85 protein-coding genes and 8 pseudogenes are annotated in these 98,256 nt (G+C 59.9%); 51 read left to right on the top strand and 42 right to left on the bottom strand.

Going from position 1 to position 98,256, the window contains the following annotated elements; genetic code table 11:
* Positions 1-2,750: pseudogene (gene carB / locus B4968_RS07745) on the bottom strand (carbamoyl-phosphate synthase large subunit); the annotation flags it as partial.
* A 474-nt stretch (positions 2,751-3,224) separates the two neighbouring features.
* Here carB and aspS point away from each other — a divergent pair.
* The 3 genes from aspS (at position 3,225) to B4968_RS07730 (ending at position 7,891) form a co-directional block, all read left to right on the top strand.
* Positions 3,225-5,078 (top strand): aspartate--tRNA ligase, encoded by a 1,854-nt coding sequence (gene aspS / locus B4968_RS07740; protein ID WP_083098014.1) that lies wholly within the window; start codon positions 3,225-3,227, stop codon positions 5,076-5,078.
* Between the two features lie 159 nt (positions 5,079-5,237).
* The gene (locus tag B4968_RS07735; protein WP_083097992.1) at positions 5,238-6,623 is read left to right on the top strand and encodes a DUF1800 domain-containing protein; all 1,386 of its coding nucleotides are present in this window, start codon (positions 5,238-5,240) and stop codon (positions 6,621-6,623) included.
* 23 nt (positions 6,624-6,646) lie between these two features.
* Positions 6,647-7,891 carry a DUF1501 domain-containing protein gene (locus B4968_RS07730; RefSeq protein WP_083097989.1) on the top strand — a complete coding sequence of 415 codons (1,245 nt, stop codon included), beginning with the start codon at positions 6,647-6,649 and terminating at the stop codon, positions 7,889-7,891.
* Between the two features lie 267 nt (positions 7,892-8,158).
* Here B4968_RS07730 and B4968_RS07725 read toward each other — a convergent pair whose 3' ends face one another.
* Positions 8,159-8,878 (bottom strand): response regulator, encoded by a 720-nt coding sequence (locus B4968_RS07725; protein ID WP_083097987.1) that lies wholly within the window; start codon positions 8,876-8,878, stop codon positions 8,159-8,161.
* 220 nt (positions 8,879-9,098) lie between these two features.
* Between B4968_RS07725 and mce the strand changes: the two genes are divergently transcribed.
* Complete coding sequence (gene mce, locus B4968_RS07720) at positions 9,099-9,503, top strand: methylmalonyl-CoA epimerase (protein ID WP_083097984.1); 405 nt, start codon at positions 9,099-9,101, stop codon at positions 9,501-9,503.
* A gap of 54 nt (positions 9,504-9,557) precedes the next feature.
* A complete protein-coding gene (locus B4968_RS07715; protein WP_083097982.1) occupies positions 9,558-9,833 on the top strand; it encodes a DUF1467 family protein in 276 nt (91 codons plus the stop codon).
* A 288-nt stretch (positions 9,834-10,121) separates the two neighbouring features.
* Here the strand turns inward: B4968_RS07715 and B4968_RS07710 are convergent.
* The 3 genes and pseudogenes from B4968_RS07710 to B4968_RS07700 all read right to left on the bottom strand — a co-directional run bounded on the left by B4968_RS07710 (position 10,122) and on the right by B4968_RS07700 (position 12,011).
* Positions 10,122-10,815: pseudogene (locus tag B4968_RS07710) on the bottom strand (EI24 domain-containing protein).
* On the bottom strand, positions 10,812-11,390 hold the full coding sequence (locus B4968_RS07705; RefSeq protein ID WP_083097979.1) for a nitroreductase family protein: 579 nt from the start codon (positions 11,388-11,390) through the stop codon (positions 10,812-10,814). Before B4968_RS07705 ends, B4968_RS07710 begins: the two are co-directional and overlap by 4 nt.
* A 381-nt stretch (positions 11,391-11,771) precedes the next feature.
* Positions 11,772-12,011, bottom strand: coding sequence for a DUF8831 family protein (locus B4968_RS07700; protein ID WP_083097977.1), 240 nt, complete (start codon positions 12,009-12,011; stop codon positions 11,772-11,774).
* Positions 12,012-12,230: 219 nt separating this feature from the next.
* Here B4968_RS07700 and B4968_RS07695 point away from each other — a divergent pair, with 219 nt between their 5' ends.
* The 3 genes from B4968_RS07695 to B4968_RS07685 all read left to right on the top strand — a co-directional run bounded on the left by B4968_RS07695 (position 12,231) and on the right by B4968_RS07685 (position 14,007).
* Positions 12,231-12,977: a M48 family metalloprotease gene (locus B4968_RS07695; RefSeq protein ID WP_083097974.1), complete on the top strand. Its 747-nt coding sequence runs from the start codon at positions 12,231-12,233 to the stop codon at positions 12,975-12,977.
* 175 nt (positions 12,978-13,152) lie between these two features.
* On the top strand, positions 13,153-13,545 hold the full coding sequence (locus tag B4968_RS07690) for a YigZ family protein (RefSeq protein ID WP_083098012.1): 393 nt from the start codon (positions 13,153-13,155) through the stop codon (positions 13,543-13,545).
* A 198-nt stretch (positions 13,546-13,743) separates the two neighbouring features.
* On the top strand, positions 13,744-14,007 hold the full coding sequence (locus tag B4968_RS07685; protein WP_083097971.1) for a DUF6455 family protein: 264 nt from the start codon (positions 13,744-13,746) through the stop codon (positions 14,005-14,007).
* 210 nt (positions 14,008-14,217) lie between these two features.
* Here the strand turns inward: B4968_RS07685 and rimO are convergent, their stop codons facing one another.
* A complete protein-coding gene (gene rimO / locus B4968_RS07680) occupies positions 14,218-15,624 on the bottom strand; it encodes a 30S ribosomal protein S12 methylthiotransferase RimO (protein ID WP_083097968.1) in 1,407 nt (468 codons plus the stop codon).
* A 195-nt stretch (positions 15,625-15,819) separates the two neighbouring features.
* Here rimO and B4968_RS07675 point away from each other — a divergent pair, with 195 nt between their 5' ends.
* Positions 15,820-17,760, top strand: coding sequence for an AsmA family protein (locus B4968_RS07675; RefSeq protein ID WP_083097965.1), 1,941 nt, complete (start codon positions 15,820-15,822; stop codon positions 17,758-17,760).
* 218 nt (positions 17,761-17,978) lie between these two features.
* Here B4968_RS07675 and B4968_RS07670 read toward each other — a convergent pair whose 3' ends face one another.
* From B4968_RS07670 to B4968_RS07655, 4 genes and pseudogenes are all read right to left on the bottom strand, one after another.
* Entirely contained in the window at positions 17,979-19,475 is a 1,497-nt protein-coding gene (locus B4968_RS07670; RefSeq protein ID WP_083097962.1) for a phosphomannomutase/phosphoglucomutase, read from the bottom strand.
* 21 nt (positions 19,476-19,496) lie between these two features.
* Entirely contained in the window at positions 19,497-20,330 is an 834-nt protein-coding gene (gene kdsA, locus B4968_RS07665) for a 3-deoxy-8-phosphooctulonate synthase (protein ID WP_083097959.1), read from the bottom strand.
* Between the two features lie 3 nt (positions 20,331-20,333).
* A pseudogene (locus tag B4968_RS07660) lies at positions 20,334-22,059 on the bottom strand (KpsE/RkpR family capsule polysaccharide export protein).
* Positions 22,037-22,696, bottom strand: coding sequence for an ABC transporter ATP-binding protein (locus B4968_RS07655; protein ID WP_083097957.1), 660 nt, complete (start codon positions 22,694-22,696; stop codon positions 22,037-22,039). Before B4968_RS07655 ends, B4968_RS07660 begins: the two are co-directional and overlap by 23 nt.
* Before the next feature lie 328 nt (positions 22,697-23,024).
* Here B4968_RS07655 and B4968_RS07650 point away from each other — a divergent pair.
* Positions 23,025-23,607, top strand: a pseudogene (locus tag B4968_RS07650) (uracil-DNA glycosylase family protein).
* Positions 23,604-24,395, top strand: a complete 792-nt coding sequence (locus B4968_RS07645; RefSeq protein ID WP_083097954.1) for an SseB family protein — start codon at positions 23,604-23,606, stop codon at positions 24,393-24,395. Before B4968_RS07650 ends, B4968_RS07645 begins: the two are co-directional and overlap by 4 nt.
* A gap of 307 nt (positions 24,396-24,702) precedes the next feature.
* Here B4968_RS07645 and yghU read toward each other — a convergent pair whose 3' ends face one another.
* A complete protein-coding gene (gene yghU, locus B4968_RS07640; RefSeq protein ID WP_083097952.1) occupies positions 24,703-25,584 on the bottom strand; it encodes a glutathione-dependent disulfide-bond oxidoreductase in 882 nt (293 codons plus the stop codon).
* A gap of 321 nt (positions 25,585-25,905) precedes the next feature.
* On the opposite strand from yghU, the gene B4968_RS07635 reads away from it, so the two are divergent.
* Positions 25,906-26,424, top strand: coding sequence for a YHS domain-containing (seleno)protein (locus B4968_RS07635; RefSeq protein ID WP_083097949.1), 519 nt, complete (start codon positions 25,906-25,908; stop codon positions 26,422-26,424).
* 276 nt (positions 26,425-26,700) lie between these two features.
* On the opposite strand, the gene B4968_RS07630 is transcribed toward B4968_RS07635, so the two are convergent.
* The gene (locus B4968_RS07630) at positions 26,701-27,291 is read right to left on the bottom strand and encodes a GcrA family cell cycle regulator (protein WP_083097947.1); all 591 of its coding nucleotides are present in this window, start codon (positions 27,289-27,291) and stop codon (positions 26,701-26,703) included.
* Between the two features lie 160 nt (positions 27,292-27,451).
* Between B4968_RS07630 and B4968_RS07625 the strand changes: the two genes are divergently transcribed.
* Positions 27,452-28,294, top strand: a complete 843-nt coding sequence (locus B4968_RS07625; RefSeq protein ID WP_083098010.1) for an ABC transporter permease — start codon at positions 27,452-27,454, stop codon at positions 28,292-28,294.
* On the opposite strand, the gene B4968_RS07620 is transcribed toward B4968_RS07625, so the two are convergent.
* Complete coding sequence (locus tag B4968_RS07620) at positions 28,284-29,255, bottom strand: DMT family transporter (RefSeq protein WP_083097945.1); 972 nt, start codon at positions 29,253-29,255, stop codon at positions 28,284-28,286. The two genes, B4968_RS07625 and B4968_RS07620, sit on opposite strands and share 11 nt — an antisense overlap.
* Before the next feature lie 422 nt (positions 29,256-29,677).
* Here B4968_RS07620 and B4968_RS07615 point away from each other — a divergent pair, with 422 nt between their 5' ends.
* The 5 genes from B4968_RS07615 (at position 29,678) to B4968_RS24175 (ending at position 33,679) form a co-directional block, all read left to right on the top strand.
* Positions 29,678-30,853, top strand: a complete 1,176-nt coding sequence (locus tag B4968_RS07615) for an aspartate aminotransferase family protein (RefSeq protein ID WP_083098009.1) — start codon at positions 29,678-29,680, stop codon at positions 30,851-30,853.
* Positions 30,854-30,946: 93 nt separating this feature from the next.
* Complete coding sequence (gene argF / locus B4968_RS07610; protein WP_083097943.1) at positions 30,947-31,873, top strand: ornithine carbamoyltransferase; 927 nt, start codon at positions 30,947-30,949, stop codon at positions 31,871-31,873.
* Between the two features lie 129 nt (positions 31,874-32,002).
* Complete coding sequence (locus tag B4968_RS07605) at positions 32,003-32,761, top strand: cysteine hydrolase family protein (RefSeq protein WP_241525624.1); 759 nt, start codon at positions 32,003-32,005, stop codon at positions 32,759-32,761.
* Positions 32,649-33,290 (top strand): 2-dehydropantoate 2-reductase N-terminal domain-containing protein, encoded by a 642-nt coding sequence (locus B4968_RS24180; protein WP_241525625.1) that lies wholly within the window; start codon positions 32,649-32,651, stop codon positions 33,288-33,290. The genes B4968_RS07605 and B4968_RS24180 overlap by 113 nt, the downstream gene beginning before the upstream one ends.
* Entirely contained in the window at positions 33,290-33,679 is a 390-nt protein-coding gene (locus B4968_RS24175; protein WP_241525623.1) for a ketopantoate reductase C-terminal domain-containing protein, read from the top strand. The genes B4968_RS24180 and B4968_RS24175 overlap by 1 nt, the downstream gene beginning before the upstream one ends.
* Positions 33,680-33,699: 20 nt before the next feature.
* On the opposite strand, the gene B4968_RS07595 is transcribed toward B4968_RS24175, so the two are convergent.
* Positions 33,700-35,184, bottom strand: coding sequence for an inorganic phosphate transporter (locus tag B4968_RS07595; RefSeq protein WP_083097940.1), 1,485 nt, complete (start codon positions 35,182-35,184; stop codon positions 33,700-33,702).
* A 93-nt stretch (positions 35,185-35,277) separates the two neighbouring features.
* Entirely contained in the window at positions 35,278-35,736 is a 459-nt protein-coding gene (locus B4968_RS07590; protein ID WP_083097937.1) for an NUDIX hydrolase, read from the bottom strand.
* Positions 35,737-36,014: 278 nt separating this feature from the next.
* Here B4968_RS07590 and B4968_RS07585 point away from each other — a divergent pair, with 278 nt between their 5' ends.
* Positions 36,015-36,764, top strand: coding sequence for an SDR family NAD(P)-dependent oxidoreductase (locus B4968_RS07585; protein ID WP_083098006.1), 750 nt, complete (start codon positions 36,015-36,017; stop codon positions 36,762-36,764).
* A gap of 126 nt (positions 36,765-36,890) precedes the next feature.
* Here the strand turns inward: B4968_RS07585 and hrpB are convergent.
* Positions 36,891-39,475: pseudogene (gene hrpB / locus B4968_RS07580) on the bottom strand (ATP-dependent helicase HrpB).
* A 228-nt stretch (positions 39,476-39,703) separates the two neighbouring features.
* Between hrpB and meaB the strand changes: the two are divergent.
* The 5 genes from meaB to B4968_RS07555 all read left to right on the top strand — a co-directional run bounded on the left by meaB (position 39,704) and on the right by B4968_RS07555 (position 43,177).
* Positions 39,704-40,684: a methylmalonyl Co-A mutase-associated GTPase MeaB gene (gene meaB / locus B4968_RS07575; protein ID WP_083097934.1), complete on the top strand. Its 981-nt coding sequence runs from the start codon at positions 39,704-39,706 to the stop codon at positions 40,682-40,684.
* 384 nt (positions 40,685-41,068) lie between these two features.
* A complete protein-coding gene (gene rpmB / locus B4968_RS07570) occupies positions 41,069-41,359 on the top strand; it encodes a 50S ribosomal protein L28 (RefSeq protein ID WP_083097931.1) in 291 nt (96 codons plus the stop codon).
* Between the two features lie 112 nt (positions 41,360-41,471).
* The gene (locus tag B4968_RS07565) at positions 41,472-41,822 is read left to right on the top strand and encodes a hypothetical protein (protein ID WP_083097928.1); all 351 of its coding nucleotides are present in this window, start codon (positions 41,472-41,474) and stop codon (positions 41,820-41,822) included.
* Between the two features lie 54 nt (positions 41,823-41,876).
* A complete protein-coding gene (locus tag B4968_RS07560; RefSeq protein WP_083097926.1) occupies positions 41,877-42,356 on the top strand; it encodes a copper chaperone PCu(A)C in 480 nt (159 codons plus the stop codon).
* Positions 42,357-42,709: 353 nt separating this feature from the next.
* The gene (locus B4968_RS07555) at positions 42,710-43,177 is read left to right on the top strand and encodes a low molecular weight protein-tyrosine-phosphatase (RefSeq protein WP_083097922.1); all 468 of its coding nucleotides are present in this window, start codon (positions 42,710-42,712) and stop codon (positions 43,175-43,177) included.
* 57 nt (positions 43,178-43,234) lie between these two features.
* Here B4968_RS07555 and B4968_RS07550 read toward each other — a convergent pair whose 3' ends face one another.
* From B4968_RS07550 to B4968_RS07540, 3 genes are all read right to left on the bottom strand, one after another.
* Positions 43,235-44,206: a LysR family transcriptional regulator gene (locus tag B4968_RS07550; protein ID WP_083097919.1), complete on the bottom strand. Its 972-nt coding sequence runs from the start codon at positions 44,204-44,206 to the stop codon at positions 43,235-43,237.
* 288 nt (positions 44,207-44,494) lie between these two features.
* Positions 44,495-44,836, bottom strand: coding sequence for a hypothetical protein (locus B4968_RS07545; RefSeq protein WP_139792634.1), 342 nt, complete (start codon positions 44,834-44,836; stop codon positions 44,495-44,497).
* Between the two features lie 481 nt (positions 44,837-45,317).
* Entirely contained in the window at positions 45,318-46,448 is a 1,131-nt protein-coding gene (locus tag B4968_RS07540) for a hypothetical protein (RefSeq protein ID WP_139792632.1), read from the bottom strand.
* Positions 46,449-46,557: 109 nt separating this feature from the next.
* Here B4968_RS07540 and lepA point away from each other — a divergent pair, with 109 nt between their 5' ends.
* The 7 genes from lepA to B4968_RS07505 all read left to right on the top strand — a co-directional run bounded on the left by lepA (position 46,558) and on the right by B4968_RS07505 (position 53,506).
* Complete coding sequence (gene lepA / locus B4968_RS07535; protein ID WP_083097910.1) at positions 46,558-48,357, top strand: translation elongation factor 4; 1,800 nt, start codon at positions 46,558-46,560, stop codon at positions 48,355-48,357.
* 370 nt (positions 48,358-48,727) lie between these two features.
* Entirely contained in the window at positions 48,728-49,042 is a 315-nt protein-coding gene (locus B4968_RS07530; protein WP_083097907.1) for a TraR/DksA family transcriptional regulator, read from the top strand.
* Between the two features lie 197 nt (positions 49,043-49,239).
* The gene (locus B4968_RS07525) at positions 49,240-49,749 is read left to right on the top strand and encodes a PhnA domain-containing protein (protein ID WP_083097905.1); all 510 of its coding nucleotides are present in this window, start codon (positions 49,240-49,242) and stop codon (positions 49,747-49,749) included.
* Between the two features lie 102 nt (positions 49,750-49,851).
* Positions 49,852-50,505, top strand: coding sequence for a protein-L-isoaspartate O-methyltransferase family protein (locus tag B4968_RS07520; RefSeq protein WP_083097903.1), 654 nt, complete (start codon positions 49,852-49,854; stop codon positions 50,503-50,505).
* Between the two features lie 160 nt (positions 50,506-50,665).
* The gene (locus tag B4968_RS07515) at positions 50,666-52,078 is read left to right on the top strand and encodes a TolC family outer membrane protein (RefSeq protein ID WP_083097901.1); all 1,413 of its coding nucleotides are present in this window, start codon (positions 50,666-50,668) and stop codon (positions 52,076-52,078) included.
* 74 nt (positions 52,079-52,152) lie between these two features.
* Positions 52,153-52,551, top strand: coding sequence for a hypothetical protein (locus tag B4968_RS07510; RefSeq protein WP_083097900.1), 399 nt, complete (start codon positions 52,153-52,155; stop codon positions 52,549-52,551).
* Positions 52,552-52,684: 133 nt separating this feature from the next.
* Entirely contained in the window at positions 52,685-53,506 is an 822-nt protein-coding gene (locus B4968_RS07505; RefSeq protein ID WP_083097897.1) for a hypothetical protein, read from the top strand.
* A gap of 160 nt (positions 53,507-53,666) precedes the next feature.
* Here the strand turns inward: B4968_RS07505 and B4968_RS07500 are convergent, their stop codons facing one another.
* Both B4968_RS07500 and B4968_RS07495 read right to left on the bottom strand, forming a co-directional pair.
* Entirely contained in the window at positions 53,667-55,130 is a 1,464-nt protein-coding gene (locus tag B4968_RS07500; RefSeq protein ID WP_083097895.1) for a cobyric acid synthase, read from the bottom strand.
* Between the two features lie 374 nt (positions 55,131-55,504).
* Positions 55,505-55,822, bottom strand: a complete 318-nt coding sequence (locus B4968_RS07495) for a DUF6280 family protein (RefSeq protein ID WP_083097893.1) — start codon at positions 55,820-55,822, stop codon at positions 55,505-55,507.
* A 218-nt stretch (positions 55,823-56,040) separates the two neighbouring features.
* On the opposite strand from B4968_RS07495, the gene efp reads away from it, so the two are divergent.
* Entirely contained in the window at positions 56,041-56,604 is a 564-nt protein-coding gene (gene efp, locus B4968_RS07490) for an elongation factor P (RefSeq protein ID WP_083097891.1), read from the top strand.
* Positions 56,605-56,791: 187 nt separating this feature from the next.
* Here the strand turns inward: efp and B4968_RS07485 are convergent, their stop codons facing one another.
* Complete coding sequence (locus B4968_RS07485; RefSeq protein ID WP_083097889.1) at positions 56,792-57,361, bottom strand: invasion associated locus B family protein; 570 nt, start codon at positions 57,359-57,361, stop codon at positions 56,792-56,794.
* A gap of 179 nt (positions 57,362-57,540) precedes the next feature.
* On the bottom strand, positions 57,541-58,278 hold the full coding sequence (ygfZ, locus tag B4968_RS07480) for a CAF17-like 4Fe-4S cluster assembly/insertion protein YgfZ (protein WP_083097887.1): 738 nt from the start codon (positions 58,276-58,278) through the stop codon (positions 57,541-57,543).
* 142 nt (positions 58,279-58,420) lie between these two features.
* On the opposite strand from ygfZ, the gene B4968_RS07475 reads away from it, so the two are divergent.
* Complete coding sequence (locus B4968_RS07475; protein ID WP_083097884.1) at positions 58,421-59,101, top strand: TIGR04283 family arsenosugar biosynthesis glycosyltransferase; 681 nt, start codon at positions 58,421-58,423, stop codon at positions 59,099-59,101.
* 77 nt (positions 59,102-59,178) lie between these two features.
* On the opposite strand, the gene B4968_RS07470 is transcribed toward B4968_RS07475, so the two are convergent.
* Positions 59,179-61,038, bottom strand: coding sequence for an ABC transporter ATP-binding protein (locus tag B4968_RS07470; protein ID WP_083097881.1), 1,860 nt, complete (start codon positions 61,036-61,038; stop codon positions 59,179-59,181).
* A 307-nt stretch (positions 61,039-61,345) separates the two neighbouring features.
* On the opposite strand from B4968_RS07470, the gene B4968_RS07465 reads away from it, so the two are divergent.
* Entirely contained in the window at positions 61,346-62,605 is a 1,260-nt protein-coding gene (locus B4968_RS07465; protein WP_083097878.1) for a pyridoxal-phosphate-dependent aminotransferase family protein, read from the top strand.
* A 171-nt stretch (positions 62,606-62,776) separates the two neighbouring features.
* On the opposite strand, the gene B4968_RS07460 is transcribed toward B4968_RS07465, so the two are convergent.
* Positions 62,777-63,001 carry a histidinol phosphate aminotransferase gene (locus B4968_RS07460; protein WP_083097875.1) on the bottom strand — a complete coding sequence of 75 codons (225 nt, stop codon included), beginning with the start codon at positions 62,999-63,001 and terminating at the stop codon, positions 62,777-62,779.
* 125 nt (positions 63,002-63,126) lie between these two features.
* Entirely contained in the window at positions 63,127-64,236 is a 1,110-nt protein-coding gene (locus B4968_RS07455) for a pyridoxal phosphate-dependent aminotransferase (RefSeq protein ID WP_083098003.1), read from the bottom strand.
* Between the two features lie 92 nt (positions 64,237-64,328).
* On the opposite strand from B4968_RS07455, the gene B4968_RS07450 reads away from it, so the two are divergent.
* Both B4968_RS07450 and B4968_RS07445 read left to right on the top strand, forming a co-directional pair.
* Positions 64,329-65,441, top strand: coding sequence for an SMP-30/gluconolactonase/LRE family protein (locus B4968_RS07450; RefSeq protein ID WP_083097873.1), 1,113 nt, complete (start codon positions 64,329-64,331; stop codon positions 65,439-65,441).
* A 161-nt stretch (positions 65,442-65,602) separates the two neighbouring features.
* A complete protein-coding gene (locus B4968_RS07445; protein WP_083097871.1) occupies positions 65,603-66,388 on the top strand; it encodes a crotonase/enoyl-CoA hydratase family protein in 786 nt (261 codons plus the stop codon).
* A 155-nt stretch (positions 66,389-66,543) separates the two neighbouring features.
* On the opposite strand, the pseudogene B4968_RS07440 reads toward B4968_RS07445, so the two are convergent.
* The 4 genes and pseudogenes from B4968_RS07440 to secG form a co-directional block, all read right to left on the bottom strand.
* A pseudogene (locus B4968_RS07440) lies at positions 66,544-67,537 on the bottom strand (NAD(P)-dependent oxidoreductase); the annotation flags it as partial.
* A 250-nt stretch (positions 67,538-67,787) separates the two neighbouring features.
* Complete coding sequence (locus tag B4968_RS07435) at positions 67,788-68,684, bottom strand: fructose bisphosphate aldolase (RefSeq protein ID WP_083097869.1); 897 nt, start codon at positions 68,682-68,684, stop codon at positions 67,788-67,790.
* 210 nt (positions 68,685-68,894) lie between these two features.
* Positions 68,895-70,538 carry a CTP synthase gene (gene pyrG, locus B4968_RS07430; protein ID WP_083097867.1) on the bottom strand — a complete coding sequence of 548 codons (1,644 nt, stop codon included), beginning with the start codon at positions 70,536-70,538 and terminating at the stop codon, positions 68,895-68,897.
* Positions 70,539-70,701: 163 nt separating this feature from the next.
* Positions 70,702-71,073 (bottom strand): preprotein translocase subunit SecG, encoded by a 372-nt coding sequence (secG, locus tag B4968_RS07425; protein WP_083097864.1) that lies wholly within the window; start codon positions 71,071-71,073, stop codon positions 70,702-70,704.
* Between the two features lie 184 nt (positions 71,074-71,257).
* Between secG and nthA the strand changes: the two genes are divergently transcribed.
* The 5 genes from nthA to B4968_RS07400 all read left to right on the top strand — a co-directional run bounded on the left by nthA (position 71,258) and on the right by B4968_RS07400 (position 74,639).
* Positions 71,258-71,923, top strand: coding sequence for a nitrile hydratase subunit alpha (gene nthA / locus B4968_RS07420; protein WP_083098000.1), 666 nt, complete (start codon positions 71,258-71,260; stop codon positions 71,921-71,923).
* Complete coding sequence (nthB, locus tag B4968_RS07415) at positions 71,920-72,648, top strand: nitrile hydratase subunit beta (protein WP_083097861.1); 729 nt, start codon at positions 71,920-71,922, stop codon at positions 72,646-72,648. Before nthA ends, nthB begins: the two co-directional genes overlap by 4 nt.
* Positions 72,645-72,980, top strand: a complete 336-nt coding sequence (locus tag B4968_RS07410; RefSeq protein ID WP_083097858.1) for a nitrile hydratase accessory protein — start codon at positions 72,645-72,647, stop codon at positions 72,978-72,980. The genes nthB and B4968_RS07410 overlap by 4 nt, the downstream gene beginning before the upstream one ends.
* A gap of 127 nt (positions 72,981-73,107) precedes the next feature.
* Positions 73,108-74,403, top strand: coding sequence for an adenylosuccinate synthase (locus tag B4968_RS07405; protein ID WP_083097855.1), 1,296 nt, complete (start codon positions 73,108-73,110; stop codon positions 74,401-74,403).
* Entirely contained in the window at positions 74,403-74,639 is a 237-nt protein-coding gene (locus tag B4968_RS07400; protein WP_083097852.1) for a DUF2842 domain-containing protein, read from the top strand. The genes B4968_RS07405 and B4968_RS07400 overlap by 1 nt, the downstream gene beginning before the upstream one ends.
* A gap of 200 nt (positions 74,640-74,839) precedes the next feature.
* Here the strand turns inward: B4968_RS07400 and B4968_RS07395 are convergent, their stop codons facing one another.
* Positions 74,840-76,879, bottom strand: a complete 2,040-nt coding sequence (locus B4968_RS07395) for a hypothetical protein (RefSeq protein ID WP_083097849.1) — start codon at positions 76,877-76,879, stop codon at positions 74,840-74,842.
* Between the two features lie 286 nt (positions 76,880-77,165).
* Positions 77,166-77,418 (bottom strand): annotated as a pseudogene (locus B4968_RS22995) (chemotaxis protein CheA); the annotation flags it as partial.
* 139 nt (positions 77,419-77,557) lie between these two features.
* Between B4968_RS22995 and B4968_RS07385 the strand changes: the two are divergent.
* Complete coding sequence (locus B4968_RS07385) at positions 77,558-78,217, top strand: thiamine diphosphokinase (RefSeq protein ID WP_083097845.1); 660 nt, start codon at positions 77,558-77,560, stop codon at positions 78,215-78,217.
* Between the two features lie 53 nt (positions 78,218-78,270).
* Here B4968_RS07385 and B4968_RS07380 read toward each other — a convergent pair whose 3' ends face one another.
* The 3 genes from B4968_RS07380 to B4968_RS07370 form a co-directional block, all read right to left on the bottom strand.
* On the bottom strand, positions 78,271-79,200 hold the full coding sequence (locus B4968_RS07380; protein WP_083097843.1) for a DMT family transporter: 930 nt from the start codon (positions 79,198-79,200) through the stop codon (positions 78,271-78,273).
* A 71-nt stretch (positions 79,201-79,271) separates the two neighbouring features.
* Positions 79,272-80,645 (bottom strand): L-serine ammonia-lyase, encoded by a 1,374-nt coding sequence (locus B4968_RS07375; protein WP_083097841.1) that lies wholly within the window; start codon positions 80,643-80,645, stop codon positions 79,272-79,274.
* Complete coding sequence (locus B4968_RS07370) at positions 80,645-81,352, bottom strand: glutathione S-transferase family protein (protein WP_083097839.1); 708 nt, start codon at positions 81,350-81,352, stop codon at positions 80,645-80,647. The genes B4968_RS07375 and B4968_RS07370 overlap by 1 nt, the downstream gene beginning before the upstream one ends.
* A gap of 191 nt (positions 81,353-81,543) precedes the next feature.
* Between B4968_RS07370 and rpiA the strand changes: the two genes are divergently transcribed.
* The 6 genes and pseudogenes from rpiA (at position 81,544) to B4968_RS07335 (ending at position 89,061) form a co-directional block, all read left to right on the top strand.
* The gene (gene rpiA, locus B4968_RS07365) at positions 81,544-82,332 is read left to right on the top strand and encodes a ribose-5-phosphate isomerase RpiA (RefSeq protein ID WP_083097837.1); all 789 of its coding nucleotides are present in this window, start codon (positions 81,544-81,546) and stop codon (positions 82,330-82,332) included.
* 13 nt (positions 82,333-82,345) lie between these two features.
* Complete coding sequence (gene gor, locus B4968_RS07360; protein WP_083097834.1) at positions 82,346-83,701, top strand: glutathione-disulfide reductase; 1,356 nt, start codon at positions 82,346-82,348, stop codon at positions 83,699-83,701.
* 69 nt (positions 83,702-83,770) lie between these two features.
* On the top strand, positions 83,771-84,928 hold the full coding sequence (gene hflK / locus B4968_RS07355) for an FtsH protease activity modulator HflK (protein WP_083097832.1): 1,158 nt from the start codon (positions 83,771-83,773) through the stop codon (positions 84,926-84,928).
* The gene (gene hflC, locus B4968_RS07350) at positions 84,928-85,809 is read left to right on the top strand and encodes a protease modulator HflC (protein WP_083097830.1); all 882 of its coding nucleotides are present in this window, start codon (positions 84,928-84,930) and stop codon (positions 85,807-85,809) included. Before hflK ends, hflC begins: the two co-directional genes overlap by 1 nt.
* 564 nt (positions 85,810-86,373) lie before the next feature.
* Positions 86,374-87,871 (top strand): annotated as a pseudogene (locus B4968_RS07345) (Do family serine endopeptidase).
* Between the two features lie 623 nt (positions 87,872-88,494).
* Complete coding sequence (locus B4968_RS07335; RefSeq protein ID WP_161492552.1) at positions 88,495-89,061, top strand: thermonuclease family protein; 567 nt, start codon at positions 88,495-88,497, stop codon at positions 89,059-89,061.
* A 203-nt stretch (positions 89,062-89,264) separates the two neighbouring features.
* On the opposite strand, the gene B4968_RS07330 is transcribed toward B4968_RS07335, so the two are convergent.
* Both B4968_RS07330 and B4968_RS07325 read right to left on the bottom strand, forming a co-directional pair.
* Positions 89,265-89,933, bottom strand: coding sequence for a Crp/Fnr family transcriptional regulator (locus B4968_RS07330; RefSeq protein ID WP_083097824.1), 669 nt, complete (start codon positions 89,931-89,933; stop codon positions 89,265-89,267).
* 243 nt (positions 89,934-90,176) lie between these two features.
* Entirely contained in the window at positions 90,177-90,695 is a 519-nt protein-coding gene (locus B4968_RS07325) for a peptidoglycan-binding domain-containing protein (RefSeq protein WP_083097822.1), read from the bottom strand.
* 411 nt (positions 90,696-91,106) lie between these two features.
* Here B4968_RS07325 and B4968_RS07320 point away from each other — a divergent pair, with 411 nt between their 5' ends.
* Positions 91,107-91,430, top strand: a complete 324-nt coding sequence (locus B4968_RS07320; protein ID WP_083097820.1) for a 2Fe-2S iron-sulfur cluster-binding protein — start codon at positions 91,107-91,109, stop codon at positions 91,428-91,430.
* A complete protein-coding gene (locus tag B4968_RS07315) occupies positions 91,430-92,257 on the top strand; it encodes an FG-GAP repeat domain-containing protein (protein ID WP_083097818.1) in 828 nt (275 codons plus the stop codon). Before B4968_RS07320 ends, B4968_RS07315 begins: the two co-directional genes overlap by 1 nt.
* A 162-nt stretch (positions 92,258-92,419) precedes the next feature.
* Here B4968_RS07315 and B4968_RS24170 read toward each other — a convergent pair whose 3' ends face one another.
* From B4968_RS24170 to purD, 4 genes are all read right to left on the bottom strand, one after another.
* The gene (locus B4968_RS24170) at positions 92,420-92,656 is read right to left on the bottom strand and encodes a GNAT family N-acetyltransferase (protein WP_241525621.1); all 237 of its coding nucleotides are present in this window, start codon (positions 92,654-92,656) and stop codon (positions 92,420-92,422) included.
* Positions 92,657-92,968: 312 nt separating this feature from the next.
* Entirely contained in the window at positions 92,969-93,586 is a 618-nt protein-coding gene (locus B4968_RS07305; RefSeq protein WP_083097816.1) for a LuxR C-terminal-related transcriptional regulator, read from the bottom strand.
* Positions 93,587-93,684: 98 nt separating this feature from the next.
* On the bottom strand, positions 93,685-94,566 hold the full coding sequence (locus tag B4968_RS07300) for a bestrophin family protein (RefSeq protein WP_083097814.1): 882 nt from the start codon (positions 94,564-94,566) through the stop codon (positions 93,685-93,687).
* Positions 94,567-94,886: 320 nt separating this feature from the next.
* Positions 94,887-96,152 (bottom strand): phosphoribosylamine--glycine ligase, encoded by a 1,266-nt coding sequence (purD, locus tag B4968_RS07295; RefSeq protein WP_083097997.1) that lies wholly within the window; start codon positions 96,150-96,152, stop codon positions 94,887-94,889.
* A gap of 196 nt (positions 96,153-96,348) precedes the next feature.
* Here purD and xseA point away from each other — a divergent pair, with 196 nt between their 5' ends.
* A complete protein-coding gene (xseA, locus tag B4968_RS07290) occupies positions 96,349-97,800 on the top strand; it encodes an exodeoxyribonuclease VII large subunit (RefSeq protein WP_083097812.1) in 1,452 nt (483 codons plus the stop codon).
* A gap of 61 nt (positions 97,801-97,861) precedes the next feature.
* On the opposite strand, the gene B4968_RS07285 is transcribed toward xseA, so the two are convergent.
* A complete protein-coding gene (locus B4968_RS07285) occupies positions 97,862-98,248 on the bottom strand; it encodes a hypothetical protein (RefSeq protein WP_083097995.1) in 387 nt (128 codons plus the stop codon).
* Between the last annotated feature and the right edge of the window lie 8 nt (positions 98,249-98,256).

The raw sequence follows: 98,256 nt of genomic DNA, 5'->3' as shown, positions 1-98,256 counted from the left end.
TTCATAGCCAGCATCGGGCTTATGGGCGCCACGGTGCGGGAAGGTGCTGAGTTTCGCGCCCGCCATGACGCGCGCCGCGATGGACGCGATGGCGCTGTCTGTCGCCTTGGCGACAAAGGGCACGGTACGGCTGGCGCGCGGGTTGACCTCGATGAGGTAGATGTCGCCGTCTTTGATGGCAAACTGGATGTTCATCAGGCCGACCACATTCAGCGCGCGGGCCAGAGCATAGGTTTGTACCTTGATTTCCTCAATGACATCCTTGGAGAGCGAGTAGGGCGGCAGGGAACAGGCACTGTCGCCCGAATGCACGCCGGCCTCCTCAATATGCTGCATGATGCCGGCCACATGCACGTCAGTGCCGTCGCAGATCGCATCCACATCCAGCTCAACCGCGCCAGAAAGGTAGCTGTCGAGCAAAACAGGGCTGTCGCCTGACACAACCACCGCCTCGGCGATGTAGCGGCGCAGCTGGTCCATGTCGCGCACGATCTCCATCGCGCGTCCGCCCAGAACATACGAGGGGCGAATGACCAGAGGAAATCCGATTTCCTCAGCGATCTCTAGCGCTTGCGCATCCGTAGACGCAATGCCGTTATGCGGCTGTTTCAGGCCCAGATTGGTCACCAGCTCCTGAAAGCGTTCGCGGTCTTCAGCAAGGTCAATGGCATCAGGCGAGGTGCCAAGGATCGGAATGCCTTCCTGCTCCAGCGCATTGGCCAGTTTCAGCGGCGTCTGGCCGCCAAACTGTACGATGACACCGTGCAGCGTGCCGTTTCCTGCTCTACCCGCAGGATCTCCATCACATGTTCAAAGGTGAGGGGTTCAAAATACAGCCGGTCCGAGGTGTCATAGTCGGTCGAAACCGTCTCGGGGTTGCAGTTGACCATGATGGTCTCATAGCCCGCATCCGTCAGCGCGTAGCAGGCGTGGCAGCAGCAATAGTCAAATTCGATGCCCTGACCGATCCGGTTTGGACCGCCGCCCAGAATGACCACCTTTTTGCGATCCGAGGGCCGGGTTTCGCATTCCACCTCGCCCATCATCGGGGCCTCATAGGTGGAATACATATAGGGGGTCTGGGCCTCAAATTCGGCGGCGCAGGTGTCGATACGTTTAAAGACAGCAGTGACGCCCTGGGCGATACGGGCGTCGCGGACGGACTTCTCTGACGCATCCGTCAGGTTTGCCAGTCGTGCATCGGTAAAGCCAAGCATCTTGAGGTGGCGCAGGGCCTGTTCGCCAGTTGGCAGGCCATTTTGGCGCACCTCGGCCTCGGCATCGATGATCTCGCGGATGCGATCCAGGAACCAAGGGTCAAATTTGGTGACACCAAAGATCTCGTCGTTGCTCAACCCATGACGCATCGCCTGCGCAATGGTGCGCAGGCGGTCCGGGGTCTGCTGGCTGATTGCCTTGATCACTGCCGCCTTGTCAGTGGCAATTTCCCAGGTGCCAATGGTGAGGCCGGGGATCTCAACCTCGTCAAAGCCGGTGAGACCCGATTCCATCGAGGCCAGTGCTTTTTGCATCGATTCATGGATGGTGCGGCCAATAGACATGGCCTCGCCCACGGATTTCATCGCGGTGGTGAGATAGAGCTCTGAGCCGGGGAATTTCTCAAAGGCGAACTTTGGGATTTTGGTTACGACGTAGACGATCGATGGCTCAAACGAGGCCGGGGTCACCTTGGTGATGTCGTTGTCCAGCTCGTCCAGCGTATAGCCGACCGCCAGTTTTGCGGCGATTTTGGCAATCGGAAAGCCGGTCGCCTTGGAGGCCAGCGCGGAAGAGCGCGACACCCGCGGGTTCATCTCGATCACCACCATGCGGCCATCGGCCGGGTTCACCGCCCATTGCACGTTGGAGCCGCCGGTCTCAACGCCGATCTCACGCAGCACGTTGATCGAATGGGTCCGCATGATCTGGTATTCTTTGTCGGTCAGCGTCAGGGCCGGGGCCACGGTGATCGAATCACCTGTGTGCACGCCCATGGGATCGATGTTTTCAATGGCGCAGACGATGATGGCGTTATCCGCTTTGTCGCGGACCACTTCCATTTCAAACTCTTTCCAGCCCAGCAGGCTCTCGTCGACCAGGATCTGGTTCACGGGGGACGCATCCATGCCGGTACGGCAGAAGTGCTCATAGTCTGCGCGGTTATAGGCTACGCCACCGCCGGTGCCGCCCATTGTGAATGCCGGGCGGATGATCGCAGGCAGGCCAATGTCTTCCAGCGATTCCAGGGCGATACGCACACCCTCATTGAGGTCGGCCTTGCCGTCTTCCAGCTTGGGCGCGGTGACGATGGTGGCGCGGGGGTTCTCAATACCCAACCGGTCCATGGCGTCACGGAACAGTTTGCGATCCTCGGCCATCTCGATGGCGTCGCGGGTGGCACCAATCATCTCGACGCCAAATTCTTCCAGCACCCCCATTTCTTCCAGCGCCAAGGATGTATTGAGGCCGGTCTGGCCGCCCATGGTTGGCAGCAGCGCGTCGGGACGTTCTTTCTCGATGATCTTGGCGACCACTTCTGGTGTGATCGGCTCGATATAGGTGGCATCGGCCAGGCCGGGATCGGTCATGATCGTGGCCGGGTTGGAGTTCACCAGAATGACGCGGTAACCCTCTTCTTTCAGGGCTTTGCAGGCCTGAGCACCAGAATAGTCGAATTCGCAGGCCTGCCCGATGATGATGGGCCCCGCACCAATGATCATGATCGACTGGATGTCGGTTCTTTTTGGCATGGGTTAGCTTCCTTCGATTATGTGCGCGCGGCAGGCCCGGGCGGCGTGCCCAGGTCGGTCAGTGAGTGTTGGCGAGTCGGGCAGCCCCAAGCGCCCAAATTGTCCTGCGTTATAGGGGTAGCGTAAAAAGGTGCAAGAGGGATCGCGCATGCGCATCGAATTGCCGCCTTTTTGCGATCTGTTGCCAGTGCTGTCGTTGTCCTTATCCGTGGTGCTGCTGCACTGGGATGTATGTCCTGCGCCCTTCGCGGCTAAAGCCCTGCAGAGGGCTGCTCAGAGCAGGCAGAGCGGAAAAGCTCTGGGCTGGGGGGAAAAAGCTCTGGTCTGGGCGGAAAAACCGTGGGTTTGCTTGACAACGCCTGCGCAACCCTGTGTATCGGCCCAGACGAATTCCGCGCCGAATTCGAGGTGCCAGTGCGCATATTCCGAATGACGGCCGCCCAAAGACCAGACAGCATACCGAAAGGTCACGCCATGCATGCCTATCGCAGCCATACCTGCGCCGAACTGAACAAATCCAACGTGGGCGAAAATGTTCGCCTGTCCGGTTGGGTCCATCGCGTCCGCGATCACGGCGGCTTGCTGTTCATCGATCTGCGTGACCACTATGGCATCACTCAGGTGATGGCCGACCCCGACAGCCCGGTCTTTGCCGAGATCGAAAAGGTGCGCTCGGAATGGTGTATCCGCATTGATGGCAATGTGCTGGCGCGCGACGAGAGCCTGGTGAACGACAAACTGCCCACCGGCGCGATCGAGGTCTTTATTCGCGACATCGAAGTGCTGGGGAAATCCGAAGAGCTGCCCTTGATGGTCTTTGGCGATCAGGAATACCCGGAAGAAACCCGCCTGCGCTATCGCTACCTGGATCTGCGCCGCGAGAAGATGCAGCACAACATGCTGCTGCGCTCCAACATGGTCTCCTCGATCCGCAAGCGCATGTGGAACAAGGGCTTCAACGAGTATCAAACCCCGATCATTACCGCTTCCTCTCCGGAAGGCGCACGTGATTTTCTGGTGCCATCGCGCCAGCATCCGGGCAAATTCTACGCCCTGCCGCAGGCGCCACAGCAGTTCAAACAGCTGATGATGGTCTCGGGCTTTGACAAATACTTCCAGATCGCGCCTTGTTTCCGCGATGAAGACCCGCGCGCCGACCGCTCGCCGACAGATTTCTACCAGCTCGACCTCGAGATGTCTTTTGTCACCCAGCAGGATGTTTTCGACACCATCCAGCCGGTGATGCAGGGCGTGTTTGAGGAATTCGGTGGCGGCCGCAAGGTCGACAGTGAATGGCCGCAGATCTCCTACAAGGACGCGGCCCTCTGGTATGGCTCTGACAAGCCCGACCTGCGTAACCCGATCAAGATGCAGGTGGTGTCTGAACATTTTGCCGGATCCGGCTTTGCGATCTTCGCCAAACTTCTGGAGCAAGAGGGCACCGAGGTGCGTGCCATTCCCGCGCCCAAAGGCGGCTCGCGCAAGTTCTGCGACCGGATGAATGCCTTTGCGCAAAAAGAAGGTCTGCCCGGCATGGGCTATATCTTCTGGCGCAAACAGTCCGCTGATGCCATCGCGCAGGAGCAGGGCATCACCGTGAAAGAAGTGAACGCCAAGGTCAAAGCCGGGGAGATCACCTTGGGCATGGAGGCCGCCGGTCCTCTGGCCAAGAACATCGGCCCCGAGCGCACCGAAGCGATCCGTCAGCAACTGGGTCTTGAGATGGGCGATGCCGCCTTCTTCCTGGGCGGTAAGCCCAAAGCCTTTGAATCCGTTGCGGGCCGTGCGCGCACGGTGATTGGCGATGAGCTGGGCCTGACCGACAAAGACCGCTTTGCCTTTGCCTGGATCGTTGATTTCCCGATCTACGAGGCAGACGAGGAAACCGGCAAGATCGACTTTGAGCACAACCCCTTCTCGATGCCGCAGGGCGGCATGGAGGCGCTGCAGGGCGATCCGCTGAAGGTGCTGGGCTACCAGTATGATCTGGCCTGCAACGGCTACGAGCTGGTCTCGGGCGCGATCCGGAACCACCGTCCGGAAATCATGTTCAAGGCCTTCGAGATTGCCGGCTATGGCAAGGATGAGGTCGAAAAACGCTTTGGCGGCATGGTCAATGCTTTTCAGTACGGCGCGCCACCCCACGGCGGGTGTGCTGCCGGCATCGACCGTATGGTGATGCTGCTGGCGGATGAGGCCAACATCCGCGAGGTCATCATGTTCCCGATGAATCAGCGCGCCGAAGATCTGATGATGTCGGCCCCCTCTGAGCCCATGGCCGAGCAGTTGATGGAGCTTGGACTGCGGGTGATCCCACAGGATCAGTAATCACCTGAAAAATCGTCAAGACCTTAAGGGCCCGGAGTATTCCTGGGCCCTTTTTCTATGGCATGCGGAATTCTGCTTAAGCTTATTTCCGGGCTTTGTGCATGGTGCCTCTGGGGGGTATGATAGGTGCAACGCGGTGCAAGGTAGGATCTTTGGGCAATGGAATTTGATCCGGAACTGGCAGAGATCCGCTTTGGCTGTGGCCTCGCACCGGGCATCATACCACCGGCCTCGACCGAGGCTATGCTGACGCGGCTGACGGGGCAGGATGTGGCTGCCCGCGATTTCCCTATTGCAGGCACGGATGCCGGATTGGCCGCGGCCCTCACCTACAGCAAACTTCGCAAGCTCTACCGCCAAAAGGGCGGCACGGATCAGGCCGAGCAGGCCGAAAAAACATTTAAGCGCTACCGCAAGGACCATTTGCAGCAGCGCAATCTCTGGTTTCGTCAGCTTCTGTTGCGCCATGTGACAACTGAGGACGCTTTTCGCGAAAGGCTGAGCCTGTTCTGGGCTGATCATTTTACCGCGCAGGGCAAGAACCAGGCGCTGCGCCCGCTGGCCTATGGCTATGTGGAGACCTCAATCAGACCCTTTATTGCCGGGCGCTTTGAGGATCTGCTGATCTCTGCGGTGACGAATCCCTTGATGTTGCACTACCTGGATCAAAACCGGTCTCGCGGCGCGCAAAGCAAACGCTCGCAAAATCAGGGCGGGCGTGGCGGCCTCAATGAGAATCTCGCCCGTGAGGTGCTGGAGCTCCACACTCTTGGGGTTGATGGCGCCTATAGCCAGGGAGATGTGCGCCAACTGGCCGAATTATTCACGGGGCTTACTTACCGTGTCCGCAAGGGGTTCTTGTTTGACCGGGCTCTGGTTGAGCCGGGCGCCGAGACGGTGCTGGGCAAGACATATGGCGGCGACAAAGCCTCTCTGGAGCCGGTGCTGCAGGTTCTGCGGGATCTGGCCGTGCACCCCGCAACAGCGCGTCACATCGCCTGGAAGCTGGCGGTGCATTTCACCCGGGATGATCCGCATCCGGATCTGGTTGCGGATCTGAGCGCGGCCTATCGCCAGAGTGGCGGCCATCTGGGCATGGTCTACGGCGTGCTTCTGAACCATCCCCGCGCCTGGGATGCTGAGCTGGAAAACGTAAAACCGCCCTTTGATTTCAAGGCCTCAACCTGTCGTGCTCTGGGCGTGGATGTCGCGGATCTGACCGCCTGGAAGGCCAAACGGATCCGACAGAACTTTGCCGCGCCGATGAAACTGATGGGCCAGAACTGGCAGGCCTCCTCTGGGCCGGATGGCTGGGACGAGGCCGATGCCGCCTGGATCACGCCTCAGGGCCTGTCAGCCCGGCTCAGATGGGCGATGGCGGCGCCAAGACGTCTGGTGGAGAGCCTGCCACAACCGCAGGAGTTTGCACGCCTTAGCCTCGGCAGTCGCGCGGATGAGCGGGTTCAGTTTGTCGCCTCGGCTGCCGAAACACGCGCCGAAGCGATTGGTCTGAAATTGTCCTCTCCTGCCTTTCAACGGCGATAGGGGCAATTAATGGTGGATGTAGCATGACGCTGTCACGCAGGAAATTTTTGACCCGCAGTACCCTGTTGGGCTGCTCTCTGGCCGCGAGCCCGCTGATAACACCGGTGAGTTTTGCCGCCGCCCCCTGGGATCGGCGTCTGGTGGTGATCATTTTGCGCGGCGGCATGGACGGGCTGGATGTGCTGCGCCCCTATGGCGATCCAGGCTATGGCGGGCTGCGGACAACGCTGGGCGGCGGGCCTTTGGGTGATGGGCCTTTGAGTGATGGGCTTGTTCTGGATGGTTTTTATGCGATGCCCCCGGCGCTGGCCCCTTTGATGCCCCTGTGGCAGCAAGAGGAGCTTGGCTTTGTCCAGGCGGTTTCAACCCCATACCGGGCCCGGCGCAGTCACTTCGACGGGCAGGACCTTTTGGAAGCGGGCACCGTAGGTCTGGGAGAGCGGCATGATGGCTGGCTGAACCGGCTGCTGCAACTGAAGACCGGCATATCAGCGCGAACGGCCTTTGCCATTGGGCAGGGCGATCTGCAGCTTTTGCAGGGCACGGCACCGGCGTCCGACTGGTCACCGGATGCGGATCTTTTGCTCAGCCCTCAGGCGGAACAGTTGGCGGGGCTTTTGATGCAACAGGATCCACTGTTTACCTCGGCTCTGGCAGAGGCGCTGGCGCTGTCGCGTGACGACGATGGCGTTGTGGGCCTGCCCGAACCCGGTGACGACATGCAGGAGATGATGGCGGGAGCAATGGAGATGCCAAAACCACAGCGTGGCAAGGCGCATCTCAAACTGGCCGAATTTGCGGCCGAGCAGCTGCGCGGGGAGACCCGGATTGCGTCGTTTTCATTGAATGGCTGGGATACGCACAGCCGCCAGAAAGGCGCGCTGACTGCGGCTTTGGTGCGGCTTAGCGACAGCATCCTGGCGTTAAAACAGGGTGTCGGTGCCTCGGTCTGGGACAAGACCGCGATTGTTGCCATGACGGAGTTTGGTCGTACGGTGCGTGAAAATGGCACTGGTGGTACGGATCATGGCACGGGGGGGGCGATGGTTTTGGCCGGTGGAGCGATCCGCGGCGGGCGTGTTTATGGCCGCTGGCCGGGACTGGATGAGGCGTCGTTGTATAATCGCCGCGATCTGATGCCAACCGGTGACGTCCGCGAAGCGGCCGCCTGGGTGATGCGAGGACTGACCCAAACCAGCCAGAGCGATCTGGAACGCCAGGTCTTTCCGGGATTGCAGATGGGACAGGATCCCGGCCTCTTGCGTTAAAGCCGCAAATGCCGACCTTCGTTTCGGGCCTTCGTTTCGGGCCTTCGCGCATCATGGCCGCTCTGTATTGGGTTGCGGCTATAGCGGCCTGTGCCATGCAAAAGGGGGTCCAGAGGCCCTACTGTTCTGTAGGATGCACCAGCAAAGAGTGCTGGCCGTCGCGAGCATTGTCCCGGTTGCGGCGAATGATCCGCGCACAGTGTCGCGCCTGAAAGTAGAGAACAATGGCCAGTGTGGCCATGCTAGTCACAAAAATCTCTATCATGATCAGAGCGTTATCTTTCTTTCCAGGCGTTCTTGTACAAGTCCGGCAATCATTGCGGCATCGCTGGCAACGGGACGCCCCTCCATTCTGGCCCGCGCGAGGTTGTCTGCAGCCGTCGCCAGCGGTCCATCTCCGGCGCTGCGCGCCACGCCACCCAGGAACTGAGCCAGGTAGTCCAGCGTCTTTTCTTCCTTGGTGTCGTTCAGCACATCCGCCGCATGGGCCATGTCATCGCGAAAGGCGAGCGGATCGGGCTCGACTGTTTCGTCACTCAACTGGCGGGGGCCAGTTGGTTGGCGGTCATCCGGCAGGCGCGACAGGATGGCTTGCTGGAAGGCTGCCAGGGAGGTAATTGGCTTGGCCAGAAACCCATCGGCACCAGCCGCGAGGGTTGCGGCCTCGACGTTTTCATCACCTGAGATAGCGAGAATGATCCGTACCCTGGGATTGGCGGCGTTCATTTCCTCAATCAGCTCCAGCCCTGAGCCATCGGGCAGGCCAACATCGGCAATCACCACCGAGGGGCGATAGACCTGCAAATGGCGGCGCGCCGATTTCAGGCAATCTGCGCGTCGAATGCGCGCCCCACTTCGCAGGCACAGCAGGCGCAGAGCCTCACAGGCATAGCGGCTGTCCTCGATGACCAGAATGGTCAGACCCAACAAGGGTCGGCGGGCACTTGGCAGTCTTTGGGCGGCAGCAAACAGTTCCGAATCGTCCATTACTCATAACTCCTCACGGGATACGACTAGACGTTATAAATTTGAGGCTAATTCGAAGTTAACGGGCTCGACCGGTGACAAAGCCGCCTGGGACCGTATGTGAGCAGAGGGCAGAACCCTGCGTGAAACAGGAGACTGGGCGCATTGGCGCACTTGCGAAGGGCGGCGACAATTGAGCATAAGACGGCAACCAATAGTATTGCCAAGGAGACGTGAGATTATGATTGGGCGACTGAACCATGTAGCCATTGCCGTTCCCGACCTAGAGGCCGCATCGGCGCAGTATCGCAGCACTCTTGGTGCTCAGGTGGGGGCACCGCAGGACGAGCCCGATCACGGGGTCACGGTTGTTTTTATCGAACTTCCCAACACCAAGATCGAGTTGCTTTACCCACTGGGTGAAAACTCTCCGATCAACAGCTTTTTGGAGAAAAACCCGGCTGGGGGTATTCACCACATTTGTTATGAGGTCGAAGACATCCTGGCGGCACGGGACCATCTTTTGTCTGAAGGGGCCCGGGTTTTGGGATCCGGAGAGCCGAAGATTGGCGCCCATGGCAAGCCGGTTTTGTTCCTGCACCCAAAGGATTTCAACGGCTGCCTGGTGGAACTCGAGCAGGTTTGAGAGTAGTCTGAGCCTTGCTCTGGTTTGGGGCAGGGGTTGTAAGGAAAAAGCACTATGGCAATTACATCCGGGTTGGTTCTGTTTGCGGTGATCTGGTTTTTGACCTTCCTGGTCATTATTCCGATCCGCATTGAAACCCAGGGCGACAAGGGCGAGATCGTGCCCGGAACCCATGCTGGTGCGCCAGAAAATCACTACCTGCAGCAAAAGGCGGTGATCACAACTGTGGTTGCTGCGCTGCTTTGGGTGGTGATTGCTGGTATTATTCTGTCCGGGATTATCAGCGTCAATGACTTTGACTGGTTCAACCGGTTGCCGGACCCTAAGTAAGGTGTCGCTGAACTTTCGAGGCTGAAGGCTGCCTTGCTGTCGATCCGAGGGCCGCGCTGCACTTTTTGGCACGGCACTATGCCTCTTTAAGGGAGCGCTCCCGCCCGTCGTCGATCTTTTTACAAAAGATCTCCTCCCCTTGGGCCCGGCACCGCGCCATAGGCGCGGTGCCGGGCCCAAGGCCGCCAAGGGGTTTCGGCGCAGCCGAAGCACCTGCGGGCGCGGGAGAGATTGGATTTAAAGAGGAGGGGCTTCGGTTTATGATGTGCTCAAACAGGGATCAGCCCGCTAAAACTCGCGCCAAAGCGCGTGAAAAAGATGGGTGAAGGTGGCCGCGCCCAGGATCGGGATCACCAGATTGACCAAAGGAATAGAGAGCGGCATGGCCATGAGCGTTCCAGCCAGCCAAGATTGTCCCTGTGTGTTGACGCCACATTTTTTTTGCCTCAACGGGGCCCACGCGCCGTGTCGCTGCAAGTGTGAAATACTCGCGCCCCAGCAAAAACCCGTTCAGCGCCCAGAAGATGAAAGGGGCGGCTGGCGGGAACAGAGCATAGAGGATCAGGGCGAGGACATTGGCGCCCAGTAACAAGCCAAGAAAGTTTAAAGTCTCTTTTATCGCGGCCGAAAGGGGAATTGGCGCGACAGCCGGGAGATGTGGGTAATGCTTGTCTTCTACCGCCTGTGCCACATCGTCGAGAAACATCGAGGTGATAGCCGAGGCCACCGGCACCATCAGAAAGATCGACAGCACAGCCATCAAAACGACAGTTCCGATGGAGAAAACTTCGTCAAACCAGGTGACGTCGCCGACAAAAGGCAAGGTGACGACCGAGGCCGTCAGCCATTGCACCAGCATCATAAAGCCGACGGAGGCAAGGATCAGCAGCACCAGCGTCAATCCGATCCCGATGAATAGAACCCGGCGAAACCTTGGATCACCTGTCTGGCCCAGCGTTTTGAAAAAAGAGTAAAAAATCATTCTTGCATCCATGTCGTCAGGTCAGACAGATCCGGGCGTGGGCGTTCTGGTGGCGTGGCGCCCTGCGTGGCGATATGAATGAACCCGGCGATCCGTTCATTGTCGGCAAGGCCAAAGGCCTGCTGGCAAAAGTGCCGGTCATGGCTGGCCCAACCCGAAAGCCAGTTTGCTCCCCAACCCGCCGCCAGCGCAGCGTTCACCAGCGCCAGGCAAACAGCACCTGCGCTGTAGCTTTGCTCGATTGCAGGGACCTTTGGGCTTGGCTTTTGCACCTCAACGACCGCCACTGCCAGGTGGCCGAGGTCAAACTGGCTCCGGGCCTTGGCGATGTCATCGCCGGATTTCCCAAGGCGCTCTCCAGCCTGTACCGCGAGATCTGCCAGCCGGGGCATTGCTGCGCCCTGGATCACGACAAACCGCCAGGGTTCGAGCTTGCCATGGTCCGGTGTGCGGGCGGCAGCCGTGAGCAGGGGCAGCAGTTCTGCGCGTGTCGGCACCGGGGCGACCAGTGTTTTGGCGGGGCGGGAACGGCGCGACAAAAGGAACTCTAGGGCGGCGTCATTGCGTTGTGTCATATGTAAAGCCTTTTTACATCAATGCCAGCAACCTCCGCATCTCAAGGTGGAATTTCAAGGGGAAGAGGCCTTGCGCGGTTGTTTTTTTGCCGGCTCACGGCAGTCAGTCCCAGAGCGGCGCAATTTGGCTGGGCTTTTGCCAAAGGGCGCCTTGGTTTTAACCTGCTCATCCGAAAATTGTCTATGGGTACACCTGTGACGTGAGGCACAGTCGGGCTCTTGTCAGGCTATTGTCGGGCGATGGGGAAGCCAAAGAAAAATGACCTGCCTGATCAAGGCTCGCAGGCCGTAGTGATCATCACGCCAGATTGGCCACCTCAAGCGGCCTCAGACAGGGGGTATCGCGGGGGGCATCGCGGGCGTCAGACCCAGAGGGAGAGCTCAGACCTTATCCTGCATCAGTCGGTAGACACCCTCGGGGAGGTCTAATGCTGCGGCGAGGTCCTGGACTTGCGTATAGGACAAAGTGATTTTTTGCACCTGATCTGTGCGCGGATCCAATTGTTCGACAGTGACGCATTCCGCAAAAGCGTTCAGCGTAATATCTTCCTGCAGCGGGCTGGCGCCTTCGTCCACCAGGGTCACGGTGGTGCTGTCAAATTCATGTTCGATGCTAAACATGGGATAAGACTGCCTGCTTTGCGAAGATCTTGCAAGCCGATGCAGCAGCAGTGGACGCCGCGTGCCGGATTAAATGTCTTTTTGGCATCTGCCATCCCGATGGCAGAGCATGCTCGCGGTGCTGAGGTTTTTTGCGGCAGCACTGAAAAGCCGTGAACTGTGATTGTGCCTTGCTTTGAATGCGGCTTATTATCTCTTCGCAGCATCAGAGGATCCGACATGCGCCGCTCCATTTGTAAACTGACTTTTGCCGTGACATCGCTCTTGCTGGCTGGCTGTGATCTGTCTCTCGACGTTCCCTCACCCAGCTCAGCGTCGCCCACAGGGGCCTCTGCGGCCTCTGCGCAAAACCTGTCTGGCATGGCGCCAGCCGAGGCGCGCAAGGCCTTTGCGACGGTGACGCGCCACGTGGAGCCCGTGGCAGAACGCAGTTGCCGGGAGATGACGTCGGGGATGAATTGCGATTTCCTGATTCAGATAGATCCGAACCCCAAAGCGCCGCCCAATGCCTATCAAAGCCTTGATAAATCTGGCCGGCCGGTGATCACCTTTACGCAGGCGATGCTGGCGCAGATCGCCAACCGGGACGAGCTGGCCTTTGTCATGTCCCATGAGGCGGCACATCACATTCGCGGGCATCTTATGCGTCAGCAGCAAAATGCGGTTGCGGGGGCGGTCTTGCTGGCGGGGCTTGCAAGCCTGGCTGGGGGCTCTGCGGCGGAAATTTCCAATGCCCAGGATATCGGTGCCTCGGTCGGGGCGCGCAGCTACTCAAAGAACTTTGAGCTGGAGGCCGACGAGTTGGGCACCTTGATCACCCATAAGGCCGGCTATCGCCCCAGCGTTGGCATTCAGTTCTTCTATCGCTTGCCGGATCCCGGTGATAGATTTTTGGGCACCCATCCTGCTAACCCGGACCGGGTGCGGGTGGTACAGCAGACGATCGACCGCTATGGGCTGAACTGAGGCCAGTGAGCGCCAAAGTGAATACCAGAGCTCAATCCTGGGAGCTAACCTACGGGCCAAAAGACTGTTGGTGAAAGACAGCGCGTTGCGCTTTGCTAAACACTGTAGTGCAGAGAACCAGCGCCTGAGGCTGGTCTGACAACAAGATCTGACAACAAGATTGGAGCGCGCGGATATGACCAAATCGGAAAACCAACCCGCTCTGACACAGTTGGGGGTCGTGCTGACGGACCGTGGCTCGCGCTATGCGGTCAGTGGCGCCCCGGTCACCGCCCGGGCCGATGTCGATCTGGTCCTTGCCGCCCTGAAGAGCGAGCGCAGTTATGCCAAGGCGACACATAACACCTGGGCGGCTGTGTTGCCGACCGGAGGGCTAAAGGCGGATGACGGCGAAAGCGGTGCGGCCATGGTGATCCTGCGGATGCTTGAGCGCGCAGAGTTGCGTGATCATATCATCATTGTGACACGCTGGTATGGTGGCAAAAAGCTGGGCGGCGACCGGTTTCGCCGGGTTCAGGATGCGGTGCGGGTCTATCTTGATGATCTGCCCGCCCAACAGGCCAGCTGACAAAGGTCAGTTGACAGGGGCCGCCAGACGGAGACCGCCTGTCGGAGTTTGCCTGACAGAAACGGTAGAGAGACGGTGGACAGAGGCGGGCGGGCCGCCTGTCCCGGTATCGGCCTCCACCTCGGGTTGATCTGCATCAAAGCAAATTTGTGCCCCCCCATGTAACGCTGATGCATCAGACCATGCGGGAGAAGAGCCATGCGCCAATATGCGATCCTTAAAACCCATGCCGCCCTGTTCGACGACATGAGCCGGGCCGTGGGACTGGACCTGCCGGAAGAGGCCGTTTCCGGCCGACTTCAGTTCGACGAAATCTCCGAGGCTGTGCTGCGCTGCAGCCGCTGTGCACACCCCACGGACTGCGCGGCGCAGCTCTCCGGTGGTATGGCTGAGATCTCGGCGGCGCCTGACTACTGCCGCAACCGCGACCTGCTCGACTTTCTCAAAGAAGAGACTGTCTAAAAAGCGCAAGGTCCATAACACGCAAGGCCTGCGCAGAGCGCGCACTCATTTGCCCGGGTCTCTTTCTTAGCCGTAGTTCTTGACCAGAGACAGAAGTGGGCACAGAAGTGGGCGATGACGCAGGCGTAATTTGCTGTCGTATTTTCTACCGCATTTTCGGTTCATATGCGGGGGAGCGTGCAAATTGCGTGAGCCCCCCACCGGCAGAGGTTATTTGGCAAGGCATCCCCAAAGGTCATAATCGCCAGCCTCATCGACCTCGACCGTGACGAGATCGCCAACGGACAAGCCCGCAGTGCCCTCGTCGATAAACAGATTGCCGTCGATCTCCGGCGCGTCGGCCTTGGTGCGGCAGGTGGCGATGCCCTCTTCGTCAATGTCATCGACGATAACCTTCAGGGTCTGGCCGACTTTTGCCTGCAGCTTGGCCTCGGAAATAGCCTGCGCTTTCTCCATGAAGCGCTCCCAGCGCTCTTGCTTGACCTCTTCTGCCACATGGTCCGGCAGCGCGTTAGAGCGCGCACCAGCGACGTTTTCATATTTGAAACAGCCAATCCGGTCCAGCTGCGCCTCATCCATCCAGTCCAGCAGGTGCTGGAACTCGGCCTCGGTCTCACCGGGGTAGCCGACAATAAAGGTGGAGCGCAGGGTGATATCGGGGCAAATGGCGCGCCAGGCTGCGATCTCGTCCAGCGTTTTGGCACCGGCCGCGGGCCGTGCCATGCGCCGCAGCACATCCGGGTGCGCGTGCTGGAAGGGGATATCCATATAGGGCAGCAGGGCGTTCTCGGGGTCGGCCATCAGCGGGATTAGGTCGCGCACATGCGGGTAGGGGTAGACGTAATGCAGCCGCACCCAGAGCTCATCCGCGGGGGCGAGTTTGCCCAGTTCGCGCGACAGATCGAGGATATGGCTGCGCACTTCGCCCGCGTTCCAGGGGTTCACGTCATATTTGCGATCCAACCCATAGGCCGAGGTGTCCTGTGAGATCACCAGAAGCTCGCGCACGCCAGCCTTGACCAGCTTGTCAGCTTCGCGCAACACCGCATGGGCCGGGCGCGAGGCAAGACGGCCGCGCATGTCGGGGATAATGCAGAACTTGCATTTGTGATTGCAGCCTTCCGAGATCTTCAGATAGCTGAAATGGCGCGGTGTCAGCTGCACGCCGGTGGCAGGCAGCAGATCAATAAAGGGGTTTGGGTCGGCAGGGACTGCCGCATGCACCGCGTCCAGCACCTGCTCGTATTGATGCGGGCCGGTGACAGCCAGAATGCGCGGGTGATGCTCGCGGATGTAGTCCGGCTCAGCGCCCAGACAGCCGGTGACGATTACCTTGCCGTTTTCCTTCAGGGCTTCGCCGATGGCATCCAGGCTTTCGGCCTTGGCGCTGTCCAGAAAGCCGCAGGTATTGACGATCACCGCATCGGCGCCTGCATAGTCAGGCGAGATGCCATAGCCTTCGGCGCGCAGACGGGTCAAAATCCGCTCGCTGTCGACCAGCGCCTTGGGGCAGCCAAGGGAAACCATGCCAAGCGTTGGCTGGCCTGCACGGGGGCCATCCCCCAAGAGGGGTTTGGGGGCGAGGTCGGGGCGAAGTTCTGGCGGATTGCTGGTCATGGCTGCGCATATAGTACGGGCGCGACCATTTGGGAATGGAGGATTTAGCACAGGCCAGGCTGTGGGTGGCGGCGCGGGCAGGGCAGGTCTGTTGCCAAAGCGGGGGGCGAATTGCTGCGGTTTGATTTGCAATGCTTCATTGCGCCTGCGGCCACTTGCTCTAATCTGTTTTAAAACAAAGGGCAGGAGCGGAATATGCGGTTGGTTTTTCGGATAGTGAGCGCCTTGGTGATAACCGTAGCGCTTCTCGTGACGGTGTTGCTTTTGTTGCCGGGTGAGAAAGGCGCGGCATGGGCTGCGGACCAGATCGAGGCACAGACCGGGCGTAAGCTGACCTTTCAGGGCGAGGTGCGTTTTACGCTCTGGCCGATTCTGGGGGTGAACTCCGACGGGGTGACGCTGTCCAATGCCGACTGGGCCGGGCCGGAGCCGATGCTGACAGCCCAGCGTTTGTCGATAGGAATTTCAGGGTCGGATCTGTTGCTTGGCAAGGTGCGTGTGACCGAGATCTCGGCATGGCTGCCCCATCTCAATCTGTCCGAGCGCGCCGATGGTTTGGGTAACTGGGTGCTGGGGAGTGGCGAGACCGCTGTCAGCGCCCCTGCGGCTGAAGCGGAAAACCAGACAGCCGCGTTACCGATTAGCATTGAAAAGCTCTCCCTCACCGGGGCCTCGCTGCGCTATCAGCCGCAGGAGGGCGCGCCGGTCGAGATGTCGTCGGTGGATCTGGAGCTGCAATGGCCAGATCCCAGCGGCACAGTGAATATGGACCTGACCCTGCGGCCCGCTGGGGAGCCGCTGCATGTTGTCGCCGAGGTCGGAACCTTTGCGGCATTCCTGAGCGGCGATGTCGCATCAGTAGGGGCGACTGTGAATGCAGAAGGCGGATTTTTGCGGTTTGACGGCAGGGCGGATCTGACCGGGGCCGCGACGGGGCGGGTGACGGCAAAGACCACCAATACCAGCGCCTTTCTGGCGGCTTTGGGTCAGGCCGGGATCATCCTGCCCAGGGGGCTGGGCCAGGCCATGAGCATTGGCGCCGATGCCACCTATACGACAGATGGCCGCCTTGCCCTGCGCGACATGGCGTTGGACCTGGATGGCAACCATTTGGAAGGCGCCGCTGATATTGCCTTTAGCGAGGTGCCGCAGTTCACCGCCCAGCTCAATGGCGGCCATTTGAAGATTCCGGGGCTGACAGACGCTTCTGCGTCTGCTGAGGCGACGGGGACAGGGGGCGCTGCCTCTTCGGGCTGGTCAAAAGAGCCGATTGATGCCTCTGGGCTGGCTCTGGCCAATGGCACAGCGGTGCTGAGTTTTCAGAGCCTCACTGCGGCTGGCTACCAGTTTGGCGCCAGTAAGCTCTCCGTGACGCTGGATCGGGCCCGCGGCGTGCTAAAGCTGCAACCGGCGGCTCTGTTTGGTGGAGAGGTGCATGGGCAGTTGGTGGCGAATAATCGCAATGGGTTTTCTGTCGGGGGAAAGCTGACCTACAATGATATCCGGCTGGAAAAGGCGCTGGGCGAGGTCGCAGGCTATGAGCGTCTAAATGGCTCGGCGCTGGGCGAGCTGGAATACCTGGCCTCCGGCAACTCGCTGGATGCGCTGATGCGCACGCTGTCCGGCAAAGGCTGGGTTGAGATCAGCAAGGGGTTCTTCTCCGGCTTTGACCTTGAGGAGTTGATGCGCTCGGGGCAGGGCAACGGTGGCAGTACGGTGTTTGACCAGTTGACCGGCAGCTATACGCTCAGCAAAGGCAATCTGCAGAACGATGATTTGTTGATTACTCTCAAAGGGCTGCGGGCAGAGGGGGCCGGGCGCATTGGGCTGGCAGCACAGGATCTTGACTATCTCTTTACGCCGACGATTTCTGGTGTGAACGGAGCGGCAGGGTTGTCTATTCCGGTGGCCATCACCGGCTCCTGGTCGAAACCCAAAATCCGCCCAGATCTGCAAGGGGCTCTGCAGCCACAAATCGATGCGGCTGAGCAGGAAGCTAAGGATCGTTTGCGACAGAAACTCGAAGAGGAGCTGGAGACTGAGATTGCTCCGGAACAGGATCTCAACGAGGTGATCCGTGATCGTATTGAGCAGGAAGCGAAGGACCAATTGCTGCGTTTGCTGAAAAGGGACTGACGCGAGGGTGTTTTCATCCAAAGGTTTTTTTGGCTTGGCGGCATCGTTTCAAATGTAGAAAGAGACCGCCTCACAGCAGGCCGCTGCTATAAGGCTAGTGCCAAAAGACCGTGCTAAATGACCAGTATCAAAACGACTGTGCCACAATGTAAAACGGGCTCGCCGATAGGCGAGCCCGGGTCGCCTGCCGCAAGGCAGGGGAAATCCCTCAGACCGGTTTAGATTGTTTGGTCATAATCGCCAACCAGCGGCTCGGTGCGGATCACGGCATCAATATCGGCAAAAATGGCCCGCATCTCGGCTTCGCTGTCAGAGCTTTCGCAAACCACCACCAAATTCGGCGTATTGGAGGAGGCGCGCACCAGTCCCCAAGAGCCATTGTCGAGGATGACGCGGGCGCCATTCACCGTCACCACTTCTTTGATGGCGCGCCCGGCAAGGGGCTCTCCGGCGGCGTGTTTCGCGACCAGCTTTTCCACCAGACGCTCCAGCACCGTGTATTTTTCCGTGTCGGAACAATAGGGTGACATGGTTGGAGTCGACCAGGTCTTGGGCAGGGCCTTGCGCAGGTCCGACATCGACATGTCCGGGTTGCGTTCCATCAGCTTGCAGATCTCGACAGCGACGCGCATGCCACAGTCATAGCCACGGCCAATGGGCTCAGCCAGAAAGTAGTGGCCGGATTTTTCGAACCCCGCCAGGGCGCCGATCTCTTTGACCCGGCGCTTCATATGGCTGTGGCCGGTTTTCCAATAATCTACGGTGACGCCGTTTTTGATCAGCTCGGGGTCCGAGGCAAACAGGCCGGTGGATTTGACGTCTGCCACAAAGGTCGCATTGGGGTAAATCTTGCTCAGATCACGCGCCATGATGACGCCCACCTTGTCGGCAAAGATCTCTTCACCCTCATCATCCACCACGCCGCACCGGTCGCCATCGCCGTCAAACCCCAGCGCCATATCGGCGCCCGAGGCTTTGACGCTGGCAGACATGTCATGCAGCATCTCCATGGCTTCGGGGTTGGGGTTGTAGTGCGGGAAGGTGTAGTCCAGCTCATTATGGCTGGGCACCACTTCGACGCCGATACGCTCAAACAGCTCCGGGCCAAAGGCCGAGGCGGTGCCATTGCCGGTGGCGCAGACCACCTTGAGCTTGCGGGTCATTTTGAAGTCGCCGACCAGATCGTCGAGGTAGGCCTCTTTGACACCATCGACAAACTCATATGATCCACCTGGACGGGCTTCGGTCTCGCCGTTCAGCACGATATCACGCAGCTCTGACATCTCGTCGGTTGCAATGGTCAGGGGGCGTTCAAAACCCATTTTGACGCCGGTCCAGCCGTTGGGGTTATGGCTGGCGGTGACCATTGCAACTGCAGGCACATCGAGGTGGAACTGGGCGAAATAGGCCATGGGAGAGACGGCCGGGCCAATGTCCTTGACCTGAATGCCGGCCTGCATCAGGCCCAAAATCAGCGCCTGTTTGATCGACAGCGAATAGTCGCGGTAATCATTTGCCACGGCAATGACCGGCGGGATGCCGCGCCGGTGCATCTGGGTGCCAAGGCCAAGGCCCAGGGCCGTGATGCCGGGGAGGTTGATTTCTTCGGGGTATTTCCAGCGCGCATCATATTCGCGAAACCCCGTTGGGGTGATCATCGGGTCGCGCAAAAAATTCCATGTGTTTTGCTGCACCGGGGAGCTTGGCTTTTTCATCTGTTAAAATCCCTTTTGGGCTTAAATCGTAATTGGATTTGCTTTGGCGAGGGCGTCAAAAGCCATCAGCGTTTCAATAAGTTTTGGCATCTGGTCGAGGTAAATCATATTGGGCCCGTCACAGGGGGCATTATCCGGGTCTTCATGGGTCTCCATAAAGACCGAGGCAATGCCGGTTGCGACTGCCGCACGGGCCAGAACTGGCGCAAATTCGCGCTGGCCACCAGAGGCACCGCCCAGACCACCGGGCTGGGCGACGGCATGGGTTGCATCCATCACCACGGGATAGCCGGTGCGGGCCATCTCGGGCAGGCTTTGCATATCGACCACCAGACGGTTGTAGCCAAAAGAGGCGCCCCGTTCCGTGAGCATGATGCGGCGATTGCCGGTGCTCTCAATCTTGGCAACCACATTGGGCATATCCCAAGGCGCAAGGAACTGTCCCTTTTTGACATTGATCACAGCGCCGGTGTGGCCTGCGGCCAGCAAAAGCGAGGTCTGACGGCACAGGAAGGCGGGGATCTGGATGATGTCACAAACCGCAGCCACAGGCGCGCAGTGGGCGGCCTCGTGGACGTCGGTGATAACCGGCACGCCAATGGCATCCTTTACGGATTGCAAAACCTCGAGCCCCTTGTCCAGACCCAGCGCTGGCTTGGCATTGATTGAGGTCCGGTTGGCCTTGTCGTAGGAGCCCTTACAGACAAATTGTGCCCCGACCTTCTCGCAGGCCTCCTTGAGGGACCCCGCAATCATCTGGGCGTGATCTGCGCTCTCCAGCTGGCAGGGGCCAGCCAGAATGGTCAGGGGGCGATCATTGCCGATGTTGAGGTCGGCGACTTGGATATTTTTCATGATTTACGACGAAACCTGTTCCCGGAGAATAGACGCTGTGAGTGAACACAGCAGATAGATACCGGAAAAGATCAGGAATGCCAAAATCGTATTTTCGAACTTGCGTGGATAGGTCGCCTCTTCGCTGGCCACGGGTGCCACGGCAGTGGTCAGATAGCGCACCTGGCGGTTGGCCTCCATGCGGGTGGATTCCACTTGCTGCAAGGCCGATTGCAGCATCAGATCCCGGGTTGCCAGATCCGCCTGCGCCATCTGAATTTGCACCCGGTGATTGGCAAGCGAGTTTTCGCCAGCCGAGGCATCGGTCATGCGGCCGTTCAGGCGCTCAATCACTCTGCTGACCCGGTCAATATCTGCCTTTACACCGTCGACCTTGGCGCGGTTGGGGCGGCTGTTGTCGAGCAAGGCATCCAGTTCCAGCTCTTTTTGCTGCAGCTGGATCTCAAAGGTGTTGATCTGCGAGCGCAGCGACAGGATGACGCCTTCGGGATCAAGAACCATACCATCTTGCTGCAGGTGCACCAGACGCTCCTGCGCCTCACGGCGTTTGCCCTCGGCCAGCTCCAGCGCCGCCTCAGAATCGCCAACCTGATCAGCCCGCTTTTGTTCCGACAGCTGGTTCACTTCTTCCTGGGCATAGCTAATCAGGCGGCGGGAGAACTCGGCCGAGACTTCGGGGTCGGCAGCAGAGACCTCCATACGCACCACGCCTTCGGTTGGATCGTAGCCAATCTTTACGTTTCGCGAATAGGTCTTGTAGGCCTCTTCGTTGGTGGCATCAGGGTTGAGGCGCTGGATCGGGTCAATCCAGTCCTGGGTGAAATGGGCTTTGAACCCCATCTCGTCGTCCAGTCGCAGCATGGCGCCTTTGGATTGCAGGTAGCCCTGCACCGCGATGGAGTCCTGACTGGTGGCAAACTGCGTGCCGCTCAACAACGCCGATGGCGCCGGCGCCATCGGCTTTGAGGACCAGGAATTCGGATTTCGTCGCATACATCGGCGTGGCAACGACGTAGAAGAAATATCCGGTTATCAGGGTTGGCAACATGACAAAGAACGCCAGGCGTCCCATCAGAAGGATCAGTTTGCTGCGCCGCCGCCCAGCGATATCGCGCTGGATTTCCTGAATTTCGCGGTTGCGCCGCTCGGCCGGGCTCAGGTCGGTCGAGGGGAGGGTGGTCTTTGCCACGGGCATGGTCTGGGGCAGCTGCATTGCGCCGCCCGCAGCAGGTGTATTATCCGGATGAGCCTTGTTCTGCGGCACCACAAGTTCAAGCATGTTGGCGCGCTTGAAGGGATCAATGCCTTTTTCGCGCAGCAGGCGCACGGCGTCAAAATCCGAGGTGGCGGGCAGATCGTGCTTTTGCGCCACCCGGCGCGCCATGCGCAACTGACGCCCTGTCAGCCCTTCTTTGCGGATGAGGTTGATATCTGTCTCAAGACGGGTTTCGCGCGCCGAACTCACCTCACCTGACAGGGCAGTCCCTGTCTTTGCAGACGCGGCCTGCGCCGACTGGTCTGGGCCGGATTGGTCTGGGCTGGCTTGAGCTGGGCCGGATTGGGCCGGGCTGGAGTGGGGTTGTAGCTGGGCTGACGCGCTGGCCGCTCCTGCGCTGCTTTCGGCAGCTGGTGCAGGAATGGGGCGCGCCGCAGCTGTTGCCGTGGCAGCATCCGGGCTCGCCGGGTTGCGGCGGATACGGAATTTTTTAGCCTTGGGTTTGATAGTCATAGAGCTGCTTCGCTTCTTCCAAGGTTTCAAACATGTTTAATTGCCCGTCCAGCAAAACGGCGGCGGAGCGGGCAAACTTTTCCAGCGTCTTTGCCTGATGCGAGACGATGATGATTGTCGTGGTTTGCAGGCGTTCCTGCAGGATCGCGCCGGCCTTTTTGTTAAACTCCACATCCGTGGTGCTCGGCATGCCCTCGTCGATCAGATAGATATCGAAATCCAGCGCCAGCATCAGCGAAAAGCTGAACCGCGACCGCATCCCCGAGGAATAGGTGCCAACCGGTTGGTCAAAATACTCACCCAACCCGCAGAGCCAGCGGCAGTAGGCCTCGACATAATCGGGATCCAGCCCATAAAGAGTGGCGATGTAGCGACCATTGGCCAGGGCGGAAAGTCGGCTGACCACGCCGCCCATAAACCCCAGCGGGAATGATATTTTGCAATCGCGCCGGATTTCGCCTTCATCAGGCTTTTCCAGACCTGCCATCATATTGATCAACGTCGTCTTGCCGGTGCCGTTCGGGGCGAGGATGCCAAGAGATTTGCCCAGCTCAACCTGAAAGGACGCCCGGTCAAGAATGACCTTGCGCTGGGTTCCCGTCCAAAAGGACTTGCTGACATTTTCAAACTCAAGCATCGCTTGTTCCGGTTTCGCCTGTTGTTGTCTATGATCCCTTGGCGAGGGCTTTGTGCGGCTGTTGGCTCCCAATTGGGACTGTTTGTCGTGACGGGGTTTAGGATTATCCCAAGAATGTTAAGGGTATGGGCTCTGATTTTGGCATTATTATGTCGAATGGTGACACAAAATCTCAAGGATTGATTAACCATTATGGGTGGAAACGATTACACGGTGTCCTTTGTAACTGTTTTTAAACTGGAAACAATGGGGGCGGCTTTGCAACGGGCCTGTTGCAGCAAAAGGCAGCTTCAGAGCTGACAAGAGAGGCAAGGAGGGTAGGGTCGGCGTGACACTTAGCGATGAAATCCGGGCCTGCAGGATCTGTGCAGACCGCTTTGCTGCGACGCAGAGCGCGCATCAGCCGCGACCGGTGGCCTGGTTTGCGCCACAGGCGCGGATCCTGATTGCAGGGCAGGCGCCGGGCCTGCGGGTGCACAACAGTGGCAGGCCCTTTACGGATCCGTCGGGGGATCGGTTGCGTCACTGGCTGGGCCTCAATGAGGCGCAGTTCTATGATCAGAGCAGGCTGGCGATTGTGCCCCTGGCCTTTTGCTTTCCGGGCTACAGTGCCAAAAAATCAGACCTTCCCCCCCCCTGCGATCTGTGCCGGGACCTGGCGCGACCGGGTGCTGCAAAGCCTGCCAGAGATCGAACTGACGGTTTTGGTTGGGGGGTATGCGCAGGGGTATCATCTGGGTGGCAGGGCGCCGGTCACTCAGAGAGTTGCAGCCTGGCGGGAACATGCGCCACGCGTCTTTCCCTTGCCACATCCGTCCTGGCGCAATACCGGGTGGTTGAAACAAAACCCCTGGTTTGAGGCTGAGCTGCTGCCAGTGTTGCGGGGGCGGGTAAAGGAGCTGATGAGATGAGCGAGACAACCCCACTGGATCAGGCGCATGCGACGATGCAGTCCGCACCAGAAGACGATGGCGCGCGCCTGCGGTTTTACGAACGCCTGGCCGATAGTGAATTATTCATGATGCTAAGCTGCGAGCCTGAGGGCGATCGCATCTCGCCCGAGCTGTTTGAGACACCCGAGGGGCGGTTTGTGCTGGTGTTTGACCGCGAAGAGCGGCTGGCGCAGTTTGCGGGCCGCGCTGTCCCCTATGCCGGGCTTGCCGGGCGCGGCATTGTCGACATGCTTGCAGGGCAGCAGATTGGACTGGGGGGCAATCTTGAGGTGGCGCCCTCCTCGACGCTTTTGGCGGCAGAGGCGGTGGGCTGGCTGCATGAGACCTTGCAGAATGCGCCGGACCAGGTGGAGGCCGCAATCGAAGAGCTGTTGCCGCCCGCCGGGTTGCCAGAGGTCTTGCTGACGGCACTGGACAGCAAACTGGCAACGGCGGCCGGGCTGGCTGCCTCGGCCTATCTGGTATCGCTGCGCTATCAGGGCGGCGGGCAGGGGCATCTTTTGGGGTTTGTCGAGGCAAGGCCTGAGGCCGAAGGAGCCCTGGCCAAGGCGGTTGGTGAAGCGCTGACCTTTTCGGGCATCGAGGCTGGGGCGCTGGATGTGGGGTTCTTTGCGGCCTCTGATCCCATGTCAGCCCGTTTGGCGCGGGTGGGGCTGCGGTTTGATCTGCCGCAGCCAGACGAGCCAAAGATCTATCAGCCCCGCATTCCGGGTGGGGATCCTGAGAGCCCTCCCATCCTGAAATAACCACCGTTCTGACCTGAGACAGCGGAGCGCTCCCGCCCGTCATCGCCCCTAACAGGGCTCTTCCCGTTGGGCATGGCGCCACGCGCTGCGTGGCGTGGGCAATTTGCACCGGGGCAATGGGCGAGGGGACTGATCTGTCTGGGGGAGTTTTTGGCGTGTCGTGGGAAAGACCGCTGGCGGTCCCTCAAGTCCGGTTGTCCTGAGGTGGTGTCTTGCGGTGGTCTCTTGCAGTCCCGTCCTGAGGCCGCATCCTGCCCCGGCATGTGCCGGAACAGGTTTTGTCTCCGCACAGGCGCGCGTGTGTGGATCAGCTGGTCTCTGATGCGGCGTCCAGTTTGTCCTGCGTCTGGGTGTCAAAGTCCTTGGCATCATGGCGCTCGCGCAGCTGAGTGTGCGGCTCGCCAAAGGCGCGGTTCACCATGCGGCCGCGGCTTACGGCGGGGCGGGCATCAACCTCTTTGGCCCAACGCATGACGTGTTCATAGGAGGCAACATCGAGGAATTTGGCAGCTTCATAGAGCCGTCCAAGCACCAGCTGGCCATACCAGGGCCAGATCGCGATATCGGCAATGCTGTAGTCGTCACCGGCGATAAAGCGGTTTTCTGCCAGTTGCCGGTCCAGCACGTCCAGCTGCCGTTTGGTTTCCATCGCAAAGCGATCAATGGGATACTGCCACTTTTCGGGGGCATAGGCGTAGAAGTGACCAAAGCCGCCACCCAGGTAGGGCGCACTGCCCATTTGCCAGAACAGCCAGTTCATCACTTCGGTACGGGCCGGGCCCTCGGAGGGCAGGAACGCGCCAAATTTCTCGGCGAGATGCACCAGCATGGAGCCGGATTCAAACACCCGCAAAGGTGTGTCTCCGCTGAGGTCATGCAGGGCGGGGATCTTTGAGTTGGGGTTGATGGCAACAAAATCAGAGCCGAACTGGTGGCCTTCACCGATATTGATCAGCCAGGCGTCATACTCGGCGCCACTGTGGCCCGCGGCGAGAAGCTCTTCCAGCATCACGGTGACCTTGACCCCGTTGGGGGTGGCCAGCGAGTAGAGCTGGTAGGGGTGCTTACCAACAGGCAGCTCTTTGTCATGGGTGGCGCCGGCAATGGGACGGTTGATCGAGGCGAATTTGCCGCCGCTTTGCGAATCCCAGGTCCAGACCTCTGGCGGGGTATAGGTTGTATCACTCATTTGGTAAGAACCCTGTCTTTTGCTAGTGCTTGGTTTTGCGCGCGACATGCAGCGTCGCCGCTCTGTGCTCACTGAGATATAAGTCTTGCTCAAAATTCCAATGACTGGAAGGTCTGAGAGGGTAAAATTTTTGCGCGATCACAAAAAGAGCCCTCGCAAACACAGTGACGTGAGCCCGGTTTCATGGCGCCGCTCTAGGCCATAGTCTCTTTCTCACAGCTGGCCATACCCCCGACATGGGATGGTTTTGCTGGTCCTATTTGCTGATCACAATTCGGGGGCGCCGTGATGCGCTTTTGGACCTTAAGGAGAGAAACAGATATGAAGCGTTTTGCATTTGCCACCCTTGCCGCCCTGAGTTTTGGCCTGCCTGCCTTTGCGGGTGAGCAATTCGTCGATGCCACGGGCTATGCGGTGTCCGGGTTTGATGTTGTGGCTTACCGTGGCCTTGATCAGGCACCCGTAGGTGGGGTTCAGGCGGCGGCTGTTCCGGGGCGCGCTGATATTACGGCTGAGTATAATGGCGCCAAATTTGCCTTTGCGACCGAGGCGAACCGGGCCAAATTTCTGGAGAACCCCGCGCATTTTGCACCGCAATACGATGGTCACTGCGCCTATGGCGTGTCCAAGGGCGGCAAGGTGCCGGGAAATCCGAATCTCTGGCGCATCGTCGACAATAAGCTCTATCTGAACATTACCAAAAACGTGGTGGGGTTCTGGGAAGAGGACATTCCGGGCAACATCAATCTGGCTGAAGGCAACTGGCCCGGGATCGAGCCTAATGAGGCATCAGGGAGGCCAATTCCAAATTATACCTCCAGCGCCCCCGACAAGGGCTGAGAGCAATCTGATCTCAACAGGGGCTCGGCTCTGCCCAGAACGACGTTGCTCTGCAGCCTCATACAGGCCAGTTCACTGGCCCCAGTACCTGTAGCACTGGTGGCCAGTCGAGGCAGTGGCCTGTTGCGCGGTTGACCTGTTGAGCCGGTGAGGCGGCGTGGTTCGCTGTCCACCAGAGCCGACCAGCGCCCAGCACGCGGCCAAGGCGCAAAAAGAAAAAGCCCCGCACCATGATTGGGCGGGGCTTTGTTCTGAAAAGAAATATGCGGGGGCGTGCTAGCGTTTGCGGTCGCGGCGCGCGCTCATGGGTTGGAATGCAACGCCCACATGGGCTTCGCAATAGGGTTTGCCCTGCTGCACAGGCAAGCCACAAAACCAGAAATCCTCGGTGGCAGGATCACCCACGGGCCATTTGCAGGTCCGCTCGGTCAATTCCATCAGAGAAAGCCGCTTTGCTTTCTTTTCGATCTCGTTGACCTTGGCGAGGGCCTCGGGGCTGATCTCGTTGGCCGAGGGCTGCGGCGGCAGCGGCTGGCCTGCCGGGATGATCTGCTTGCGGATCGGCACCAGAGGGCGTGCCTCTGAGCCTGTCGCGGCGGCAGGGGGCGGCGTGACCGGGCGCGCAGGCCCGGTCTTGGGCTGCGGTTTGGGCTTTGGTGCAGGTTTAGCGGCTGCTGCGGGCTTTTCCTTTGGCTCGGCGGCTGCCTTGGCACCTGTCGTCGTGCGATTGGAGAGGCCGAGGCGATGCACCTTGCCAATCACAGCATTGCGGGTCACCCCGCCCAGTTCTTTGGCGATCTGGCTGGCCGACTGACCTTCGCCCCACATCTTCTTGAGCAATTCGACGCGATCGTCTGTCCAGGACATCTGTTGCCTTTCCAAGCTAATAGCGGCCCCAGAATCCTGCGGCCGCCATCGTGTTCCGTATTCCGTGCCTATCTTAATCACTGGCGAGCGAGTTACAAGGCATCTTGCGCCTCAGAACCCAGCCGCTATGCAGGGAAAACACAACAATTGCGGTGAAACCATGCCAGAACATCAGTCAAATCGCCCTCTAGACCCTCAGGCAGGCTACCAGATAGCCCTTGGCGAGCGCCGGTTTGGCCGGGTGAATTGGTTGGGGCTGCAAACATTGGCAGGGCGTGAAATCACCCGGTTCTGGGTGGTCTGGACCCAGACATTGTTGGCGCCCCTGGTGACGGCGGCGTTGTTTTTGATGATTTTCAATCTCGCCATTGGCCCAAAGCGCGGCGATGTCATGGGGGTTCCGTTTTTGCATTTTCTGGCGCCGGGCATCATGATGATGGCGGTGATCCAGAATGCCTTTGCCAATACCTCGTCCTCGATCGGGATATCCAAGGTGCAGGGCAATATTGTCGACACCCTGATGCCGCCCTTGTCTGGCCTGGAGATCCTGCTGGGCTATCTTGCAGGCGCTGTGGTGCGGGGCACGGTGGTGGCCCTTGGCATCAGTCTGGGGCTGGCGCTGTTCTTGCAGATTATTCCGGCGCATCCGCTGGTCGCGTTGGGGTTTGTGGTGCAGGGGGCGTTGTTCCTGGGCGGGCTGGGCATCGTCGCGGGTGTCTTTGCCGAGAAATTCGACCAGATGGCGGCGATCACCAATTTTATTGTGACTCCTTTGGCCTTTTTGTCCGGCACCTTTTATTCGGTTGAGGCACTGCCGCCGGTTCTGCGTATGCTGTCGCAGTTCAACCCGGTGTTTTATCTGATTGACGGGCTGCGCTATGGCATGATTGGCACCTCAGACGGCGCGCCACTGACAGGCATGTTGATCTGCTCTGCTGCCAGCTTTGGCATCTGTCTGCTGGCCTGGTCCATGCTGCGCAGCGGCTATCGGCTCAAGGCATAGGCCTTGGGTGCACAGGCCCTGGGTCAACGGGCTCTGGGTCAACGGGCTCTGGGTCAACAGGCACGGGATCCGTAGGCAGCACAGGTTTTTGGCGGCCCTCGCGCCAGGCCAGCACTGCGGCGCCTGAGAGGATAATGCCAGCCCCGGTCAGGGTCACCAGATCGGGGGTCACGCCAAAGCCAAGAAAGTCATAGAGCGTGGCAAATATCAGCGTGGCATAGCTGAAAGGGGCGACAAAAGACGCATCAGCCCGCGCCATACCGTTGACAAAACAAGCCTGTGCGCAGGCCATCAGCACGCCCAGGGCCGCAAGCGCGCACCATTGCTCAAAATTCGGGCTTTGCCAGACAGGCAGCAAGGCCAGGCTGGCAATGGCCATTCCCAGCGCATTGTTGAACCATAAAACCTGCAGCGGCCGCTCGCGGCCTGCGAGCTTTTTGATAAAGATCAGCTCCAATCCCATCACTGCCGCCGCACTGAGCGCCAAAAGAGCCGCGGGCTGAAAGCTCGCGGGTGTTGGACGCAACAGGACCATGGCACCAAGCAGAGCGATCCCGGCCGCACTCCAGCGCCACCGGCCGACACGCTCACCCAGCAGCGGGATCGCCAGCGCCATGGCAAAGACCGGGTTCAAAAAGGCGATCGCGGTGGCGTCGGCCAGCGGAATATGGGCCACCGAGGCAAACATCAGCGTAATGCCCAGCCAGCCGCAGCTGGTGCGCCCAATATGAAGCCGCCACAACGGGCGCTGCAACCTGAACCGCAAGCTCACAACTGCGGCCGAGATCGCCATAAAAGCAAAGAGAAAGCGGCCATGACTGATCTGCATCGGATGCAGCGCCGGGCCGAGCGTCTCTGTGCCCAGGGCCTTGGCCAGCAGGGTGGTCGCCGCGATAAAAACCGAAGCGAGGGTGATCAGTGTGGCCGCCAGAGCCGGGTTTTGGGGTGTCGCGCTATGCATGTGGCAAGGGGTGCGCTGGTTGCCGCGCCTTTGCAAGGCCTTTTGTATCGCGCTCGATTTCGGGCACTGGCGGACTGGGGGAGGCTGGGGGGACTGGGGGCATCAACGGGCTTTGCACTGGTGAGTTGTACTGGTGAGTTGTACTGGTGATTTGTACTGGTGAGTTGTACTGGCAAAATGTCCGGTTGTGGTTTCGAAAGGGCTTTCTTTCCCGCAAAAGCTCCGTTATGGAACCAAGTTATGATCAAAGCCACGCATACCCTTTTGCTTCGACGCCGACGCCGTTTGGCGTAATTCGGCACTTCGATCTGTTGCCTGCTGCGTTTTTTAGCCCAGTGGCACAAAACCACTCTCTCATTATTGACCCTTTGGCCTGGCTCATGCACTGCTTTGGCCTCAACTTGTGAAAAAGGATGATCCTGATGATCGCGTCCGTATTGCCCACCTATAATCGTGCTCCGCTGGAGTTCGTAAAAGGCGAAGGTTCCTGGCTGTTTGAGGCGGACGGACGCCGATTTCTTGATCTTGGCTCGGGCATTGCGGTCAATGCGCTGGGCCATGCCAACCCGAAACTGGTTGAGGTGCTGACAACCCCGGCGCAGAGCCTCTGGCATGTCTCCAACCTCTACAAAATCCCGCAGCAGGAAAAACTGGCGGATCTTCTGGTTGAACATAGCTTTGCCGACACGGTGTTTTTCACCAACTCGGGCACCGAGGCCTGCGAGCTGGCGGTCAAGATGGCGCGCAAGTATTTTTATGAAAAAAACCAGCCCGAGCGGGTGGAGATCATCACCTTTGATGGCTCATTCCATGGCCGCTCATCCGCCGGGATTGCGGCTGCGGGCACCGAGAAGATGGTCAAGGGCTTTGGGCCGCTGTTGCCGGGCTTTGTACATCTGACCTTTGGTGACATGGACGGGCTGACCAATGCGATCAGCGCGCAAACTGCCGCGGTGCTGATTGAGCCGGTACAGGGCGAGGGCGGCATTCGCCCGGTGCCGGATGCGGAAATGAAGGCGCTGCGCCAGATCTGCGATGACGCGGGTATCTTGCTGATCCTTGATGAGGTGCAATGTGGTGTCGGCCGGACCGGCAGGTTTTTTGCCCATGAATGGGCCGGGATCACCCCGGACATCATGATGGTGGCAAAGGGCATTGGCGGCGGCTTTCCACTGGGGGCGGTGCTGGCGACCGAAGAGGCGGCCTCTGGCATGACGGCGGGCACCCATGGGTCGACCTATGGCGGCAACCCGCTGGGCTGTGCTGGTGGCTGTGCGGTGGTCGAAACAGTCATGGCGCCCGGTTTTCTCGAGGATGTAAACCGCAAGGCGGGGCTGTTGCGGCAAAAGCTCGAAGGATTGGTCGCAGCGCATTCCGAGGTGGTTGAAGAGGTGCGCGGCACGGGTCTTATGCTGGGGCTGAAATGTAAGGCTGTGAATATGGACGTGGTGCAGGCGGGCTATGACAGCGAGGTCATCACCGTGCCGGCCGCTGACAATGTTATCCGCCTTTTGCCGCGTCTTACGCTGAGCGACGATGAGATTGCCGAGGCCTTTACCCGTCTGGACAAGGCCGCCACCCAAGTTGAGACCGCCTGAAAGCGCCAAACTGAGAACGCCAAACTGAGGGCCTTAAACCTATTTTCCCAGTTGGGGCTTCTGCCCCGGGGCAGAAATGAAAAGCGATAAGATATGAACCACTTTCTTGATATTCACACCACCAGTTCAAAAGACCTGCATGGCATCCTTGATCAGGCCAAGGCGATGAAACAGGCCCGTCAGGGCCGCCCCAAGGGGATGCCGGACGATGAGCAGCCGCTGGCGGGCCAGATGGTTGCCCTGATCTTTGAAAAACCCTCAACCCGGACCCGCATCTCCTTTGATGTCGGCGTGCGTCAGATGGGCGGCCAGAGCATGGTGCTCTCGGGCAAAGACATGCAGCTGGGGCACGGCGAGACCATCGCCGACACGGCGCGGGTGATGTCGCGCTATGTGGATCTGATCATGATCCGGACCTTTGATGAGGCGGTGCTCACAGAGATGTCTGAATATGCCTCGGTGCCGGTGATCAATGGCCTCACCGACCGCGCGCACCCCTGCCAGATCATGGCCGATATCCAGACCTATGAAGAGCATCGCGGCTCGATCAAGGGCAAAAAGGTGGTCTGGGCTGGCGACGGCAACAACGTCTGCGCCTCATTTTTGCACGCGGCGGCGCAGTTTGGCTTTGATCTCACCTTTACCGGCCCGGCGCAGCTGGACCCGGAAGAGGAATTTGTCGGCCTCGCGCGTAAGGCGGGCTCAAAGGTGGTGATCGAGCGCGACGCGTTCAAGGCGGTTGAGGGCGCCGATCTCATTGTGGCGGACACCTGGGTCAGCATGCATGACAGCCAGTCCTCGAAAGAGCGGCGTCACAACATGCTGCGGCCCTATCAGGTCAATGATGAGCTGATGTCCCATGCCAAACCGGATGCGTTGTTCATGCATTGCCTGCCGGCCCACCGCCAAGAAGAGGTGACCTCTTCGGTGATGGATGGGCCGCAATCGGTGATCTTCGGCGAGCCCGAGAACCGCCTGCATGCGCAAAAAGCCATCATGCGCTGGTGCCTTGGCGTCTGAGATACCTCAGTTCATGGCGTAAGGCCGCTCTTGGGACTGGCCGACCCTGGGACTGGCCAATTTGAGGACTGGCCAATTTGAAAAACTTCTGCAACCCTCGCGTTATTCAACTAGCGCGGGGGTTTTATCATGGAACGGCACCGGGATCAGCAGATGGGGCAGAGCTGGGCCCTTTTGGTCGTTGATATGCAGATGGAGATGGCAAATGCTACGGCAGCTGGCCTGCCGCGCGCCAACCCGCGTGCCAACCCGAGCGTTGAGCAAAACATCGCGCAATTGCTGGCCGGCTTTCGCGCCGCTGACCTTCCGGTTGTGCATGTGATGCATGATGACCCACGTCCCCAAAGCAAGTTTCGCCGCGATCTGGCCTCGGGTCAGCCCATGCCCTGCGCGCAGCCTTTAAGCAGCGAGCCTGTGTTCTGGAAGACGGGTTCTTCTGGATTTGTCGGCACCGGTCTGGCAGAGGCGCTGCGGGCGCGGGGCATCAGCAAGCTGGTGATCGTGGGCGGTGTCGCAGCATTTTGCGTTAACTCGACCGCGCGGTCGGCCGCCAACCTCGGGTTTCAGATTGAGGTGGTCGAGGATGCGCTGATTGCTTTTGCCCTGCCGGCCCGCAAGGGCGGTGATCTCGACGCCGAGGTGGTGCTGGAGGTGCGCTTTCGGCGCTGCAGGCGGGGTTTGGGACGGGTTTGCCAACAGCACAGGTGCTGGAGCGGCTTACTGTGCCAGCATGAGCGGGGTCAAGCCACCACATATCGTGATTGCCGGCGCCGGGCTGATCGGATGCTTCTGTGGTGGGCTCTGGGCTGCTGCGGGCTACCCTGTGACCTTGCTGGGGCGCAGGCGGGTGTTGGACCCCATCGCGCAGGCGGGCCTGGCGGTGACTGATTTTTCCGGTCTGAAAAAAGCGGTGAGCGCGGGGCATGTGCAGTGCAGCGAAGACCCCAGCGTGCTTGCGGGTGCAGATTTGGTGATTGTCGCGGTGAAAACAAGCGCCACTGCGGCGATGGGGCAGCAGATTGCCTTGCATGCCCCGCCCTACTCGCCGGTGTTCAGCTTTCAAAATGGCATGGGCAATGCCACCTTGCTGCAGCAGATGTTGCCGGGGCGGGATGTGCGTGCGGCAATGGTGCCTTTTAATGTGGTGACGCCTGAGATGCCTGCGCCGCTGTCAAAACAGATGGAAGGTCAAGAAAGCAGTCCTTCCGGGGATCAAAGCCCTGCTGTTGCTCAGCCTGTATTTCACCGGGCCTCTTCAGGGAACATCGTGATTGCCGCAGGGCCAGGACATTGGGGGCGCCGCCTGTCGGTGCCGGGCCTTGCGGTGGTGGAAAGCGCTGATATTTCTGGGGTGCAATGGGGCAAGCTGTTGATCAATCTAAATAATGCTCTGAACGCGCTGTCTGGGGTGCCCTGATGACGCAGCTGCAAAACCGCCAGTGGCGGCGTCTGATGGCTGACCAGATGGCCGAAGCGATCCGGGTCATGCAGGCGGCAGGGCTGCGGCCGGTCTCAACCACACCACTCCCGGTTTGGATGAGCCCGTATATTCTGCGCCTGCCGACCTGGGCGTTTAGCCGCATCGCGGCCCAGATGCTGACAATTGACCCCTCTGCGCGCAGCTCAATGGCGCAGGATCTGATACAGGGGCGGATAACCGAGGTGGATGCGCTGCAGGGCGAAATTCAACGCCTGGGGCAGGCGCATGGTGTCGCCACACCGATCTGTGACGTGGTGATGCAACTGATCCGGCAGGCCGAGATGAAAAAGGCCGGGCTGCCAAAGATGCAGCCCGGCCAGATCTAGCAGTTTTCTGCTGTCGCGCCTTAGTGGGTGAAGGTGGCCAGCAGCAGATAGATGCAGCCGGACAGCAGTGCTGCGGCGGGCACAGTAATCACCCAGGCTGCGGCAATGGTCATGAAATGGCTGCGGCGCACCAGCTTGCGGCGGCGGCGCTCTTCGGGCGCAATGCGCAGTTCCGCAGGGCGGTTGACGGCAGATTTAAGCAGCTGGCGTTCGTGATGCCATTCGCGGAAAAATCCAACGCCAAAGACTGCCCCCACTGCGATATGGGTCGAAGAGACAGGCAGGCCCAGCCAGCTGGCGACAATGACGGTAATCGCAGCCGAGAGCGAAACACAATAGGCGCGCATCGGGTTCAGCTTGGTGATCTGGCTGCCAACCATGCGGATCAGCTTTGGCCCAAACAGGAACAGACCAAACGAGATGCCAAAGGCACCGATCACCATGACCCAGGTCGGGATGGCCACCTTGGAGGCAAAATCGCCAAACTCAGAGGCATGTACGATGGCGGCAAGAGGCCCAACCGCATTGGCCACATCATTGGCGCCATGGGCAAAGGACAGCAGGGCGGCGGAAATCACCAGCGGAATACGGAACAGCACCTTCAGGGATTTGTTGCGGTTTTCCATGCCCTCAGATTGGCGTCGTATCAGCGGTGCGGTGATGACATAGGCCAGCGCGCCAATCATGGCGCCAATCAAAAGCGCGGTCTGCAGGTCAATCTTGATGATACGCTTCAGACCTTTGAGGGCCAGATAGGCGGCAAAGGCGCCTGCCATGATGCCGACCAGGACCGGCACCCAACGGCGGGCGGCGGCGATTTTGTCTTCCTGGTAGATGATCTTTGCTTTGATCAGGGCCAGGAACAGCGCGGCGACGACGCCGCCCAAAACCGGCGAGATCACCCAGCTGGCGGCGATCTTGCTCATGGTGGCCCAGTTGACGGCAGCAAAGCCGGCAGCGGCAATACCAGCCCCCATAACACCCCCAACAACCGAATGGGTGGTCGAGACCGGTGCTCCGACCCAGGTGGCAAGGTTGACCCAAAGCGCCGAAGAGATCAGCGCGGCCATCATGGCCCAGATGAAGACTTCTGATGTGGCCACCACCTGCGGGGCAATAATGCCCTTGGCGATCGTGGACACAACATCGCCCCCGGCCAGCAGAGCGCCTGCGCTCTCAAAAACTGCCGCGATGACGATGGCGCCGCCCATGGTGAGAGCATTGGCGCCCACGGCTGGCCCCATGTTGTTTGCCACATCATTGGCGCCGATATTGATCGCCATATAGGCGCCAAAGACCGCAGCGGCGACCACAATCATATTGGTCTGGCTGCCGCCAAAGATCATAGCGGCCGCGAGACCTGCCATGACCATGAATATCAGCGCGATCCCGGGGGCGACCATCGGGCGGGCGACATACTGGGTCGCGGATTCGAGGTGCGAAAACCGGTGCAGATCTCGGTCAAGCGTTTCGCGGTGGTTGGCGTCGTTTGGGGGGGTGCTCACGATAGGTGTCCCTCTGGCAGGAAGTTTGAGGACGCACTAAGGGAGCATGTCTGAAGAGACAAGCTGGGCTGTTACAAAAATGTCGCTTGAGTGTCACAATTGACGCAGAATATCCTGCAGCTCAGGTTCCCTTACCAGATTTGCGGCCTCTTGCGTGGCGAACCATTTGCGTTGCCGCTGATGTGCCTCGGGATAGGTATCTGACAGTTCGACGTCGCCCACGGTATAGACAAAGGTCTGAACCGGGATCGGCAGGCCGGTCTTCAACTCTTTTTCATAGCTGAAGGCGCCAATGGGGTCGGCCTGGACACGACCGTTTTGCACGCCTGCCTCTTCCCAGGCTTCCTGAAGGGCAGATTCACCACCATCTTTGCCTTTGATTGGCCAGCCCTTGGGCAGGATCCAGCGCCCGGTGCCGCGACTTGTAATCATCAGAACTTCTTTTTTACCCGTGGTTGTTCGATAGCACAGAGCAGCCACCTGAACCCGTTTGGGACGGAAGAGAATGGGCTTGATCATTCCTTCCCAAGCCCGGGTAAAAAAGTTGCTCATTTTGAACTGCCTATTATTGTTTTTTGGCCATATCGCGCTTGCTTTGCTGCTGTCGCGAGGCTTGATCTTATTGAAGTCCCTGTAAAATAGGGGTGCTGTGGATAAAGTACAACCTGTTTAGATCTTTTAGCCCAGAGGTTGTGTGGAAAATGCGCGGCATGGATCAAGGCGTAGAACAAGACAGATCTTTTTCAGCGCCTTTTCTGACACTGCAGCTTTATTGACTTTCCGGGGCCAGGATGTCTGAGATGTTGCTCAAATTTCTGATGGGGCGGTTTATGAAAACAGCATTGATTACCGGCGCGGCGCGCGGAATTGGCCTGGCCACGGCGCAGGGGCTTACGGCAGAGGGCTGGCAGGTGGCGCTTTTGGATCGAGACAGCGCCGAGCTGGCGCAAGCGGCGAAGCAGTTGCCGCAGGCCCTTGTGGCCGATGGGGATGTTTCAAAGCCCGAGGATGTGGCGCGGGCTGTGTCCGAGGTGACAGCGCGCTTTGGCCGGCTGGATGGGCTGGTCAACAACGCCGGTGTCGCAGATTTTGGCCCGATCCGGGAAACCACATTTGAGCGTTGGCGCCGGGTGATGGAGACCAATCTGGATGGGCCGTTTCTGATGACCCAGGCTTTTAGTGACCTGTTGTCGGCCGAGGGCGGCGGTGCGGTGGTGAATATCACCTCAATCTCGGGTCTGCGGGCCAGCACGCTGCGGGTGGCCTATGGCACCTCCAAGGCGGCGCTGGCGCAGTTGACGCTGCAGCAGGCGGTGGAATTGGGTGAGCTGGGCATTCGGGTCAATGCTGTGGCGCCGGGGCCGGTTGCAACGAAGCTGGCTATGGCCGTGCACAGCCCGGAAATCATTGCCGCATATCACGATGCCCTGCCGCTCAATCGCTATGGCAAGGAAGCAGAGATCGCGGCAGCCATTATCTTTTTGCTGTCAGACAAGGCGAGTTTTGTGACCGGGCAGATCCTGGCGGCGGATGGCGGCTTTGAGGCCACTGGCATCGGCCTGCCTGCGCTGCGGGAGTAAGAGTCACAAAAACAGGAGGGGAGGGGCTCCCGCCCGCGGACTGGCGGATCAAACTGGCGCATCACAGATACGCCGCCCGCCGTTGGGCCCAGCCGCGCGCCAGTAAACTGGCGCGCGGCGGTGGCGCTATTTGCGTCGTTTTGCCCGCAAAGTGGGGTCTTCTTGCGTGGGATCCTCGGGCCAGGGGTGGCGGGGATATTGCGCCCGCATATCTTTGCGCACATCAGAGTAGGAGCCGGTCCAGAACCCTGGTAGGTCGCGGGTGATTTGAATGGGGCGCTGGGCTGGCGACAGCAGGGTGATCTTTAGAGGTACGCCGCCGACGGTGGGGTGACGGCTAACGCCAAAGAGCTCTTGCAGGCGGACCGAAATTTCGGGAGCCTCGTCGCTGTAGGTGATTGGGATCTTACGCCCCAGGGGGGTGGTGAAACTGCCGGGGGCCTCGCGGTCCAGCAGCTGGGTTTGCTGCCAGTCAAGCGCGGCACGCAGGGCCGGGAGCAGGTCGAACTGTTTCCAGGCAGCGGCGGATTTTACGCCGCCCAGCATCGGCAGCAACCAGTCGTCAAGCCGCGCCAGCAAGCCCTCATTTGAGAAATCGGGCAGGTCGTGACCATCGGCGCGCAGCAGCTCGACCCGCGCCGCAAGCCTTGCCGCCGCGCCGGTAATCCGCAGCCCGAGATCGCGCACCCCGTCCAGCATGGCCTCGGCCACCTTGTCGGCAGGAACGTCTTTCCACAGCCGGTCATCCAGCGTGAGCGCGCCAAAGCGTTGTTGCTGGCGGGCCTCGACCCGGCGGGCGCGTTTGGGCCCGTGGCAATGGTCCTGCCAGCTGATCTGGTCGCCAAACAGGTCGTGAATTTCGCTCAGGGTGATTTGGGCGGCCATGCGCACGCGGGCTTCGCGCGGGTTGCCATCGGTGTCGAGCGCCACGATGAAAGGGGCGGCGGCGAGGGTGTCGCCGGGATCAAGCTGCACGCCTTTGCCACCCGACAGCACATAGCGCGGCTGATCCCCCTTGCGCCGTTGTCCGACCCGGTCAGGATAGGCGAGGGCGGCCATAGCGGCCGGCGACAGGGCTGTCTGGTCCGTTCCAGTCTGGCCCTTGGAAAATTGGCCTGTGGAAAATTGGCCTATGGCTTTTTTGCCTGTGCTGCGTTGCTTTTGCAGCCGCCGTGTCTCCTGGCGGATGCGTTCTACCACAGGATAGGAGAGCTGATAGGGGCGTTTGCGTTGAAATCCCTTGGGGTCTTTCAGGGCCTCCAGCCGCAATCCCAGATCCGCGGGGGCCGCGCGCAGCGGGTCCCGTTCGCCCATAAGAGCAGCCAGTTCGGCCGCCTCTGGTCCGGCCTGCAGCAGCATATGTCCCAGCCGGGGATGCAGCGGTAATCTGGCCAGCGCCTTGCCATGAGAGGTCATCCGGTGCTGCCCGTCCAGTGCGCCGAGCATCTGCAACAGCTTGCGGGCTTCAGCTATTGTGCCGTCGGGTGGCGGTGTCAAAAAGGCAAGGTCCTCAGCCGCGGCCCCCCAAAGCGCCAGTTCCAACGCCAATCCGGTGAGATCTGCCGAGGCGATCTCGGGCGGTGGGAATGCCGCCAGGGCGCCTTCCTCACCTTTGGTCAGAGGCGATAGCTGGTGCCGGGCGCCACCCGACCGGCGCGCCCCTGCCGCTGGGTGGCCTCGGCGCGGCTGACTTTTTCGGTCACCAGCCGTGACATGCCAGAGCCGGGATCAAACCGGGCCCGGCGCGCCTGTCCCATGTCGACCACCACGCGAATATCCTGAATGGTGAGCGAGGTCTCGGCGATCGAGGTCGCCAGCACAATCTTGCGCCCGGCTGTCGCGGGGCGAATAGCGGCCTGTTGCGCCGCAAAAGGCAGGGCGCCAAACAGAGGCTGGATCACGCAGTCGTCTGGCAGTCGGTTGCTCAGGTTTTGCTCCGCCCTGCGGATCTCGCCCTCGCCGGGCAGAAAGACCAGAATCCCGCCACCCATTTGCGTATCCATATGTGCGCCCGTCTGCGCGCCCGTCTGCGTGCCCGTCTGCGCGCCTGTCGCTGTGTCGCGGCTGTCACGTTCAGCCTGCACCACCAGATCGCACAGCGCCTCAAGCCGCCGGGCCTGAGGTTTTAGGGGGCTGTCCAGCCAGCGGGTTTGCGCCGGATAGCTGCGCCCTTCTGAGGTGATCAGCGGTGCCTGCATCAAGGCAGCCACCGGGGCTGCGTCCAACGTGGCTGACATTGCCAGCAGGATCAAATCGTCGCGCAGAGCACCTGCCACCTAGGCAAAAGGCCAGCCCCAGATCGGCATTCAGGGAGCGTTCGTGAAATTCATCAAAGATCACCGCGCCGATCCCCGGCAGGTCAGGATCCAACTGCAACATGCGGGTGAGGATGCCCTCGGTCACCACTTCGATGCGGGTGGCCTTGCTGGTCTTTGCCTCACCGCGAATGCGATAGCCGACCGTTTGGCCAACCTCTTCGCCCAGAGTTTCGGCCATCGCTCGGCTGCGGCGCGCGCCGCCAGACGACGGGGCTCAAGCATGACGATACGCTGCTCGGTCAATCCGGCCTGCAGCATTGCCAGCGGCACTTTGGTGGTTTTGCCGGCACCGGGCGGGGCCTGCAACACAGCGCGGCTGTTCTGGCGCAGGGCGGCCAGCAGGGCGGGCAGCGCATCATCGATGGGGAGGTCTGGACCGGAGGCTTTTGTCATGGCTTGCTTATCGCTAAAGCGCGCGCCCGGGTCCAGAGCTGAGGTCCAGAGCTGAACGCGCTGGCCCCCTATGTCTTTGGACAAAGCTAGACGCCGACGCCTGAGGCGCGGCAGCTCCTGTGGAGGTGTCTTGCACCCCCTGCGACGGCTTCGCACTGGACAAAAGGTGCGCTGCTGCGTCAATTAGGCGGAAATTTCTAAGACCTGTACAAGATCCGGAGGCCGGGCATGGATATTGCCGAGATGAGTGAGAAGATCCTGAATGGGGACCGCAGAGCGCTGGCGCGTGCCATCACTCTGGTGGAAAGCGGCCGTGAGGATCACCGGGCTTTGGCGACCGCATTGCTGGGCAAACTGGCCAAATCAGGCCGCGAGGCGCTGCGTATTGGCCTGTCTGGGACACCGGGGGTGGGAAAGTCCACGTTTATTGAGAGCTTTGGCATGATGCTGGTGGCGCAGGGGCTGCGGGTGGCGGTGCTGGCAGTTGATCCCAGCTCGGCCCGCACGGGGGGATCTATTCTGGGAGACAAGACCCGGATGGAGCATCTGAGCCGGGAGAAAGCCGCCTTTATTCGCCCCTCGCCAAGCCAGACCAATCTGGGCGGCGTGGCGCGGCGCACCCGCGAGGCCGTGGCGCTCTGTGAGGCGGCGGGGTTTGATGTGGTGCTGATAGAGACCGTGGGCGTTGGCCAGTCGGAAACCGTTGTGGCGCAGATGTCCGATCTGTTTGTGCTGCTGCTGGCGCCTGCTGGCGGCGATGAGCTGCAGGGAGTGAAGCGCGGCATCATGGAAATGGCGGATATCATCCTGGTCAACAAGGCCGATGGCGATCTGAAATCTGCCGCCATACGCACCTGCGCCGACTATTCCGGGGCGCTGCGCCTGTTGCGTAAGCGGCCGCAGGATCCACAGGGCTTTCCAAAGGCGCAAATGGTCTCGGCCCTCGATGAGACGGGTCTGGCGCAGGCCTGGGAGGAAATGCAAATCCTTACGGGCTGGCGTCGCGAACACGGGCACTGGGAGGCAACCCGCGCCGAGCAGGCGCGCTATTGGTTTGCGCAAGACGTGCGTCAGGCGCTTTTGGCCCGGCTGGAGACGTCCTGGGCAAAGGATCGGATGAAAGCGCTTTCGGATCAGGTGGCCACCGGGGAGGCGTCGCCTGCGGCGGCGGCCCAGGACATGTTAAAGGGGCTGGGTGTCGCAGGATAAAGCCTGGCCTGTTTGGATCTGGCCTGTTGTGGTCGGACCTGTTCGTATCTGGCCTGTTTTGCTTTGGCCTGCTTTGGCGTCTGATTTTCTGCCTGTCGGGCTGGCTGGCGCAGGTGTTGGAGGCCGCGGCTTGCGGCCTTAGAGGAGACTCGCCAAGGGGCTGGATAGGCCCTATAGAGCCTACGATAACCACAGGTTGGAACGGGTTGAGCCATTTCACCGGGGGACTGCCACAAAACCCCGTCATATGACTTGACCCTTGGGGCGATTCCTCCTAAACGCATCCAACCAGTTTTCGGGCGTCGCCTTTGGCCACGCCTTTTGAGATATGGCAGCTGATTCGGGAAAATTCCGGGTGCTGCCGCAGATACGAAGGATGAACCTATGTCGCGCCGCTGCGAACTGACCGGAAAAGGCCCGATGTCTGGCAACAATGTCAGCCATGCCAAAAACAGAACTCGTCGTCGGTTTCTGCCAAACCTGAACGATTGTACCCTGCAGTCCGAGACTCTGGGTCGTGGCATCAAGCTGAAGATTTCAGCTGCTGCGCTGCGCACTGTTGATCACCGCGGTGGTCTGGACGCGTTCCTGGCAAAAGCCAAAGACGAAGAGCTGTCCACAAGCGCTCTGAAAGTGAAAAAAGAGATCGCCAAGGCGCAGACCGTACAGGCCTGATCTTTATCACATTTGAATTCGAAGCGCCGTGCATCCCTGTGATGCGCGGCGTTTTGCCGTTTTTGTGATATCGCGCTTGCAGCTGCGGCCTTGCGGGGGCATATCCTGAGATATGGCACGTTTCCTGCGGATATATCTGGCTCTGACGCTGGCCCTGATGATTGCCCTGACGGGGCATGTCTCAGCCAGTGTGAAGGGCGCGCGGGATGCCAGCGGGCAGATTGTTATCTGCTCCGGGAATGGGCCGGTGACCCTCTACGTCGATGACGAAGGTCAGCCCACGACAGCGCCCCATTTTTGTCCCGACTGCGTCATGCATCTGCTGGATGCTGTGGCCTCTCCGGATACTATGGCGCTGCGGCCCTATGGTGGGCAAGCGTTTGACCGCGTTTGGCAGGCTCCGGTGCTGACCCATTGGGTGGCACTGGAAGCAATGGCGCGGGCACCCCCTGCTGTGGGCTGACGACCGCTCCCCTAACTCTATCAAATATTCCTGCACTTAAGAGAGGAGACAGAAATGTCCCTGAAGACCGTATTGTTTGCGGCGACTGCCGCATTGAGCTTTGCTGGCGCCGCCTATGCTGATGGCGCCAAGATCATGGTGCAGGACCAATATGCCCGGGTGTCGGCCAAGATGTCGACCAGTGGTGCTGCATTCATGGAGATCATGAATATGAGCGCTGAGGATGATCAGCTGATTGAGGCGCGCTCTGACATTTCCAAACGGGTTGAGCTGCACACCCATATGGAGACTGGCGATGGCGTCATGAAGATGGTGCATGTGGAAGAGGGCTTTAGCATTCCTGCCGGAGGCCACCACATGTTGCAACGTGGTAGCGATCACGTGATGTTCATGGGGCTGAAACAGGAGCTGAAGCATGGCGATGTGGTGCCTGTGACGCTGGTGTTCAAAAATGCCGGTGAAGTCATGATCGACATCCCAGTTGATCTGGAGCGCAAGCCTGCTCATGGCGGCCATATGAAGCACTCCAACTAAAGCCTCTGAAGATACAGAAAGGGGAGGGCGCGGTGTCAGGCTGCGCTGCAGCCCTCCGTCGCGCCCAGGCCGACCCTTTGCAGGGCTGGCCTTTTTAGGTTGCGCCCGGATATTCCTGAAGCACTGCTATGGTGGGAGGGGCTGAGGGCGGCGGGTGCTGCAGAAGGCCTGCAGCAGATCCGAGGTATGGCAAAATTCTCTGGGCGTAGCCTAGCCGTGCAGGCCTTCCAAGCCTGCCTTTGGCAGGAAGCCAAGCTATAGCAAGCTATAGAAAGGCAGTGATTTTGCCATGAGGCACTTGTAATGATTTGGATTTATTGCGCTAAATGGACTGCTCTTTGAGGAGGTAGGCCATGCCTGTCAGTCCCCGTCCCCGTCTCAGTCCCAGTCGTATTCTGTTTGTTTGCCTGGGCAATATTTGCCGGTCTCCAGCTGCCGAGGGCGTGTTTCGCGCGCTGTGCCCCGAGGTTGAAACTGACAGTGCAGGCACCGCAGGCTATCATTTGGGAGAGCCGCCCTATGGGCCCATGCAGGCGGCGTTGAAGGCGCGTGGTTTGGATGTCTCAGACCTGAGGGCACGCCAGTTCATAGCCGCAGATTTTGATCGCTTTGATCTCATTGTGGCAATGGATCACAGCAACCTCGAAGATATCGAGGTGCTGCGCCCAGCTGGTAAACGGGTGCCGGTGCGCCTGTTCACTGATTTCGCGCTGGACAGGAATGCGGACCATGTTCCTGACCCCTATTACACGCGCGATTTCGATGGCTGTCTGGATTTGATTGAACGGGCAGCGGCAGGACTGAAGCTGCAGCTGGACTAAAGCCCGGACAGCGCGTGCCACGTTTTAGCTGCGTTCAGAATATATGGGGTGGCGGGGTCAGCTGAGCTCTTCCAGCAGTTTGAAGTCCTGCGCCAGCCAGGGCAGGCGGGCGATGGCGGGGTTTATCATCTGCCGTTTGATCAGCCCCTGGGTGGTCTGAGCGACGGTGCGTGGCAACTGGTCAGCCCAGTCCTTGCTGGCGAACAGCGAAATTCTGCGCGCAGCCTCACCAAACGGCAGCGGGAAGGCTTCGATGTCGTCGTGGAACCGCGCCGCCCGCATATAGCCAAGCGGCGTTGTCACCGCCCAACCGATGCGACGGGCAACCATGGCCATCAGCGCCAGATGTGAGCCGATCTCAAAACGATTCTCAAATTCAGCCGACTGGCGTTGGATCTGCGCTTCAATCTGCTGCGAGATCAGCTGGTCCTGAGCGTAGCGCAGAAAAGGCAGTTGGTTGAGCTGGCCTGCTGCCGCATCGGGGCTGGCAATGAAGCCTTTGGGAGCAACCAGAATGAAGGGATCACGCACCAGAGGGAACTCAATCAGCCGCTCCTGCGGCTCGCCCGTGGTGGCGGTGACGGCAAGGTGGATCTCATCGGCCTCGATGGCGCGCAGAATGTCCCGGCTGGAGGCGGGGATCCTTTTAAAGCGACACTGCGTCAGGCTCTCGGCAAGGGCGGTGACAAGCCGCGGCGTCAGGGCATTGTCAAAGTCATCAATCAATCCGATGGAGAGCGCAGGCAGATGGCTCAGGTCCATCATGGATAGCTCGCTTTGGGCCAGGCGCAGTTCAGACAACACCGCCTGGGTGCGCGCGAGAAAGTTTCGCCCGGCAGAGGTCGGCACCATGGGTCGGCGGCCGTGATCAACCAGATCAGTGCCCAGGGCTTTTTCAAGGTTACGCAACTGTTGGCTGACCGCAGGTTGGCTGAGACCGGTCGCTTCGGCGGTCTGCGCAACGGATCCGGTCTTGGCCAGAGTTTCAAAAACCTCCAGCCCCCGGAGGGTAACCCCCTTGATCAACATGCACATGCTCCAAAAACTATTAGCTGGCGGTAGTTTCCTTGGCTCCCCCCCGCCGGTCAAGGGTGCCATTGGCTCTGCAGTTCCCCCTAAAGTGGTGGCCTGCAAAGCCCCGTTCTGCGATGCGGCATGAGATGAGCTGTCAGGGTACCAGCTTTGGCTTTATGAAAACTTGGCGCTGCAGGCCGTCTGTAGCAGCCTGGCAAAGGCTGTCTGCCACGATTGGGGGCGGCTGTCCCGATCAGCATTCTGAAACAGCAGGCCAGTAGACACTAGGCCAGTGGGAGGGCTTTAGCCGCAGGTTTTGGCGGCGGTATCGCCAAAGAGCTTGTAGCGCTCCCACAGGTGTTCATCGCGGCTGTTGCTGGACTGGCGCACCACCTGGGCCTGATGCGGATCACCAAACCATTTCGACACTGTTTTGCGTTCCGACATGGTCAGCCGGGCATTGGCGACCTTCTGGATGCAGCTGCACAGCGCGGGGTTGGCGGCCCTGCGATCAGAGCTGCGGCAGGCGCGCTCAATCGCCCCGGCCTCGGCAGACTGCACAAAGGCCACCTGCGCGGTGAAAACCTGGGCTGCCAAAACGGCGCATAGCCCTGCATGGCGCAGGGAGGGGAGTGGCAGGTTCATGAGTGTCCCTCGTGTATCGATGCCCGGATCACAGGCTGTATGGCTGGCGGTATGAGTGGCCGGAAGACTGGCCGAAAGACTGGTCCGGTTTCGCGGGAATATGACAAAATCGCGGGAGGGTTTCAATCTTGGTTAAAATCCCTTCACAAATGCGCAGGTTTTTGCCGGGTGCAGGACAGGGCGGGCGCATTGATGAGGGGCGCGGCTGACCTTGGGAAGGCGCAACGCGCCTTGCCGTGGGGAGTGAAAAGGCAGCGTGGTAACCAGTGGCAACTATCTGGGAGATGATTGCGCTTTTCAACAGGCAATGCAAATTCTGGCGCGGCCCAGTCAGGCGACTGAGCGGGGGGGCTTAGGCATTTGGAATGGGCGTTGATCTTAGCAGGATACTACTTGAGGGTAGATTTGGTCGCCTCGTTTTTGATGGCACTCTAAGCGTTCGTCCGGGGGGGGTGCGGAACGCGCCCGCCGCTCGGCGTTCTCAAAGTGTGGCGAGAAATGTCCCAATAGCCTTAGCTACGGCCTCGATTGCGCCGGGCTTAATGTAGTCAGCTACGACCAACCCGCCGACTGCTGTCCCGATTGTTTTTGCTCCGGCTTTGACGGCGACGTCCAGCGTAGCGCCACAGTGGGAGGTGATGCGCAATGCGATTTCGCTAAGCGACCTGCCAATGCGCTTGAGAATGGCGCGTGAGGGCGCAGGCTTGGCAATCTCCGCCTCCAACGTGTCCAGATCATCCCAGAGTAGCACGATGTCATTCTTGAAGGCTTTGCTAGGCAGGGCATCCAGCGGCGGTCCGCCATTGTCACCGATCTGTGGAGAGGTGGTGGCTTGTCTCAGGGCCGTGAGTTGTTCTTTGAGGTGTTTGACCTCTTGTTCCAACTCAAACTTCGCGCGGATCCGGGAGATTTCCTTGGCGACGGTTTCGGGGCCAGCCTCCCAGATGGCGTTGTCAATCAACGCGACCTGCAATTGCAGGTCCCAGTCCATCGGCGTGCCCTGTAGCATGCTGCGATACCAGTCGCGCCAAAAGCTCCAGATGCCGTCGGGATCGGGACGCGCCTCAAATGTTTCCCATATTTGAAGAAGTTGCGCGATGTCGTTGCTGTTGGGCCAGAGCAGCGCGGCAAAGACCTGACTGGCCTCGCCATCCTTACCCCGTTCGGCATCAGAGAAGGCGGCGGAGAAGGCGGCAGAGCGGGCGTCGTAGCGGGCGGATAAAGTGGAGTAACTGAGTGCGGTGCGAGCGGAAGTATAGACGGTCGATGCGGCGTCTGAGGCTGAAAAATTGGCAGAGGAGGCGAAGGCGACAGTAGCGGAAGCTGGGGAGTCTTCGGCGTAGGGCGCCACAGCAGCATGGGCCGAGTTTTGGGTGCGCATCATATCTATGGGGCAGCTGCTCGCAACGCCAGATATGAGCGTTGCGCGCAGTCTAGATAACAGCAAGCTGGCATCGGGCGTTTTGCCGGCGGTTTGGACACCAAGTGCCATCAGTGCGGGCAGGGCGCGCAGGGCGGCGCGGGCGGCGATGGCGCGACTCATCCGGGGGTCTTGTGTCGTGAGCCAGCTCTCTAGCTGCTTCAGATCGGTGATCTTTTCAAACTCTGCCACTGCCAATCTGCCCCAATGCTGCGTTGTGGACGCATTTGTGGTGAAATAACTTGGCGCCAGCCTATACGCACGCTTGACCAAGGCAAGGTTTCAACTCATATCCCGAGACATGACAGATCTCGCCAAAATCCGCAATTTCTCCATCGTCGCCCATATCGACCATGGCAAATCCACCCTCGCTGACCGGCTCATCCAGGAGACCGGCACGGTGGAGGTGCGCGATCTGAAGGCGCAGCTGCTTGATAGTATGGACATCGAGCGCGAGCGCGGCATCACCATCAAGGCCAACACGGTGCGCATTGACTACACGGCCGACGACGGTGAGGCCTATGTGCTGAACCTGATCGACACCCCCGGTCACGTCGACTTTGCCTATGAAGTCTCCCGCTCGATGCGCGCGGTTGAGGGCTCGCTTTTGGTGGTCGATTCAACGCAGGGCGTTGAGGCGCAGACATTGGCCAATGTCTATCACGCCATGGAGGCCGACCACGAGATCGTGCCGGTTCTGAACAAGATCGACCTGCCGGCCTCGGACTGTGACCGGGTTGCAGAGCAGATCGAAGATGTCATTGGCATCGAGGCCACTGGCGCCATTCGGGTCTCGGCCAAGACCGGCGAGGGCATTCACGAGACGCTTGAAGCCATTGTCAATGAGCTGCCCGCGCCGAAAGGCACTCGTGAAGCGCCGCTGAAGGCGATGCTGGTGGACAGCTGGTATGACGCCTATCTGGGCGTGATCGTACTGGTGCGGATCATGGACGGGGTGCTGAAAAAGGGCGAGCGGATCAAGATGCTCTCCAATGGATCAACCCACCATGTGGACCGCATCGGCGTGTTCGGCCCTGAGATGACCGTCATTGATGAGTTGGGGCCGGGCGAGATTGGGTTCCTGACCGCCTCGATCAAGCAGGTGCGTGATACCCGTGTGGGCGACACCATTACGCACGAGAAAAAGGGCACCGAAGAGGTGCTGCCGGGCTTTAAGCCTGCGCAGCCGGTGGGGTTCTGTGGTCTGTTCCCGGTGGATTCATCCGAGTTCGAAGACCTGCGCGATGCCATCGACGAACTGGCGCTGAATGATGCGTCTTTCAGCTTTGAGATGGAGACATCGGCGGCGCTGGGCTTTGGGTTCCGCTGTGGCTTTCTGGGGCTGTTGCACCTTGAGGTGATCCGCGACCGGGTGGAGCGTGAATATGACATTGACCTGATCACCACGGCACCTTCGGTGGTCTATCACGTCTATATGCGTGATGGCACGATGATCGAGCTGCACAACCCGGCCGATATGCCGGACCTCACGATTGTCGATCACCTGGAAGAGCCGCGCATCAAGGCGACTATTCTGGTGCCGGATGAATACCTCGGTGATGTGCTGAAGCTGTGCCAGGATCGTCGCGGCGTGCAGATGGATCTGACCTACGCCGGTAGCCGTGCCATGGCGGTCTATGATCTGCCGCTGAACGAGGTGGTGTTTGACTTTTACGACCGGCTGAAATCGGTGACCAAGGGCTATGCCTCGTTTGACTATCAGATGACCGGCTATCAGACTGACAATCTGGTCAAGATGTCGGTGTTGGTGAATGACGAGCCTGTTGATGCGCTTTCGATGATGGTGCACCGCGACCGCGCCGAGGCGCGTGGCCGCGCTATGGTCGAAAAGCTCAAGGACCTGATCCCGCGCCATATGTTCAAGATCCCGATCCAGGCGGCCATTGGCGGCAAGGTGATCGCGCGTGAAACCCTGTCAGCGATGCGTAAAGACGTGACCGCTAAATGCTATGGCGGTGATGCCACCCGGAAGAAGAAACTGCTGGAGAAACAGAAGAAGGGTAAGAAGAAAATGCGCCAGTTCGGCAAGGTCGACATCCCGCAGGAAGCGTTTATTTCTGCGCTTAAAATGGACAGCTAAAGCCGAACGCTTCATGAGGGCGCGCGCGATGGCGCTTGTCGCGGGCAGCCTCCTCAGGGCAGGCATTCTGGCACGATGCCGAGCAGGGTTCGTTCGCAGCTAGCCTTTTGATTTAGGCGTCGGTTCTCCGTTTGGATTTCGGGCGACCTGCTGCAGATCTGGGCTTCGGCATCTTTGATGCCAGTTTTCTCGCATGCAGTTTTCCCGCATACGGTGTTCCCGCATGTAGTGTTCCCGCATACAGTGTTCTCGTCTACAGTGCAGTTTTCGCAATACTCCCCAGATCACGCGAGTTTCTTGACTTCGGTCAATGTTTTACGCTTACCCTTGAGCAAGGTGGTGCAAGACCACTGATAAGGGAGGGTGATGCATGGAATTTGCAATACGTAAGCAGGCTCTTGAGGCGCGACGCCAGGCGCTGGCCGGACATTTGCTTGAGGTCGAGCACGCGCTGGATGCCCCAATGTCGCAGGATTGGGAGGACCGCTCTTCGGAGCGCCAGGGCGATGAGGTGCTTGAAACCCTCGGCCTGAGTGAGTTGGAAGAACTCCGTCAGATTGACGCCGCCCTGGCGCGTCTGGTTGAGGGGTCCTATGGCTATTGCCAGATCTGCGGCGAGGCTATTGCGCCTCAGCGGCTTGATCTTTTGCCCGCCACGCCGTTTTGCAGCGGCTGCGCAAAGTAGGCGCGCGTCGCGTATATGATGGTCCGCGCCGCAGCAGGCGCCCGGAGGAGACACCGGGCGGCGGCGGGGGCAGTACGCAAACAGGCAGATAGGCAAATAGGCAAGCGGGCAGATAGACAAATGGGCAACGGGGTCAGGCTTTTCTTTTGGGGGCGTTGGCGGTAAGGCGACACAACCCAGTTTATTGGAGCTTTGCTATGTCCTGTGCCTTGTGTTCTGCCGAGGAGGCGACGCGGTTTTATGCGGTTCCCGGAGGTCCGGATGATGCCGGGGTGCAAATTTGTGCCACCTGCCAGGCGCAGATCGACGGAGAGCTGCAGGCCAGCCATTGGCGCTGCCTGTCCTCTACCATGTGGACGCCTGAGCCTGCAGTTCAGGTGCTGGCAAGCCGGATCCTTGACCGGCTATCAGATCAGGACTGGGCGCGCGATCTGGCGCAGCAGCTGTGGCTGGATGACGAGACCCGCGCCTGGGCCGACAATCAGTCTTCTGCTGGCGCACATGTGGACAGTAACGGCGCCCCCCTGACGACGGGGGATAATGTGGTTCTGATCAAGGATCTGCCGGTAAAGGGCGCGGGCTTCACCGCCAAGCGGGGCACTGCGGTGCGGGGCATTTCGCTGGTTCAGGACAATCCCGAACATATCGAAGGCCGTGTCGAGGGACAGCGGATCGTTATTTTGACCAAATTCGTAAAAAAGAAATAGGCTCTGGGGCAACATGGTGTGCAATTCACCTGAGGCCAGTTGCTGTAGAAGCAGCGATATGGCACAAGCTTCTGTAACAGACTGAACAAAAGAGTTTAGCATATGACCGACTTTGCCGAACGTCGCCGCATGATGGTTGACACCCAGGTCCGCCCTTCGGATGTGACCAAATACCCGATCATTGAGGCCCTTCTGGCCGTTGCGCGCGAGGACTTTGTGCCTGATGCGCAGCGTGAGGCGGCCTATGCGGACCAAAATATGGACCTTGGCGACAATCGGACCCTGATTGAGGTGCGCACGCTGGCCAAAATGCTTGATGCTCTCGATATCCAGAGCGATGAGCTGGTGCTGGATGTGGGCTGTGGACTTGGCTACTCGACGGCGGTTGCGGCGCGTATGGCGCAGATGGTGATTGGTGTCGAACAAGACGAGTTCATGTCTGCCGATGCGCAGTCTCAATTGGCCGAGGCTGGCGCCGACAACGCGATTGTTCACGTGGGTGCGCTCACTGAAGGCGCGGCAGAGCACGGGCCATATGATGTGATCATGGTTCAGGGCGGCGTCGAGGAACTCCCCGACAGCCTGCTGGACCAGCTCAAGGATGGTGGCCGGATCGCAGTTATCTTTATGAACGGCGCTTTGGGCGAGGTGAAGGTTGGCTACAAACGTGGTGACCAGATTTCCTGGCGGTTTGAGTTCAATGACGGAGCCCCTGTGATGCCTGGTTTTGAACGGGCTGCCGCTTTCGCGTTTTAATTAGCCCCTCATAAGAATTGGTGTTTCGGGGCGGTCTTGTATCGTGCCGAAAGACAAAAACTCAGACCTGAGACCTGAACAGCAAACAGTACAGCACGTTCTGTTTGAAACATAACCAATCTACCGCGGCTGGCGGCGCGGCAAACGAATAGGGCTACCGATGGACAAGAAGAATTCGGCGAGTTTGTTGAAGGCGTTTGTATTTGCGGGCACAACGGCGCTTGCGCTTGTGCTGCCAAAAGTTGCCAGCGCGGACAACCTGTCTGACGCATTGATCGGCGCCTATAAATCCAGTGGCCTGCTCGAGCAAAATCGGGCTCTGCTGCGCATTCAGGACGAAAATGTGGCGACCGCTGTGGCCGGGCTTCGGCCGATTATCAACTGGACGATCACCGCGGGCCATCGCTATCAGGATACCTCGGCGCTCAGCAGTGGCGTCGACACCAACGAGCTAAGCGTTGGATTGGCCATGAGCATGCTGCTGTTTGATAACGGCGCCACGCGGCTGAGACAGCTTGCAGCACAGGAAACCGTGCTGGCGACCCGCCAAAGCCTGATCAATATTGAACAACAGGTTTTGTTCAACGCGGTCCAGGCCTACATCAACGTCCTTTTGCAACAAGAAACCGTGCGTTTGCAAAGCAACAACCTGCGTCTGCTGCAGGAAGAGCTGAAAGCCTCGCAGGATCGGTTTGAGGTGGGTGAAGTGACCCGCACCGATGTTGCCCTGGCGCAAAGCCGGCTCGCCTCAGCACGCTCCAACCTGATCGAAAGCCGCGGCAACCTGCTGGCTGCAAAAGCCTCCTATGTTGAGGCGGTTGGCAACGATATTGGTGTTCCGGCCGGACAGCCACCTTTGCCCAAGCGGGTTGCCTCGCTCGGGGCGGCCGAAGCCATCGCGGCGCGCAATCACCCAAGCCTTCTGGCGCAGCAACATAGCGTCAAGGCGGCTGACTACAGTGCGGATTCCGCTCGGAAAAACCTGGGACCAAATGTCAGGCTGGCGGCAGACATCAGCGGCACGACTGATCTCGGAAGCGCGGGTGATTCTGACACCTCTGGTGCCACTCTGACCTTTACGCAGCCGATCTATTCCGGTGGCTCTCTGGCCTCGGCCTTGCGCTCAAGCCTTGCGAGCGGGGATGCGGCGCGGGGTCAGTTGATTACCACCCAGCGCGCGGTGACACAGGATGTCGCGGCGGCCTATGTCACGCTTGAAGCGGCAACGGCCAGTCTGGTGTCATCGAACGAAAGTGTACGCGCCGCACAGGTCGCCTTTGATGGGATCCGCGAAGAAGCCACGCTGGGCGCCCGGACGACGCTGGATGTATTGCAGGCCGAACAGGATCTGCTGAATGCTCTGACGTCGCGGGTGCAGTCGCGCGCCAGTCAGGCCTCTGCGGCCTATTCCCTGTTGCAATCACAGGGTCTTTTGACAGCAGAGCACCTGGGGCTGGCGGTCGAAATCTACGATCCGACTTTGTATTATAACCTGGTCAAGGGCGCGCCTGCACAGCTGAGCCGCCAAAGCAAAGATCTGGACCGCGTGCTCAAAGCGCTGGGGAAGAACTGAAAAGTCTTCCTAGTTGTTGTGCGATTGCGGCAGGAGAGCTACACTTGCCACAAAGGCTAGAGTGGTTTTGAAATATGTCCGATCCTGTAACCCAGGCTGAAATCGAAGATGTGCTGTCCTCAATCCGCCGGTTGGTGAGCGAGGATGGCCGCACTTTGTCGCGTCCGGTGGCCCCCGTGCAAGAGGTCTCAAAAACGGTCTCACGACTGGTTCTGACGCCTGCTTTGCGGGTGCCGGAACGGCCTTCTGAGACCGTAGGAGCCGCTGTGCCTGCCTCATCCGGGGCCGACAGCAATGCTGCAGATTTCTCCGGTTCAGACCAGGGACTCCGCCGTGAGCCTGAGCAGAGCGAAGGTTCGGTTTTTGAAGGCCGGGACGTGCAGGCAGAGGCCCCGCAGGCAGAGGCCCCGCAAGAGCAGTCTTCTGCAAGCCCCGAGAGCCGCCCCGGAGATATCACAGGGGATCGCGTTTGAGTTAGACCAAGGCGAAATTGTCGCCTTTAGCCCGAACGATTCAGTTGAAGATCCAGCGACATATGACAGCCACGATGCGCTGACTGACGCGGTTACTAAGACAAGCCCGGACCCTGAGCTGACCTCCGAGGCGGTGCCAGATCACCTTGAGGCTGCCCGTGAGGCGGACTGGGAGACGAACTGTGAGGTTGACCGTGAGGCTGCGCCCTGGCGTCAACCTGGTGCCACGCTGTATGCAGCCGCTACCCCAGCCGCACAGGAGACACTACCTGCGGCCGGGGCAACTGGCGTTGAGGCCGTTGGTGCTGAGGCGGTGGGCGAAGACGCCCATGTTGAAGAAATCCGGCTCCAAGACATGAGTGCAGAAGCCGGGTTTGACACAGAGAGCGCCTCCAGCCAGCGGGTCTCGGCGGTGGTACAGAAGATCGCAGAGCTAGAGGCCAAGGTGGCGCGCTCGCAAGAGCAGTGGGAACCTGATGGCGCCTCAAGCGATCCCTATGCCGGCACCAATATCGAGACACTGACCACTATCGAGACACTTGAATGGCAAGATCACATTGAGGACGCACCAGAGTCCGCGCAGAGCCCCAGAGTAGACTCCGGGGCAGCTCAGGCCAGTCATCAGGCCAGTCATCAGGCCAGTCATCAGGCCAGTCATCAGGTCAGTCAGGCCAGTCAGGCGGGCTCAGAGGCCGAGGCCATGAGCATGGACAGCGGTGATATTGCGGATGCCGCACAGCTGGCTCAAGATGCGGTTGCCGAAGAGGCACTGGACGCCCTGCAGGGGCTGACGGGCGACGAGAGCTATCTGGATGAAGACAGTCTGCGGGAATTGGTTGCTGACATTGTCCGAAGCGAGCTTCAAGGCGCCCTGGGTGAGAGAATCACGCGCAATGTCCGCAAATTGGTCCGTCGTGAAATCCACCGCGCCCTTGCCGCACAGGACCTGCTGTAACCAGACTCGATCTAGCAAGACTCGATCTAGCAAGACTTGATTTAAACTGGGCTGTTTCACGGCGTATTATTGACTGCGCTTGTCTGCCAGTGCGGTGTTATTAAGTCGTGTAGCACCTTCCAAAGGCTCGCCGCCTTGCCTCCGGACAGGCCTTTTGCGGCTACTCAAGGCGCGGCACTTCGGTTGCGAGGGATAAAAGCAGCTCTAAATCAATGTGTTGTTCCAAATGATCCGCTAGGGCGTCCAGCGTTTGCTCAACACCCGCATCATACTGGCTGTGGCTGTCATACCCGAGGCTCGACAGGAAGCGGGCTCTGAAGGGGTCGGAACTGAACAGACCATGCAGGTATGAGCCCAGGACGCGGCCATCTGCCGAGGCTGCTCCCTCAGCGCGCGCGCCAACCTGCAGCCAGGCGCGGCTGCAGTCCGGGCCTGTTGTGCGTCCCATGTGGATTTCATAACCACTGACAGGCAGGTCGCCATCCCGGCTGGTTGCCGTGGTCAGAGTGACCCGTTTCTCGTCGGACATCACAGTATGCACATCCAGCAGCCCAAGCCCGGCAACCTTGCCGGGGGTTCCTTCGACGCCATGTGGATCATCAATGGTTTTGCCAAGCATTTGATAGCCGCCACAAAGACCCAGGATATGGCCGCCCCGGCGGTGATGCGCCAGAATGTCGATGTCCCAGCCCTGCGCGCGCAGGTAGGCAAGATCCCCGATGGTGGATTTGCTGCCAGGGATCAGCACCAGATCGGCATCTCCGGGCAGAGCTTTGCCTGCGGGTATGATTTCGACAGTGACCTCTGGCTCTGCCGCCAGCGGATCAAGATCGTCAAAATTTGCCATGCGCTCCAGTTGCGGCACAACAATCTTGCAGGCGCCGCCTTTGCGCGAGGCGATATCCATCATGTCCTCAGCCGGCAGTTTCCAGGCCCCCCAGAACCAGGGCACCACCCCGAGGGCAGGCCAGCCTGTACGCCGGGCAATATCGTCGCGCCCGGCATCAAACAGGCTGATGTCGCCGCGAAACCGATTGACGATAAATCCGACAATGCGGTCCAGGTCTTGGTGTTCAAGCACCGCCTGGGTGCCGACAATCTGTGCAATGACACCGCCGCGATGGATATCGCCGACCAGCACGACAGGGGCCTGCACCGCGCAGGCAAACCCCATATTGGCGATATCGCCTTGGCGCAGGTTGGTCTCGGCTGGCGAGCCTGCGCCTTCGATCAGGACCAGATCGACCTGGGCTGCAAGACGGTGATAGCTGTCGAGTGCAGCCTCCAGCAGCCCGGTTTTGTCGCGCATGAAAGAGCCGGCAGCCTGGGTGCCCCGGCGCTTACCCTGAACAATGACCTGCGCGCCCGTGTCACTCTCTGGCTTTAGCAGCACAGGATTCATATCGACATGTGGCGCCAGGCCTGCGGCGCGTGCCTGCAGGGCCTGGGCGCGTCCAATCTCGCCGCCTTCGGGGGTGACGGCGGCGTTGTTGGACATGTTTTGCGACTTAAACGGCGCCACCTTCAGGCCGCGCCGTACAAAGGCGCGCGCCAGCCCGGCGACAAGCAATGACTTGCCAACATTGCTGCCAGTGCCCTGGATCATCAGTGCGCGTGCCGTCATCGACCATCTCCCATCGTGCCTGTTCTCAAAGCGCCAATCTGAAAGCGCCAGTCTTAGAGCGCCAGTGTTGCCCCTGTCTGATTGCCGATCAGGCCCCGGAGGAAAAGAGCTTTTTGCAATATTAGCGAGATCGGCTCGGGCGCGCAGAGACAAAACCGTCTGGTGCCGGGGAGGTCCCGACAGGTTTCATGCGTGTTTGGCGCGGGGCAGGGCGGACTGGCTGCGCCCTTTATGCAGGCCGAATTCGAGCGTCATATATGAAGGCCGGATTTTAGGGCCAAATATGAGGGCTGAAAAAGAAAAACGCGCCCCCAGGACGCGCTTTTCTTGTACCACTTTGCGGTCTCTTTGGGCCCTTCTGGGCCACAACAGTTTCAGGCTGCTTCTGCCTGAGCTGCGTTGCGCCGTTCGCTTTCTTCGCGAGACAGTGCAACAGAGGTCCGTACGCCCCGACCGACAAAATCCATCAGCCCACCGACAACCCGTTCATTTGGGTCAATGCCGGCACAGCTCAGAACTTCGCGGCCATCACGTGAGCGCGCCCAGCGGGCAATCTGTTCAGGTCCGTTACCATATTTCTTATCATCGGCAATGGCATCATCCAACGCAGCCAGAACAACAGCGGCAAAGAGCTTGCGTGCCCGGTTGCCCTGTTCGTTATTGTAAGCGGTGCTGTCAACGAAATCTCGCATCCCGTTTCCTTTGTTTGTCTTGCTATTGCAATTCGCAGCGTGGCGTTCCTTATGACGGAACTGTGACGATTCGGATAGCCCGTATGTGCATAGCTTTCATGCAAATTTTGCATAGCTTAATCGCAGTTTCTACGAGATATCGTTGTCTTGCCAGCCGTGACCACGACAGATATAGGGACGCTTAAGATATCATCAACCTTCCCAGATGGATTTTTCAGATGCCCAAGATCAATGGTAACGAGATCCGCCCCGGCAATGTTCTGGAGCACAACGACGGTCTTTGGGCCGCAGTCAAGGTCGATCACGTAAAACCCGGCAAAGGCGGTGCTTTCGCTCAGGTTGAACTGCGTAATCTGCGTAATGGCTCAAAGCTGAATGAACGGTTCCGCAGCGCCGACAAAGTCGAACGTGTGCGTTTAGAGCAAAAAGATCAGCAGTTCCTCTACGAGAGCGACGGCATGTTAGTCTTTATGGATACAGAGACTTATGAGCAGATCGAGCTACCAGCGGACCTGTTGGGTGATCGCCGCCCCTTCCTGCAGGATGGCATGACCATCGTGATGGAATTCTACGACGAGGAAGCGCTGAACGCGACCATTCCGCAAAAGGTGGTCTGCAAGATCGTTGAGACCGAGCCTGTGGTAAAGGGGCAGACAGCTGCCAACTCCTTTAAGCCTGCGATCCTCGATAACGGAGTCAAGGTTATGGTGCCGCCGTTTGTGGGCCAGGATGAGATGATTGTGGTCAACACCGAGACCATGGAATACGCCGAACGCGCCTGATCACCAGATCTGTCTGCCAGAACGACCATTTCGCAAAGACCCCGTTGCCTCTATTTCGGCAGTGGGGTCTTTTGTTATGCCCCGTTACGTTGCGGCCCTTGGTTTTCTCACGGTGCTATTGGGCGCTGACGACAATCCCAGGGAACACGTGAAGCCCGCCAAAGCCAGGTTTGAAGCGGCGCTTTGCCTAATGTGTCGGCGCGGCAATCTGAATGCTGAACCCGCATTCGTCCATCATCTTGCCATAGGCTGCGGTAAAACCAGCGAGCGAGACCTGCAACACCTGCGTCCCGGCGGCATAGGGCTGCACGGTCCAAATGTCGATGGACTGCCCGGCCTTCATCCACAACAGCATGTTGACGGTGTCCTGCCAGCGCGGTGCGACCTCCGCCCGGGCAAACCCTTCGGTGTCGAGATAGCCGTTGGCGATGCCGTAGAGGGCGGCCTGTGGGTCAAAGACAAAGGCAACCGCCTGGCCGTTCTGTATCTGGGTGTTTTGTCCGCGTGAGGCATTTTCATACAGCGTGGGCGCTGGATAGTCGGTGGGTGGTCCCGCATCCAGATCGTGTACCGTCAGGCTAAGCGAAGGCAGGCCATCGCCGCCGGTCACGGCAGAACAGGTATGGCTGGTGTGCTCGGTGGTTTCCTGGGTCTCCACATAGACCCGCCAGGCGCCATACTCCCAAAATTGAGCAGAGGCGGGCAGGGCTGTCAGGGCAGGCAGGGTTGCAAGAGCAAGTGTAAGGCGGCGGCGCATGATGTCTCCGAAGGATCAAATTTGACTGTGGCGTGCACCCCATCCGCGAGCGTTCCGCTGGGGCATGGTCAAAACCTAGGTGCCTGATGCTTAAGAGATTAAGAACAAAAGACAAATAAATGAGTACCCGCAGCCGCAGGCCAGCGGCTCTTGTCTCGGCTCTCGTATCACCGCCACAGTCAGGACTGCAGCAGTTGGATCTCGGCATCACCTGCCTGCATCGCTCCTTTGGCGCGATCCAGCCGCAGATAGGCAATCGCCTTGCCATTGGCCTGGGTGAAAACCGTGCCAACCAGTTTGTCGTTTGCGGTGATGTCGCAGCCGACCGGAGCCGTGCCCGTGATCTCGACCTGGCGCAGGCCCTTGCGTAGCTCTGTCTTGTGTTTCATGCGGGCGGTGACTTCCTGACCCACGTAGCAGCCTTTGCGAAAATCAACGCCGTTCAGCGCCTCAAATCCGGCCTCGAGGATATAGCTGTCCGGCCCCAGCTCGATGCCGCTTTGGGGCACACAATGTGCCACATAGAGGGCGTTCCAGTCGCTGCCATCATCGCCGCCCTCCGCTCCAATGAGACGCCAGCCCAGAGCCGCATGGCGCGGGTCGCTCATAGCCCCCTCTGGCGCGGGGCCAGTGCCGCGTTTTACCTGCAGATCAGTGGCCGTGATCTCTACTTTGGCGCGCAAGCGGTACATGGTGAGCCGCTTCATCAGCGCCTCGGCCTGCTCGGCATCGACGTCCAGCAGCACGTCCTCAGCCGCAGCAGACAGGAAAAAATCCGACAGGTATTTCCCCTGTGGCGTCAGCAGGGCAGCGTAGACCAGCCCCTGGTCGATCTTGTTGATATCATTGGTGATCAAACCCTGCAGAAAATCGCGGGTATCTGCCCCGGAAAGGCGAAGGATCTTGCGCGCGCGCATGGCGTGGTCTCCAGATTGATCCGGCCTGACAGGCGCGGTGAGATGTGATTGAAACAGGCCAAACAGGGGCGTGGCTATGTCCCGTTTCAGTGATATAGGCCAGTGATATAGGATTGCAGCCCAAGTTGAACAGGAAATCACCATGCCCGCACCGATTAGTGTTGTGATCCCCACCCTGAATGCAGCCGCAGAGCTGCCCGGCAGTCTGGGCTCTCTGATGGAGGGGCTGGCCGAGGGTTTGATTCGCGAAGTGGTGATCAGTGATGGCGGCTCAACGGATGCGACACTGGCCCTGGCGGAAGAGGCGGGGGCGCAGGTGGTTTCGGGACCTGCGTCCCGTGGCGGCCAACTCAGGCGCAGCTGCAGGCAGGCCCGGGGTGACTGGCTCCTTGTGCTGCATGCGGACACGCAACTTTCGCCGGGCTGGGCCCCTGTGGTGGCCGCACATCTGCGTGACGGGCAGGGGCAGGCCGGCTATTTCCAGCTGCGCTTTCGCGCCAAGGGCACCTGGCCCTTTGTCGTGGCTGGCTGGGCCAATCTGCGGGCGCGGCTGTTTCGGCTTCCCTACGGGGATCAGGCCTTGCTGATCCGGCGGGAGGCCTATTTTGCGGCGGGTGAATATCCGGATCAGCCGCTGATGGAAGACGTGGCTTTGGTGCGCCGCCTCAAGGGGCTAACAGCATTGCCGGTGCAGGCCTGCACCAGCGCGCAGCGCTATCAGCAGCAAGGATGGCTGCGGCGCGGCGCAGGTAACCTGCTGACTCTGTTGCGCTATTTGTTTGGAGCAGATCCTAAAAAGCTGGCGCAGCGCTACCACAAGTAGGCAGTAGCAGTGTCGTTTTATGGCGGTCTCGTTTTATGGCGTACCAGTGCTGAGCCGAGACGTCGAGTACCGCTTGCTTACCCCAAAAGGCGCCCCACAACCCGGCTGAACCAGCCAGACTGCGCCTCTGCAGTCTGACTTGCGGCCTCGGGAAGCTGTGCGGCCATACCGTGCCGGTCCAACAGAGTCTTGCCGTCCTGAAACTGCAAACGGTAGAGATCCGCATAGATGCCGCCGCGCTCCAGTAGCTCTTCATGGCTGCCCTGATCGGCAACCTGACCGCGTTCCATCACGATGATCTTGTCGGCGTTGCGCACGGTCGAAAGACGATGGGCGATCACCAGGGTTGTGCGTCCGCCAGCAAGACGATCCAGCGCCTGCTGCACCACCTTTTCCGACTGTGCGTCCAGCGCGGATGTGGCCTCATCCAGCAGCAACACAGGCGTGTTGCGCAGCAAGGCGCGGGCGATCACGACCCGTTGACGCTGGCCACCCGACAGTGCCGAGCCACGTGGCCCCACCAGAGTGTCGAGCCCATCGGGCAGCTTTTCGAGGAAGTCCGCCACATGCGAGGCCTCCAGCGCTTTTTGCAGTGCTTCGTCGCTGACATCCGTGCGGCCCAGAACAATGTTTTCCCGCAGGGTCTCATCAAACAGCAGCCCTTCCTGGGTCACCACAGAGAACAATCCGCGCAGATCATCGGTCGCCAGATCCGCAACATTGATGTCGCCAACCTGAACGCTGCCGGTTTGTGGGTCAACCATGCGGGTGAGCAGGTTAAAGATGGTGGACTTACCCGCGCCTGAAGCCCCAACCAGTGCGGTTGTTTTGCCAGCTTCGGCCTCAAGGGTCAGACCACGCAGGATCTTTGCCTCGCCATAGTTCAGGTTGACGTCCTTCAGGCTGATTGAGGGCAGGCCTTTGGGGGCGGCTGCGGGGTTTTTGGGCGCTGTCAGCAGGATGGGTGCATCCATCAGCGCCTTGATGCGTTCCAGCGCGGCGGCGGCCGCCTGCCAGATGCCCGAGATATTGGCGAGACGGCGCATCGGCTCAAAAGACAGGCCGATTGAGGTGAAAAAGCTCATGAACTGACCAACGGTCTTTTCGCCCTCGATGATTTCAGATCCACCATAGAGCAGCACCGCCATAAAGCCGACGCCCGCCATAATATCCGTCATGCCGGAAATCGCCGAAGTGCCAAAGGCGGATTTTACCTCGGCCTTCACAAAGCGGTCGGTATGTTTCGAGAACCGGCCAAGTTGGTAATTCTCAAGCTTGTTCAGTTTGATCGGCACAATGCCGTGGAAGATCTCGTCCAGCCGGGTGGCCAGGGTAGCGCCGAGGTCGCGCGCCTCAGAGGCCTGGCGACGGACGTATTTTTGCAGCAAGGAGATCGGCAGCAAAAGCCCCGGCACCCCGATCAGCAAAATGGCGGTCCAGCGCCAGTCAATGCTGATGGCCACGCTCAACACAGCAATCAGGGCCACGGTATCGCGCCCGGCGCCGGTGATCATGGCCTGCCAGACCGCGTTGATCGCGCCAACGTCGCTTTGTACCCGCTGCAGCAGTAGCCCCGGCGCATGGGTCTGGTGAAAGGCAGGATCCTGACGGATCAGGCGGGCCAGCATATCCTTGCGCAAACGCGCAGCCGAGCTCTGCGAGACTTTGCTCAGCAGCACCTTCTGGGTAACGCTGGAGACACCGCGCATGGTAAAGATCGCCAGAAAGGCCAGACTGACCCAGAACAAAGCATTGGTATTGCCGGCCACAAAAACCAGATCGAACATTGGCTGCATCATGTAGCCAAGCGCGCCCATGGTGGCGCCCTCGATCAGCATAAAGAACACAGCGATCGCCAAAAGCCCCATGTAATGGCGCAGATAGCCGCGCCAGAGCCAGCCCAATAGCTCGCGCGAGGACGTGTGTTCATTGCTCATAGTTGGGATTTCCGGCTGGAAAAGCGTCGAAAATTGACTGTCATCTGGCGCCTTCTCGTGACTTGCTTGCGCCATTTAAGCAGCTCATGGCCGGGGTGCAAGCTTTCTACTCTCTGTTGCCCTGCCGTGGACGGCGACACGTAAGGCGACAGGGCGGTGACAGCTGCGGCAACTGGTGTGGCGGACGGGCTGGGAAAATGGCGCCATTCTGGAATTGACCTCAGCAAGGCGAGGGCTAGAGTTGCGGTATTGACAATTTGGTCGCAGGCAGCATTTGAACGGCCCGGCCCCTGTGGGAATACAATCGATGAACGCGACATCCACCCCCTCTGGAAATCAAGCGGGCACCCTTTCTGCCAACCCATCAGGCGGGCGGCCCTATCTTGCAATTCCCGGCCCATCAGTAATCCCCGATCCGGTTCTGCAAGCCATGCATCGCCCCTCACCAAATATCTATGCAGGTGAGCTGCTGAGTCTCACCGACAGCCTGATCCCGGATCTGAAGGCGCTGGCGGGAACCCAGCATTTTGTGGCGATCTATATCTCCAACGGCCATGGCGCCTGGGAAGCGGCGCTGATGAACACCCTCCAGCCGGGGGATAAGGTGCTGGTGCCTGCCTCCGGACGGTTTGCCATCGGCTGGGCCGAAATGGCAAATGCCCTGGGGATTGAGACCGAAATCCTCGATTTTGGCACGGCCGCTGCCTGGGATCTGGACAAGGTGGCGACACGTCTGGCTGCTGATCCCTCGCATGAAATCAAAGCGGTGCTGGGGGTGCATGTGGATACCTCCAGCTCTATCCGCAACGATGTCGCGGCTCTGCGCGCGGTGATGGATACGGCGCAGCACCCGGCCTTGTTGATGACGGATTGCATCGCGTCGCTTGGCTGTGACCGCTTTGAAATGGATGCCTGGGGCGTCGATGTCATGGTCTCGGCCTGCCAAAAGGGGCTGATGACGCCTGCCGGTGTCAGCTTTGTGTTTTTTAATGATAAGGCGGCGGCGGCGCGGGCGAAACTGCCACGGGTCAGCCGCTATTGGGACTGGACGCCGCGCGCCACGCCACAGGAGTTCTATCAATATTTTGGCGGCACGGCTCCGACGCACCATCTCTATGGGCTGCGCGCCGCGCTTGATCTTATCCACCGCGAAGGCGTAGAGGCCGTCTGGGCCCGCCATGCGCGACTGGCCGCAGCGGTATGGGCCGCCTGTGAGGCCTGGGGAAACATTGCGGATCCGGCGCAAGGCCTGCGCCTCAATGTGTCTGATCCTAGCCTGCGCTCGCATGCGGTGACTGCGCTACATCTGCCCGCACCGCGGGCCAGCGATCTGCGGCATTGGCTGGAGCAAAACCTTGGCCTCACTCTGGGCATCGGGTTGGGACTGGCGCCGTCTGACAGTCCCGCGTGGCATGGCCATTTCCGCCTTGGCCATATGGGTCATGTGAATGGCCATATGATCATGGGGCTTTTGGGCGGTATCAATGCAGGGCTTTTGGCACTGGATATCCCGCATGGCGCAGGGGCGCTCACTGCGGCTGCCAGTGTACTGGCCAAGCCGGACTGAGTTCTGGCCAAACCGGGCCGGCTGGCATAGCCTTTTAGCACATCTGGGGCTTTTTACACATCTGGCCTGAATACTGGACAAGTGTGTTACAGAGATGCCGCTGGGCCTTGGTCGGTGCGCTGGTTTGACCTGAAATTTTGGGTCGGCTATGTGCCTCTGTCGCGTGCCGTGTCAGGTCTCTGTGGGCTGCATGCTCAGCTCAATTCGGGTGATCATATGGTTGAGAAACAGCGCAAAGAGCAGCGCCGGCACCATGCCAAACAGCAGCCAGCCGGCAAAGAAAACCCACATCAGATTGAGGCCGACAAAGGAGAGCACCGTCGCAAAAAGCGCCAGTGTGGCCTCTTCTTGCGGCTCAGGCCGCTGCCTGTGTGAAGTGTCCCGATCATAGTCCATGGCGCGCCCTCCTGCGTGTATGCTCTGGAGAGGCTAGCGCAGAAGGGATGAAAGCCTGGTAAAAGTGCCGCCAACTGTGTGGCGGCTATCGTTTCTGGCACAGCTCAGGGCGCTGTGGCTGTCTGTTACGCACTCCGGGCTGCTTTCAGGGCAATTGGCAGGGCGGCGGCAAACAGGGCGAGATCTTCTTTTGGGCCACAGCTGACGCGGATGCAGCGGTTTTGCGGCGCGGCAAAGGGCATGCGCACAAAAATATCCTGCGCCAGCAGGGCCTCAAGCACCGATTTGGCAAACGCGCTGTCGCGCCCGCAGTCGATGGTGACAAAGTTGGTCGCTGAAGGCAGCGCCGTCAGGCCGTTTTGCGCGGCGATCTCGCTGATACTGTCGCGGGCGGTAGCGATTTCGCCCAGCACATGTCCCAACCAGTCCTGATCCAAAAGGGCCGCCAAGGCGCCGGCCTGGGCGGCGCGGTTCATGCCAAAATGATTGCGCACCTTGTTGAAGGCGCGGATCAGGTCGGCCTGTCCCAGGGCATAGCCCACCCGTGCCCCCGCCATGCCATAGGCCTTTGAGAAGGTGCGCATGCGGATAACGCGGGGATCATTGATGTCGACGGGGGCTGCGGTGCCGGCCGGGGCGCACTCCACATAGGCTTCGTCCAGCAACAAGAGCGTGCCCTCAGGCAGATCATCCAGTGCAGCAACCAGGCTTTCGCCTGAGTGCCAGCTGCCCATGGGGTTGTCTGGGTTCGACAGATACACCAGTTTCGCGCCGACTTCGGCGGCCTTGGCAAACAGGGCCTGTGGGTCTTCATGGTCGCCTTTGTAGGGCACCATATGCAGAGTGCCGCCAAAGCCCGCCACATGATAGTTGAAGGTCGGATAGGCACCTGCAGAGGTGACAACCGCATCGCCCGGCCCGATCAGCAAACGAACCAGATAACCCAGCAAGCCGTCGATGCCTTCGCCCACCATAATGTTTTGCGCCGGGATGTCGTGATGCGCGGCCAGAGCCGCGATCAGATCATGGTTTTCCGCATCGCCATATTTCCAGATGTCTTTTGCGGCCAGCTGCAGGGCTTTTACGGCCAGCGGCGAGGGGCCAAAGACATTCTCGTTGGCGCCAAGGCGGGCTGCAAAGGCAGCGCCTCGTGCCCGTTCCTGGGTTTCTGGCCCAACAAAGGGCACGGTGGAGGGCAGGGAAAGGGCAAGCGGGGTGTAGCGAGGCGTTTTCATGCAGCGCAGATAGCGCAAATTATGACGATGCGGCAAGGCTTGTATTGCAGGGGCACCCCAGAGCAGACTGCAGTAAATTCTGGGAGGGTACGATGAAAAAAATTCTGCTGGCGGGTCTGGCTCTTGGCCTAGGCTACCTTGCGTTCTGGCCGGTGCCGGTTGACCCGGAGGTCTATGAGCCGCTGAAGGGCCCTGGTTTTACCGGCGATTTCGAGGCGAATGACGCCATGGCGGCGCTGGATCATGTTTTGTTGCCCGAAGGAGCCATTGGCCCGGAGGATCTCGCGGTTATGCCTGATGGCACGATCTACACCACTGACCTTGCGGGGGGGCTCTATCGGATTGAGGGTGCAGCGCCCAAAAAGATCGAGGATCTGGGTGGCCGTCCTTTGGGGCTGAAGGCCGGGCCGGATGGCGCACTTTATATTGCCGACAGTTACCGCGGCATTCTGCGCTGGACAGGGCCGAGTACAGGTCCGGGCGAGCTGGAGACGCTGGTCAGCGAGGTCGATGGCACGCCGCTTGTCTATGCAAATCAGCTGGATATTGCGCGCGACGGCACCATTTATTTTTCAAACTCCTCTGATCGGTTTGATCCCGAAACCATGGGTGGCACCAAGCCGACGTCGGTGCTGACCATCTGGGAGCAATCAAACAGCGGCTATGTGGCCCGCCGGCTGCCGGATGGCACGGTGGAAAAACTCGCAACTGGGTTTGTCTATACCAATGGGGTGGCGCTGTCGCAGGACGAGGATTTTCTGCTGATCAATGAAACAGGGCGCGCCCAGGTGCATAAACTCTGGCTTACAGGCGAAAAGGCGGGCGAGATTGAGCTGTTTCTGGGCAACCTTCCGGGCTATCCGGATAATCTTGAGGCGCAGGGCGACGGCACCTTCTGGCTGGCCTTTGCCAGCCCGCGCGTTCCCGCTGAGGTGCTGATGCCCTATCCGTTTTTTCGCAAAGTGATTTGGCGGCTGGGGTCCCTGGTGCGCCCGGCGCCAATTCACCGGGGCATGGTGATCCAGTTTGATGAGAGCGGCACTATTCTGCGCAATCTGCAGGATCCGTCGGGACGGTTTGGCGTCACCACCAGTGCGTTGGTGGTTGGAGACCAGTTCTATGTCATGGCGCTGGATGGCCCGGGTTTCGGGCGTGGGGATGTCAGCGACCTGCCAGCAATCCAGCCACAACCACCTGAGAGATGATTGCGCAGCGCGGCGCATAGATCTGATTGCAGGCTCTGAGGGAATAGAGCCTGCCTCTTGTGGCCTAGCAAGCGCGACTGGTTTGCCCCGGCGTTATGCTGGATCATGCGTCGCAATCAGGGCAGTCTTTGACGCAACCAAACATATGAGGAGGTGCCACAATGGCGCGGGTATCCGTAGAGATCAAAGACCATATCGCCCATGTCACCCTGACGCGGGGCGACAAGATGAATGCGCTGGATGATGCCATGGTCAAGGCGATCCTGGCCGCAGGCGCCGAGGTTGCCGCATCGGATGCGCGGGTGGTGGTGCTGGCCGGTGAAGGCAAAAGCTTTTGTGCGGGGCTCGATCTTGCGAGCTTTATGCAGATGGGCAAGACCGACCCTGAGGCCTGGCTGATGCAACGCAGCCACCATGACGCCAATGAGATGCAGGAGGTCGCGATGATCTGGCGCCGCCTGGAGATCCCGGTGATCGCCGCTCTGCAGGGCGCGACCTATGGCGGCGGGCTGCAACTGGCGCTGGGCGCGGATATCCGTATTGCAGCGCCGGATACCAAACTGGCTGTGATGGAGATGAAATGGGGCCTCATCCCGGATATGGGCGGCATGGCGCTACTGCCCAAACTGGTGCGCACCGATGTGTTGCGGCAACTGACATACACCGCCAGTCCCATCGGCGCCGAGCAGGCGCTGGCCTGGGGGATGGTCACCTCTGTGTCAGAGGATTCGCTGGCGGATGCCCGCGCGCTTGCGGCTGAGATTGCCAACAAGGGGCCAAACGCCATACGGGCTGCCAAGCGGATGATTGATTTTGCCGAATCCGGTGCCGCGCAATCCGAGGTGCTGCTACGCGAGAGTTCCGAACAGGTGGCCCTGATTGGCAAGCCCGAACAGATGGAAGTGATTGCGGCACAAATGCAAAAGCGTGCTCCGGTTTTTCGCTAACAGACCTTTAAACGGAAATTGGCAGACCTATATGACTGAGAGCAGTCCTCCCTCCCAGACTGCAGGAACTTCTTTTCCCCTTCAGTGGGTTGCAGAAGAAGATGGCGGCGTCACGTCCTTGGCGCCGCCATACTTATTTGCGCAAGCCGATGCTGTCACAGCGGCAATGCTCTGCCCTGAGGGATCACCTCATAGCCGGGCTCTTCGGGCTCATCATCCGTCATCTCAGGCGGAAAGCCGGGTGCGAGGATTGAAAGCCCCGTGGCATCTTCCAGACGGCGGATAATATTTTGGTGACAGCTCGCGCGCGCCATATCTGGCAATGCCATCGTCAAAGATTTTGACGATCAGTGGGCTGACCTCAAGCGGCACCTCGTTGCGCTCGGCGATCTGCTGAAACAGACCCACGTCCTTTTTGACCAGATCCATCGTGAAGGAAATATCGCGACTGCCGTTCAGGATGACCTGACTTTCGGTGATATGTGAAAACGAGTTTCCAGAGCTGATCTTGACGGCCTCATAGGCGGTGTTGAGGTCCATGCCGGCCGCCTTTGCTGTCACCAGAGCCTCGGCATTGGCCACCAGATGCACGGTGGCAAGGTAGTTGGTCAACACCTTCAGAACCGAGGCAGAGCCCAGCTCTCCAGTGTGCAAAATACGCCGCCCCATGGTGGTGAGAAAGGGCAGGATGCGCTCAAACGTGGCGCGATCACAGCCGGCGAAGATGGCGATATTGCCGGTATCTGCCCGGTGGCAGCCACCCGAGACCGGACAGTCCACCGCAGCGCCACCTGCAGCGATGACCAGAGCGCCCAGGCGTTTGACCTCGGCCTCGTCGGTGGTGGACATCTCCATCCAGATTTTGCCCTCCACGACCTCGGGCAGCATCTGTTGCATCACCGCGTCAGAGGCCGCAGGCGAGGGCAGGCAGGTGATCACCGCATCGCAATCGCGCATCAGTTGCGCCGGATTTTCAGCCGGTTTGGTGCCTTTGGCAACAAACTGCGCCACCAGATCGGGGTTGAGATCATGCACGGTGAGATCAATACCATTGCGCAGCAATGAGCCGGACAATTTAGCGCCCACATTGCCCAAACCAATAAAGCCTACTTTCATCTCGTTCTCCGCAATTTGTGTCGCCATCCAAACAGCAAAACCGTGCTTGCTGGTCCGGGATCTCCTGAATGCGAGGAGACGACGGGAGGCGTGAAAAGTAAAACGAAATTTTCACATCAGAGGGCGCTGGGCGGATGCCTGTTCTGGCGCAAACCACAGGGAAAAGGCGACAGGGAAAAAGACGGCAGGCAAAAAGGCCGCCCCAAAGGAGCGGCCTGAATATGAGGTACAGCGCTGGGTCTGAAGCGCTGTGGCCTGAATGAAGCCTCAATGAGGCCTGAAGTTACAGGGACGCCTGGTAGATCTTGTTGATGTTTGACCCCAGAGCGGCGTTGTAGTCAGCATCGGACATGGCAACATTCAGACCTTCGGTCAGCGCCCGGCTGAAGGAGGCAATCATCTTGCTGTTCTGCGAGAGCCTGGCGCAGGCGTCATCGGTGCTGTAGCCACCGGACAGGGCCACAACACGGACCACGGCGGGGTGGTCGGCCAGCGAGTCATACAGACCAGCCACATTGGGGATGGTCAGTTTCAGCGAAACCTTGGTGCCCTCGGGCAGAGCATCAAGCTGGTCCTGCAGCTCTGCCTTCAGAAAGATCTCGGCCTCGCCTTTGGTGGGAGAGTGGATGTCTACTTCGGGTTCAATGATTGGCACCAGACCAGCGGCGGCAATTTGTTTACCGACCTCAAACTGCTGCGCCACGACGTTTTTGATGCCCTGCGGGTTGGCTTCTTTTACGACCGAGCGCATCTTGGTGCCAAAGATGCCTTTTTCAGCGGCGCGTGCCAACAGGGCGTCCAGATCGGGCATCGGTTTCATCAGCTGCACACCGTCTGCCTCGTCTGCCAGACCCTTGTCGACCTTCAGGAATGGCACAACGCCGCATTTTTCCCACAGGTACGTTGGCACTGGGGTGCCGTCGATGGCATTGTCCATGGTTTTTTCAAACAGGATGGCGCCAAGGATCTTGCCAGAGCTGAAGTCCGGCGCGCAGATGATACGGGCGCGCATCTTCTGGATCTCGCCATACATTTCGTCGTCGTTTGCATAGGCATCTTCGGTAACGCCATAGAGGCCAAGCGCCTTTGGGGTCGAGCCGCCGGATTGATCCAGTGCCGCAATAAAGCCTGCGCCATTTGCGATACGGTCAAACTGTTCCTGGTTGATCTCTTGCGCCATGATCCGGTCTCTCCGCGAAAATCGTTTAATATCTGGCCCTGTCTATAGCGCGCCTGTCGCAAGAAACAAGTTGCCGGTGAGGGCGCTTGCGCTAACGGAGACGGTTTTGCGCCGATCGGCCACAAGCTGTATCAATTTGGCGATAGCGCCACAAAAAAACGAGCCCCCGAAGGAGCCCGTTTCAGATGCGTAACCCGGCAGCAGGCTGGATCAGACCAGACGTGAGGTCTCTTTGGCGGCGCGCACGAAATCCTTGAACAGGGGATGCGGCGCAAAAGGTTTGGATTTCAGTTCCGGGTGGAACTGTACACCGATGAACCAGGGATGATCGCTCCATTCCACGATTTCCGGCAGGCTGCCATCGGGGGACATGCCAGAGAAGTTCAGACCACAGGCCTCCAGCTTCTCTTTGTATTTGGTGTCGACCTCATAGCGATGACGATGGCGTTCTTCGATATGTGTGCTGCCATAGATCGCAGCCACCTTGGAGCCCTCGGCCAATGTGGCGTCATAGGCGCCCAGACGCATGGTGCCGCCCTTGTCGTCGTCGCTCTTGCGCTGAACCTTGTGATTACCCTGCGCCCATTCTTTCAGGTGGTAGACAACGGGCTCGAACCGTTTCTTGCCGGCCTCATGGTCGAACTCTTCCGAGCCGGCCTCGGCAATACCGGCCACGTTGCGGGCGGCCTCGATCACGGCCATCTGCATCCCGAGGCAGATCCCCAGATAGGGTACCTGATGTTCACGGGCATACTGTGCCGCCTTGATCTTGCCTTCGGTGCCGCGCTCGCCAAAGCCGCCGGGCACCAGAATCGCATGGAAGCCCTGCAGATGCGGCGTGGCGTCTTCGCGGTCAAACAACTCGGCATCGACCCATTCAATCTTTACCTTGACGCGATTGGCCATGCCGCCATGGGTCAGCGCCTCGGCGATGGATTTATAGGCGTCTTCCAGCTGGGTGTATTTGCCAACAATGGCCACCCGCACTTCGCCTTCGGGATTGTAAATCCGGTCCGCGACGTCTTCCCAGCGCGCAAGGTTTGGTTTTGGGGCAGGGGAGATGCCAAAGGGATCCGCAACCGCCTGATCCATGCCTTCGCGGTGATAGGCCAGCGGCGCCTCATAGATGGATTTCAGATCCTGTGCTGCGATGACCGCATCGGGGCGCACGTTGCAAAACAGCGCCAGCTTTTCGCGCTCTTTCTTTGGGATCGGACCCTCAGAGCGGCAAACCAGCAGATCCGGCGCCAGACCAATAGAGCGCAGCTCTTTGACCGAGTGCTGCGTTGGCTTGGTCTTCAGCTCGCCGCTTGCCTTGATATAGGGCAGCAGCGTCAAATGCATGAACAGGCACTGGCCACGGGGTTTATCCTGCGAAAACTGACGGATAGCTTCAAAGAAGGGCAGGCCTTCGATGTCCCCAACAGTGCCGCCGATCTCGCAGAGCATGAAATCAACCTCGTCCTCGCCAATCGAGATGAAGTCTTTGATCTCGTTGGTGACATGCGGGATCACCTGGATGGTCTTGCCGAGATAGTCGCCGCGGCGCTCTTTCTCCAGCACGTTGGTGTAGACCCGGCCGGATGAGATCGAGTCGGTCTTGCGGGCGGGAACGCCGGTAAACCGCTCATAGTGGCCCAGGTCCAGATCGGTCTCGGCACCGTCATCGGTGCCAAAGACTTCGCCGTGTTCAAACGGGCTCATGGTGCCGGGGTCGACGTTGAGATAGGGGTCCAGTTTACGCAGACGGACGGAATAGCCGCGCGCCTGTAAAAGAGCACCAAGGGCGGCGGCTACCAGACCCTTGCCCAGAGATGAAACAACACCACCGGTAATGAAGATGAAACGCGCCATGAGTGTCGGCTGCCCCCGTGAGAAGTCAGAATATAGCTGCCCGACGGTTGTCAAAAACCGCTGCACCACGGGGCTATACCCATATAGGATTCGCGCGACATGCGCAAGGGAACCGCAAGATGCTGTTACGGTCCCCGGTCTGAATTCTAGGTCTTGTAGGTCTTTAGTCGGCGCTGGGAACCAGCGGCGCATTGTCGCCTTCGGCGGGCGGCAACAGATCACTGCCCAAAGGCGCCAATGGCGCGTCAGCTGCGCCCTCGGCCCCGTCAACAGGGGCCTGGATGCCGTCTGCGACAGAAGAGCCAGCAGAACGCTGCGCGGCCAATACGGTCAGGGTGATGGATGTGACAATAAAGGCTGCGGCCAGGACCCAGGTCACTTTGCCAAGCGCGGTTGCCGCCGAGCGACCAGACATCGCACCGCCACCGCCGCCACTGCCCATTCCGAGGCCACCGCCTTCGGAGCGCTGCAACAGCACGATAGCGATCAGGCCAAGAGCCAAAAGAAGATGGATGATGAGAACAACGTTTTCCATAGGTTCCTGCGGCTGTTGGCAAAACTATCGGGCGGTAGATAGGCAAGAATGGCGACCGGGGCAAGGGCTCAGTTTGCTTTGTTTGCCCAGAGTTTGCACAGAGGCGGCGCGTGGAGGGTAAACCACCCGGATCCGTAACAAAAGTAACTGGACGTAGGTGGCGGGGCTGGGGCAGGCTGCCCCCATGCCTCATGATCATTCAGACCACCCGCACGCCCTTTTGCCATCAGAGCCCGCTTTGCGCGTAAAAGCCCTTGAAACGATTCTTGTGCGTAAGGGGCTGATTGACCCGGCGGCGCTGGACGAGATCATTGATACCTATCAAAACAAGATCGGCCCACAGAACGGTGCGCGCGTTGTTGCCAGGGCCTGGAGTGATCCGGTGTTTAAAGCGGCCCTGCTTGCCGATGCGGATACCGTGCTGGCCGAGCTGGGCTACTATGGCCGTCAGGGCGAGCATATGGTGGTGGTTGAGAACACCCCCGAGCAGCACAATATGGTCGTCTGCACCCTGTGCAGCTGTTATCCGTGGCCACTGCTGGGCATTCCGCCGGGCTGGTATAAATCCGATGCCTACCGCGCCCGGGCTGTGCGCGCGCCGCGTGCCGTTCTGGCCGAGTTTGGCGTGACCCTGCCTGCCGAGACCTCTGTGCGGGTCTGGGATTCAACAGCCGAGGTGCGGTATCTGGTGCTGCCCATGCGCCCGGCTGGCACGGATGCCATGGAAGAAGAGGACCTGTTGGCTCTTGTCTCACGCGATTCCATGATCGGCACGGCGCTTGCCGCCCTGCCAGCTGCCGCCCTGCCGCCCACCACAGCGCCGCCCACCACAAACGGGGCCCAGACATGAGCCGCCTGCATGATATGGGAGGACGATTCGGTGATGGCCCAGTGGTGCCTGATGCCGCAGCCGCGCCGGTGTTTGAAACAGACTGGCATGCCCGTGCGCTCGCTCTGACACTGGCCTGCGGTGCGCTGGGGCAATGGAACATAGATGTGTGGCGCCATGCCCGCGAGCGGCTGTCGCCAAAGGACTACAGTCGCTTTTCCTATTATGAGAAATGGACCTCGGCGCTGGAAGATCGGCTGGTCGACACCGGGGTGCTGACGCGCGAAGACCTGTTGGGGAACAGGTTGGGGCAGGGCGGCGATGATCTGCATGTGCTGGCCTCCAGGGCGTTGCGCGCCGATGCCGTTGCCGCCCCCCTTGGCAAGGGTGGTCCCGCCAGTCGCGACAGTGACATTGCCCCGCATTTTGTTGTGGGTGACGCCGTGCGAACCCGCCACCCGGGCGGGAGTGCGCTGGTCGATGGTGGCCATACCCGGCTGCCCGACTACGCCGTTGGCGCACGCGGCAGGATCATGCTGCATCATGGCGCCCATGTGCTGCCGGACAGCCGCGCGCATGGCCTTGGTGAGGCGCCAGAGCCGCTTTATGCCGTTGCTTTCAAGGCGTCCCAGTTGTGGACCCATCCGGAGCATCCCGGCGATGAGGTGGTTCTGGATCTCTGGCAGAGCTATCTGCAGCCAGATCCAAACCCGGAACCAGATCCAAACGTCGAGGCGTCGGCATGAGCGATTGCCTGACACATAGCGCGCCCGACTCGGTCTTTCTCGAACCCTGGCATGCCCAGGTCTTTGCCCTCACGGTTCATTTGAATGAGGCGGGGCGTTTCAGTTGGGCGCAGTGGGTAGAGCGGTTCTCCGAGACACTGCGCCGCCACGGTCTGGACCGGCAGCTGGACGGGGGCGCGGACTACTTCAACGCCTGGCTGGAAACGCTTGAGGCGATTCCTGCCGAGGCCGGCAATGCCAGCGCACAGGAGGTTGAACGGGTGCGGCGCGACTGGGAAGAGGCCTATCTCGGCACGCCGCATGGTGATCCGGTGCGTTTATCAGCGCGTTAAACGCTTTGTGGCTGGGGAATTTGCCTGAAACCGGGTCTTGTGCTGCCCTGCGGCGTATTTGCGGTTTCACTGGCTGGCTGGCAGCGCTATACGAGCTTGGTTTGAACCAGCATACAAAGGACCTGAAATGGCCAATGTCGTGGTAGTCGGCGCCCAGTGGGGCGATGAAGGAAAAGGCAAGATCGTTGACTGGCTCAGCGAACGCGCCGATGTGATTGCGCGTTTTCAGGGCGGTCATAATGCCGGCCATACGCTGGTGATCGACAGCAAAGTTTACAAGCTGCACGCGCTGCCCTCTGGCGTGGTGCGCGGTGGCAAGCTGAGCGTCATCGGCAATGGTGTGGTGCTGGATCCCTGGCATCTGCTGAAAGAGATCGAAACCGTGCAGGCGCAGGGCGTTGATATCTCGCCCGAGACGCTGATGATTGCGGAAAACATCCCGCTGATTCTGCCCATCCAGGGCGAACTTGACCGCGCCCGTGAAGAGGCCGCCTCAAAGGGGACCAAGATCGGCACCACCGGTCGCGGTATCGGCCCCGCCTATGAAGACAAGGTAGGCCGCCGCGCCATCCGGGTTGCGGATCTGGCCGATGAGGCCACACTGGAGGCCCGCGTTGATCGCGCGCTGCAGCACCATGACCCGCTGCGCAAGGGTCTTGGCTTTGAGCCGGTTGACCGCGACGCGCTGATAGCACAGCTGCGCGAGGTTGCCCCTGCGATCCTGAAATACGCAGCTCCTGTCTGGAAGGTGCTGAATGAAAAGCGCAAAGCAGGCAAGCGGATCCTGTTTGAGGGCGCTCAGGGCGCACTGCTGGACATTGATTTTGGCACCTACCCCTTTGTCACCTCGTCAAATGTGATCGCAGGTCAGGCCGCCACCGGTGTTGGCATTGGTCCCGGCTCTATTGACTATGTGCTGGGCATCGTCAAAGCCTATACAACCCGCGTTGGCGAAGGCCCTTTTCCAACCGAGCTGGAGGATGCTGATGGCCAGCGTCTTGGCGAGCGGGGCCACGAGTTTGGCACCACCACGGGTCGCAAACGCCGCTGTGGCTGGTTTGATGCCTGTCTGGTGCGCCAGACCTGCGCCACCTCTGGCATCACCGGTATTTCCCTGACCAAGCTGGACGTGCTGGATGGCTTTGAAACCCTGAAGATCTGCACCGGCTATGATCTGGACGGCACCCGTCTCGACTATCTGCCCACCGCGGCAGACCAGCAGGCGCGCTGTACGCCGATTTACGAAGAGATGCCCGGCTGGAGTGAGTCCACCGAAGGCGCGCGCAGCTGGAACGACCTGCCAGCCAATGCCATCAAATATGTCAAACGCGTGGAAGAGCTGATTGAGTGCCCGGTGGCGCTTCTCTCCACCAGCCCGGAGCGGGAGGACACCATTCTGGTGACCGACCCCTTTGCTGACTGATGGCGGATAAACCTGGCCTCAGCTACAAGGCGCGCCGCCGCTGGGCCCTGGTGGTCCTGTTGATCGGCATGCCGCTTTATATCATTGTTGCGGTCAATGTGGTGGCCATGTTTGAGCGTCCGCCTATCCTGGTCGAACTGGTGATCTATGCGGTGCTTGGGGTGCTTTGGGTCCTGCCGTTCAAATTCGTCTTTCGCGGCGTGGGCAAAGAAGACCCGGACGCCGCAGACCAGTAGCGCGACAGCGCGTCCAAGCAAGAATTTGGCCCGGTGGGAGATTTTTCCGATCGGGCCTTTTTATGTTCAGCGCTGAGCTGCGCGCTGGGAGCGTCCTGCGGGCAAAGCACCCCCCAAAAGCGCTGCCGCCTTTGGGGGGTGGTGTCACACTCTTTGTGGGGTTTGCAGTCACGTTGCACGCAATCGCGCGATGAGCGGGATTACCCCGCCGCGCGTTTCGAGGGGCGAAAACCGGTATCATCGGTCGCGGAAAAATGGCCGTTGTTGGCGCGTTCGATCTTGCCTTCCCGCAGCAACTGGCCAAAGGAGCGCAGCCCGTTTTCACGGTTAAAGTCAGCATGTCCGATGCTGCGCACTTTGCTCATCAACTGGGGCCGGGAGAAGTGATCGCGTCCCTCAACAAAGCTGAGATAGGCGGCAGCGGCCTCAAGCAGGTCCTGTAATTCAGCCGCGCCCCGGTCGCGGGCGTAGTCTGCAAAGGATCCCTGGCCCTCGGCAGGAGTGTCTTCCTGCAGGACCGAGATGCGACGGGGCTGTACCGGCTGTGCGGGTTCTTTCGGGGCCGGATCAATGCGCTGTTCTGCGACCAGTTTGAGAGGCGCCGGGCGACTGTCTGAGCTACGGGCGCGCGGCGCCCGGTTGCTGCCGGATTCGGGGCGGCGGGGCCGTACCACACTGGCAAGATCCTCGCGGTAGGCTTCGGCATCAGCAGCGTCCAAACTGCGGCTGCCGGCCGTGCGATCCGCCTGGGCCGCTGCAACAGCAGCCCGCAACTGGCTGTAGGTCTCGCGCGAGGTCGCATTGTCGGGATCTTCCAGCTTGGTCTCGGCTGCGGCCATCAGGCGCGATACATCATTGTCCGGAGACTGCGGAGCGCTGCGCGGCTCTGATGCGGCAGCGCGGGCCGGTTCAGGGCTGGCGGCAGTGTTGGTGCCGGATCTGTCGGCTGCGCTAGAGGCGGCCTGCTGATTGCTGGCCAGAAGATCAGCTTCGACCTCGGCAAGTTCCCGCAACAGCTCTGCCTCGTCAGCCGCGTCCAAAGAGCTTTCAACCACAGGGGCGCTATCCTGCTGGTCTTCATCCTCATCAATTTCTTCCAGGTCGCCCGCAGCCATGGCTTTTTGCAGATCTGCGCGCTTCACTTTGACGATGCGCGCCCGCAGTGGGGTGGCAGCGGTATTCGGTTTGGCGGTTTGTGGTGGCTGGGCTGCGCGCTGGGACGTGGTCTCGGCCTGCGCCTCGGCTGGTGTCTCATCAGGCTCGGTACTGGCAGGAACGCTACTGGCAGCTGCGGTTTCCCGCCGCTTCCTGCGGGCCAGACGCATATCACGTTTGGTCTGGGGCGGCTCCTGGGATGTCTCGTCTGCCAACTCCCTATCACTGGGCGCAGGATCATTGGGCGCTGGATCAATGGCCGCTGCATCAGTGGCGGCTGCATCAATGGGAGCTGGCTGCTGATCCTGGGCTTCAGACACGCCCTCGTCCTCACCATCATCCTCACCATCATCCTCATCAAAGGCGTCGTCGAAGAGCGTGACCTCGGACTCAGACGTGCTTTCGAGGGCTGCGGCGAATTCCGCACCCGTGTCTGAAGCGGGGTCTGCAGGCCTGCGGTCGCCGGTCAGGTCCAGCCGGTCCAGAACGCGTGAGATTTCGTCATCATCCGCATCGCTGGCAGAGTCACTGCCCTCATAACCGGCGTCGTCATAGTCGTCCTCGGTCTGTGCCAGTTCCGCACGGGCGGTCTCAACAAAGGACTCGGCATGCTCATCCTCGGAGAAGTCGTCTTGAGGCGTCTGCGCAACAACGGCGCGGATCCGCTGTAACTTGGCAGCGATGCTGTCTGCGGCGGGAGCGGCATCAGCGCTGCGGGGCGTCACTGGCTGCTGTACAGGGCTGTGTACTGGGCTGTGTGATGTCTCTGCTGCGGCAACGGGCTCCAGCTCTTGCTCTGAAAAGAATTCCACCTCTTCGGAGGGGCTGTCTTCCTCGGGCGCATTCTCTGGCGCATTGCCCGCCACTGCTGCGGAAATGGCGGCAATGGTCGCCATATCGACAGAAGCGGCCGGACTGGCAGGACTGGCCGGACTGGGGGCCGGAGCGGCAGATGGAATTGCAGCCGGTTGAGGGGCCGGATCGGAGGCAATGTCTTTTGCGGAAGACACGGGGCGACTGTGATCTTCTGCGGTCTGCGGGGCGGTCTCATCCTCCTCAAACAGATCAATGCTGCTGAGGTCCACTGTCACCTCTTCCTCAAACAGATCTACGCTGCTAGGTCCACAGGTTCTTCTTCTGCGATTTCTGTCGTCGTGTCGCGAACACCGGTTTCAACGTCAACAGGCGCAGCCTCAGCAGCCTCAACCACGATTGGCCCCACAACTGCGGGCGTGACGGCTGGGGTCGTATCATCAACAACGGGCTTGTCTGCAATGGGCGTGGTTTCAGGGGCTTTGGCGGCAGGGATGGCTTCAGGCTGTGGTGTCGGCGCGACGGCCTCTGACGCGACGGCCTCTGACTCGACTGGGGCTGAGGCGCGAAGGTGAATGCCTTCGCTGCTGGTGCGGGCCTCGACCTGGCGGGCAACCTCACGCTGGGCAATCCGGGCCAGCATCTCGGCGTCCGGCTGTGGCGGCTCTGCCCCAAAGTATCGATCATCCGAAGCCAGATCGCGAAAATACTCTGCAATGGCCTTCATTGTGCCGAATGAATCTTCGAACCCCTCCAGAGTGCAGGAGAAGGTTCCGTAGGAAACCGTCAGAACTTTGTTGCTATGTACCATCGGTTCGCTCGTCCTCGCCAAAGTCATTGCCGTTCACAATATGGCCCAGCTCGTCAAATTTTGCTCAACTTCGTGCAATTGATCGTATCATTTTGTGTTTAGATTGTGGCTGGTTTCCAGATCTGCGAGTAATCTCGGCATGAATAAGCTGATTGTAGACGAAACGCGGCCAGTTACGCTGGTTGGCGGCGGTGATCTGGGCCAAGATGATCTGGAATGGGCGCTTTCGCTGGCGCCTTTTCTCGTGGCGGCAGACGGTGGTGCGGGTCATGCGCTGGCACAGAATCACGTTCCAAGGGCCGTAATCGGAGATTTTGATTCGATTTCTCCGGATGTCGCGGCGCAAATTCCCGCCGATCAGCTGTTTCATCTGGCCGAGCAGGACACCACCGACTTTGATAAGGCGCTGCGGTCGATCCGTGCCCCTCTGGTGCTTGCGGTGGGATTTTTAGGCGGACGGGTGGATCACCAATTGGCGGCGCTAAATTCGCTGGTGCAGGATCAGGGCCCGCCCTGTGTGCTGCTGGGACGCCATGAGGTGATCTTTCACCTGCCGCCCCGGATCGCGCTGCCGCGTGCCGCGAATGAGACGGTTTCGCTGTTTCCTCTGCAGGCTGTCACAGCGCGTTCAAGCGGGTTGGAATGGCCACTGGAGGGGCTCAGGATGGCGCCAGGTGGTCAGATTGGCACTTCAAACCGCGCGCTTGGCCCCATTGCGATCTCGGTTGATGGGCCGGGACTGTTGGGGATGGTGCCACGGCGGCACCTGCCAGCGCTTATACGGGCGCTTTTGCCCTAGAGGCGCCGCTGGCGGGCCAGTGCCCTAGGCGCATCGCTGGCGGCCTTGTGCTCCTAGGCACCGCTGGTGGCCAGGGCGGCTTCTTTTGCTGCGGTGTGCTCGCGCAGGATTGCATAGAGGCCAGCGGCCACAGTCAGGCCAATGCCCAGGCTGGCCAGCGTATTAGGCAACTCATTAAAGATCATCCAGCCCACGAGGGTGGCAATGGGGATTTCCAGATATTGCATCGAGGCCAAAGTCGAGGCCGGCGCATAGCGCAGGCTCCAGGTCATCAGCAGATGGGCAATGGTTCCCAGCCCTCCGGCCAGGGCCAACAAGGTCCAGCTGTCGCTGGCGGGCAGGGTGGTGCTGAGCCCGTCGAGGTTCAGGCCCTGACCCAGCATCAGCAACGGCAGCATCAGCAGTGACGCAATGAGGCCAGAGACAGCCTGTAGCGGGATCGGAGAGGTGTCTTTGGCAATGCGGCGTGTCACCAGCATAAACAGCGCAAAGATCACCGCCACCGCCAGAGGCCACAGGGCATTCAGGCCAACCACAGCAAAGCTCGGCTGTATCACCAGAAGCGTGCCGACAAAGCCGACAACACAGGCGGCAAGACGGCGTATGCCGACCTCTTCACCCAGCACGTATTTGCCCAGCAATAACATGATGAAAGGCATGACAAAGGCAATCGCCACCGCATCGGCCAGCGGCAGGTAGCGCAGGGCGTTGAACATGGCGGTGATGCCCGCCATCTGCAGCAGGGTGCGCAGCAGCACCTGCGGCAAAAGATGCCGGGGGATGCGCAATGACTGCCCCAGCGCCCGCGAGACCGGCACCAGGATCAGGGCCTGTGCGGCAAAGCGCACAAAGACGATCTGCCCGACGGGCACGCGTTCTGCCAGCAGTTTTGCAATGGCATCCCCCAGCGGGATGAGAAGGCAAAAGCCAAGCATCAAGATGATGCCAAGCAGGGGGCGGTCCTGGGCGGTGTTTTGTGTCATGGCGCCACGCTAGGCAGAGCAGCACAAAGGTGCAAGCTATGGTTGCCTTGTAAGAGGCTTCTGTAGTGGTTTCAGCAGTTTGGAACATTCACCGCGAGCCCGCCAAGCGAGGTCTCTTTGTATTTCTCATTCATGTCGGCGCCTGTCTGACGCATGGTTTCGATCACCGCATCCAATGGCACAAAGTGCTGGCCATCGCCGCGCAGGGCCAGTGACGCGGCAGAGACGGCCTTGATGGCGCCCAAGCCGTTGCGCTCAATACAAGGCACCTGCACCAGACCTTTGACCGGATCACAGGTCATGCCGAGGTGATGCTCAAGCGCGATCTCGGCGGCGTTTTCCACCTGTTCAGGGGTGCCGCCCATCACCGCACATAACCCGGCTGCAGCCATAGCGGCAGCCGAGCCGACCTCGGCCTGGCAGCCAGCCTCGGCCCCCGAGATAGAGGCTTTGAATTGGACCAGCCCGCCGATGGCAGCCGCCGTGAGCAGGAAGTCTTCGATATGGCTGGCGGCGGCACCGGGCACATGGTCGAGATAATAGCGCAGCACAGCAGGCAGCACGCCGGCCGCCCCATTGGTGGGCGCGGTGACAACCTGACCACCGGCGGCGTTTTCCTCGTTCACCGCCATGGCATAGACACTCATCCAGTCATTGATGGTATGGGGTGCCACAAGGTTCATGCCGCGCTCGGCCATCAGGCTGTCATAGATTCCCTTGGCCCGGCGGCGCACATTTAGGCCCCCGGGCAGAATGCCGTCGCGCACCAGACCGCGCTCGATGCAATTGTTCATCACTTCCCAGATCCGCGCGGTGCCTTTGGTCAGATTTTGCGCGCCCCCGCGGGCCACTTCGTTGGCACGCTTCATCTGCGCGACGGACTTGCCGCTGGTATTGGCCATCTCCAGCATCATGGCCGCAGAGGTAAAGGGGAAGGGAACCGGAGCGCCCTCATCGACGTCCTTGCCGGGGGCCAGCTCTTCTTCGGTCAGAACAAAGCCTCCGCCGATGGAGTAAAACACCTGCTGCAGAATGACGTCGCCCTGCGCATCCGTGGCCATCAGGATCATGCCATTGGCGTGGCCGTCGAGGCTGTGATCATAGTCAAAGATCAAATCCGCCTTGGGATCAAAATGCAGGCTGTTCAGTCCTTCGGGTTGCATCTGGTGGCTTGTGGCCAGCTCTGTCAGAAAGGCTGCGGCCTTGGCGTCATCATAGGTGTCGGGGAGAAAGCCGCCCAGCCCCAGAATGGTGGCGCGGTCGGTGGCGTGTCCGACGCCGGTAAAGGCAAGGGAGCCATGCAGCGAGGCGCGCAGCCCGTGAAATTCAAAGGGTGAGGCGCGCATCATATCGAGGAACCGCGCGGCGGCCACCATCGGGCCCATTGTGTGCGAGGATGAGGGGCCAATGCCCACTTTGAACATATCAAAAACGGAGAGGAACATCAGGTGGCTGATCCTTCGGGGGGATGTGCGAGGTGGGGCTGGGTAAAGGGCGTCGCTCCCAGCCCTTCGGCGGCCTGCGCCGCCAGAGCTGCGGGACGGGTTTCTAGACGCATCAAAAGGTTGCGAAGATGCGGATAGCACGCGATGTCATACCAGGACCGGTCGCTATCCGCAGGATACAGCGCCATCCAGCGCATCATCGCTGCCAGATAGTAGTCCAGCCCGGAGGGTGACGCGGCGCCAAACCAGCTGGGGCGTGTTGCGGCCAGGTCTTCGAGGTGTTGCAGATGTATGGTGAGGCGCGCCTGCACCTTGCTTTGTAAAACCGACCGCATTGCGCGATCGGATCCGATGTATTTTTCCGGATAGAACAGGATCCTGAGATCGGCATGCAGCGTGTTGGAGGCAAAAAACAGCCATTTCAAATAATCCGCTCGTGCAGGGCTACCTGGGGCAGGCGCCATCTGCCCGTGGCGATCTGCCAGCCACAAAAGAATGGCGGCGGTCTCAAACATGGCGCCATCCGGCATTTCCAATGCGGGAATCAGCCCCTGCGGGTTAAGCACCCGATAGGCGGCCCCGCGCTGGGCTCCGGTGCCTCTGTCGACCAAATGGGTCTCATAGGGCAGGCCAAGCTCCTCCAGCGCCAGCCGGATCACCAGCGAGGCATTGTCAGGGGCGTAGTGGAGGCGATAGATCTGTGTCATGGCACTGTTCTAATGGGGGTCATGTCGCAAGTAACGCCCGTTTCCGGCGTTTCCAATAGGAAACACGCCTTTCACACGTATGTTTATCGGTCTGCTGCGGGCAGGGGGCAGGGGGGCGACAGAATTGCTGCTCGCCCTTGGCGGGGGCTTTGCTTATAAGGCAGTCAAACGCATATCACGGAGTCACCGCAATGACCGGAGAACTGTCCCCTATCGACAAGGCCAAATTTGTTGCAGCCAAACGCGCGGCTGGATTGGTTGAAGACGGAATGCGCGTTGGTCTGGGCACCGGCTCGACCGCAGCCTGGCTGGTGCGCTGCCTGGGCGAGATGGTGCGCGACGAGGGGTTGAAGATCACAGCCGTGCCCACCTCGACCCGCACAGCCGAGCTGGCGCGCGAAGTTGGTATTCACGTGACCTCATTGGATGAGGCCAAGTGGCTTGATCTCACCATTGATGGCGCTGATGAGTTCGACAAGGACCTCAATCTGATCAAAGGCGGCGGTGGTGCATTGCTGCAGGAAAAGATCGTGGCGACGGCCTCTGATCAAATGGTTGTGATTGCGGATGCCGGTAAAGAGGTCGAAGCCCTCGGCGCCTTTCCATTGCCGGTGGAGGTCATTCCCTTTGGCTGGCAGACAAGCCAGGCATTGATCGAGGAAACTCTTGTTTCCATGGATGTTTTGGGCCGTTCTACCAGCCTGCGGATGAATGGCGATGTGGCCTTTGTGACGGACGAAGGCAACCATATCCTCGACCTGCATCTGAACCGGATTGGCAACGCCCGCCAGCTTGCTTTGGTGTTGAACCAAATCCCGGGCGTGGTTGAAAACGGCTTGTTCATCGATATCTGTGACACCGTCATCATCGGCTATGGCGATGGCAACGTCGAAGTGCGTGATATCAATGAAGGAACGGTAGAGCGCGAAAAGCTGGATTTTGTCGAAACCGACAATCTGTTTTCCGACCTCTCCGATTGAAGGGCAGTATTAGATGAGTTTTGACTACGATCTTTTTGTTATCGGCGGTGGCTCTGGTGGCGTGCGGGCTGCGCGGGTTGCGGCACAAGAGGGCGCCAAAGTGGCGCTGGCCGAAGAAGACCGTTACGGTGGCACCTGCGTCATTCGCGGCTGTGTCCCCAAAAAGCTGATGGTCTTTGCCAGCGAATATTCTGCCATGGTGGATGATGCGCAGGCCTATGGCTGGGATATCTCTGCCGGTGCTTTTGACTGGGACAGTTTCAAGGGCAAGCTGCACGCCGAGCTGGACCGGCTGGAAGGTATCTACCGGAACCTGTTGAAAAACAATGGTGTGACCAGCTACGATTCCCGTGCGACCCTGGTGGATGCCCATACGGTGGCCCTGGCAGATGGTACGCAAAAAACGGCCAAACACATCCTGATCGCGACGGGTGGCTGGCCGACGGTACCAGAGTTTCCGGGGTCTGAGCTGGCGATCACCTCTAACGAGATGTTCCATCTGGAAACACTCCCCGAAGCGATCCTGATCGTGGGCGGCGGCTATATCGCGTCAGAGTTTGCCGGTATCATGAACGGCCTCGGCGTCAAGACAACGCAGTTTTATCGCGGCACGCAAATCCTGCGCGGCTTTGATGAAGAGGCCCGCAATGTCGTGGCTGCCGGCATGATCGAGAGCGGCGTTGATCTGCAGCTGGAAACCAATGTGGTCTCGATGGTCAAACAGGGCGACAAGATCCGCGTCACCGACAGCAAAGGCCGCGAGAGCCTGTTTGATCAGGTGATGTATGCCACCGGGCGCCACCCAAATGCCGACAATCTCGGACTTGAGGCGCTGGGCATCGCGCGCGGCAAAAAAGGCGAGATATTGGTGGATCAATACAGCCAGACAGGCCTGCCCTCGGTCTATGCCATTGGCGATGTGACCGACCGTGCCAACCTGACGCCGGTTGCGATCCGCGAGGGCATGGCCTTTGTCGAGACCGTCTTTAAGGGCAACCCCACCAGCCCGGATCATGAGCTCATTCCGACAGCGATCTTTACCCAGCCGGAAATGGGCACTGTTGGCCTCAGCGAAGAAGAGGCCGCAGCGCAGGAGCCGGTTGAGGTCTATTCAGCCTCCTTCAAACCCATGCAGCAAAGTTTTGCCGGACGGGCGCAGAAGGTGTTGATGAAATTGATCGTGAGCAAGGCCACGCGCCGTGTGCTAGGCTGTCACATTGTGGCGCCGGGCGCCGGTGAGATGATCCAGCTGGCGGGTATTGCGGTCAAAATGGGCGCAACCAAAGAAGACTTTGACCGGACGGTTGCGGTGCATCCCACCATGTCCGAAGAACTGGTGACGATGAAACAACCAAGCCGAACGACTTGAATTCTAAAGACAAGACCACAGTTTACAAGATCATGCCGCGGGATGCGGCAGAAAAGGGATAGGAGAAACATGGCGGGCAATAGCGGTGGCCCCTGGGGGGGCGGAGGCTCTTCTGGCGGCGGAGGAAACCAGGGTGGCAACAATGGTAGCGGGAACAACGGCGGCGGTGGCCGGCGTCCCGAGGATCCACAGATCCCTGAAATCGACGAGCTGGTCAGAAAAGGCCAGGAGCAGCTACGCGTCCTGATGGGCGGCCGTGGCGGCAATGGCCAGGGCGGCGGTGGCCGTGGTGGCCAGGGTGGCGGTGGTGGACCACTGATCACCAAAGGCACCATCGGCATCGCCGCTGTTGTGGGCGCTGTTCTTTGGGGGATGGCGAGCTTTTATTCGGTCAAAACCGAAGAGCAGTCTGTTGAGCTGTTCCTGGGCGAGTATCTCGACACAGGTTTGCCGGGCTTGAACTTTGCCCCCTGGCCACTGGTCACCTATGAGGTGATCCCGGTGCGGGTTGAGCAAACTGAAAACATCGGTGCGGGCTCGCGTGGCAGCGATGCAGGTCTGATGCTGACCGGCGATGAAAATATCATCGACGTGGATTTCCAGGTTGTCTGGAACATCAACGACCCGGCCTTGTATCTGTTCAACCTGCGTGATCCGCAGGCGACCATTCAGGCGGTGTCTGAATCCGCCATGCGTGAAATCATCGCACAGTCGGAACTGGCCCCCATCCTGAACCGGGATCGTGGTGCGATTACCGCGCGTCTGGAAGAGCTGGTTCAGTCGACGCTCGACAGCTATGATAGCGGCGTGAATGTCGTCCGGGTGAACTTTGACGGCGCCGATCCGCCAGAGCCTGTAAAAGACGCCTTCCGGGACGTACAGTCTGCTGGTCAGGAACGCGACCGGTTGGAAAAACAGGCGGATGCCTATGCAAACCGCAAACTGGCGGCAGCGCGGGGTCAATCTGCGCAAACGCTGGAAGAGGCCGAAGGCTATCGGGCTCAGGTGGTCAACGAGGCCCAGGGTGAGGCCAGCCGTTTTACGGCGGTTCTGACCGAATACCAAAAGGCGCCTGACGTGACGCGCAAGCGGCTCTATCTGGAAACCATGGAAGCGGTTCTGGGCAATGTGGACAAGATCATTCTTGATCAGGCCACAGGCGAAGGTGGCCAGGGTGTTGTACCCTATCTGCCGCTCAACGAATTGCGCCGGACAGGAGACGAGTGATGAAAAAGACAACATTTCTTTTGCCCGTTGTAGTGCTCTTTGTTGTGGCGCTGCTGTCTTCAGTCTTTATCGTGGACGAGCGTGAAAAAGCGCTGGTTCTGCGCTTTGGTCGTGTGGTCGACGTGAAGGAAGACCCCGGTCTTGCCTTTAAGGTGCCGCTGATTGATGAGGTGGTGACCTATGATGACCGGATCCTCAGCCTTGAGGTTGGTCCGCTGGAGATCACTCCTCTGGATGACCGCCGTCTGGTTGTAGATGCCTTTGCACGCTACAAAATCGTCGACGTCAAACAGTTCCGCCAAGCGGTTGGTGCCGGTGGCATCAATGGGGCTGAAACCCGTCTGGACAAGATCATGCGGGCCGCAACCCGTGAGGTTTTGGGCTCTGTCAGCTCGAACGATATCCTGTCTTCGGACCGTGCCGCCCTTATGCTGCGCATTCGCAATGGGGCAATCAGCCAGGCCGAAGGCTTTGGTCTCGAAGTGGTCGATGTGCGTCTGAAACGGACCGACCTGCCACAGGCCAACCTTGAAGCAACCTTCTCGCGGATGCGGGCAGAGCGTGAACGGGAAGCCGCGGACGAGATCGCCCGTGGTGATGAGGCGGCGCAACGTGTGCGGGCTCTGGCAGACCGGACCGAAGTTGAGCTGGTCTCTGAGGCGGAACGCGAAGCCGAGGTGATCCGCGGTGAAGCCGATGCGGAACGCAACGCCATCTTTGCTGCGGCCTATGGGCGTGACCCGGAGTTCTTTGAATTCTACCGCAGTCTGAACGCCTATGAGGGCGCGCTGAAGGGGAATAACTCTTCGCTGGTGCTGTCGCCGGACTCGGAATTCTTCAACTATCTGAAGTCTTCGCGGGGCACAGCGGGCTCTCAATAAGAGCCTTGCCGCGCTGTTTGCGTAAATTTAAGGGGGCTGTCCTGCGGGGCAGCCCCTTTTTTATGGCCTGTGGTGGCCTGTACTGGCCTATGTCTGCGGGGCTTTAGGGGCTGGTAACTGTATAATTTAATTTGGTAATTTGCGGCCTGCATTTTTAGGAACTTTTTCATCACGAATGGTGCTAAAATCAACGGGATGCAGCTGCTATCGGGGCTTGGCTTGCGTTGGCGCGCAAAGGCAGGCCCGACAGGTAGGTCCTCTCAGGCAAGCCCGATAGGTAGTCACGACGATTTGATTAGCTCTATCAGGTATTGCGATGGGAAATTCTCCCCCTACATTGAGGGCAGGTTTATATAGAGTAACGCGCAGCCACCTAAGGCGATCGGTTTTGCTGATCCCGGCCACACTGACACTGGCTAAACTGACCCCGGCTAAACTGACACTGGCCAAACTGAATCTGGCCACTCAGAACGCAGGCGGGGGGGATTGACGATACCGGATGCCTTGGGCGAGGAGAAAAAGAAGATGGCAACAACAGGAATGGCGATGACAAGGAGTACCTCTGTGCAGCCTCAGGCGATTGCAGTTTCAAAAGAACAGGATAGACAGGTCGGCATGTTCCGCATGCTGTGGCTGGGCGTGTTGAGCCTCGTGATGGTCCTGGCCCAGGTGTTGTCGGCGCAGGCCCGCCCTGAGAGCCTGGCGCCACTGGCAGACAAGGTCAGCCCGGCGGTGGTGAATATCACCACCACCACAGTGATCGAAGGGCGCACCGGCCCGCAGGGTATCGTGCCCGAAGGGTCTCCCTTTGAGGATTTCTTTCGTGAAGTTTCAGGATCGCAATGGCGGCGACAACAGCGACCGCCCGCAGCGCTCTTCTGCCCTGGGGTCCGGATTTGTGATCTCCGAGGACGGCTATATCGTCACCAACAACCACGTGATTGCGGATGCTGACCAGATCGAGATCGAGTTTTTTCCCGGCGATGGCCAGCCCAAAGAGCTGTTGCCAGCCAAGGTGATCGGGACCGATCCCAACACTGACATTGCCTTGCTCAAGGTCGAGGCACCTGCACCGTTGAAGTTTGTCACCTTTGGCGACAGCGACACGGCGCGGGTTGGCGACTGGGTCGTCGCTATGGGCAATCCGCTGGGGCAGGGGTTTTCGGTCTCTGCCGGTATCGTGTCCGCCCGTAACCGCGAGCTTTCGGGGTCGTATGACGACTACATTCAGACTGACGCGGCGATCAACAGGGGCAACTCTGGCGGTCCATTGTTCAATATGGATGGCGCTGTTGTTGGCGTGAACACGGCGATTTTGTCGCCCAATGGCGGTTCCATCGGTATTGGCTTTTCGATGGCCTCAAATGTGGTGCACAAGGTCGTGGCACAGCTGAAGGAATATGGCGAAACCCGTCGCGGCTGGCTGGGTGTGCGCATTCAGGACGTCAGCGATGACGTGGCCGAGGCGATGGGGTTGGAAGACGCAAGCGGGGCATTGGTGACCGACGTGCCTGATGGTCCGTCGAAAGAGGCCGGTCTGCTGGCAGGCGATGTGATTCTCAGCTTTGATGGTGCGGTTGTGAAAGACACCCGCAGCCTGGTCCGGACCGTTGGCAATACCGAGGTAGGTAAGACGGTGCGCGTGGTGATCTACCGGGAAGGCAAGACCGAGACCCTGAAGGTCACGCTGGGCCGTCGTGAAGATGCGGAGCGCGAGCCGGAGTCGTCAGAGGACGAAGAGGACGATGCGCCAAAGGTGACTGAAAAGGAACTTCTGGGTCTGTCGATTGGGATCCTGACCGACAAAATGCGCAGCGAGCTGAACCTCTCTGACGGTACTGAGGGGCTGGTTATCCTCTCGGTGAATGAAGTGTCGGAAGCCTGGGAAAAGGGTCTGCGCGCGGGCGATGTCATCACCGAGGCGGGACAGCAAAAGATCGCAACCATCGGCGAGTTGGAGGCCCGTATTTCGCAGGCCAAGGAGGCCGGGCGCAAATGGCTGCTGCTTTTGGTGCGCCGCAATGGTGAGCCACGGTTTGTGGCGCTTAACCTGACCGAATAGGGGCGTAACCCCCTGCGACAGCATCACGAGAAGGCCGGGTTTGACTCGGCCTTTTGCGTTTTGACCCGCCGACAGCTGGCTGTTTTATCTTTGGGCGCGCGCGGCGGGTGAAGCAGGCAGGGAAAGGGAAAGAGCCATATGCTGGCGGGCATATGGCTCTTCTTTTGAAACGGGCAGTCATCGGGATGGGATGATAATGTCTACCTTGCGACTAAGGTGGCAGGGATTGGCGTGCGGATCTGTGATCTTGTTCACAGCGGATCAAGAAATTTTAAAAAAAAACAATTTCAAACTCCTTTCGGTGATTTCGGTCAGGCAGGCTGATGAGTGAAACAAAACAGCTGTGGCCAGGGGAAGGCACTGGCGGCTGGTCAGTCCAGGTTTACTTGTTTACCGGCCTCCCAGGGGAGGAGTGGGAGAGGCATTGCTCTGCGCTGAAGGTTTTGAAGTTTCAGTTTTTGAAATCGGGGCCAAGCCTCGCAGAGGGCGAGATCGGGTTGTTTGCAGGCTGTGTTGGGGTCGCGCTTTAAAGAAAATGCCGGAAGTTAATGAAATATTGGCCTCTTGAGATGCAATCTTTGGCAAGACTAGGTCCGAAACCCACAACCAAAGTGACGACTAAGATGATGAAACGAACCATTGTAGGCGCTGTTCTGGCGATTGCGGCGAACACGGTTTCAGCCCAGGAGCTGCCGGTAAGTGATCCGATTTCGGCAAAGATTTTCCTGGAATTGCGCAGCATTCAGCAGCTTGCGGGGGTTATTGACCCTCTGCTTACGGTGCCAGGAGAGGCCTTTCGTATTATCGAAGGTGATTTTATTGCCCTTGGCGCTCTGAGGATACGGTTGGTGGGCATTGATGCGCCAGAGATTGCGCAGCGCTGCAACAGATCTGATGGCGGACTGTGGGAATGCGCCGCCAAGTCAGAAGACCGGGTGCGTGAGATCCTGCGCTCGGCGGAACGGGTCGAGTGTTTTGGCAATGGCCGCGACCCCTATGGCTATTACATCGCGTCTTGCACGGCGGATGGAGAAGACGTCGGGGCGCGTTTGGTTGAAGAGGGTCTGGCCTGGCCTGACGAAGAGCAGGGCTATTACCTGCCAGAAGCCGCCAGAGCACAGGCTGGTAGCCTTGGCATCTGGCAGGCTGAGACCGAGCGGCCAGCTGAGTGGCGCAAACAACATAACTAGCACGGACCTGGGACCAGGAAACAAGAACTGGGATCTGGCCTCATTTGCGGACAGATCCACAGGGCGTTGATTTTGTGTGCCCTGAATTCACACGCAGCAGTTTTGATGTGCTTGCCGCAATGCCTGATTTCTATCGTTGGGGCCGACACGGTGCAGCCAGTGTCGCGAAGCGGGGTGTTGGACGACGTCCTTTTTCGCAAGCGCTAGATTGATTCTGGTTCTGCCAGCAACCCAAGGGCGCTGCGGTCCAGTATCTGTACCCCGCCACGGCTGATTTCGATCAAGCCGCTGCGTTTCCAGTTCGACAGAGTTTTTGAGACGGCCTCGCGCGTGGCGCCGACATATTCGGCCAGTTCGGCCTGAGACAGAGCCCGGCGCCCATTGCCGCTGTCCGGTGCCAGATACAACAGTTTGCGGGCCAGACGCACCGGCATTGGCAGAAAAACCTGCTCGTTTAACTGCAGGTTCATCCAACGCATCCGTTGTCCGGCAAGACGCAGCAGATCTCCGGCGAGTACTGGCTGTTGCTGGATCTGGGCCAGGATGTCGCGATTGCGCAGACGTCGCAACCGGCTGGGCTCAGCTGCGGTGACCGTGGCCGTGCGGGGACCGGGGTCAAACAGCACAATTTCGCCAAAGACTGCGCCAGCCCGCATCAAATCCAGCGAGAGCTTGCGGCCTGACGCAGAGAGGATTGAGAACTCCAGCGCGCCCTCAACAATGGCATAAAAGGCGTCGCCAGTGTCGCCTTGCTCAAACAGCACCTCGCCATTGGAGAGGCGTACTTCACTGGCCTGGCTTTCGAGCATTTCACGCAGTGGCGCGGATGCTGCGGACAGGAAACCGGTTTCTGGCAGGCGGTCATATCGCATGATGTAACGGGTCTCCGTTATGATTTGCCACAAGGGGGCTGCAGTGCTTTTGCGACAGGTGAATGCCGACAGCTGGGGTTCTAGCAGAGCTTAGAGCGTTGTGAAACTGCGGGCTGTTCCAGTGACTGTTTGGGGGGACTTGTTTGGGGCGGCTTGTTTGCGGTGAGCTGCTGCGGCGGCCAGACGACTGGCCGGCCGCCTCCTGGCCGCCTCCTGGCCGCTTACTGGCTGTCTACCGGCTGTCTACTGGGCGATGGCGATCAGGCCGAGTTGACGCGCCGTGGCCAGAGACAGGGTGCTGCTGTCCAGACCGGCCTCTTTTTGATAGCGGCGCAGGGCGATGCGGGTGTTGCGATCCATGCGCCCGGTGGCGGCGCCGCGATAGTATCCGCGCGCGGTGAGAGCGCGTTGCAGAGAGGCCAGAAAATCGGGGGTGATTTGTTCCGGACAGGGGGTCTCGATCCAGGAGACGCGCCGGGGTTCCACGATATCCTGTCGGGTAACGGTGCGAAAAACGGCGGGCTGGATGATGCGGTCTGCCTCTCCCAGAACCGCAGGCTGGACCACGATCTGATCGGTAAAGGATGTGATGATGGCGGGGCTTGTGTTGCGGTGCCAGCAGGTGCCAGCCGGGGCACCGGGCGGAGCCTCTGGCTGGGCCTGCTCCGGCGGCGCTACCGGCGATGTCGGCGTGCAGGCTCCAAGGTGGGTCAGGGCTGCCAGCGAGAGGGTCGAAACAAGGAAAAATAGTGGTCTGGTCATGCCTTTTGGTACTCGATCCCGCTGGGCGATGTGTCTGCGTCGCCGTTTGGCGTGAGACTAGACCAGATCCTGAGAGGGCGCAAAGGCCGGATCACCGCTGCGGCCCTGTCGGTGAGCTAGGGCGCGCGGATTGAGTGGCTATCGTTGGCCTTTCTGGCACTGAAAGGCGGCAGGGTCCGGTCGCTCTGACGGGGTTTGAGCCGGGAGGTGGCGAGACCGGGGGAATTGTTGGGGGCTGAGTGATCTTTTTGTTTGGGCTGATTTCACGGATTGCGTGGATGAATTCGGACAAAAGAAGAAAATTTGCCGCAGCAGCCCAGTCGGGTCATGCTACGGCGCAAATTGGGCTGGTGCCGGCGCGGGGCCTTGGCTACACAGTTTATCGAGTACCGAGAAGGGGAAAATCAGACTATGGCAAAGATCACCTATGTCGAACACAATGGCACCGAGCATGTTGTGGACGTGGCCAATGGCCTCACCGTGATGGAAGGGGCCCGCGACAATAACATTCCGGGCATTGAGGCAGATTGCGGCGGGGCATGCGCCTGTTCGACCTGTCATGTCTATATTCATCCAGACTGGGTAGAGAAACTCCCCGCCAAGGACGATATGGAAGAAGACCTGTTGGATTTTGCCTTTGAGCCTGACCCCATCCGCTCTCGTCTGACCTGCCAGGTGAAGGTGACGGATGAGCTGGAAGGGTTGATCGTTCAGATGCCAGAAAAGCAGATCTGATGACAAGGCGGGTCATAGCGCGGCGTCTTATGTCGCGCTTGTGGTCCCGTTTTGCGCGCCGCGCGGGGCGAGGGCAGTGCCTGTGGCTGGTGCTGAGTGTCGCAGCTGCCCCGCTGTCAGCCGAGGGAATAGGGCCGGATGATATCGGCCATTTGAGCCCTGGTTGGACGGATGAACTCCTTGCGGCGGAATTTACGCATCCTACAACACGGTATGCTCATGGTGTTTTGGGCGATGCGATTGAGTGGTCCGGGCTTTCCCTGCGCTTTGTTGGTCAGGGCGGCGCGCCTTGGGGGCTGGAAATTCCACTTCCTGCTGACCATGTGTTTGAAGACCTGGAACCGCGACTGATCGACCTCAACCTGGACGGTCGCCTTAATGCGGTCATGGTGGTCGAAACGGATATGGCGCTCGGTGCGGCCCTGGCGCTGTATGGTGCCGATGGAAAGATCGCCGAGACGCCGCATATTGGGCGTAGCAATCGCTGGCTGGCCCCAATTGGGGCAGCGGATCTGGATGGTGACGGCCGTGTTGAGCTGGCTTATATAGACCGGCCACATCTGGCCAAAACCCTGCGGGTCTGGCGCTTTGAAGCCCGTGGTCTCAGAGAAGTATCGTCGAAAACGGGACTTACGAACCATCGGATCGGTGATAATTTCATTACATCCGGGATTCGAACCTGTGCAAATGGTCCTGAGATGGTCACGGTCGACGCAAACTGGCAACGGTTGGTTGCATCACGTCTGAGCAATGGTCAGATTAACAGCCGTGACATCGGGGTCTTTTCGGGGCCTGCCAGTTTGCAGGCAGCGCTGGCCTGCCGGTGATTGCTGCCGATCCGACACGTCTTTCCCCGGGATTGCGTTAGCCGCTACCGCGCCGTGCCCCAGGCACGGCGCCCGGCCCAAGGGCGGCGGCATTCTATGAATGCCAGGCCGCGCGCGGGAGCCCCCCCCTCTTGCGGGATAAGTCAGGCTTGCGGGGCTAAATCAGACGCGTCGTTGTAGGGTCAGTGGGGTTGGTCGCTCAAACCCTGAATGTGCGGTTTCGGCTGTCTTACCAAAGCCGAGCCGCGTAAAGGCCGCTTGATTTACTACCAGCTCAACGCGTACTTGCAGCTCAAGAACTGCACCGCCCAGCTGCAACGCCCGCTCACAGGCGTGCTCCACCAGGAAACGCGACACCCCCGTGCGCAGTCTTACCCGTGCGCCGTCTTGCTTCAGCAACGGCGAGCTTGCCAAGATACAGGCAGTCTGCGCGCGGGGTCAGAAAACCGCAGGCGAAAACTGGCGTGCCAAGGCACCAGATTTCGCCCGTCTGGCAGTGTTGAGCCATAGCCTCCAATGTGAGCTGGCGCACGGAAGAGGGCGGATCAATCCGGCGCTCCATCTAGCTGAAACTGTCCTGGATCAGCGTCCGGGCAGCATCAAGCGCGGCGATGTCGCTGGCGGCAAGACGGCGGGGGGATTTCATCTGGGGATCAACAGCTGTCTGATGGTGGCGCATAGTCGCTTTTTGCTGCGGCGTTTGTGGGCTGATCACGGACTGTTGTTGCCCACCACATGATCACCGCCAATATCGCCCAGCGACGAAAACAGGCTGGCGGTATTGTTCACCCCCATTTTTTTGAGCAACCTGGCGCGATGCACCTCAACCGTGCGATAGCTGAGGTTCAGAGAGCGGGCGATCTCTTTGCTGGTCTGACCTTCTCCGAGCAAGGAATAAACCTCACGTTCGCGGCGAGTCAGGGGCAGATAGGGGCGCAGGCCAGACAGGTCGGCAAAGCTCCAGACGGCGCGGCCCAATGGCGCATCCGGTGTAAAGGTATGGCCCCGCACCCGGACCCAAAACAAATCGCCGCATCTGCGTCGCATCACCCGCTCGTCCCAATAGGGATTGCCCTGGCTCAGGCTTTTGTCGCCGCGGGTGCGCAGGTTCTGGAACTCTTCCTGTGAGGGGTACAAAAAGGCAAAAAGCTGATCCAAAAGCGCGTCACGCGGATAGCCGAACATCTCACAAAAGCGCTGATTGCACTCTCGCAACACCCGGTTTTCGGTGACCACAATGCCAACAGGCGCAAAATCAAAGGCCAGCCTGGCCAGATCGCGTGCCTCATAGAGCTGGTCAAGCCTGTCAGAGCTGGGCTGTTGTTCCATCAATCCTCCAAGAACTGTGCAGACTGTATCGCCTGCATGTCTCTGTGGAAACAGCTTTGGCAGCGCCTGCGGGCGCACAAACGTGGCGTTTTAAACCCTTAGCTCTGGTAGTAGCCCTCTGGGGCCAGCGGCGCTGGGGCCTTGATGCCCAAATGCGGGGCCAGCGAGATTTCCACTGTCCGGCACATGGCGTCCAGCGGCAGGCCATTCACCGTTTCACCAAAGGGATGGGCCAGCTCTTCGGTGACCTCGGCGAGGCCAAAAAACACATAGGCAACGATGCCCACAAAGACTGGCGTCATCCAACCGGCATCATCAATCAGCGCAAAGGGGATGAGCAGGCAATAGAGGTAGGTGGTGCGAAACACCAAGAGGGAATAGACGTAGGGCAATGGCGTGGCCGCAATCCGTTCGCAACCTGCCTGTGCCAGGGCGATTGCGGCAAACCGCTCTGCCAGTGCCTTGCGGGCAAAGCCATCCGGTGCCGCGAGAGCGGCCCTGGCACAGGCCGCATCAAGGGCCGCGCAGGGCGGATGCGGCTGCGCAGAGAAATCCTGCCCCGCCCAGTCTTTTGCCGCAGAGCTGTCGGCAATCTTGCGCAGATTGACCCGGTGCAGGTGCAAAAACGCCAGGGCCAGCCTGAGAACCTCATGGCGCGCGGTCTCATCGGGCAGAAACATGGTGCAGTCTCGCGCCAGGGCGCGCACATCGGCGACCAATTGCCCCCAAAGCCTGCGTCCTTCCCACCAGCGATCATAAGCGGCGTTATTGCGAAACCCCAGGAACAGAGAGAGGGCAACGCCAAAGACCGCAAAGGGCGCCACATTGGTATGGGGCAGCGCAATGACAGCCGCGTCGACCCAGACAATCAACAGCGCCAGGAGGGAGACCGCCAAAATCCGCAACCCAACGCGCGGCAGGACCGAGCCCTGGGTGGCAAAGAGCAGTTCGTAAGGACCTGTTTTTTCGCGTATAATCATTGAAAGCCTCTGCGCTTGTGAGGGGGGGATGGCGGCTGGGCCAATAAAAGCTCAAATTGAGCGTCGGGCCTCTATCAAAGGCGGCCAATCAGGCCTCATTTTCGTCAGGCCGGGCCGGACAGGTTGGTCAATCAGGTCAGGTCAATCAGGTCCGGGCAGGCGCGGCGCAGGGCACCATGGCCAAGGCCGCACCCTGTCTATGCCAAAAGCCCGACGCGTCCGGGCTTTTGCGAGGTTCAGTGCAGCAGCGCTGAACCGGTGCAACAGGGCGCTCGTCCAGTGCCCCGTCCAGTGCCCCGTCCAGTGGCCAGTCCAGCGCCCTAGTCCAGTGCGCGCCAGCCGATATCGCGGCGGAAAAATCCCGCAGGCCAGTCGATCTGATCCGCCATGGCATAGGCCCGGTCGCGGGCTTCTTGCAGGCTGTCGCCGCGTGCGGTCACGTTGAGAACACGGCCGCCAGTCGCGACAATTGCGCCATCAAGGCGCGCTGTGCCGGCATGAAACACCATGTTTGAGCTGTCCTCGGGAAGCGCCTCAAGGCCCTTGATCTGACTGCCTTTTTCATAGGCTCCGGGATAGCCATTGGCAGCCATGACAACAGTGATGGCGTGATCATCGCCCCAGTTGACCTGGGCCTGCTGTAAACGCCCCTCGGCGGCGGCCTGCATCAGATCCAGCGCCTGGGCGCCAAGACGCATCATCAGCACCTGACATTCAGGATCGCCAAAGCGCACATTGTATTCCACCAGACGCGGCAGCCCGTCCTTGATCATCAGCCCCACATAGAGCACGCCCTGATAGGGCATGCCACGCTCTGCCATGATCCGCATTGTCGGCTTTACAATCTCTTCCATGGCGCGGGCTTCGATCTCGGGGGTCAGAACAGGGGCCGGCGAGTAGGCGCCCATGCCGCCGGTGTTGGGGCCGGTATCGCCTTCGCCCACACGTTTATGGTCCTGAGCCGATCCAATCGACAGCACGTCTTCCCCATCGACCAGCACAAAAAGCGAGGCCTCTTCGCCTTCCATGAACTCCTCAATTACCACCTCGGCCCCGGCGCCGCCAAAGGCACCGCCAAACATGTCGTCGATGGCGGCCAGCGCCTCATCTTCGTTCATGGCGATGATCACGCCCTTGCCGGCTGCCAACCCGTCTGCCTTGACCACTGTGGGGGCACCGTGTTTGCGGATATGGGCCTTGGCAGCCTGCGCATCGGTAAAATGGCCATAGCCTGCGGTTGGCGCCTTTGCGGCATCGCAGACTTCCTTGGTAAAGCTTTTTGAGGCCTCAAGGCGCGCGGCGGCCTCGGAGGGGCCAAAAACCAGCACGCCTGCGTCACGCAGCCGGTCCGCCACGCCACTGGCCAGCGGGGCCTCGGGGCCAATGATGACGAAACCAATGGCGTTCTCTTCGACAAACACCGTGACCGCAGCGCCATCCATGATGTCGAGGCTGGCGCATTCAGCGATCTGAGCGATGCCGGCATTACCGGGTGCGACGATGAGTTTGTCGCATTTTGGGTTTTGCATGACCGCCCAGGCCAGGGCATGTTCACGCCCGCCGCTGCCGAGGATAAGGATATTCATCGCGTCTTCTCCGATCTGCTGATCCATTCCTGTCTGGTGACGGAATGTGATCAGATGTGCCCATGAACCCCGGGGCCGCGCGCCGGGCTTGCCTTGCTTGCGGCGGGTTCTATGCTGCGCAGGCCCGCAAAACAAGAACCAGAAGAGAAAGCGCGCCCTGAAAACGACCCTCAGGCGCCGCAGGAGAGCAGATCCCGTGTCCGACCTTTTTGACGATCCTACACCCGGCCCAGCATCTGGCCAGAATGCGCCTGAATTCAGCGTCTCCGAACTCTCTGGCGAGGTAAAGCGCACGCTGGAGGGCACCTTTGGCCGCATTCGGGTGCGCGGTGCGGTTGGCCGCGTGTTCAAAGCGCGCTCGGGCCATTTGTATTACGACATCAAAGACGACCGGTCCGTGCTGGCCTGCACCACCTGGAAGGGGCAGATCTCCAGCCTTGCCGTGGTGCCCGAAGAAGGGCTTGAGGTGGTGGTCACAGGTCGCCTCACGGCCTTTGGGGCCCAGTCAAAGTACAATATGAACGTGGATGAGGTCGCGGTTGCGGGCCAGGGCGCATTGATGGCGCTGTTGGAAAAGCGCAAGAAACAGCTCGAGGCAGAGGGGCTTTTTGCGCCTGAGCGGAAACGGCCTCTCCCCTATCTGCCGCATATCATTGGCGTTGTGACCTCGCCCTCGGGGGCTGTGATCCGGGACATTCTGCACCGGCTGCGGGAGCGCTTCCCGCGTAAGGTTCTGGTCTGGCCCGTGGCCGTGCAGGGCAGCAATTGTGCCTCAGAGGTGGCGCGGGCGATCCAAGGCTTTAACCGGCTGACCCCCGGCGGCGCTTTGCCGCGGCCGGATTTGATCATTGTGGCGCGGGGGGGCGGATCCATCGAGGATCTTTGGGGCTTTAACGAAGAAGTGGTGGCGCGTGCGGCGGCGGCCTCTGAAATCCCGCTGATCTCGGCGGTGGGACATGAGACCGACACAACCCTGATTGATTTTGTCTCTGACAAACGTGCCCCTACTCCCACGGCGGCGGCGGAACTGGCGGTGCCGGTGCGGCTGGGGCTGATGGCGTGGGTCGAGGGGCAGGGCGCGCGCCTGTTGCGCGGCACGGGGCAGGCGGTGCAGCAGCGGCGTCAGCGTCTGGACGATCTGGCGCGCGCCATGCCGCGCCCCGAAAGCCTGCTTGAGACGCCACGCCAGCGCCTGGATCATGCGGCGGAGCGTTTGCCGCGCGCGCTGGTTGCGGGGGTGCAGAGCCGCCACGTCACTCTGAGCCGCGCCTCGGCAGCGCTGCGGCCAGCCACGTTGCGGCAGCTGGTTGCAGCCCGCAGGGATCGTCTGCGCAATCTGTCCAGCCGGTTGAGCCTGCGACCCATTTCGCAAGAGGCGGCGCGTCAGAAGGAGCAGCTGGCGGGCCTTGCGCAGCGGCTGGAGGCGGCGCAGCTTTTACGCATCGACCGGCAGCGCCAGCAGGTATTGGCGACGGGGCGGCAGCTGGATATCCTCAGCTACAAGGCCACCTTGGCGCGTGGCTATGCGGTGGTGCGCCGGGGCGAAAACCTTGTCACCACCTGCGCAGATGCGGCCGCAGGCGGCGCCCTCAATATCGAGTTTTCAGACGGGCGGGTGGCGCTTACGTCTGGCGGAAAGCCTGAGTAAAGCCAGAGTAAAGCCAAACTAAGGCCTGTGTGAGAACGACTGGCGTCTGCGGATGGCAGGCTCAGACGCCGACCTCGGGGCCAAGGCAGAGCATCTCTTCGTCGATCTCGCCTGATTCATAGAGCTCGGTTGCTTCGGGGTCATTCTGAAAACGCGCGCTCAGGCCTTTGGCGCTGAGGGAAAAGCTCCAGCATTGCGGCTCACCGCGCTGCTCATAGACAAAACAGATCTGATCCGCCTGTTGATACCAGATGCCCTCCTGGCAGCGGCCATCGAGAAAAGACCAGATAACACGACGGCCCGGCAGGTAGCGTTCGACCCCATAGGCGGTGCCATCAAAGCCATAAAACAGGGTCTTGCCCTGCGTATACCTGTCGAAATCCTCTGCGCCCAGTGGCTCGGCTGCCTGCGCTCTCTGAGCTGCCAGGGGTAGGGTCGCGAGGGGCAGGGCGGGGA

The sequence above is a fragment of the Pseudophaeobacter leonis genome, assembly GCF_002087335.1.
GTDB lineage: Bacteria > Pseudomonadota > Alphaproteobacteria > Rhodobacterales > Rhodobacteraceae > Pseudophaeobacter > Pseudophaeobacter leonis.
Note: the sequence above shows the minus strand (reverse complement) of the source record. Positions and strands in the feature narration are given on the sequence as shown.

What these genes read in the sequence shown, in the direction of transcription:
- B4968_RS07555 (WP_083097922.1), top strand. Translation starts at nt 42,710, where the DNA reads ATGCCTGTCAGTCCCCGTCCCCGTCTCAGTCCCAGTCGTATTCTGTTT.
- B4968_RS07630 (WP_083097947.1), bottom strand. Translation starts at nt 27,291, where the DNA reads ATGTCCTGGACAGACGATCGCGTCGAATTGCTCAAGAAGATGTGGGGC.
- B4968_RS07675 (WP_083097965.1), top strand. Translation starts at nt 15,820, where the DNA reads ATGCGGTTGGTTTTTCGGATAGTGAGCGCCTTGGTGATAACCGTAGCG.
- B4968_RS07495 (WP_083097893.1), bottom strand. Translation starts at nt 55,822, where the DNA reads ATGCGAGATTTCGTTGACAGCACCGCTTACAATAACGAACAGGGCAAC.
- B4968_RS07645 (WP_083097954.1), top strand. Translation starts at nt 23,604, where the DNA reads ATGAGCGAGACAACCCCACTGGATCAGGCGCATGCGACGATGCAGTCC.
- B4968_RS07705 (WP_083097979.1), bottom strand. Translation starts at nt 11,390, where the DNA reads ATGACACAACGCAATGACGCCGCCCTAGAGTTCCTTTTGTCGCGCCGT.
- B4968_RS07470 (WP_083097881.1), bottom strand. Translation starts at nt 61,038, where the DNA reads ATGAGCAATGAACACACGTCCTCGCGCGAGCTATTGGGCTGGCTCTGG.
- ygfZ (WP_083097887.1), bottom strand. Translation starts at nt 58,278, where the DNA reads ATGCGCGCGCGCAAGATCCTTCGCCTTTCCGGGGCAGATACCCGCGAT.
- mce (WP_083097984.1), top strand. Translation starts at nt 9,099, where the DNA reads ATGATTGGGCGACTGAACCATGTAGCCATTGCCGTTCCCGACCTAGAG.
- rpiA (WP_083097837.1), top strand. Translation starts at nt 81,544, where the DNA reads ATGACCGGAGAACTGTCCCCTATCGACAAGGCCAAATTTGTTGCAGCC.
- meaB (WP_083097934.1), top strand. Translation starts at nt 39,704, where the DNA reads ATGGATATTGCCGAGATGAGTGAGAAGATCCTGAATGGGGACCGCAGA.
- B4968_RS07435 (WP_083097869.1), bottom strand. Translation starts at nt 68,684, where the DNA reads ATGGCGCAAGAGATCAACCAGGAACAGTTTGACCGTATCGCAAATGGC.
- hflC (WP_083097830.1), top strand. Translation starts at nt 84,928, where the DNA reads ATGAAAAAGACAACATTTCTTTTGCCCGTTGTAGTGCTCTTTGTTGTG.
- B4968_RS07380 (WP_083097843.1), bottom strand. Translation starts at nt 79,200, where the DNA reads ATGACACAAAACACCGCCCAGGACCGCCCCCTGCTTGGCATCATCTTG.
- B4968_RS07515 (WP_083097901.1), top strand. Translation starts at nt 50,666, where the DNA reads ATGGACAAGAAGAATTCGGCGAGTTTGTTGAAGGCGTTTGTATTTGCG.
- B4968_RS07375 (WP_083097841.1), bottom strand. Translation starts at nt 80,645, where the DNA reads ATGTTCCTCTCCGTTTTTGATATGTTCAAAGTGGGCATTGGCCCCTCA.
- yghU (WP_083097952.1), bottom strand. Translation starts at nt 25,584, where the DNA reads ATGAGTGATACAACCTATACCCCGCCAGAGGTCTGGACCTGGGATTCG.
- B4968_RS07510 (WP_083097900.1), top strand. Translation starts at nt 52,153, where the DNA reads ATGTCCGATCCTGTAACCCAGGCTGAAATCGAAGATGTGCTGTCCTCA.
- rpmB (WP_083097931.1), top strand. Translation starts at nt 41,069, where the DNA reads ATGTCGCGCCGCTGCGAACTGACCGGAAAAGGCCCGATGTCTGGCAAC.
- B4968_RS07520 (WP_083097903.1), top strand. Translation starts at nt 49,852, where the DNA reads ATGACCGACTTTGCCGAACGTCGCCGCATGATGGTTGACACCCAGGTC.
- B4968_RS07315 (WP_083097818.1), top strand. Translation starts at nt 91,430, where the DNA reads ATGACAAGGCGGGTCATAGCGCGGCGTCTTATGTCGCGCTTGTGGTCC.
- B4968_RS07635 (WP_083097949.1), top strand. Translation starts at nt 25,906, where the DNA reads ATGAAGCGTTTTGCATTTGCCACCCTTGCCGCCCTGAGTTTTGGCCTG.
- B4968_RS07685 (WP_083097971.1), top strand. Translation starts at nt 13,744, where the DNA reads ATGCGCCAATATGCGATCCTTAAAACCCATGCCGCCCTGTTCGACGAC.
- B4968_RS07715 (WP_083097982.1), top strand. Translation starts at nt 9,558, where the DNA reads ATGGCAATTACATCCGGGTTGGTTCTGTTTGCGGTGATCTGGTTTTTG.
- secG (WP_083097864.1), bottom strand. Translation starts at nt 71,073, where the DNA reads ATGGAAAACGTTGTTCTCATCATCCATCTTCTTTTGGCTCTTGGCCTG.
- B4968_RS07565 (WP_083097928.1), top strand. Translation starts at nt 41,472, where the DNA reads ATGGCACGTTTCCTGCGGATATATCTGGCTCTGACGCTGGCCCTGATG.
- B4968_RS07690 (WP_083098012.1), top strand. Translation starts at nt 13,153, where the DNA reads ATGACCAAATCGGAAAACCAACCCGCTCTGACACAGTTGGGGGTCGTG.
- B4968_RS07615 (WP_083098009.1), top strand. Translation starts at nt 29,678, where the DNA reads ATGATCGCGTCCGTATTGCCCACCTATAATCGTGCTCCGCTGGAGTTC.
- B4968_RS07670 (WP_083097962.1), bottom strand. Translation starts at nt 19,475, where the DNA reads ATGAAAAAGCCAAGCTCCCCGGTGCAGCAAAACACATGGAATTTTTTG.
- lepA (WP_083097910.1), top strand. Translation starts at nt 46,558, where the DNA reads ATGACAGATCTCGCCAAAATCCGCAATTTCTCCATCGTCGCCCATATC.
- kdsA (WP_083097959.1), bottom strand. Translation starts at nt 20,330, where the DNA reads ATGAAAAATATCCAAGTCGCCGACCTCAACATCGGCAATGATCGCCCC.
- B4968_RS07300 (WP_083097814.1), bottom strand. Translation starts at nt 94,566, where the DNA reads ATGATTATACGCGAAAAAACAGGTCCTTACGAACTGCTCTTTGCCACC.
- B4968_RS07370 (WP_083097839.1), bottom strand. Translation starts at nt 81,352, where the DNA reads ATGACACAGATCTATCGCCTCCACTACGCCCCTGACAATGCCTCGCTG.
- B4968_RS07625 (WP_083098010.1), top strand. Translation starts at nt 27,452, where the DNA reads ATGCCAGAACATCAGTCAAATCGCCCTCTAGACCCTCAGGCAGGCTAC.
- B4968_RS07550 (WP_083097919.1), bottom strand. Translation starts at nt 44,206, where the DNA reads ATGTTGATCAAGGGGGTTACCCTCCGGGGGCTGGAGGTTTTTGAAACT.
- efp (WP_083097891.1), top strand. Translation starts at nt 56,041, where the DNA reads ATGCCCAAGATCAATGGTAACGAGATCCGCCCCGGCAATGTTCTGGAG.
- B4968_RS07400 (WP_083097852.1), top strand. Translation starts at nt 74,403, where the DNA reads ATGGCGGATAAACCTGGCCTCAGCTACAAGGCGCGCCGCCGCTGGGCC.
- B4968_RS07590 (WP_083097937.1), bottom strand. Translation starts at nt 35,736, where the DNA reads ATGAGCAACTTTTTTACCCGGGCTTGGGAAGGAATGATCAAGCCCATT.
- B4968_RS07620 (WP_083097945.1), bottom strand. Translation starts at nt 29,255, where the DNA reads ATGCATAGCGCGACACCCCAAAACCCGGCTCTGGCGGCCACACTGATC.
- B4968_RS07725 (WP_083097987.1), bottom strand. Translation starts at nt 8,878, where the DNA reads ATGGACGATTCGGAACTGTTTGCTGCCGCCCAAAGACTGCCAAGTGCC.
- purD (WP_083097997.1), bottom strand. Translation starts at nt 96,152, where the DNA reads ATGAATATCCTTATCCTCGGCAGCGGCGGGCGTGAACATGCCCTGGCC.
- hflK (WP_083097832.1), top strand. Translation starts at nt 83,771, where the DNA reads ATGGCGGGCAATAGCGGTGGCCCCTGGGGGGGCGGAGGCTCTTCTGGC.
- pyrG (WP_083097867.1), bottom strand. Translation starts at nt 70,538, where the DNA reads ATGGCGCGTTTCATCTTCATTACCGGTGGTGTTGTTTCATCTCTGGGC.
- B4968_RS07305 (WP_083097816.1), bottom strand. Translation starts at nt 93,586, where the DNA reads ATGGAACAACAGCCCAGCTCTGACAGGCTTGACCAGCTCTATGAGGCA.
- B4968_RS24175 (WP_241525623.1), top strand. Translation starts at nt 33,290, where the DNA reads ATGACGCAGCTGCAAAACCGCCAGTGGCGGCGTCTGATGGCTGACCAG.
- B4968_RS07655 (WP_083097957.1), bottom strand. Translation starts at nt 22,696, where the DNA reads ATGCTTGAGTTTGAAAATGTCAGCAAGTCCTTTTGGACGGGAACCCAG.
- B4968_RS07545 (WP_139792634.1), bottom strand. Translation starts at nt 44,836, where the DNA reads ATGAACCTGCCACTCCCCTCCCTGCGCCATGCAGGGCTATGCGCCGTT.
- B4968_RS07700 (WP_083097977.1), bottom strand. Translation starts at nt 12,011, where the DNA reads ATGTTTAGCATCGAACATGAATTTGACAGCACCACCGTGACCCTGGTG.
- B4968_RS07560 (WP_083097926.1), top strand. Translation starts at nt 41,877, where the DNA reads ATGTCCCTGAAGACCGTATTGTTTGCGGCGACTGCCGCATTGAGCTTT.
- B4968_RS07735 (WP_083097992.1), top strand. Translation starts at nt 5,238, where the DNA reads ATGGAATTTGATCCGGAACTGGCAGAGATCCGCTTTGGCTGTGGCCTC.
- rimO (WP_083097968.1), bottom strand. Translation starts at nt 15,624, where the DNA reads ATGACCAGCAATCCGCCAGAACTTCGCCCCGACCTCGCCCCCAAACCC.
- B4968_RS07330 (WP_083097824.1), bottom strand. Translation starts at nt 89,933, where the DNA reads ATGCGATATGACCGCCTGCCAGAAACCGGTTTCCTGTCCGCAGCATCC.
- B4968_RS07465 (WP_083097878.1), top strand. Translation starts at nt 61,346, where the DNA reads ATGAACGCGACATCCACCCCCTCTGGAAATCAAGCGGGCACCCTTTCT.
- nthA (WP_083098000.1), top strand. Translation starts at nt 71,258, where the DNA reads ATGCCTCATGATCATTCAGACCACCCGCACGCCCTTTTGCCATCAGAG.
- B4968_RS07585 (WP_083098006.1), top strand. Translation starts at nt 36,015, where the DNA reads ATGAAAACAGCATTGATTACCGGCGCGGCGCGCGGAATTGGCCTGGCC.
- B4968_RS07455 (WP_083098003.1), bottom strand. Translation starts at nt 64,236, where the DNA reads ATGAAAACGCCTCGCTACACCCCGCTTGCCCTTTCCCTGCCCTCCACC.
- gor (WP_083097834.1), top strand. Translation starts at nt 82,346, where the DNA reads ATGAGTTTTGACTACGATCTTTTTGTTATCGGCGGTGGCTCTGGTGGC.
- B4968_RS07530 (WP_083097907.1), top strand. Translation starts at nt 48,728, where the DNA reads ATGGAATTTGCAATACGTAAGCAGGCTCTTGAGGCGCGACGCCAGGCG.
- B4968_RS07450 (WP_083097873.1), top strand. Translation starts at nt 64,329, where the DNA reads ATGAAAAAAATTCTGCTGGCGGGTCTGGCTCTTGGCCTAGGCTACCTT.
- aspS (WP_083098014.1), top strand. Translation starts at nt 3,225, where the DNA reads ATGCATGCCTATCGCAGCCATACCTGCGCCGAACTGAACAAATCCAAC.
- B4968_RS07525 (WP_083097905.1), top strand. Translation starts at nt 49,240, where the DNA reads ATGTCCTGTGCCTTGTGTTCTGCCGAGGAGGCGACGCGGTTTTATGCG.
- nthB (WP_083097861.1), top strand. Translation starts at nt 71,920, where the DNA reads ATGAGCCGCCTGCATGATATGGGAGGACGATTCGGTGATGGCCCAGTG.
- B4968_RS07325 (WP_083097822.1), bottom strand. Translation starts at nt 90,695, where the DNA reads ATGACCAGACCACTATTTTTCCTTGTTTCGACCCTCTCGCTGGCAGCC.
- argF (WP_083097943.1), top strand. Translation starts at nt 30,947, where the DNA reads ATGAACCACTTTCTTGATATTCACACCACCAGTTCAAAAGACCTGCAT.
- B4968_RS07320 (WP_083097820.1), top strand. Translation starts at nt 91,107, where the DNA reads ATGGCAAAGATCACCTATGTCGAACACAATGGCACCGAGCATGTTGTG.
- B4968_RS07405 (WP_083097855.1), top strand. Translation starts at nt 73,108, where the DNA reads ATGGCCAATGTCGTGGTAGTCGGCGCCCAGTGGGGCGATGAAGGAAAA.
- B4968_RS07500 (WP_083097895.1), bottom strand. Translation starts at nt 55,130, where the DNA reads ATGACGGCACGCGCACTGATGATCCAGGGCACTGGCAGCAATGTTGGC.
- B4968_RS07605 (WP_241525624.1), top strand. Translation starts at nt 32,003, where the DNA reads ATGGAACGGCACCGGGATCAGCAGATGGGGCAGAGCTGGGCCCTTTTG.
- B4968_RS07385 (WP_083097845.1), top strand. Translation starts at nt 77,558, where the DNA reads ATGAATAAGCTGATTGTAGACGAAACGCGGCCAGTTACGCTGGTTGGC.
- B4968_RS07485 (WP_083097889.1), bottom strand. Translation starts at nt 57,361, where the DNA reads ATGCGCCGCCGCCTTACACTTGCTCTTGCAACCCTGCCTGCCCTGACA.
- B4968_RS07335 (WP_161492552.1), top strand. Translation starts at nt 88,495, where the DNA reads ATGATGAAACGAACCATTGTAGGCGCTGTTCTGGCGATTGCGGCGAAC.
- B4968_RS07445 (WP_083097871.1), top strand. Translation starts at nt 65,603, where the DNA reads ATGGCGCGGGTATCCGTAGAGATCAAAGACCATATCGCCCATGTCACC.
- B4968_RS07695 (WP_083097974.1), top strand. Translation starts at nt 12,231, where the DNA reads ATGCGCCGCTCCATTTGTAAACTGACTTTTGCCGTGACATCGCTCTTG.
- B4968_RS07730 (WP_083097989.1), top strand. Translation starts at nt 6,647, where the DNA reads ATGACGCTGTCACGCAGGAAATTTTTGACCCGCAGTACCCTGTTGGGC.
- B4968_RS07460 (WP_083097875.1), bottom strand. Translation starts at nt 63,001, where the DNA reads ATGGACTATGATCGGGACACTTCACACAGGCAGCGGCCTGAGCCGCAA.
- B4968_RS07475 (WP_083097884.1), top strand. Translation starts at nt 58,421, where the DNA reads ATGCCCGCACCGATTAGTGTTGTGATCCCCACCCTGAATGCAGCCGCA.
- B4968_RS07410 (WP_083097858.1), top strand. Translation starts at nt 72,645, where the DNA reads ATGAGCGATTGCCTGACACATAGCGCGCCCGACTCGGTCTTTCTCGAA.